The organism is Nocardia sp. NPDC047648, from assembly GCF_040642815.1.
GTDB classification, from domain to species: domain Bacteria; phylum Actinomycetota; class Actinomycetes; order Mycobacteriales; family Mycobacteriaceae; genus Nocardia; species Nocardia gamkensis.
The window spans coordinates 112,203-226,290 of the sequence record NZ_JBEYSX010000008.1 but is presented as its reverse complement, the minus strand read 5'-3'; the positions used below and the strand labels follow the sequence as shown (position 1 = coordinate 226,290).

Genomic DNA, 114,088 nt, shown 5'->3' with positions numbered 1-114,088 from the left:
GGAAGGCGGGCGACAACGCATTGGATGGCCGCCACCGAATTGTCGAGGAGCTATCCGCGGGTGCGCGTGGATCCCACGGTGCTGTATGTCGACAACGGGAGCATCCTGACTTCGGCGGGGGCCGCGGCGGGGTTGGATCTGTGCCTCCATATGGTCCGGATGGATTACGGGACCGCCGTGGCGGCCGATACCGCCCGGCTCTCGGTGATGCCACTGACCCGCGACGGGGGACAGGCGCAGTTCATCGCGGAACGTCCGCGCTCGGAGGCGGACAGCATGTCGCTCAATCCCACCTTGGAATGGGCGGAAGCGATGCTCGGTGAGAAGATCACCGTGCTGGATCTCGCGGAGCGAGCCGGGGTCAGCAAGCGCACGCTGATCCGGCGCTTCCACGAGCAGGTCCGGATGACGCCGAACGAGTGGCTCCAGACCGTCCGGGTGCGCAAGGCCCAGGTGCTGCTCGAGACGACCATCCTCACGATGGAGTGCATCACCGACCAAACGGGATTCGCCTCGGTGGCCGCGTTCCGGAAGGTCTTCCGCAAGACCGTGGGGATCACGCCGCAGGCGTACCGGCGGGCCTTCCGCTGATCATCCTCGCGGGCCGCTCTCTCGCCGTGGATTCGAATCCGAATCCACGGCGAGACCCCTGGTCTCCGGTCATCCCGTCGAGGTGGCTCGCGACCCCGGTCGCACAGTTGGCGGGTCGGCGGCTCATATTTCGTCGTTCGCCGGAATGTAGTTCATAGTTGGTGCTCGGGTCCCCACGGCTGAGGAGATCATGGTGCCAACCGCCAATTTCGGTACGAAGGACGATCCTGGTTTCGAGCTGGAGCAGAGTCCCGATCTGATCGTGGTGCGCACGCACACCGGTCGTGGGATCCGGCGGCAATCGGGGTCGGTGCGCACACCGCTGAGCGGTGAACTCGACGACGCGACACTGGTGCAGGCCTACCCGGAGGCAGGAGTCGAGGTCTATCGCCTGCCCGCGGGGTCGAGATCGGTGGAGGAACGCACGCCGGCGCTGGAGGCCGCGCCGGAGGTGCGCTTCGCCGGACATGTGCTGGTGGACCCGGTGACCGGGGAGCCGGTGCTCTATACCGAGAACATCTTCGTGAAGTTCGTCGACCACGTCGACCGCGAACATTGCCTCGCCGTCCTGGCCGCGGCGAATCTCACTGTGAAGCAGGTGGTTTCGTACGCCACCAACGCCTACTTCACGGCGGCGCCCGAGGGCACCGGCCAGCGGGTCTTCGACATCGCCACCGCCCTGCTGAATCGCGACGACGTCGAGTACTGCCATCCGGAGCTGATCCGGCACCGGGCCAGGAAGACGATCTTCCCGCAGCAGTGGCATCTGAAGAAGACCACCATCGGCGGTGTCACGATCGACGCGCACGCGGCGGTGGAAGCCGCGCATGCCCTCACCCGCGGGGCGGGGGTGACGATCGCCGTGATCGACGACGGTGTCGACATCGACCATCCCGAGTTCGCGGGTGCCGCGAAGATCGTCGCGCCACGGGATGTCACGGCGAAGACCGATGATCCGCGCCCGAAGGACTCCTTCGGCACCGGTCCCGACAACGGCGACAACCATGGCACCGCGTGTGCGGGCGTGGCGTGCGCCAACGGCACGGCCGGAGCCTCCGGAGTGGCGCCGGAGGCCGCGCTGATGCCGATCCGGCTCGCCTCAGGGCTCGGATCGCAGGCGGAGGCCGACGCGTTCGGCTGGGCCGCCGATCACGGCGCCGACGTCATCTCGTGCAGCTGGGGCCCGGCCGACGGCAGGTGGTTCCAGCCGAGCGATCCGGCGCACAACCGGGTTGTGGCGCTGCCGGCGAGTACCAGGCTGGCGATCGAATACGCCGTCACCAGCGGACGCGGCGGCAAGGGCTGTGTAGTGCTGTTCGCGGCGGGCAACGGCAACGAATCCGTCGACAACGACGGCTACGCCGGTTTCGCGAAGGTGATCGCGGTCGCGGCATGCAACGACACCGGCAAACGCAGTGTCTACAGCGACTTCGGCAAAGCGGTGTGGTGCGCGTTTCCCAGCAGCGACTTCGGGCACCGGCCCTTCGGCCATCCCGACCCCCTCACGCCTGGGATCTGGACGGTGGATCGGCACGGAGCGAACGGCTACAACCCCGGCACGGTGGCGGCCGGCGACGCGGCGGGTGACTACACCAACGACTTCGGCGGAACCTCCAGCGCGTGCCCGGGCGCCGCGGGAACAGTGGCGTTGATGCTGTCGGTGAATCCGGCCCTGACCTCGGAGGAGGTGAAGAACCTGCTGAAAGACGCCTGCGACAAGATCGATCCGCAGGGCGGCGGGTACGGGGCGGACGGGCACAGCGACAAGTACGGATACGGCAGGCTGAACGCGCTCGCCGCCGTGCGGGCGGCTCGGCCCGCCGAGACCGAGTCCGCTGCCGGTGCGGTGGTCACCGTCGCGGGAGACTGAGGCGGTGGCGGCCGACGGTGTTCAGCTGATCGTGGTGGACGCCGCGAACGTCGTCGGTGCACGGCCCGACGGGTGGTGGCGCGATCGGGCCGGCGCGGCCCGGCGATTGCTCGAGCGGATGACCGGAGCGTGGGCGTGGCCGACCGAGCCCGCCGAGGTGATCGTGGTGCTCGAGGGCGCGGCGAAGGCGGCGGTCGACGCGGCGGCGGATCCGGGATTCGGCGGCGTGCGGGTGGTGCGTGCGGAGGGCTCGGGCGACGACGCGATCGTCGGCGTGGTCGCCGCGGCTCGGGCGGAAGATAGCAGCCGTTCGATCACGGTGGTGACGGCCGACCGCGGACTGCGGGCCCGCGTGGCGGCCGCGGGGGCGGCGACGGTGGGGCCGAACTGGCTGCTGGACCGCCTGGGGCCGTGATGCGGTCGGCGCCCGGAAGTCGGTCTCGCATTGATACACCTCCGGCGTTTCACCCATCCGTCCAGTCCGTTTTGCGGCACTCTGAGCGGTATGACCGCCTCCGACGTCGTGGGGATGCCGTTGCTCTACCTGGTCGAGATCTCCGAGCCAGGTTACTTCAATCGGCCGTGGTGGAAGATCGCGAGCACCGGCGCGCCGGGGCAGGTTCGTGCCGCGCTCAGCGAACTGGCCGTCCGGGTCGAGCGCGACATCCAGCGCGCCGGAGGCGGGGGCCGATGCTGGTACCGCTACGACGTGCGGTGGCCCGACGGCGCCGTGCTCGAGTGTTTCCAGGGGGCGATCCGATCGGTGTTGATTCCCGGTGAGTTGCGCTGCCTGGCCGTGGCCCTGACCTCGGCGACGACCGTGGATCTGCGCTCTGCCGAGCGTCCGCCGTACTGATCACGTCACCCGGCAGACGGGCAGAGCCCCGATGGCTTCGGGGCTCTGCGGATGAATCGGTGGCTCAGTCGAGCAGAGCCGGTTGTCTGGCGCCGTCCTGCTTCGCGGCGCCCCCGGACTCGGGCCGGGCCGCCGGGTGTGCGTCGGCCTGCATCGGGTCGAGAGCGGGATCGATGTCGATCGTGCGACGCAGCGGGCGGTTGGGCAGCAGCGCCGCCGCGATGAGCGCGACGACCGTGGCGCCCGCGGCGATGAGGAAGATCCGCCCGGTCGCGTCGCCGTAGGCGGCGCGCACGATGGTCGCGATGGGCGCGGGCAGGGCGCCGAGATCCAGATTGCTGCCGCCGGAGGACTTGGTCTGGATGCCGAGCCGGGCGAAGCCCTCCGCGGACAGCTCGCCGACCCGGGTGGCCAGGACCGAACCGAGCACCGAGACCCCGATGGCGCCACCGAAGGTGCGGAAGAAGGCGACACTGCTCGACGCCGCGCCGATGTTGTGCACGCTCACCGTGTTCTGCACGGCCAGGACCAGGTTCTGCATCATCATGCCGACGCCGAACCCCACGACGGTGATGTACCCGCCGACCAGCCACAGGCTCGTCGCGTGGTCGATCGTCGACAGCAGCGCGAATCCGAAAACCAGCAGGGCGGCGCCCGCGACCACGAAACCCTTCCACTTGCCGCGCCGGGTGATCAACTGGCCGGAGCCGACGGAGGCGATCAGCATGCCCGCGACGAGCGGGATGGTCAGCACGCCCGCCGCGGTGGGGGAGTAGCCGCGCGCGGTCTGGAAGTACTGGCCCAGGAAGGTGGTCGCGCCGAACATGCCGACGCCGACGGCGATGGAGGCGATGATCGCCAGGCCCGTGGTGCGTTCGGTGACGATCGGCAGCGGGATGATCGGCGACTCGGCGCGGGACTCGACCCACACGGTCGCGAGCAGCAGCAACACGCCGGAAGCGACATAGATCGCCGATTCCCGCGAGATCCAGTCGTAGTACCCGGCCTTTCCGGCGAACGACACCCAGATGAGCAGCACCGAGACACCGCCGGTCAGCAATGCGGCGCCGAGCCAGTCGATCGACACCCCCTCTTTGCGCTCGGTGGGCAGTCGCAGGGTCCGCTGCAAGAGCGCCAGCGCGATCACGGCCAACGGCACGCACACGAAGAAGCACCAGCGCCAGCCCAGCGGGCTGTCGACGATGACACCGCCGAGGACGGGGCCGCCGGACATCGAGACCGCCATCACGGCGCCCATGTACCCGGAGTAGCGCCCGCGTTCGCGCGGCGCGACGATGGAGCCGATGATCGCGACGACGAGCGCGGTCAGCCCGCCCATGCCGATGCCCTGGACGACGCGCGCGACCAGCAGTACGGGGACGTTGCCCGCGAATCCGGCGATCACGGAGCCGACGACGAAGATGACGATGGCCGATTGGACCAGCGCCTTCTTGTTGAACAGGTCGGCGAACTTACCCCAGATCGGCGTGGAGGCCGCGTTCGCCAGCAGCGCCGAGGTGATGACCCAGGCGTAGGCGGTCTGCGATCCCTGTAGGTCGCCGATGATGGTGGGCAGCGCGGTGGCGACGATCGTCGTGCTGAGCAGGGCGGTGAACAGCGCCGCGAGCAGCCCGGTCATCGCTTCCAGCACCTCGCGGTGGGTCATCGCGTACGGGTCGCGTCGCGTCACCGACTCGACTGAACTAGACATCTACTTCCTGACTCTCTTTCGAAACCGGCTGATGCGCGTGCACCGCACTGCTCTGTGCGTGCGCGGTCAGTGCGTTGCGGAGCTTTTGCACGGCGACGCACGCGCCCTCGGCGTCGTCTTCGCTCCAGTCCGCGAGGACGTTCTGCAAACCCCGCGCCCGCGAAGCGCGGACGCGGTACAACAGATCCCGGCCCTCGTCCGTCACCCGGATGAGGGTGGCCCGCCCATCGGTGGGATCGGCGTGCCTGCTGATGTAGCCCGTGCCGACGAGTTCGGTGACGTGCCTGCTCAGTGCGCTCGGACTGATGCACAAGTCCACGGCGAGGTCCACCTGTCTGCACGGGCCCTTGGACGCGAGGGTGCCGAGCACCCCGATGCCGCCCGGAAGCAAGTGGCCCTCCTCCGGATGCGCGAGCACGGTACGGATGGCCCGGCCCATCAGATAGAGCTCTTTGATCAGGCTCTGAGCCGTATCGGGTGAGACTGCCATGTCCGCTCCAGACGAGATAAGTTGCTTGCGCTATGCAACTATATAGTAGTTGCTTGCGCTAAGCAAATAGTGTCCACGGACTCCTCCTCCGTGCCGGGCGGGTGACCCGCGGAGGGTGTAGCAGCTTCGCAGCTATCGGATTGCGGAACGGCGGGCGACCACCGACCCCAGGGTGGGTACGGGCCACCCCCGGGGTTTGCTGGACGGTCCCTAAGGTCTCTGTTCCTGCGGTTACCGACGTCGGAGAGTAGTAGCCGACGCCGAAACCGATCCCTATCGAGGAACTACGAGATGCAGCCGACTTTCGTTCACCACGTAAGGCAGCAAATTTTCGAATACGGGGAGACCCGGTCCTATACCTACCTGCGTGAGGCCGGACGAGGGCTCAGCGAGGAAGTCGTCACCTACCGCGAACTCGACCGTGACGCCCGGGCGGTCGCGACCTGGCTGGCAGCGCGTCCGGAATCGACGGAGCCGGTCGTGCTGCTCTATCAGGACGGGCTGGCGTTCCTGCGGGTGTTCCTCGGTTGCCTGTACGCCGGGGTCGTGGCCGTTCCGGCGCCGGTCCCGCACGATGCGGGCAGCGCCCGGCGTGTGGCGAATGTGATCGCGGATTCCGGCGCCCGATTGGTGCTCACCACAGCGCATTTCCAGCCGCTGGTCGCGGCGGCCACGCGCGCGGCCGTAGTTGCCACCGACGGTCACCTCGGTGACCCCGACGCGTGGCAGATGCCCGACATCGACTCGGGGACGATCGCGTTCCTGCAGTACACGTCGGGATCGACCGGCACCCCCAAAGGGGTCGTCGTGACGCACGGCAATCTCCTGCACAACGAGGCCGCCATCGCCGAGGGCGGGATGAATGATGCCGGTACCGGCGTCAGTTGGATTCCGCACTTCCACGACATGGGACTGATCGGAATGCTGCTCGGGGCGGTATATGCCGGTGCGAACCTGGTGCTCATGGCACCGACGACGTTTCTCAAGCGTCCGGTGCGCTGGCTGCAGGCCATCGACAAATACCGCGCGACATTCACCGGAGCGCCGAATTTCGCCTATGACCTCATCGCGCGCCGGGTGACCGACGAGCAGTTGGCCGACCTCGATCTCAGCACCCTCGAGATCGCGCTGAGCGGCGCGGAGCCGGTCCGCGAGCAGACCATGACGGCGGTGCTGGAACGTTTCGCACTCGCGGGTTGGCGGCCGACGACGTTTCGGCCCGCCTACGGCCTGGCCGAGGTGACACTGCTCGCCAGTGCGGCATCGACGCCCTCGGTACCCGTCTATCTCGATGTGGGTCGCGACGCTCGGCTCGTCGGCTGCGGACCCGCGGCCCCTGGTCTCGACATTCGCATCGTCTGCCCGCACACGCTGCAACAACTGGCGGACAACACCGTCGGGGAGATCTGGATTCGCGGCGAAAGCGTCGCCGCCGGTTATTGGAATCGTCCCGACGAGACCCGCGAAACCTTCGGTGCGCGCCTCGGCACCGTGGGGCCGTTCCTGCGTACCGGTGATCTCGGCCTGCTTCGTGACAACGAGCTGTTCGTCGCGGGTCGCCTCAAGGATCTGTTGATCATCAACGGCCGCAACGTCTATCCCCAGGACGTCGAGGAGCTGGTGCGCCGGCTGCATCCGGCGTTCGCCGACAGTGCAGGCGTAGCCGTGTCCGTCGACGCGGGCGGCCGGGAACGACTCGTGGTGCTGCAAGGCGTCAAGACGGCGCTGCAAGGCGACACCACGCTCGCCGAACTCACCTCGGTGATCAAGGTCGCGGTGTCCCGCGGGTTCGACGTACCCGCGCCGAACGTCGTTCTCATTCCACCCAGGTCGGTGCACCGCACCACCAGCGGCAAGGTCCAACGCAGCTCGATGCGGGAGGCGTTTGTCCAGGATCGCGTCGTGGGTGTCCTGCACGAGAATCTCGAACCGGCGCTGCGCCGGTCCGTGACCGCCTGATCGATCGAAAACCCGCCGAGGAGCCGAAACATGTTCACCAGCACGATCACTCGTCCGACCACCATCCAGGATTGGCTCGTGGAGCGCGTGGCGGACTACACCGAACGCGCGCCCCACGAGGTGGATCCCGTCGTCCCGCTCGCCGAGCTGGGCATGGACTCCGTCTCGGCGGTGAGCCTGTGCGGTGAGATCGAGGACCGCTGGTCGCTCGAGGTGGATCCGGTGCTGGTCTTCGAGTACCCCACCATCGCCGACATCGCCGCCTACCTGGCCGCCGAATTCACCCTCGCCGCATGACCGATATCGCGATCGTCGGTCTCGACTGCCGATTTCCCCAAGCACCCGATCCGGCCGCGCTGTGGCGGCTGCTGATCGAGGGACGCGACGCGATCTCCGAGGTGCCGTCGAGCCGCTGGAACGCCGCCGACTTCCACGACCCGGCCGGTGCGCCCGGCACGATCAACACCCGCAGCGGCGGCTTCCTGGACGACGCGGATGCGTTCGACGCCGACTTCTTCGGCATCGCCCCGCGCGAAGCCGAGGCGATGGATCCGCAACAGCGGTTGCTGCTGCAAGCCACCTGGCGGGCCTTCGAAGACGCCACGCTCGACCCGCGCGGCGAGGCCGGTTCGCGGACCGGCGTCTTCGTCGGGGTGATGGCCAACGAATGGGCCAACTTGCAGATGAGCGACTACGCCGCGATCACGCCGCAGCACGGCTCCGGCAACGGGTACTTCATGACCGCGAACCGGCTGTCCTACCAGTTCGACCTGAAAGGACCGAGTGTCGCGGTCGACACGGCCTGCTCGTCGTCGCTGGTCGCGGTGCACCTCGCCTGCGGCGCACTGGCTTCCGGCGAATGCGATCAGGCGCTCGCCGGTGGCGTCAATCTGGTGCTCACGCCCGCCGTCGGGGTGTTCTACACCCAGGCCGGTCTCTCCGCGCCGGACGCTCGATGCAAGCCGTTCAGCGCCGACGCCGACGGCATCGTGCGCGGCGAGGGCGTCGCGGTACTGGTGCTGCGCCGCCTCGCCGACGCCCAGGCGGCGGGTCTGCCGATCTACGCGGTGATCAAGGGCAGCGCCGTCAATTCCGACGGGCGCAGCAACGGCATCACGGCACCGAACCGGTGGGCGCAGCAGCAGGTGATCGGCGCGGCGTGTGAGCGCGCGGGCGTGCGGCCCGAGCAGGTGGATTTTCTCGAGGCACACGGCACCGGAACCGTGCTCGGCGACATGATCGAGGTCAAAGCGCTGGGCCAACTGCACGGACGAAACAGGCTTCGCCCCTGCGGGATCGGGTCGATCAAGGGCAATCTCGGCCACACCGAGGGCGCCGCGGGCGTCGCGGGCTTGATCAAGGCCGCCCTCAGCTTGCACCACGGCGTGGTTCCGCCGTCGCGGTTCGCCGACCAGGAGAATCCGCGGTTGCGGATGACACAGCAGGGTCTGCGTCTGCTCACCGATCCGATGCCGCTGGAAGGCCCCGGCTACGGCGGAGTCAGCAGTTTCGGCATCGGCGGCACGAACGCCCATGTCGTGCTGGGCAGCGCACCTGCGGCCGAAACGGCACCGGCGTCCGGCGGGGGAGTGCTCACCGTGTCGGCGAACGACGCGGAAGGGTTGCGGCGCAACGCTCGTCGGCTCGCCGATGCCCTGGCTTCCAGCCCGCCGGATCAATTCGCGCAATTGTGCTGGACGAGCAACCAGGTCAAATCGTCCGGTCGTGCCCGGCTCGCGATCGTCGCGGCGGATCGCGACACCGCGATCGCGCGGCTGCGCGAGGGTGCGGATACCGGAGTGGTGCGACCGCTGAGCGTCGGCTGGATGTTCACCGGGCAGGGTTCGCAATTCCCGGGAATGGCTCGCATGCTGGACGCGGCCGCTCCGCTGTTCCGGCGCGCCTTGGCGGCGGTCGACCAGGTCATGGCCGCCCACCTCGGTCGCTCGGTGCGCGAGCTGGTGCTCGACGAGCACACCGGGATCGACCGCACCGATCTGGCGCAACCGGCGATCTTCGCGCTGGAGTACGCCTTGGCGAAGTCGCTCGCCGACCTCGGCGTCCGTCCGGCCTGGGTGATCGGGCACAGCATCGGCGAGTTCGCGGCCGCTGCGGTGGCCGGAGTGTTCGATCTGGACGACGCCTGCCGTCTCGTCGTCGCACGAGGCGAGCTGATGCAGCGGTTGCCCGCGGGCGGAGCCATGCTCGCCGTGCGGGCGGACGTGAGCGAGGTCGCGGACCTGCTCGCCGACCGGACGGAGATCGCGATCGCCGCCGTCAACGGACCGAAGGAGATCGTGCTGTCCGGCGCCGCCGCGGCGATCACCCGGATACACGAGGCGCTCGCGGCGCGCGGGGTGGGCGCGAAGGCGCTCACCGTGTCCCACGCCTTTCACAGTCCGCTGATGGAACCCATGCTGGAGGCGTTCGCATCCGTCGCCCGCGAATGCACCTACCGGACACCGGCTCTGCCGCTGTACTCGACGGTGCGCGGTCGCCTGCTCGACGCGACCGAGACGATGGACGCCGCGTACTGGACCGAGCACGTCCGCGCCACCGTCCGTTTCGGCGAGGCCATCGAGGCCGCCCTCGGCACCGAGCCGAGTCATATCGTCGAGCTCGGGCCGCGCCGAGTCCTCGCCGCGCAGGCCGGCAGGATCCGCCCGGACCTGGCGGCGCGCTGCCTGACGCCCAGCCCGGGGCCCGGCGCGACCGGGGGCGAACTGGCCGGCACCGTCGCCGCGCTGTATCGCGACGGATTCGATCCCGACTGGGACCGGCTCTACGAACCCGCGCAGCGCGTCCGCCGTCGGCTGCCCGGTTACGAATTCTGCACCGACCAGCGGTTCTGGCTCGAACCCAGCGCCACCCCCGCGCCTTCCGCACCAGCCGAGGAAACCTCCATGGACCAGTTGATCGCCCTCTTCCGTGAACAGAACGCCGTGCTGGCGAGTCTCGCGGGCGTTCCGTCCGCCGGGCGCGCTCCGCAACAGGCGGCCGCCGCGGCGGCGGTCACGCAGACGGTCACGCCGCAACCGATCGCGACGCAGACGACCACGGACCTGTCGATCGCTCCGGAAGCCGTCGCCGGTGTCGTACGCGCGGAGTTCGCCAGGGTGAGCGGTTTCCCGGTCGATCGGCTCCGCGATACCCAAACTATCGGCGACGACTTGGGATTCGACTCGCTCATGCTCACCGACCTGATCGCCGCGCTCGTGCGCAAGCTGCCCGGCGCGGCCATCGACCCGAGCCGGTTCACCACCGCAACGACGATCGGTGATGTGATCGCTCAGGTCTCGAATCAGGGGGGCGCGCCCGTCTCGCGGCAAGCCGCCGCGCCCATGAAGGCCGAGGCGCCCGAACCACGGCACGCGGGGGTCGAGCCGGAGTACCGGATCTCGGATTTCGCTGAGGTCAAGGCGATTTCCGACCGGGTCTCCGCTCTCGAAGCGCTCGGGTTGTCCAATCCCTATTTCTTGATCAACGACGGTGTCACGCGGGATACCTCCGTCATCGACGGTGCGCCGGTGATCAACTTCTCCAGCTACAACTACCTGGGGCTGTCCGGTCATCCGGCGGTCGCCGCCGCCGTGCGGGACGCGGTGACCCGCTACGGCAGCTCCTGCTCGGCCAGCCGGATCCTGTCCGGTGAGAAGCCGGTGCACCGCGAACTCGAGGCCGAACTCGCGGCCCTGCTCGGCACCGAGGACGCCATCGCGCTGGTCGGCGGCCACTCCACGAACGTCACGATCATCGGACACCTGGTCGGACCGGAGGACCTGGTGATCCACGACAGTCTCGCCCACGACAGCATCATGCAGGGCTGCAAGCTGTCGGGCGCGACCCGCCGTCCGTTCCCGCACAACGACCACGCCGCACTCGACGCGCTGCTCACCGAGATCCGCCACCGGTACCGGCGGGTGCTGATCCTGATCGAGGGCGTCTACAGCCAGGACGGCGACATCCCGGACCTGCCCGCGATCATCGCGGTGAAGAAGAAGCACAAGGCGCTGTTGATGATCGACGAGGCGCACAGCGTCGGGGTGCTCGGCGCGGGCGGCGGTGGGATCGGCGAATACTTCGGCGTGGATCGCGCCGATGTCGAGCTGTGGTCCGGGACGACATCGAAGGCGCTCGCCGGGTGCGGCGGGTATGTGGCGGGCAGCGCGGAGCTGATCCGCTTCCTGAAGTACACGACGCCCGGATTCGTCTACAGCGTCGGCATGACGCCGATGAACGCGGCCGCCTCCGCCGCGGCGATCCGGCAGTTGCGGTCCGAGACCGAACCACTGGAACGGCTACGCCGCAACTCCCGGCTGTTCCTGCGACTGGCCCGGGAAGCGGGGATCGACACCGGCGACAGCCACGACACTCCGATCGTCCCGTGCATCGTCGGCGACTCACCGAAGACGCTGCGACTGTCGAACGCACTGCTGCGCCGGGGCATCAATGTCAACCCGATCCTGTACCCGGCGGTGCCGGAGAATCTGGCGCGCCTGCGGTTCTTCGTCACCGCCTGCCATACCGAGGATCAGATCCGCGAGACGATCAAGATCCTCGCCGAGGAAATGGCCTTGCTCGCCGAGAGCTGACGCGCGGTGACCAGCGCGTGGCCTTCGCGGCAGCTGCGTCGTGTACCGCCACGCGCACCGGACCGCTGTAGCATCAGCCCGAGGTGCCATCGCCGCTGGTCGCAGCGGCGACTCGGCGGGGTGGGGCGGACGATGAGGGCCGAGCAGGGTGTCCGCCGCCGCGGGTGGGGGTTCGAACGTCATCGACGGGTGCCGCGGGCGTGTGATCTGCCGGATGAAGGTTCCAGCGGCGTTTCGGCTCCAGTCGCGTGCGGGCGGTCGGCTCCCGATCCGATAGTGCACCGTGCCGCCGAGCCGATCGATGCCGGCTACCGCGGTGGACGAGGCCGCCTGCCTCGCCGCCGACCGTAGCGACGCATCGGAGGTAGTGGACACCATGATTCGCTCGATCGTGCGAACCGCGCTCGCTCTGACGGTCGCCGCCGGTGTGTGCTTCGCGGGTACTCCGCCGCCCTTGGCGGCCTCCGCGCCGCTCGGCGTCCTCGTGACCGGTGGTGAGGTCTCCGGCCACGCCGCCGACGGAGTCGTCGAATACCTGGGCATCCCGTTCGCCGCGTCCACCGCGGGCGCAGCGCGGTTCGGGCCGCCGCGGCCCGTTCCGCCGTGGACGGGTGTGCGCCCAGCGCGCGAGCACGGGCCGCAGTGCGCGCAGAACGGCTACTTGCCCGGCGTGCCGCCGATCGGACAGATCAGCGAAGATTGCCTGACCATCGACGTATACGCGCCGGACCGCGCCCCCGATCGCCCGCTGCCCGTCATGGTGTTCTTCTACGGTGGCGGCTATATCAACGGCTCCAACAGCGAATACGAGGGACCCACCCGGATGGTCGCCGACGGCGACGTCATCGTGGCCGTTCCCAATTACCGCCTCGGTCCGTTCGGCTTCATGTCGCTGCCCGAACTGACCGCCGAATCCGGTGGCGCCACCGGAACGGTCGGCATCCAGGACCAGCAGGCCGCTCTGCGGTGGGTGCGCGACAACGCGCCCGCTTTCGGTGGCGATCCGGGCAATGTCACGATCTTCGGTGAGTCGGCAGGCGGCGTGAGTGTCTGCACCCACTTCGCCGCACCCGGCTCCGAGGCCCTGTTCGCCAAAGCGATCATCCAGAGCGGCGCCTGCGCACAAGCGCCCGTGGCCCCCGTCGATCCCGGGGACGCCTTCGCGCGCTCGCGGCGCTACGCCGAACGCGTCGGATGCGGGGATCCCGCGACCCGGCTGGCCTGCCTGCGCGCCCTGCCCGTAGCGGCACTTCTGAACGCGCCGAACGTCGAAGCCGACGGACAGACTCCCGTCTGGGTGCCCAGCATCGACGGCGTCGTCATCACGCGGACACTCCACGCGGCCTTGGTGGGGGACGCGAGGAAGACGCCGCTCATCGTCGGGTCCACCAGCGCGGAAGGCGCGCTGAGCGTCGCCGAAACCGACTACGCCCGCGGGCACGTCCCGGACGCGGCGAGCTATGAACGGTACGTGCGCGAATCCTTCGGCGCCGACGCCGAGCGAGTCCTGGCCCGCTATCCGCTCGACCGATATCCGTCACCGGCGGCCGCGCAGATCGCGGTGATCACCGACAGCCGGTTCGCCTGTCCCGCGCTGTTCACCAGCCGGACGGCGCGCGAGGCCGGACATCCGCTGTGGCAGTACGAAGTCGATCAGGCGCCGCTCGGTGCTGCCAATCCTGTTCTGCCCGGGGCCTTTCACTCCTCCGAGCTGTTCTATCTTTTCACCAGATTCATGGGCGTCCCGATTCCCTGGACGGGTGCGTCCGCCGCTTTCGCCGCGCGAATGCAACGCTGGTGGACCACCTTCGCCCACACCGGTGACCCCAACGATCCGGGTCCACCCGAATGGCCCGCCTGGCCGGAGTCGGCCGGGCACAGCTCCGATGGACCTGCTCTGATCATGCGGGCGACCGGCAGCGTCGTGACGGAGGATTTCGCCGCCACGCACGACTGTGCGTTCTGGGCGGAACGCGACCGCTGAACCTGTCGTACGCGTGTCGCCGCCGCTGCTGAGCAGGCCCGGGACTCGACGGAGTGCGAGCGCGGCCGTCGCTCGATTCGCCGAGTCGACCGGCCCGGTATGCGCGGGGCGCCGCCGACCGTCCGTTGCGAGACTCGAAGGCGCGAAAGTCTCAGCCGGTTGACACGCTGTCGGCGGAATTCCGCGCTAGGCATCCTGCTCTCGGATGACGGCCCGGGCGACCGTATCGGCTATCTGCTCGTCGGTGAGATTGCTGCGCTGGATCAGTGCGTGCGAGAGAACGGCGCGTACGACGACTTCGGCCGCCTGAACCGGCGACAGCGCGAGTGCCGAATCGTCGCGCGCCGCGATCAAAGGCGCCGCGATGGCGGCGACGGTTTCGACCAGGTTCAGCTCCGGCCCGCCGTGCGTGATCGCGACATCGAGCAGACGCGCGGGCTCGTGGCGGCGAATGTAGCTGAAAGCGGCGTGCTTCCGCAGGTAACGCAGGGCGAAGAGGGTGCTGGAGCGGGCTACCTCGGCAGCCGGTGCGAAAAGGTCGATCTCGCGGTAGGCGGCGGCGACCATCCGGCCGATCTCGTTGCGCCCGACGGCGGAAACCAAGCCGTCTTTGTCGCCGAACTCCCGGTACGCCGTAGCCCGGGAGACGCCTGCGCGCTCGGCGACCGCGCTGAGCGTCAGGTTGTCCAAGCCGCTGTCCGCGATCAGCGCGACCGCAGCGTCGAGCAGCGTTTCCGACGACCGGGTGGAGGAATTCATGGCTCTTTCTACCTCGATGCGGCAGCGGTCCGGCTTGCCGACTGGGGACAGCTGAGACTAATCTAGCGAAAAATCTCAGTCCTCGACGTGATTCGACCACGATGGCGGCTGCGGAAGACCTGGCATGGACGTCGGAGGGCAGCATCGGTGATTCACGGACAGTCGGCCGACCACACCGGCCGCGGGCACGCCGTGGTGCTCGGAGCGAGCATGGGAGGGTTGCTCGCCGCGCGGATTCTCAGCGACTACTTCGGGAAGGTCACGCTCGTCGAGCGCGACGACCTGTCCGCACCCGGCAACCGCCGCGGGGTGCCGCAGGGCAGGCATGTGCACGCGCTGCTCGCCCGCGGCAAGCAGATCTTCGAGGAGCTGTTTCCCGGCATCACGGACGAGCTGCTGGCCGACGGCGCCCTGGAATGCCGGTCGTTGACGGAGATGCGGATGACCGTCGCGGGGCACACCCTCCGGCAATCCGACGGGGGTTACTCGCTGTTGCAAGCCAGCAGGCCGTTGCTCGAATGGCGAGTGCGCGAACGCGTGCGCGCACTGCCGAACGTCGAGGTGGCCGACCGTCGCACGGCCCTGGAACTGCTCTTCGACGCGAGTCGGAGCCGGGTGACCGGTGTACGGATCAGGCCGGACGGCGCGACTGCGGCCGAGGAGCTGCGCGCCGATCTGGTCGTGAGCTGCCTGGGGCGGCATGGGCCGGTCGACCGGTGGCTCGCCGATTCGGGCTACGAACGCCCCGTCGAGGAAGGGGTGCGGATCGACATGATGTACGCGAGCCGCTACGTGCGCCTTCCGGCCCGTGCCCTGGGCGAGAAGGAGATCGTGATCGCGAATCAGGATCCCGCGCGCGGATTGGCGCTGTTCGCCGTGGAGAACGGGACGCACATCCTCACCCTGATCGGCTACGGCGACGATCGTCCACCGACCGATTCCGACGGCTTCTGGCGGTTCGCCGCCTCGGTCGCACCGCCGGACGTGCGCGCCGCGCTGCTGGACGCCGAACCGCTCAGCGACGTCGGCACGTACCGATATCCGGCCAATCAGCGGCGTCGCTACGAGCGGCTGTCCCGATTTCCGCAGGGATTGCTGGTCTTCGGCGACGCGGTCTGTAGTTTCAGCCCGGCCTTCGGCCAGGGCATGACGGTCTCCGCCCTGCAGGCCGTGCACTTGCGTCGCGTGCTCGCGCAGGGCGACCACGATCTGGCTCGCCGCTATTTCCGCGCCGCCGCCACGGCTGTCGACGACCCGTGGACGATCACGAAGCTGTTCGACACGGCCATGCCGCATGTGGACGGGGGAGGGGCGCGGACCCGTGCGCTCGGCGCGCTGGCGCGGCTGGTCATGGCGGTCGGTGCGCAGGACGCGGCGGTCGCACGACAGATCGCACGCATAGCCGGGCTCCTGGACCGCCCGGCGGCGGTGTTGCGTCCGGCCGTTGTGCTCGGTGCGGCCAGGGGTGTCGGGGTCGTCGGCGTCGAACAGTTGCGCGCGTCGGCTCGCGCGGCGGTCGACCCGGCCGGTGTGGATATGTTCGACCCGATTCCGCACGGGCCCGCGCGCGGATTTCATCGCCTGGCAGTGCGATCGGTGGTCCGCGGCAGCGCCGACAGCGTCGTGATCGAATTCGATGTCCCGGCCGAACTCGCCGACCGGTATGCCTTCCGGGCCGGTCAGCATGTCGTAGTGCGGGGAACGAGTGGGGGCAGACAGATCCGGCGTAGCTATTCGCTGTGTGACGCGGCGGGATCGGGCAGGGTGCGGATCGGCGTCAAGCGCAGGGACGGCGGAGCATTCTCCGGCTATGCGATCGACCGTCTGACCGCCGGAACGGTATTGCACGTGTCCGAGCCGACCGGCCGCTTCACCCCGGATCCGGATCCCGAACGGCCACGGGCCTATGCCGCGGTCGCGGCGGGCAGTGGCATCACGCCGATCGCCTCGATCATCGCCACCATCCTCGAAACGGAACCGCACAGCACGTGCACGCTCCACTACGGCAGCCGGGACAGCGAGCACATCATGCTCGCCGATCACCTCGCCGCGCTCACGGATCGATTCGCCGGACGGCTGCGCATCACCCACCACCTGTCCCGCCGACTACCCGCGACACCGGCCCGAGCGAGCTCGGGGGTTGTCTTCCGCCGCGGACGTGTCGGGGCGTCCGAGGTCGCCGAGCAAGATGCCGACCGGTGGTTCCTGTGCGGCCCCGCGGATCTGGTCGCCGACGTGGTGGCGGCGCTCGGCCGCCGCGGCATCGAGCGGTCCCGAATCATGGTCGAACTGTTCGAGACCGAGGAGCCCACCGCGCCCGTGCCCGATGCCGACGCCCCGGTCAGCCGCGTCACGCTCACCGGGCACGGTGAAGACCTGCGCTTCGAGATGTCCCAGGGCCGCCCGGTTCTCGAAGCCGCGCTGCGCCATCGCGCGGACCTGCCCTATTCCTGCCTCGGCGGCTCGTGCGGAAGCTGTGTCGCCACGGTCGAGGCCGGACGCGTCGACATGCCTTCCGATCCGCTGTCGGCCCTCACCGAAGACGAGATCAGCCAGGGACGGGTGCTGGCCTGCCGCGCCGCCCCGCTCTCGAGCGAAGTGACCCTGCGCTTCGGTGAATGACGGCCGGGCTCGCCCGCGGCGTGACGGCCGCTCCGGGCGCGATCGGCGAGGCCGGGAACCCGGCTCCCAGGATTAGGATGATGATGTCACCGCGGGGGGTGCGCGGTCGGGACGTCTGCTTCGATCCGCAGGATCCACGGTGAAACGCCGCAGGTAGGAGCATACTGACGCGATGAACGAATCGGGCGACCGAATCGTGGACACGGCCGAGGGAGCGGTAGCCCGGGTGGTCGGCGCAGGCACACCGCAGACCACGGGGAGCTTCCGATTCTGGTTCGCCGATCAGCGGTGGGAGTGGTCGGACGAGGTCGCCGCGATGCACGGTTACGCGCCCGATTCGGTGACGCCGACGACCGAGTTGCTGCTCGCGCACAAGCACCCCGAGGACCGGGATCATGTCGCGGAGGCGATCGAGAAGTCGGTCCGCAACGCCGAACCGTTCTGCAGCCGCCACCGCATCGTCGACACCGCGGGAGCGCTGCACCACGTCCTCGTGCTGGGCGACACCATGACCGACAAGGACGGCACCGTCGTCGGCACCGCGGGCTACTACGTCGACCTGACCACCACGATCGCCGAGGAACGCCAGGATCTGCTCGACGGCACGCTGCCGAAACTGTTCCGGGCGCGCGCGCTGATCGAGCAGGCCAAAGGCGTGCTGATGCGGGTCTACCGGATCAACGCCGAACAGGCGTTCCACGTCTTGCAGTGGCGTTCGCAGGAGACCAACGTCAAGCTGCGCGACCTGGCCGCCCAGCTCATCGCCGAGATCGACCACCTGCCCCCGGCTCCACCCGCGGTGCAGACGGCCTTCGACCACATGCTGCTCACACTGCACGAGCGCATCCCGAAATCGTGAACTCCGCCGCGTCCTAGCGCCCTCGCAGCAGCGCGCCTGCTCCGTCGCGCAGCGCGGCCACGGCGTCGACCAGGACGATCTCGGCGCCGATCGCCAACGCGGCCACCGGAAGGGCTTCGTCGGCACGGCGCATTTCACCGGCCGCGGCGTTCGCCGCCGGGCCGAGCAACGGGTTCGGAGCGGTCCCGGCCAGCACCAGGCGGTCGCCCAGCGCCGCACTGTCCAGCAGTAGGCGCTCCACGGTGGCGGCGCGCAATGCCGTGGTGGTCGCGGCCAGCCCCGCCACCGCCAAGCCGTCCGGACGGTCGATCTCGGCGGCGAAGCGGTCGAGCACCCGGCGGTGGCGCTGTGCCGCCACCCGGTGCAGGATCTCGCGGACTTCCGCGTCGAGCGCCTTCGGGTCCGACCCCGGCAGTAGCGTGCCCGCTTCGGCCTCGACCACATCCCGGCCCTTCGCGTCGAACACCGCCCGCAGCTCCGTCCGGGCCCTGGCCTCTCCGGCGAGCACGACGACTTCCGCGTGCACGGTGTCGGCCAGCCGGTCCAGTTCCCCGGCGAACTCGCGGATATCGCGTCGCGTGGTGTTCTCGACCCGCTCCCGGATCGTGCGACGCGTCCAGTCCTCGCGCCGGATCTCCGGCGCCGGATGGCCGACGTCGCGCAGGGTCTCCTCCGCTTCGCCGCCGTGGCCGTCGAGAGCGTAGAGTTCCGAACTCACCCGGTCCACGAGCGCCACGACGTGCGGTATCTTCTCGGCCTGCACTTCGATGAGCGGCAGCAGGTAGGGCAGGGGTGACACCCGGACGATCTGGGCGTGCGGCGGGCTCGGCAAGCGCTCGTCGGCGAGCACCTCGGTCTCGTCGGCGATGAGCAGCCTGCCGCAGCGCCCGCGCGGCGGCGGGTGCAGTTCGATCGCCTGGGCGAGCAGCCGCCGGATCCGCGGGCGGGCTCCGCTGCGGTCCAATTCGGCGTCGATCGAGCGCCAGCGCAACTCGGTGCCACGACCGGCGTCTTCGGTGTCGTATGAGCTATCGAAACAGACCGAAGCGAAGGGACCGTGTCTTCGAATTATCCGGCGGAGATCGGCCATCGGTATCACCTGGTTTTCCTGGCTGTGGACGCCTGCACCGAGACGGGCGGCGGGAATCGGGCATCCACCCGGTCGGAGGGCGTCGATGCCCGGGTGACCTCGTCGTGTGTGCCCACAGCTTCGGTTCGGCGAACCATAGTCGGCGGGTACCCGGGTGCCTCGGGCCGAATCAGCCACCACGGATCCTCGCGCGGCCTCCCGGTATCGGCCACACTCATTGCGCGCGAGGGATTTCCGCCCTTTCCGAGGCCGTTGACGGGCTCGGGCCGCGCCTGATCGTCGCCGTTGCCGATGGTCACCGCACGATATCGGCCTCGCCGGTCCGTTCGGCAACCGTTCGGAATCGCGCAGCAGGCGTGATTTCGCGTTACGCGCTGTCGACGAGAGCGATCCGCCGCTCCGAGCGCCCGCGGATGCGGAGGGCGCCGCCACATCGGCACCCGCGAGCCCGCGTTCGCAGCCACGGCCTTCGGTGAGAGGGATAGGTGATTTTCGCTCGCTGCACTTTTTCGGTTTCGTGTAAGAAAGCCGGTCGAACGCATGTTTTCACTGATCAGCGGGTTGAATTGTAACCAAGCGACCGCTTGGTGTCCGAATCGTGAACCGTAAAGATCGGTTTGTTTCAGGTGTGCTGTGGTAAATGTTGGAGGTATCGGTGCGACAGCGCGGTCGTTCCGATAAATGGGGCGAGGAACCCGCGCTGCTCGATGTTCAGCCGATTCGACGCGCTCTGGCGCGAAACCACCGGCGCGCACGAACACGAGGGCTCTCCGCAAGTATGTGTGCGGCAACGTGCACCAGCGCAGAGGAACGTCATCGTGATCGAGAAACCCGAAGCGCCCGTCGCGGACGACGAAGAACGAGATCGGATCGTATGGCCCGACCCCAGCCCACTGAGCGGCTGGTGGGCCGAAGTCATGGCTCATCGCCGGATCACCCGGCCCCACACCTCCACCGCCGACCCGCGGCACAACTGACCGGACCGACGGGGTCGCCCGGCCTTCCGTGATGTGCGGACGGCCGGACCCCGACGATCCCGTAGGCGACGCCGCCGTCGGCAAGCGCGCCGTATTTGCCGGCCCTGCGCCGTTTTACGGCGCCTTCGTTCCAATCACGCCTGTGGAAAGTGTTTTCTCGGCCCCGGCCGACGTGTCGGCGGTGTAAATAGCTTGTTGCGGCAGTTGACTCGCGCGCCGCGAAAATTCGCCGAGCTTTTGCGACAAGCACTTCGAACCGTGCGAAATCGAAGGTTCGGCCCGAGTTCCGCTGTACCGCCGGGATCGAACTCCTCGTCCCGACCTGATCGTCCGCGAATTCCGGGCTCGTTCGGCGTGTCCGCCGCACGGTTGGCCGCGTCCCTTCCCGCTGCCGGTTCGCGCCAAGTCGCTCTGAGTGCCAACGGGTTTGGCGTCTGCTTCAATGGGTGGTCACATTCGGCGGAGGACACGGGGGCGTGATGTCCGGCACCAGAGCTGTCTCCTTTCGGGGAGTCGATGTGCTCGAAGATCTGCTGCGTTCGTTGGTACGGCGGCCGCCGCGCGGCGAGCGGATGCTGCCGATGGTGGGTCTGTGCGGCGATCTCGCCAATGTCGAAGCATGCCTGGACATGTTCGACGCGGCGCTCGGCGGCGCGGTGCACGTGGCCGCGAACGTCGACGCTCTCGACCCGTTGCCCGACGGTAGCTCCCTGGTCGAGGACACCACGCCGGGGCTGACCGCACTGCGCCGACTGCTCTACAACCTCTGCAAGGGTTTGTCGGCGGACCGCTTCGGGCGCCTGCGCCCGTTGCCTTTCCGGCGCTACCGGTTGGCCGAGTGGTTGATGGCTCGCAAGCTGAGTTCCGACAACGAACTGGACGAGCTGGCGACGTTGCTGCGCAGGGACTTCGGCCGGTGGGGCGAGGAATTGCTCGGCGAAGCCGAGGCCACGGTGGGCCCGGTGCAGCGAATCGTGCTGGGACTGTTGCGCATCGTGCTGCCGACTGCGGTGTTCCGGGCGCGCACCGGCGGCCGTATTCCCGGTGTGGGACGGGAGTTCCGGTGGTTCATGCGCCAGCAATACCTGGCCCCGGAACAGTCCAGCCAGTTCGTCGGATTCGCGCACCGCCTCACCGAGGGCGCCCGGCGCCACGAACACGCCGAGCATCTGGCCAAGCTGCTGGTGCACGCGTTTCTCGAAGACCTGCGCGTCGCCTACCGCCGGCGCTGGTGGAGTCTCGGCGCGGCACGGCGCACGACCTATCCGGTCGCGATCCTGCGCGCACTCGACGGCGAAGCCGGTCCCCGGGTGCTCGACCTGATCAACGACGTGCGCAACGAGACCGGCAAGGACGATCCGCTGCTGGTGGTGGCGGGCACCCGGACGCCGCCACCCGGCGTCACCGCGCGCCCGGCGTACCGGGTGCGGCGGCTGCATGAGATCTGGGTGGAGGAGTTGCCCGTCGAGCGGCAGCGGCAGCGCCCACGGGCCTGGCAGCTGTGGTTCGACGTGCCCGCGACCGGCCCGAACGACGACGAGCCCGACCCGTTCCGGCGCATCCAGCCCCCCGATCCGCCGTGGTGGGCGCGGCGGGCGGTGTCGGCGACCGCGATGTTCCTGGTGGTGGTGCTGGCGGTGGCGGCGGCCGGCTTCGCGACATGGCGACCGTGGCGTGCGAGCGCGCCCGCGTGCGCGCCCGTCGCGGCCGACCGGTGGGTGCGCGTCGTTCCCGTTGCGGACGGCAGTTGCGTGGGTTTCAGCGCCTACGATCCGGATGATCCCGCGACAGGCGGACGGGGCTTCCTGTTCGCGAGCGACGAGCCCGGCAGCCGCCGTCTGGTGGAGGTGCAGCGGCGGGTGTACAAACAGAATCTGCTGGCCGAGCAGCTGGCCAGGGAGCAGCCGGCGCGGCCGCTGTTCACCCTGGTGTACTTCGGCCAGCTCGCCGGCGTTCCGGGCGACTACCCGGCGCAGAGCGAGGACATCGAGGGCTTGGCGCTGGCGCAGTACGGCGCGCTGGAATCGGTCGCCTCGTCCGACACCCTCACGCCCGACACCGTCCCGCTGATCCGGCTGCTGCTGGCGAACACCGGTCCGGCCAATCTGCAGGGTCCGCAGGTCGTCGATCTGCTGAGGCCGCTGATCGGCGCCGAGCCGGGCATCGTCGGGGCGATCGGACTCGATCAGAGCCGGACGGCGACGCTGAGCATGATCAATTCGCTCACCGGCCTGGGCATTCCGATGGTGGCGCCCAGTCTGTCGGCCGACGAGATGGTGCTGTCCTCGCCGCTGTACTTCCAGATCGCCCCGCCCAACCATGCGATCGCCGACATGATCGAGCAGTACCTGAATTCGCTTCCCGGGGTGGCCGGGCGCGGCGTACGGATCTTCCACCGGCCCGACCCGACCGATCTCTACACCACGAACATGGCCGCCGACCTGCACATCCTGGCCAGGGGCGGGCGAACGATATGGGATGGCTCCTGGGACGTGCGCGAGGCATTCACCGGGGCGGACAACACCGACGCGTGTGACGACGTGCTGTTCTTCGCAGGCCGGGATTCGGAATTCCCCGACTTCCTGCAGAGCCTCAACCGAGCATGTGGCGACCAGCGGGTGCTGTTGATCGCGGACGATTCGGTCAACCGGTTCATGGCCAGCGCGGACCGGCGCAGGGCGGCCAACAGCGCGCGCCCGCTGGTCTACGTGGCGAAAGCGAGCCTGGTGACCTGCCGGAACAGAGGCCAGGGCCGACGCAGCCGGGTCGAGTTCTACCATCTCGCCACCACCGTGGATCCGGACATCCCGAGCTGGAACGCGTGCGCCGAAGCCGACAAACCGCTCGGCGAGCGCGTCCAGCTGCATCCGCTGGGGGAGCGGGTCGCGCTGACCTACGACGCGGTCGGATTGTTCGTGCGCGCCGTGCAATCGCTGGCCCCGGCCGTCTCGGGCGTGTGGACCGAGCCGATCCCGGTCAGCGCGGCCGCGGTATGGGCGGCGCTGCGTGATCTACCGCGGCAACCGGCCATCGAATCCAGCAGCGGCGTGCTGGACTTCTCGGTCAGCCAGGGCGCCCACGCGGGGCGGGTGGCGCACGACAAGTGGGTCGGCATGCTCAGTGTGGAGCAGATCTGGGATCCCTCGAGCACCGCCGAGCCCGTGATGGTCTACGGCTGTGGCCGGGCCACCGCCGACGACACCGCGCAGTGCCGTCCCTACCCGCTCGCGGGCGGCTGACCGGCCTCGACACGGCTCGGCTCCGACGTCGCGCTGAGTGGCTCGGCCAACTCCTCCAGCGAACGGCCCTCTGCCCGTACGCCGTAGGCCAGTTCGACCAACCCGGCCGCGAACATGGCGAGCGCGCCGATGACGAACGCCACGGCGGTCTTCCCGGGCTCGCCATCGGCGGTGAGTTCGGCGAACACCAACGGTCCCGCGACGCCGCCCGCGACGGTTCCGATCGCGTAGAAGAAGGCGATGGCCATGGCGCGGGTCTCCATCGGGAAGATCTCGCTGACCGTCAGGTAGGCGGCGCTGGCACCGCACGACGCGACGAACAGCACGGCGGTCCAGCAGGCGGTGAGGGTCGTCGCGGTCAGCTGACCGCCCGCGAAAAGCCATGCGGTGCCGAGCAGCAGCACGGCCGACCCGAGATAGCTGCCCGCGATCATCGGCTTGCGCCCGACCGTGTCGAACAGCTTGCCCAGCAGCAGCGGGCCGAGGAAGTTGCCGAAGCAGAGGATCGCGAAGTAGTAGCCGACCCGGTCGTCGGGGATATCGAAGGATTTGGACAAGATGAGCGCGTAGTTGAACGTGATGGCGTTGTAGAGGAATGCCTGCCCGATGAACAGCGACAAACCGAGCACGCCACGCCGTGGATAGCGCCGCACGATCACCTCCGCGATCTCGCGGAAGGAGATGCTCCGCCGCTGCCGGATCCGGATCCGCTGATCGGAGACGTCCGTCAGCGCGGCGTCCGCGTCCGCGCGGACGCGCTCCTCGATCGCGATGACGGTGCGCTCCGCGTCGTCTTCGTGGCCGTGGATGAACTGCCAGCGCGGACTCTCCGGGACATGCCTGCGCACCAGCAGGATGACCAGTCCGAACACGGCACCGAGCGCGAAGGTCAAGCGCCAGCCGACATTCGGTGCGAAGAGGTCGGTGTCGAGCGCGACGATGGACAGCAGCGCACCGCCGACGGCGCCGAGCCAGTAGGTGCCGTTGATGACGATGTCGATGCGCCCGCGGTACTGCTTCGGAATCAGCTCGTCGATGGCGGAATTGATGGCCGCGTATTCGCCGCCGATGCCGAATCCGGTAAGGAACCGGAAGAAGACGAACCACCACATCGAGAACGACAACGCCGTCATCGCGGTCGCGAACAGGTACACCGCCAGGGTCACCAAGAAGAGCTTCTTCCGGCCGAATCTGTCGGTAAGCCAACCGAAGAAGAGCGCGCCGGAGCCCGCGCCCGCGACGTACATCGCCGCGGCGAGACCGGAAACCTGTGCCGCCGTGATGTTCAGGCCGCTGCCCGGTTCCGACAGCCGGGCGGCCACGCTGCCGACGACGGTCACTTCGAGCCCGTCGAGGATCCAGACGGAGCCGAGCCCGATCACGATCATCCAGTGCCACCGCGACCAAGGCAGACGATCCAGCCTGGCCGGGATGTCGGTCGATATGGTCCGCACGGATCACCCCTTCGGAAGACTGACGGTCGGATACCCCGAGCCGCCCCGGCCAACCGCGCCGTGGGTTAGGCTCGGATCCTGAGTGAAACGTGTTCTAGAAAGTGGTCCGCGATGAAGACGATCTACGCGCTGTGGGGCGTGCGCGACCTGCTCGCAGCGGATCCGGCGCCGCGACTGACGGGGGCCGCGGCGGTGCAGGCGAACATCGCGGACGCGGCGGTCGAGGCGGCGATGTTGCGCATCACGACCTTCGACGCGCCGGTGCAGGCCGTAGTCAGCGTCTGGTGGGACGGGACGCCGCGCCCGGACGCGGCGGAACGAGCGCTGAGCGCCGTGGCCGAGCGGGTGGCGGGCTGGCACGTCGAGGAGGCGACTCCGATTCCGCCGCCGGTCACCACCGTGCGCGAGCGAGCGCCGGGCCTGTCGAACATCGCCTTCCTACGCAAACCGGATGACCTGTCGCAGGCCGACTGGCTGGACCGCTGGCGCAACCACCACACCGCGATCGCCATCGAGACCCAGGCGACGTTCGGCTACGTCCAGAACGTCGTGACCGGTCCCGCCACGGCCGGTGCGCCGGACATCGCCGGAATCGTGGAGGAGCTGTTCCCGATCGAGGCCCTCACCGATCCGCACGCGTTCTACGGCAGCGGCGGCGACGCGGCGGAGCTGGCGCGCCGCATCGAGCGGCTGATGACCAGCGTCGCGACCTTCGGCGGTGACCGGAACCTGGATGTCGTACCCACCAGCCGGTATCGGCTGCGCTGAGCGGTTCAGCGGCCGGGGGAACGTTCCGCCGATTCCCGCAATGCGACTCGGGCGGCGCGCACGACGGGATGGTCGCCCGCACCGCGCCGATAGGCGAGGCGGGTCCGCCGTCGCGTCGGCAGCGCGCCCAGCGTGACGCCCGCAGGGCGATCCCGCGTCCCGAATTCCGGGACGAGGGCGACTCCTTGACCGGCGGCGACGAGTGCGAGGACCGTGCCGAAGTCGTCGGCGTGATGCCGGATCCGGGGCGTGAAGCCCGCGGCCTCGCACGCGCGCACGGTCATCGTGTGGCACAGCGTGCCGGGAGTGCTCGCGATCCAGGCACTTTCGCGGTGCGCGGCGAGCGGTTCGGCCGATCGCGCCGCGAGATAGACGATCTCCTCGAACAGCGGCTCACTGTGCAATGCGGGATCGGCGGGGACCGGCACGTAGTCGTACTCCTGGATCAGCGCGACATCGAGGGTCTCGGCGCGCAGTGCGTCGGGCGCCAGCGCCGGATCCAGTTCGGTCACACGCAGTTCCAGCCGGGGGTGCGCGCTGCTCAGTGCGACGAGTGCGGGGGAGAGGATGGTCCGCACCGCGGTGGGGAACGCTCCGATGCGCAGCGTTCCGGTGAGTTCGGCGCGGGTCGTGGCCAGCTCGGCGCCGGCCTGTTCGAGCACCGCGAGAATCCGCTCGGTGTGCTGGACCAGGGCCACGGCCGCCGGGGTCAGCGTCACCCGCCGGCCGGTTCGCGTCAGCAGCGCCACGCCCGCCTCCCGTTCCAGGGCGGCGAGCTGCTGCGAGACCGCCGACGGCGTGTAGGCGAGGGCTTGCGCCACCGCGGCGATGGTCTGGCGATGCGACAGTTCCCGCAGCAGACGCAGTTTCCGGACATCGAGCATAAGTCGAGCTTATGGTCTGCGACAGGAACGTGAACTGGATCTGATGATTCGGTGCGGTCAGGCTGGTCGTCATGACACTCGCAGGTCTTCTCGTCCCCTTGGTCACGCCGTTCACGGCCGATGGCGGGCTCGCCGCGGGCGCGCTGGAGCGGCTCGCGCACGAGGTGCTCGACGACGGAGCGACCGGCATCGTCGCGCTCGGCACCACCGGGGAGCCCGCGACGTTGACGGCGCAGGAGCGGGCGCGAGTGGTCGACGTGTGCGCGGGCGTCTGCCGGGAACGCGACGCTCCGTTGCTGGTCGGCGTGGGATCGAACTCGACGGCGGCTTCCGTCGAGGCACTCGCCGGTCTCGATCCGGGCAGCACCGCGGCGCTCACCGTGGTCCCGTACTACACGCGACCGTCCGAGGCGGGTGTGCTCGCGCACTTCGGCCGGCTCGCCGCGGCGTCCCCGGTGCCGCTGGTCGTCTACCACATCCCGTATCGGACCGGGCTTTCCCTCGGCACCGACACCTTGCTGGCGCTCGCGGAAATGCCCGAGGTCATCGGCCTGAAGCATGCCGTCGGCGCCATCGATGAGGCAACCATCGCGCTGATGAGCGCGCGTCCCGCCGATTTCGCCGTGCTGGCGGGCGACGATCTGTTCGCCGCGCCGCTGCTGGCTCTCGGCGCCTCCGGCGCGATCGCTGCCTCCGCCGCCGTGCACACCTCGTCGTTCGCTGCCCTGGTCGCCGCGTGGCGCACCGGTCCGGTCGACCTGGCGCGGTCGCTCGGTCACCGGCTGGCGGTACTGTCGGCGGCGCTGTTCGCCGAACCCAATCCCGCGGTGATCAAAGCCGTGCTCGCGGCGCAGGGCCGCATACCGAGCGCGGCGGTACGGCTGCCGTTGCTGCCCGCGAGCGAGGCCGCGACCCGGGCCGCCTTGTCCGCGCTCGCGGAATTCCCGGCATCAGGAACGGACAATGACTGGTGTTGTGGCCGCGAAGGTGCAACGCTTAAACGGTGACACAACCTCCGGATACCCAGGCGGCTGGGCCCGACCCGTCGGCCGACAAATTGGACGCGGCCGTCTTCAAGGTCGCGGGCGTGGTCGTGCTCGGCGCGATCATGTCGATTCTCGACATCACCGTCGTCAGCGTCGCGATCCCGACCTTCCAACGCGAGTTCGACACGAGCTACGCCATCGCGGCGTGGACGATGACCGGCTACACGCTCGCGCTGGCCACCGTGATCCCGCTGACCGGGTGGGCGGCCGACCGCTTCGGCACCAAGCGGCTGTACATCATGGCTCTCACCTTCTTCGTGCTCGGCTCACTGCTGTGCAGCACGGCGTGGAACATCGAATCGCTGATCGCATTCCGCGTGATCCAGGGCTTGGGCGGCGGCATGCTGATGCCGCTGGGCATGACGATCATGACCCATGCCGCCGGTCCGCAGCGGGTCGGCAGGGTGATGGCGGTGCTCGGCGTGCCGATGCTGCTCGGCCCGATCGGCGGCCCGATCCTGGGCGGCTGGCTGATCGAGAACTTCAGCTGGCACTGGATCTTCTTGATCAACCTGCCGATCGGCGTGGTCGCCTTGTCGCTCGCGATCATCTTGCTGCCCGGCGACAAGCCGGAGCCGTCGGAGTCGTTCGACTTCATCGGCATGCTGCTGGCCTCGCCCGGCCTCGCGCTGTTCCTGTTCGGCGTCTCCTCGATCCCGGGGGAGGGAACCGTGCTGGCGGCGAAGGTGCTGATTCCGGCCGCCGTCGGCGCGCTGCTGATGGCCGCGTTCGTATTCCACGCGCTGCGCACCGAGCACCCGCTGATCGATCTGCACCTGTTCGGTAACCGGTCGCTGACCTTCGCGGTGCTCACGATGGTGCTGTTCGCCATCGCGTTCTTCGGAGCGGGCCTGCTGCTGCCGACCTACCTGCAACAGGTGCGCGGCGAGTCGGCGCTGCAAGCCGGTCTGCTGATCGCGCCGCAGGGCATCGGCGCGATGCTCAGCATGCCGATCGCGGGCCGTTTCGTGGACAAGATCGGTCCGGGCAAGATCGTGCTCGTCGGTATCACGCTGATCTCGATCGGGACGGCGTACTTCATCCAGCTCGACGCCGACAGCTCGTACCTCCCCATGATCGGCGCCCTGTTCGTGATGGGCCTCGGCATGGGCTGCACCATGATGCCGATCATGACCGCGGCGATCCAGACCCTGACCCACCAGCAGGTGGCTCGCGGGTCGACGCTGATGAACATCGTCAACCAGACCGCCGGTTCGATCGGCACGGCGACGATGTCGGTGGTGCTGACCAACCTGCTGAACAACCAGCCGCTCGCGCGTCCGGCGATTGCGTCGAACTTCGATCCCGGCCTGGCGAGCCAGCTTCCGCCGGGGGCCGTCGACACCGGTCTCCAGCAGGCCGCGGAAGCGTTCAGCCACACCTATGTGGTGGCGCTGGTGCTGATCGTGCTCACCCTGATCCCGGCATCCTTCCTGCCACGCACGAAGCCGAAGAACCCGGAGGCGGTCGACGCCGCCACGGTGGTACACGCCTAGGTGTACCCGTCCCGAGATCGCTTGTCCGTCAGGCGATCTCGGGACGATGTCGGCCGGTTGCCGCCCGATCGCCCCGTGCATCCACGCCGGGGACGCGTCCCTGGCAGCTGGTCGGGTCCGGTCGAGGACGATCCGGACGACCGGGCCCCGTCACCTGATCGGCGAGATGAATCCCGTCCGCTGCCGCTGCGTGCGGCACCGGTGTGCGTTCCGGTCACCGACGGCTTCGAAGGCCGTCGAACACGATCTCCGCGGCACGCCGCCACGACGGCGAGCCGGTGGTCTCCCCGAGCAGCGACAGCGCCCACACCAAGTCGACGACGTCCTCGTCGGTCGCGTCGGCGCGCAGCGCACCGTCTTCCCGGACGCGCGCGAGAACCGCGGACAGCTGCGACATTCCGCGATGGCAAGCCTCCGCCAGCCGAGCCGCCGCGGGATGATCCCCGGTGAACGCTTCGAGCAACCCGCGATCGGCGGTCAGCCGGATGAGCAGGTCTTCCACGAAGCCGGTGAACGCCGTCCACGCGTCCGGCTCGGCCGCGGCGCGGGCGGCGATCTCGTCCACGGCCGCCAGGCGTGGCGGCAGGAGGGCGTCGATCAACGTGTCGCGGGTCGGGAAATGGTTGTACAGCGTTCCGATGCTGACGCCCGCCCGCCGCGCGATCTCCTCCAGAGAGCCCTCGAGGCCCTGCTCGGTGAACACATCGGCCGCGTGCCGCAGCAATTTCTCGCGATTGCGGGCGGCGTCCCGGCGCAGCGGTTTGGTCACGCGGCCATTCTACAAAACTGAGGGAAGCCTCGATTTCATGCTACCGTGATAAATCGAGGGGGGCCTCAGATTCAAGGAGTGCGTATGGCGCAGCACGCAACCGCAGTGATCGTCGGCGTCGGGCCCGGCCTCGGGATGTCGATGGCCCGCCGTTTCGGCCGGGAAGGATTCCGCATCGCGCTGGTCTCGCGCAGCGACGCGAGGCACGCGGCCTACCTGGCCGACCTGGCGGCGCGCGGTATCGACGCCACCGCCCACGTCGCGGACGTCACCGATCGCCCGCGGCTCGGCGCGGTACTCGCCGACATCCGCCGCGACGGCCCGATCGGAGTGCTCTATTACGGGCCGGGGCCGACACAGCGGCCGGTGCCGATCACCGATATCGACGCCGAGACGGCGCGATCGGCCTTCGAGTGGGTATGGCCTGCGGTGGACGTGGTGAGCGACGTGCTGCCCGGCATGCTCGACCGCGGGGACGGTGCGTTGCTCTTCGCCGGGGGCCTTTCCAGTGTCCGCCCCATGCCCATGCTCGGTCACCTCGCCCTCGCGACCGCCGCGCTGCGCAATTACGCGCTCACCCTCAACGCGGCCCTGGCCGGGCGCGACCTCTACGCGGGCACCCTCACCATCGGCGGTCTCGTGGAGCGCGGGGACATCCACGCCATGGTCACCGCCGACCCTGCGCGCTTCGGCAGCGTGGAAGGCCACACTCTCGATCCGGACGACTTGGCCGACACCGCGTGGAACATGTATCGCAGCCGCGACCGGGCCGAGGAGATCTTCGACGCCCTCGGCGGATGACGGCCGGGCTCAGCCGTAGAGTGCGATGAAGCGGTCCAGGGAGCGCTCGATATCGCCTTTGACCGCGCGGGCCACACCGGATCCGATCGGACCGAACAGCGGCGCGCCGCCGAGTTCGATGTCGACGGTGACCTCCGAGCCGGAGCCTTTCGGCGCGACGAGCAGTTGCAGGCCCAGTTTGGTGCCGCCCTTGCCCGCGCCGGTCAGTTGCAGGCGGCGCGGGGGCTCGGCGGCGCACACCGTCCAGGTGACCCGGTTGCGCAGGCCCTTCACCGAGGCGATGCCGACCAGTCGGGTGCCGACGGTCAACTCGGCGGGAACCTCACCGCGCCAGGCTTCGTGCATGGTCAGCCATTTGTCGAGTTCGGCGAGGTTGGAGGTGTGCGTCCAGGCCTCCTCGGGCGAGATCGGGACGTCGACCGAGACCTTCAGCTTTGCCATGGGCGCATGGTATCCGGCCGGTGGCGCACCCGGTCGAATTCGAACGCCCGCCAATACGATTGTGGACAGACCGGTGAACACCCATTCCGCCTGCCGAGTTCCGGCGCCCGGCCCGCACGGCCGCTGCGCCGCCGGTGCCGTTTCCGGTGCTCATCCCGGGTGCGGGCCCGTACCCAGGGCGAACGTCCGCGGGTTGCACCGCAGCCCAACATTATTGCGCAGCTATGTCGCGATCCCCGGCACGCATCGTCCCAGCTCCGGGAAAACGGAAAGTGTCGATGGGATCGGCAGAGACTTCGTTGGAATGCTGCTAATGTGCGTTTGGTCGGGTTCTGGTTACCGTTCGGATACGATCCGGGCGGTCGGCGATTGACGTGTAATCGCCTGTCCTGCGGGCACTGTGCGGTAGGCACTCTCGGTGAGTGCCGGTGCCGTCGCGGGGTTCCGGTACTCCGACGCGGACCCCACCGACCGGTCCGTTCATGGTCGGCAGGCGAGGGAAGGCGAGCGAAGCAGGATGGCAGTGGGCCGATTCCTCGAGACCAGTCAACGACGAAAGAACTGATGAATCAAGATATCGCCGTGGTGCTTTCATGGATCCTCGCCGCCGCTTTGGTGATCGCCGTAGCGGGGGCGTTGTACGCAGTGCAGTATGCCAGGGCTCAACGGGCCAAGCTCGAGGCTGTGAGCAGGGAACAGCGCGCGACGGAGGACACGCTCGAGCGGTTCGCCGCCACCACGCTGCCCGCGGTGGCCGAGTCGATCCGCCGGTTCGAGTCGCAGGTGCCCCCGGTCGAAGTCCAGGCGGGGATGGAGAATTCACGGCTCGCGCAGATCCTGCGGTGGATCTCCGAGCGGTACGCCGACGATCTGAGCCTGATGCGCTCGGAGACCAGGGACCTGACCAACAACGAGGCGCAGCAGGCGATCAAGGCCGCCGAGGAGTCCGCGCGCACCGAGGTCGCCTCGGCGTCGCGCCAGGCGACCAGCGCCGCGGTGCGCTCGTTCGGTACCTCCGTGGTCAGTCTCGGCGCGGATGTCAGCCAGGTGGTGAGCGCCGCGCTGCGTGAGCATCGCGACGACGCGGTGTACGAAACCCTCACCCGCATCGACCACACCGTGCAGCAGATGATCCGTCAGGCGCAGTCCTATGTGATCGTCTGCGGTGGTCTGCCCGGCCGTCGCTGGCCCGCGCAGACGCTGACCGACGTGGTCGGTGGCGCCATCGGCCGCGTCCGCGAATACCTGCGGGTGCGGCCCAACCAGCTCGATCGCGTCGTGATCAGCCGCGCGGTGGAACCGCTCGTGCACACGCTGGCGACCCTGCTGGACAACGCGTTGCGGTACTCCCCGCCGACTTCCTACGTGGACGTCAACTTCCAAGAGGGCCATCACGGCGTCACCGTCATCATCGATGACGCGGGCGTGCGGATGAACGCCGAGCAGATGGAGGAGGCCCGCCAGGTGCTCGCGCACGAGCGGCCCGTCGACATCCACCAGCTCGGCCCCTCGCCGAAGGTCGGCTTCCCGGGTATCGCCGCGCTGGCCCGTCGCTACGGTTTCACCGTCTACATCGACGGCCCGAACGTCTACGGCGGCATGCGCGCGATGGTCTACATCCCGGAGTCGCTGCTGGTCACCCCGCAGAACGTCCAGGAGGTCGCGCCCGTGGCCGAGGCCAAACCGGAGCCGGTGACGGTTCCCGCGCAGGACGCGCCGAGCGAGCAGCCCGGCGAGGACGAGCACTCGCTGACGGTGAGTGAGATCACCAGCGGCGGGTTACCCAAGCGACGACGCAGGACGGTCGCGCTCGCCCCGGTCGGGCCGCGCACCGAACCGGGCCTCGCTCGCCCCGAGGTCGCAGCAGCTTGGCATACCGGCTCCAAGAGCGGCCGCGCCGCCGCATCTGATGACACGGAAGGGATGACATCCTGATGGCCACACCCGTGACCGACAGCAGCAACAAACTGGGCTGGCTACTCGAAGATCTCAGCATCACGGGTGTGCGGTTCGCGGTGTTGCTGTCCGACGACGGCCTGCGGATCGCGCACTCCACGGGGATCGCGCGCGACGAGGCGGAGCGCTTCGCCGCGGCGGCCTCCGGCCTGCGCTCACTCGGCAAGGCGCTCGGCGAGTTCTGTGGTGATTCCGCGAATGGCGTCCGGCAGAACATGACCGAGTACGACCAGGGAATGATCCTCATCACCGCGGCGGGCGAGGGCGCGTTACTCGGCGTCGCGACCACCAACGAGATCGACGTGGGCCTCGTCGCCCACCGGATGAACGAGTTGGCCGGCCGGGTCGGACGCGAGCTCGGCAGCCAGCCGCGTAGGCGCGTAGACGGCAGCGAAATGCCATGATCGAGCGCAGCGAGCGAGTCAAAGGTACTGCGCCGCTGCGCATCACGGAGCCGAGCGAAAGCGAGGCGACGTCATGAGCAAGCCGCGGCGCGATCCGGACCTGGTCCGGGCCTATGTGCGCACCGGAGGGCGTACGCGTCCCACTCGCGAGCTGGACCTGGTTACTTTGGTCCTGACCGCCAAAGATCCACTCCCCGGCGCGTCGCCCGATGCGCGCCGGGTCATGGCCCTGTGCAGCCGTCGGGGTGCGCTGTCGATCGCCGAGATCGCGGCGTATCTCGACCTCCCGCCGTCCGTCGTGAAGATCGTCGCGTCCGATCTCATGGACGGCGGGCACCTGGTCACTCCCACCCCGGCCGAGTCCCTGCCGGAGATCGCTCTGCTGGAGGAGGTACTCAATGGGCTCCGTGCTCTCGCCGTCTGATCGCGCCGTCGACTACGTGCCGGAGACCGTGACCCGCTCGGTGAAACTGCTGGTGGCCGGCAATTTCGGCGTCGGCAAGACCACGTTCGTGAGCAGCGTCTCGGAGATCAAGCCGCTGCGCACCGAGGAGACCATCACCGAAGCCAGCGTCGGCGTGGACGACATGGCCGGACTGCCCGGCAAATCGCAGACCACGGTCGCGATGGACTTCGGCCGCATCACCCTCAGTCCCAAACTCGCGCTCTACCTGTTCGGCACTCCGGGCCAGCAGCGTTTCGTCCCCTTGTGGGAGGAGCTGGCCCGCGGTGCCCTCGGCGCGCTCGTCTTGGTGGACACCCGCCGCATCGAGAAGTCCGACGAGGTCCTCTCGGTGCTCGAGGAACGCGGCGTTCCCTATTCCGTGGCGGTCAATCAGTTCGAAGGCGCGCGGCCCTACCCGTTGGAAGAGGTGCGCGATGCCCTCGACCTGGAACCCGGCACACCGCTGACGCTACTGGACGCGCGTGATCGAGGCACGTGCCTGCGTTCACTGATCACGCTTGTCGAATTCTTGTTCCACCGTTTGGAGTCTCGCATTTGACCACGCCACAGTCCTCGACCTACCCGCCACACCTAGCCACCGGCGCCTGCCCGGTCGCGCACGGATCGCCGATCGACGCCGACGGTCCCAGATTCCCGCTCTACGCGGAGGATTTCGCGGCCGACCCGCACGGGACCTACCGGGAGATGCGCAGGCGCCATGGATCGCTGGTCCCGATCGAGCTGTCGCCCGGTGTGCCCGCCACGCTGGTGATCGGCTATCAGGAAGCAGTGCGGATCCTCAACGATCCCGAGCACTTTCCCGCTGATCCCCGCGTCTGGCAGAAGAACATCCCCGAGGACTCGCCCATCCGTCCGATGATGGAGTGGTATCCGAACGCCCTGCGCAACAGCGGCGCCGCGCATGCCCGCTACCGGGGCGCCTACACCACGAGCATCGATGCCATCGACCTGCACGAGGTGCACTCGATGGTCGAGCGCATCGCGATTCCGCTGATCAATACCTTCATCGAGGTCGGATCCGCTGATCTGGTGACGCAGTACGCGTTCCCGCTCGTCTTCGAAGTTCTCAACCGGATCGTCGGCTGCTCGACGGAACTGGGTCAGCGGGTCGCCACCGGCATGGCGATGCTCTTCGACACCGTGGAGGCGGCCAAGGGGATGCAGATGCTCTCCGAGGCCCTGATGGAGTTGATCCATCAGCGCCGCGCGGAGCCGGGCGACGACGTCACCTCCGGGCTGGCGCATCACCCGGCCAATCTGAACGACGAGGAGATGCTCTCCAACCTGATCAGCCTCTACGGCGCCGGAATCGAGCCGCAGCAGAACCTGATCACCAACACGCTGCTGCTGATGCTCACCGACGACCGTTTCGGCGGCGACGTCCTCGGCGGCAGCCTGTCGACGCGCGACGCGCTGGACGAGGTGTTGTTCAACGACCCGCCGATGGCGAACTTCTGCATCACCTATCCGCGTCAGCCCATCCTGATCGACAACACCTGGTTGCCCGCGCATCAGCCGGTCATGGTCAGCCTGGCCGCCTGCAACAACGACCCGGCGATCCGCGGCGGCGACCGCACCGGCAACCGCTCGCACCTGGCCTGGGCCGTCGGACCGCACGCCTGCCCCGCGAAGTCGGTGGCGTCGGTGGTCGTGCAAGAAGCCATCGACCAGCTGCTCGACGCGCTTCCCGAAATGCAGTTGGCCGTGCCCGCGGATCAAGTGGTCTGGCGGCCCGGCCCGTTCCACCGGGCGTTGGCGGCCTTGCCGGTCGTCTTTCCGAAGTCCCCTCCCTTGAACTTGGTGTAAGGAGAAGCGTCCCGATGTCGCAAGAGCCGATAGTCTTGGATCTGACCGGTTCCGATATCCAAGGCGAGGCCGCGCGGCTGCGCGAGCGTGGGCCGGTGGCCCTGGTGGAACTGCCCGGCGGGGTGCCCGCGTGGTCGATCACCGATGCCGTCGTGCTCAAGACCCTGTTGGCCGACGCGCGCGTGTCGAAGGATCCCCGGCAGCACTGGGCGGCGTTCATGAACGGCGAGATCACCCAGGAGTGGCCGCTGCACCCGTGGGTGGCCGTCGACAACATGTTCACCGCCTACGGCACCGAACATCGCCGGTTGCGCAAGCTGGTCGCACCGGCGTTCACGCACCGCCGCACCGTGGCGCTTCGACCGCGCATCGAAGCGATCACCGCGGACCTGCTCGACGGGCTGGCGGCGACCCCGAGCGGTGCGGCCGTCGACCTGCGCGAGGGCTACGCCTATCCGGTGCCGATCCAGGTCATCACCGAGCTGATGGGCGTGCCCGACCATTTGGGCCCCGGCGTACGGAAATGTGTCGACGGATTCTTCGACACTTCCTTCGGGCCGGAGGAGGCCCAGGCCAACTATCTCGAGATGTACCGGCTGATCAGCGAACTCGTGGCCTACCGGCGGGAGACGCCCGGCGACGACATCACCAGCGTGCTGATCGCCAGCCGGGACGAGGAGGACGGCTCACAGCTGACCGAGAAGGAACTCGTCGACACCCTGATGCTGGTCATCAACGCCGGGCACGAGACGACGGTGAACCTGCTCGATCAGGCCATCTTCGCGTTGCTCACCCACGCCGACCAGCGCGCCGACGTGATGGCGGGCCGGATTCCGTGGTCGGACGTGGTGGAGGAGTCGCTGCGCTTCGAGGCGCCGGTGGCGCACCTGCCGCTGCGCTACGCCGTCGAGGACATCGATATCGCCGGTGTCCGCATCCCCAAGGGGGAGGCGATCCTGGCCTCCTATGTGGCGGCCAACCGCGATCCGAAACTGCACGGCGCCACCGCGGGTGAGTTCGACCTGCGGCGGCCGACCAAGGATCATCTGGCCTTCGGTTACGGCGCCCATCACTGCCTGGGCGCGCCGCTGGCCCGGCTGGAAGCCGAGATCGCCCTTCCGGCCATCTTCCGGCGTTTCCCCGACATGCGCCTCGCGACCGATCCGTCCGAGCTGGGCCCCGTGCTCAGCTTCATCTCCAACGGCCATGCCGAGCTGCCGGTGTTCCTGGAGGCGGCGCGGTAGTCCGGTCCGGACGAACATCTCGATCCACCCGGCACGGGCGCTCGGACGGCCCGTGCCGGGCAGAGGTGTTCCACCGCAGGCGCGCGCACCCGGAACCCAAGCCCATCGCGCCGGTTCGGCGCACGAGATATGCTCTGCCGCAGTGCAATTCGGCGTAGAGTCGAATTCGCGAAGCTCACATGGCAATCGGGTCCCGAGACCACGGGACGCGGGTCGTGTGCTTACCCTGCTCGTCGAACGTTCCGACCTTGGAGTCACGTTTTGACCCACCCACAGTCCTCGACATCGTCCTCCTCCAGCGGCTGCCCGGTCCGGCACGGCTCACCGGTCGGCTCCGACGACCCCCGCGTCGCGCTGTATTCGGACGATTTCGCATCGGACCCGCACCGCGTCTATCGCGAGGCGCGCAGGAGATACGGTTCGTTGGTGCCGGTGGAACTGTCGCCAGGCGTGCCCGCGACATTGGTGATCGGCTACCACACCGCGCTGCGCATCCTGAACGACCCCGACCATTTTCCCGCCGATTCGCGGACCTGGCAGCAGACCGTGCCCAGTGACTGCCCGGTCCTGCCACTGCTCGAGTGGCGTCCGGCCGCGATCCGCAACACCGGCCTGGAACATGCCAGGTATCGGCAGGCCACCGTCGCGGCCATCGACGAGATCGACCAGTTCGCGCTGCACAACACGGTGGAGCAGATCGCCGTTCCGCTGATCAACACCTTCTGCGGCGAGGGCTCGGCCGATCTGATCGCGCAATACGCCTTTCCGCTGTCGTTCGCGGTGATCAACGCCATGCTCGGATGCCCGCTGGAAATCGGGCAGCGGGCGGCGATGGGGATGGCGGCGATGTTCGAAGGCGTGGAGGCCGAGCGGGGCAACGCGATGCTGAACGACGCGATGGCGGAGTTGGTGGCGCTGAAGCGGTCCCATCCCGGCGACGACATCGTCTCCCGGATTTTGGGCCATCCCGTCGATTTCAGCGACGCGGAGATGACCCAGCAGGTGCTGATGCTGTATGGCGCGGGCATCGAGCCGGAGCAGAATCTGATCGTCAACACCCTGCGGCTGATGCTCACCGACCCGCGGTTCGCCGGCGGCATTCTCGGCGGCAGCTTGTCGACCAGGGACGCGCTGGACGAGGTGTTGTTCACCGACCCGCCGCTGTCGAATTACTGTGTCACCTTCCCACGGCAGCCGATGCTCATCGACGGCGTCTGGCTACCCGCGCACCAGCCGGTGGTCGTCAGCATGGCCGGCTGCAACGACGACCCGGCGATCAACACCGGGAAGTACACCGACAACCGGGCTCATCTGGCCTGGAGTGTCGGGCCGCACACCTGCCCGGCCCGTTCGGTGGCCTACATGATCGCGCAGGACGCCATCGATCAGCTGCTGGACGCGCTGCCCGAGATGCGGCTGGCCGTCCCCGCCGAGCAGCTGACCTGGCGGCCGGGTCCGTTCCATCGATCGCTGACCGCCCTGCCCGTCCTCTTCCCCGAATCGCCGCCGCTGCCCGTCTTCTGGGATCAGCCGGAGGGGAGTTCTGTGCCGTAGTCTCGCTCCGCCCGGCGTGCCGACGCCGTCGCATCCGACCAGAAGGAGGTTGCCGCTCAGAGGTCGTCGTGCACAGCTGATGAGGGTGTGCGCCGGCCTGTCACCGATTCCCCCGCATCACGTCGACCTACGCCGTCGCGGCGCGCACGCGCCGGGCGATCGCGTTCGTCGAAATGTTCGTTCCTCTGGAGTTTCGTCTTTGACCACGCCACATTTCCCGCCGTCCACATTCGCGAACGGGTGCCCCGTCACGCACAGCTCGCCGATCGATAGCAGCGGCCCTCGCTACCCGTTGTACTCGCAGGAATACGCCGAGGATCCGCACCAGGCCTACCGCGAGATGCGCAGGCAGTACGGTCCGCTCGTGCCGGTCGAACTATCGCCGAACCTGCCCGCCACGCTGGTGATCGGCTACCACACCGCGCTGCGTATCTTGAACGATCCCGACCACTTCCCGGCCGATCCGCGCACCTGGCAGAAGGACGTTCCCGGCGAGTGCCCGGTCCTGCCGATGCTGGAGTGGCGGCCGAACGCGCTGCGCAGTTCCGGCCTGGAACATCTGCGCTACCGGCAGGCGAACGTCGCGAGCATTGCCGGGGTAGATCTGCACGCGCTGCACGGAACCATCGAGCAGATCGCCATCCCGTTGATCAACGCGTTCTGTGAGGACGGTGCGGCCGATCTGATCAGCCAGTACGCGTTCCCGCTCAGCTTCGCGGTGCTCAACGCCATGATCGGCTGCCCGGCGGATATCGGCCAGCAGGTCGCCACCGGCATGGCCGCCATTTTCGAGGGCGTGAACGCGGACAAGGGCAACGCGATGCTCACCGACGCGCTGTTCGAACTCGTGCAACTCAAGCGCAAAGACCCCGGTGACGACATCACCTCGCGGCTGTTGCGGCACGAGGCGGGCCTGGACGACGTGGAGATGATCCACCAGCTGGTCACGCTCTACGGCGCCGGTATCGAACCGATGCAGAACCTGATCGTCAACACGCTGCTGCTGATGCTCACCGACGAACGGTTCGCGGGAGACTTTCTCGGCGGGAGCCTTTCGACCCGCGACGCCCTCGACGAGGTGTTGTTCAACGACCCCCCGATGGCGAACTACTGCGTCAGCTATCCCAAGCAGCCGATCCTCATCGACGATGTCTGGCTGCCGGCGCACCAGCCGGTCGTGATCAGCATGGCGGGCTGCAACAACGATCCCGCGATCGGTGTCGGTCAGCGCACCGACAGCCGCGCGCATCTGGCGTGGAGCGTGGGACCGCATGCCTGCCCCGCCCGATCGGCCGCGTACCTGGTGGTCCAGGACGCGATCGATCAGATCCTCGACGCGCTGCCCGAATTGCGCTTGGCCGTGTCGCCCAGCCAGTTGAACTGGCGGCCGGGCCCGTTCCACCGCGCGCTGGTGTCGCTGCCCGTGGTCTTTCCGAAATCCCCTCCGCTGACCGTCTTCTAAGGAGTTCCCGATGGACACACAGCCCCTAGTTCTCGATCCGACAGGCGCCGACATCCAGGGTGAATCCGCGCGAATCCGCGCGCGCGGGCCGGTGGCCCTCGTCGAATTGCCGGGCGGTGTGCGGGCGTGGTCGGTCACCGACGCCGATCTGCTCAAGCGGTTGCTGGCCGATCCAAGGGTGTCGAAAGACGGCAAGCAGCACTGGCCCGCGCTCATCAACGGCGAGATACCCCAGGACTGGCCGCTGTTGCCGTGGGTCGCGGTGAACAACATGTTCACCGCCTACGGCGCGAACCACCGCAGACTGCGCAAACTCGTCGCGCCCGCGTTCACCCACCGCCGCACCCAGGCGATGCGCGCCATGATCGAGCAGATCACCGCGGACCTGCTGAGCGAACTGGCGGCCACACCCGCCGGCGAAGCGGTGGACCTCAGGGAAGGCTTCGCCTACCCGCTGCCGATCCAGGTGATCAGCGCGCTGATGGGCGTCCCGGAGTCCCTGAACGCCGGTCTGCGTACGTGCGTCGACGGTATCTTCGACACTTCGCTCGGGCCCGAGCAGTCGCAGGCGAACTATCTGGAGATGTACCGGATCCTCGGTGAGCTCGTCGCCTACCGGCGTGAAACGCCCGGTGACGACATGACCAGCCTGCTGATCTCGCACCGGGACGAGGACGACGGCGAGCAGCTGGCCGAGCAGGAGTTGATCGACACGCTGCTGCTTGTCATCAGCGCCGGGCACGAGACCACGGTGAACCTGTTGGATCAGGCCGTCTTCGCCTTGCTGACCCACCCCGACCAGCTCGCCGAGGTGACCGGCGAGCGGGCGACCTGGACCGACCTGATCGAGGAGGCATTGCGCTACGAGGCGCCCGTAGCGCATCTTCCGCTGCGCTTCGCCGCCGACGACATCGAGATCGACGGACTGCGCATCGCCAAGGGCGAGCCGATTCTCGCGTCCTACGCCGGGGCCAACCGCGATCCGAAGCTGCACGGCGCCACCGCGGGCGAGTTCGACGTGCGGCGAGCGACGAAGGAGCACATGTCCTTCGGGTACGGGGCGCATCACTGCCTGGGTGCGCCGCTGGCCCGGTTGGAAGCCGAGATCGCCCTGCCCGCGCTCTTCCGGCGCTTCCCGAACATGCGCTTGGCGGCCGGACCCGATGAACTCGGCACCGTGTCCAGCTTCATCTCCAACGGACACGCGAGGCTTCCGGTGTACCTGGAGCCGGCCGACTAGCGGCGGATGCGCGCCCCCGGTCGCGGACGGGGGCGCGCGGCGGCCGTTCTCGCGTGCTCGCGCGAGAGCGGTTCTCCCGCGGCGCACTTGACGAAGCGGTGGTCCGGGGCCGAGAGTGCGCTGATGGTTTCCACCACCGAGGTGGCCGGCGCTACGCTGCGCAAGGTCACGATTCGCCTGGTGCCCTTTCTCGGGCTGCTGTACTTCGTCAACTATCTGGACCGGGTCAACATCGGGTTCGCCGGGCCCAGCGGTATGAAGACCGACCTCGGTCTCACCGAGACCGCCTTCGGATTCGCCTCTGGCATCTTCTTCGTCGGATACCTCCTGCTCGAGGTGCCGAGCAACTTGGCGCTGCACCGGTTCGGCGCCCGGCGCTGGATCGCCCGGATCATGGTCACCTGGGGTCTGGTGGCCACCGCGATGGCGTTCGTACCCGACGCCGGCGTGCTGTACATCCTGCGGTTCCTGCTGGGTGTGGTGGAGGCGGGCTTCTTTCCCGGCATCCTGCTCTATCTGACCTACTGGTTCCCGCAGGCGCAACGGGCGCGGATCGTGGCGTTGTTCATGACCGCGGTACCCATCTCCACCGCGCTGGGCGCGACGATGTCGAGCCTGATCATCCAGTACGGCGACGGGGTCTTCGGGCTCAGCGGTTGGCGGTTCATGTTCTTGGTCGAGGGTCTGCCCGCCATCGCGCTGGCGGTGGTGACTTGGTTCTACCTGACCGACCGTCCCGAGCGGGCGAGTTGGCTGGCCCCCGCGGAAAGGGAATGGCTCGCGGGCGAACTCGCCGCCGAGCAGGCCGCGCTGCGCAGCGCCGAGCACTGGACTCTGCGTCGTGCGCTGACCCATCCTCGGGTGCTCGGGCTCGCCTTGGTCTACGGCGGCATCGTCTACGGCCTCTACGCGCTGGGCTTCTTCCTGCCGACGATCATCGACGGCTTCCAGCAGCAGTACGGCACGCGGTACTCGGTGGTGCAGCGCGGGCTGATCAACGCGGTGCCCTACCTGATCGGGGCGATGGTGATGGTGTGGTGGGGGCGGCACGCCGACCGGACCGGCGAGCGCGTCTGGCACGTCGCGCTGCCCGCGCTGCTCGGCGGCCTCGCCATTCCGGCGGCCCTGTACCTCGGCGATCCGTTCGCCGCGATGGTCGCGGTGACCGTCTGCGCGGTGGGCGTGCTCGCGGCGCTGCCGACGTTCTGGGCCCTGCCCGGCACCTTCCTGACCGGTGCCGCCGCGGCGGGCGGCATCGCGCTGATCAACTCGATCGGCAACGTCAGTGGTTTCGTGGCGCCGTACGTCACCGGTGGGCTGAGGGACGCGACGGGAAGCCAGCGCGCCGGGCTCTGGGTGGTGGGGCTGTGCATGATCGCCGCCGCCGCAGGCGTACTCACCCTGCGAGGGCGCGCAGGCGACGTTCCGGTGCGCCGCGAGCCGGAGCCATGATCCGCCGGCAGCGGCGCTCGCTGCCGGGTCCGGCACCGCTGAACCGGGGGCGACGGGGCAGGTCGACCGCCGAGTGCACCGGTGCGCTCGCAATGTGGCGACCGCCACCATGCGTTTTCAGTGTCGGCGCGTAAGTCGTTGTGGTGGACTATCATCCACGGGATGTAGACCGGAATGAGCCGATCTACACGGGCCGTCACCCGGGCTTCCCACCCTTCCGGCTTCGCCGTCTCAGACGACCGGCCGCCGCGGTTGTAGGGTGAGCGCTGCCCGGTCCGGCATGTTTGCGCGACGGTCGCGCGGGCATCCGGGGAAGACGTTGCATCACGCTGGGAGGACCGATGGCTACCGAAGACCGGACCGCAGTGTTCGACGCGGTGGTCGCGGCGGCGGACTATCCCGTGCTGCTGGTCACCGCGCAGGCGGATGGCCGGCGCGCCGGTTGTCTCGTCGGATTCGCGACGCAGGTCAGCATCGAGCCGCGCCGGTTCTTGATCGGCCTGTCCAAGAAGAACCACACCTACCGGGTCGCGCAGCGCGCCGAGCGGCTCGCGGTACATTTGCTCGGCAGCGAACAGCTGTCGCTGGCGCGGCTTTTCGGCGGTGAGACCGGCGACGACATCGACAAGTTCGTGCACTGCGACTGGCACGCGGGTCCCGATGGCATTCCGGTGCTCAGCACGGTGCCCAGTTGGTTCTGCGCCCGCATCCGCGAGCGCTACGACTTCGGCGATCACGTGGGAATGCTGCTGGAACCCGAGGACGGCGACGTGCGGCGACCCGCCGCCGATACCCTGCATTATCACTCGGTGGCGGATCTGGTTGCGGGCCACGCCGTCTGAGGAGGTTTCCGGCGCCGACGAGCGCGCGGTCGCTACCTTCGTGCGTTCGCAAGATCGAAGCGCGCTGCGAAGGCGGACAACTCGTCGCGGGCGCGCTCCGGGTCGCCCGTACTCGCGCTCACGACGATGCGCGTGACGCCCTGTTCGGCCATTCCCTCGACCCGCTCGGCGGGCATGTCGATCGATCCCCAGCGGGTGTATTCGAACGTGCCGGGGTCCCGGCCCGCCGTACCGGCCGCGGCATGGGCGATCTCCAGCTGGGTGGCGCGTTCGACCGGCCCGAGCACCCCGCCCGGGAAGTAGCCGTCGCCGCGGGATCCGGCCCGGCGTGCGGCGGCGCGGCTCGATCCGCCGACGTGGATCGGCAGAGTTCCGTCCCCGGTGGGTTTCGGGTAACTGCACAGGTTCTCGAACCGGAAGAACTCGCCTTGGAAGCTCACCCCGTCCGCGCCGCCGGACCACAGGAGCCGGAGCACATCGATGGCCTCGTCGGCACGGCGGCCCCGGGTGGCGAAGTCGACGCCCGCGGCCCGCGCCTCGCCGGGCAGCGTGCCAAGGCCCACCGTGAGCAGGCGCATCCGGCCCTTGGACAGGACGTCGATCGTCGCCAGGCGTTTGGCGAGCACCACGGGATGGTGATAGGGCAACAGCAGCACCGCGGTGCCGAGCAGAATCCGATCCGTCGCGGCGGCCACGAAACTCAGCGCGTCGAGCGGGTCGGCGAACGGCACCGTCGGCGTGAGCTCCATCGGCCCGATCGTCGCACCCGGGTACAGCGCGACGTGCTCGGGCAGGTAGATCGCCTCGAATCCACAGCGTTCGGCGTGCTGGGCATAGGCGATCAGCCGATCCGGGTCGACGCCGAAGAAGGGGGTGCTGAAGCTGACCGCGAATCTCACCTCGGCTGCTCGATCCGGTCGAACTCGCAGGCCGCCGCGAGCCGGTCGTTCAGATGACGACGCACCTGCGCCAGCCGTTCCATATACGAATCGACCTCGGCCAGCTTGCGCCGCAAGGTGGAGACCGAGTCCGGGCAGACGTCTCCGGAGCCGTTGCCCGCCCGCAAGCAGGTGACGAACGGACGGATGTCGTCGAGATCGAACCCGGCGCCGAGCAGTTCACGGATCTTCGCCACGATCCGCACCTCCGCGTCGTCGTAGGAGCGGTACCCGTTGGCCGCGCGGCGCGGCCGCACCAAACCGTGTTCCTCGTAGTACCGCAGGGCCCGGGTGCTCGTGCCCGCCCGCTGCGCCAGTTCGCCGATGCGCATCCGTCCTCCTTCGCCGCCGTCACCGCCACGCTAAACCTTCTCGTCGACGTCAAGGCAAGCGGCCGAGAGCGCTGCCCGGCGTGGTCGCCCGAGCGTTACCGCGGTCGGCGAGTGTTCCGCTCCGTGGTGCGGCGCTCGACCAGGAACGCCGACATCGCCTCGGCGACCGCGGCGGGCTTGTCGAGCATCGAAAGGACGTAGGCGTCATCGATTTCGACCAGCCTCGCGCCGGGGATGAGTTCGGCGAGCCTGCGGCCGTGCTCGCGCGGCATCACCTTGCCCGCCGACGACCACAGGATCAGCGCGTCGCCCTGGAAGTCGCGCAATGCCTCGGTATTCGCGATCAATTCCGGCTTGCGGAATCCCGACTTGGTGTAGGCGAGCAGGTCGCGCCGAATCCGGGCATCCCGCAGCCCCGGTTCGGTCCAGCCGCGCACCAGCGCGTCGGACAGCGGGCGCCGCGCCATCCAACCGAACAGCAGCGGCGAGCGACGCAGCCATCGAACGCGCAATTGCCGCAGCGCCAGCGAAACGCCGCCCGGCAGATAGGTGGCGACGGTGGCCATCTTGCCCGGCAGGCCGGGCGGGAAATTGTCGAACGCCTCGCACGGCAGCACGATGAGCCTGCCGACGCGTTCGTCGAGCCCGTAGGCGGTGAGGAACAGCGCACCACCCCAATCGCTGTGCACGAGCGTGACATCCCGCAGATCCAATGCGGCGAGCAGATCGGCGACGAGTTGATTCAGGCCGCGCAAGCTCAGGTCCACCCCCGGGCGCAGCGGTAGGGGATGGGCGCCGAGCGGCAGGTCCGGCAGCACGTACCGGAAGCCGTCGGGCAGGGCGTCGATGACTTCGTCCCACACCGTGTGGTTCATCAGCAGGCCGTGCAGCAGAACGACCGGCGGTCCTTCGCCGCGCTCGACGTAGTGCACCCGGCCAACCGGTAGTTCGATAACGGGCATGTCCGCCTCCATTCGAGCGATCACTCTAGAGTAGTTGCTCTAGTCTGGAACGGTGACCGAGAAGATGTCAACCAGCACCCGGGAACGCCTCGTCACCGCGATGGCCGAGCTGATGCGGACGCAGGGCTACGCGGGCACCAGCGTCAAGCAGCTCACCGTTGCCGCGAGCGCGCCGATGGGGTCGCTCTATCACCATTTCCCCGAGGGGAAACCGCAGATCGCCGCCGCGGCGCTGCGCACGTCCGGAGCCGCGTACCTGCAGTTGCTCCCGCTGCTGTTGGACGCCGAAGAAGACCTGCGCCAGGCGATCCCCGCCGCGTTCGCGTCGGCGGCCGAGCAGATCGAACAGACCGGCTGGATGAACATGTGCCCGGTCGGCACCGTCGCGGGTGAGGTCGCCGACAGTGAACCCGGGCTGCGCGAAGTCGCCGCCGAGGTCATCGCCTCTTGGATCGACGAGGGCGCCGACTACTTCGTCCGCCGCGGCTTGCCCGCGCCGGACGCCCGCGAGTTCATCCTCGCCGTCCTCGCGGCGCTCGAGGGCGCTTTCGTGCTCAGCCGCACCCTTCGCTCGACCGAACCCTTGCACGCGGCCGGCCGGTCGTTGCGCGCCCGCATCGAGCAGATGCTGAACGGGGTGGGCGAATAGCAGATCAACAGTCCGCCATCATCCGAGTCCCTCGCGGCGAATCCGGCCCGAACTGATTCGACATCATCGGCGCGAGGGCCTGCGGCGCGCAGGCGACCAACGGGCGTGATCACGAAAACCCGGGTTGACGACTCGTGGGTCTTCTCCGGTCTCGAGAATATTTCCGATGGACTCGACATTGGCCGTGAGCATCGCGCGGAAGGACTCCTCGGTAGCGCCCGCCGCGTGCGGCGTGACGAGAAACCTGGTGTCGCCCAATGCCATCAACCCGAGGGGATCGTCTTCCGCGGAAGGCGCGGGCACGATGTAATAGCCGTCCATGGCAGCGGCCGCGAGGCGGCCGTCGAGCAGCGCGGCTCGCAGCGGCGCTGGATCCACGAGCTCCGCCTCGGAAGTGTTGAGCAGAATCGCACCGGGCTTGACGGCAGCCAGTTGCGCTTCACCGATCATCCGGGCCGTCTGCGGGCCGGATGAAGCATGGAGACTGATGACATCGGACTCGGCGAGCAACTCGGCCAGCTCGACCCGGCGAGCGGAGATGGTCTGTTCCAGTTCCGGTTTCGCTGTTCGGCTCACGTAGACCACGCGCATCCCGAACCCATCGGCCGCCATCCGGGCGACGATAGCGCCGATGGTCCCCATTCCGACGATGCCGAGCGTCTTCGCATGAAGGTTGCGCCCCTTGCTCCCGGGCCATCGACCGGCCTTCGTTTCCCTCGTCAGGTCCGTGATCCGGCGCCACGCGTCGAGCATGAGACCGATCGTGAATTCCGCGACCGCACGGGCGTTGGCTCCTGGCGCGTTGGTCACCGCGATTCCCGCCGCGGTCGCTGCCGCGGTATCGACGTATGGCTGATACCCGACACCCAGGAACGCTATGACTTCGAGGTCGTCGGCAGTGGACAACGCGGCGGCGGTCGCGCGCTCCACACCACCGAGAATGTATGCGTCCTTGCCGACCAGGGCGCGCGCCAATTCGGCTTCGGACAGGTCGTAGCGACGAACATCGACTTCGAGATTCCGCCGTCGCAGCCATTCGATATCGGCCGGTGTCGGGTCGGCCCCGGTCAGCAAGGTGCGATAGCGGCTCGATCGAGCGCTCATCGTCACGCTTCTTTCGCGGTGAGCCGGGTTGCGGTGTCGCGCAGCAGCCGCGCGCCCTCCAGCACCAGTCGCGGGTCGCGGGCCAAGGCGACCCGGACGAACTCTCGCCCGCGCTCCGGCTGATTCCAGTAGAAGTTCGTTCCGGGTAGCACGTGGACTCCCTCCCGAATCGCCTCGTGGACGAAGCGCTCGCAATCGCATCCCTCCCGCAGGCGCAGCCAGTCCACCGAAACAGGCGACCGCAAATCGGTGAGGAATTCTAATTCGCCGTCCGGAAGAATCGACCGGAGGATATCCCGGTTCTGGAGTACAAAAGGAAGGATGCTGTGCTCAACCCCATTCTTGCAGCTGTCCTCGATGAATTCCGTCAGCACCCGGATATGGAAAGGGGAGACGCTCTGCAACAGGTCGTCGTGCAGCCGGTACATGTCTTTGTACATATCCGGACTGCATACCGTCAATCCGACTTTGATCTCACTGGTCGGCCAGGTCTTTCCCGTGTCTTCCAGCACGATATAAGAGACTCCCGATTCCTCCAGGATCTCGTACTGCGACCAACCGATGGGTTGCGGCGAGAAGAAGCGGAATGAGGCGTCGAGGACCAGGGTGCAACGACGGTCGACGCAACACTGGACCAACGTTCTGAACTCCGCTTCCGACAGCGTCCATCCGGTGGGATTGTTGGGCGAGACCAACCAGATCACCGCAGGTTCGAGCCGGGCCATCGCCGCTGGCAGGCGTTCGACGGTGCAATCTTGTTCCGGCAGCGGTACGAGCTCGACATCCTCTCGGCGCAAGATCGATGAAATGTTGTCGAAGACCGGCTCGATCAGGGCGACTCGCTTGCCCGCGCGAGCGCAATGACTTACCACCATCGTTATCGCGGATGATGCGGAATACGACAGCATATATCTGGACACATCTGCGTGCATCGGCTCGCCGGCCAGATGCAGGAAAGCGGCGAGGAACGTTTCCTCCAGATCGGATTGCGATTGCTCGCGCGCCTCGTGGAACAGCTCCGGGAACCGCTCGACGATGTCGTTCTGCGAGGCCGTCAGCGGTTGGCGGCAATGGGCATCCGAAAGGTTTACGGCTCGATCGAGGCTGCGCCGCTCATAGGTAGTGCTGGTAGTGTGCCCGAGCGGGTTCGGAAGATTCGAGCAGTGCGTACGAATAGATGTCACAGTTGATAAACCTTCGAGATGGTAGTTGCATGCTGATGCGTGTGGTTTCTGGGCGTATCGGATGCTCACTCGGCGAAAAGCGAAATCCGGACAGCCGGTAGTCGGCGAGACCCGGAGTTAAACCGGGCGCCCGCTCCATGGCGAGTCTTTCCGCTCGTGCGGTGACGGAGTTTCGCTCCAAGGTGTCGGGAAGCGTTGCCCGGTCCGGACGGCGTCGACGGCTTCGGAATCCATGGATGGTACGGCCGCGATTTGCGTTCGGTTTCGGTGTCCGGGAACGGGAGCGTCCGCATTCTTCTCGGAGGTGTCATTTCCGTCGGGCCTGGCGTCGAGGGAGCCGTAGAGATCGTCGCCGAGGACGGCGTCCACTATCCGCCTTGTCGTGGTGACGATGAGTTCTCGACTCACTTCGTCGGGCGCCCCGGGCGTGGGCGCGGCACGCGCCGCGATCCGGCCCAGCCCGATTCCCGCACCGATGCCGATCACGGTCGCGGAGAGGAAGCCGCCTGACGAACCGGCGAAGTCGACGGACTGGCTCGCCAGAATGCTTCCCATGGCCACGCCCACCCACATCAGGCTGAAATGAAAGCCGAGGGCTTCACCGAGTGCGTCTTCGGAGACAACGGCATTCATCCGATCGGTGCTGGCCGGGAACACGGCACCGGCCAGCACGCCGACGATGAAAACGGCTATGGCCAGCGAAACCGGCCCGGTTGCCAAATTGCAAGGCACCACGCCGACTCCGAGGCCGACCAGCAGGACATACGGCGAGATGGTTCTGGAGATCGCGCCGTAACCGTACCCACCGACCACCGCACCGGCTGCGCCGATGGCGAGCACCAGCCCGATCGACTTCTTGGCGTGGAAATCGTGCATGGCCGTGATGACACTCAGTTCCTCCGCACACAGGACTGCGGCAGCCGCGGCGTACCCGATATTCGGGGCCACGAACCCGATCTGCAACCAGAGTCGGTGTGGGGTACGCCGTGACACTCGGCTCGGACCGGTTCGCAGCGGTGGATTCAGTCGCAACAAAACGACCCCGCAACCCACGGCCACCAATCGGACCACGAGCAGCACTACCCCGGTGTCCCAGATACTCATCGCCGCGACACCCAGCGGCGGCCCGACCAGTAGCGAGATATCCGCGGTCACCTCGTACGCGGCGAGCGCCGGTCGCCGCTCGCGTTCGGTAGTGGCGACCGTTATGGCCTGTTTCGCGACGTTGATGATCGGGATCTCGAACCACGCTGCCAACGCCGCAAGCAGTAGCAACAGCGGAAACGGGGCGAATGGCGCGACCAGCCAACAGATCCCGTTCACCACGATCGCCGGCGCCAGGGTGGGCCGCAGGCCCGAGCGATCCAGTCGCGGGCCGCGCTGTAGCTCGGTGCCCGCCATGCACAGGTAGACCACGGTGCTCAAGAGGCCCGCGGCGCCGTACGAGAGGTCCAACGTGTGCCGCACATGCATGACCAGCAACAGCGATTGGGAGTTGAGAACAGTCCGGAACAGCAGACTGAACAAGATCATATTGCATACTGTTCGATTTGCCAGAAGCTCTCGGTAGGCTTTCACCCCCACTCACCTCTCGGGGCGGGAATCCTGCTCCGCGAGAACCGCCATCTTCGACAAGTCATTCATCGACACGCAATGCTAGGCGACGGATGTCGTCTCGAGCAGATCGCACAACTCCGGGATGGCGACAGAGACAGCGTGCGCGAATCGGCGCAAGGACTGTTCGATGCCCCCGGCTGCGCTGAGGTGGATGTTGACACCGCCGGGCTGAACGAGGTAGCCGATCCCGATGCATCGATCGGCTGTCGGCCCGAAACCGAAGAATCGAACGTTGATCGATGACACAGCACTCGTGCTGAGATAGTCATCGCGCAGAATTCGCCAACCAGGAGATTCGTGCAGCGCCAGCGGCTCACCGCCGTGGTGGCGCTGGATTCGCAGTAGCTCCGCGAGGTGCCGTTCGGGAGCACGCCCCGCCTGGCAGTCTCTGGTGTGAGCGACGTGTACGGCCGCGGCGGTGCGCAGCGCTTCGGCCCGAGCGGTGGCCGTGGCGGTCTCGTCGTTCATCAACGCGACGAAGCGAACGACTTCGGGGGTGACCACGCGGAGGGCTTCTGTGCGGCCGTGGCGGTAATGCCGCACGGCAACGGATTCATAGGTGGTGCCGAGCAATCCCCTGGACCGCTGATGAGCGAGTTGGAAAGCCATCTGTACCAGCGCATCCGGTGATATCCCGAGCCGTTTGGCCGTGTCCGAGCCGAAGCCGTCGAGCGTGACGACCTCCGTGGCGGTCTCGCCCGCTTGCTCGGCGAAGTCGGCCGAGGCTTGCCGAACCGCCTGCCGGACAGTTTCGTCGAGACGGAATTCGAGCGGGGATATCGCGGGCGCCCGTCCCGGCTTGTCCGCCGAGACAGCTGTCGCACTCGCCACAACCGCGTCGCACAAGCCGGCCACGGTGGTTCCGTCCAGGCCGGACTCCTCGATGTTGACGCCCGAGCGACCATCGGCGAACACGATGAATGTCAACGCTTTGTCGTACCAGCGGTTCCCGCCGTCGCCGTGCATGAGCCGGTTACAGGCAGCGAGTTCGTCTCGGGGCGCGAAGTCGTCGAGCGCGAGGCAGAACAGCGCCGTTTCGATCGTGTCGAACGCGGCGACGTTGTCCGGATGTTCCATGAGGGCCTGGCGAGCCCTCGCCCAAGCGGTGCGTGGTCCAGTCGTCAGCGCACCCGGCGACACCTCCCCGGCCGGATCCGCTCTGCTGATCGCGTCCAACCCGGCGATCAGGTCCTCGATGGAATGCGGGGTACCGTCGGCCGCGACGACGTCCATTCGGAACGCATGACTTCGGAAGAAGACGACGATGTGCCGGGCCGTCGACGGGCCGGGCTCGGCGGCGCTGTAGGCGGAGCGCACGGTGTCGCACTCGATGCCGGGGATCCTGGTGGTGGAGAACAGGCGCCTGTTCTGATGCATGGACAGTGGACGGCCGCGCAGCAGCACAGGCGCTACCATCTCGGCGTCGAGTTCGAATTTGTACGCGGCGGTACGGAAGATCAGTTCGGCGGCACGTTCGAGTTGCCCATGCTCCGAGTCCGGGAACAGAAAGAAGGAATTCGCGTTGTACGCGATACTGTCCCGATAGCCGAGATGGCGAGAGTGCCAGAATGCGTCGAGCCAACTATGGACGCCGGGTGTCCGATCGAATCGCTCGATCTCGCTTTGCCGAGTCCGCGCCGCACTGTCCGGCGCGAGGAACTGCTCCACGGCCGCTTTCGTGGCAGTGAGTTCCTCGTCGGTCAGCAACGGCGAGCACCTCTCGAGAAACCGTTCGCACGTTTCCTCCAATGTCGGGATGGGAAGTCGCGGCAGCTGCTCATCGTAATCGTATGTGCTGACGGACATCTCGGTGGCGAGTTTCTCGGTCACCGTGAGAGTGTCTCATCGCTACCGCAGCAACTGACTCCAACGGTGGGAATGCCGGATGAGCCTTTTCCGCGAACAGTGCGTGGATCTTCGGGCTGGAATCACCGCGGTCGACCGGGCGGTGCCGCCTCGCGAGCGCGGAGCGAACCTTCGGTAGCGGAGGCTCGACCGGAGCCCGGGCACGCCGGTTCCCACCGCTGGAGACGGCTCGACGACAACAACGAGACATGCCGCAGCGCAACGGATCCCGCTGATGGCGACTCGCGGACCGGAACCGACGTCGGAGGCCGTCATGGCCACCTCCTGGTCGCGTACGCCGAAGCGGTCTGTCCGAACGGCAGATGCACGCTATCGGATGGCTCGAACCATGCGCTCCCCGAGTGTGGGGAGCGCAACGGACCATAAACCAGACGGAATCGGACAAAAACAGACGAAAACGGATCGCAATATGCATTGCCGCAGTGCGGCTTTCGGGGCCTTAATGGTTACAGCCGGGCAACCAAAAGGTCGAGCACCCCCCGGTGCAGGTAGTCAACTCTGAAAAGGGGCAATGCCATGCCTACTATCACTTCGGTATCGCCGACCACCGGCCCGACTTCGGGGGGTAACAGTGTGGTTATCACCGGAACCGGATTCACCGGGCCGACCACGGTGCGATTCGGTGGGACCGCAACAACTTTCACTTTGGATTCCGATACGCAGATCACGGCGATCGCTCCGCCCGGCACCGGAACTGTACAGGTCACCGTTGCCAATGCGGGCGGAACCAGCAATGGCTTTCCATACACCTACGTCGTGCAGCCTCCTGTGGTGTCCTCGGTCATTCCGAGTTCCGGGCCGTCGACCGGTGGAACCGTGGTTTTGATCGTCGGAACCGGCTTCACCGGAGTTACTTCGGTCAACTTCGGCGCCACGCCGGCCACGTTCTTCTTCGGGATTTCCAGCACGCTGATAATCGCGATCGCTCCGCCGGGAACGGGTACCGTGCCGGTCACCGTCACCACTCCGGTCGGTACGAGTCCGGGAGTGCCGTACACGTATGTTTCGGTGCCGACGCTGATTTCGGTCACACCGAACACGGGGCCGGTGACCGGCGGTACCGCGGTCACGATCACCGGCACCGGATTCACCGGCGCCACCGGCGTATTCTTCGGTTTCCTTCCGGCAGTGTCGTTCACGGTGAATTCCGACACGCAGATCACCGCGATCACCCCGGTGGGCTTCGGTCCGGCGCCGGTCACGGTCACCGGTCCGGGCGGTATCGCCGGCGGCGTGTTCTTCATCTACAGCTGACGCCGCCGCCCGCATGTGCCCGAGTCTGAGGCAGTAATACTGCGCAGGTAGCGGCATCCGAAGGCCGGAGGGGTCGACCCTGATGCACAGGTCGGCCCCTTCGGTCGTGGTGACGTCGACTCGGGGTCGTCGGACGACAAGATCGTCGGCGGACGCAGACACCGGTACGGTGACCGCTGCGCAGCGCAGAGCGGCAGGCGAGCTAGCCGACACCCAGCTCTCGGCCACCCACTCCGGACGCGAATTCCCGCCAGCGCCAAGCCCCGCCCGCGTCGCGAGCCAGGGGTGGGGTGTCTTCCCCCGCGCCGGCGCGCAAACCGGAGAGCAGATGCCGGAGGGCGTCCACGGCGGTGAACCGCGGCGTCCAGCCCAGCTCCGCCCGCGCGCGGCCGGTATCCAGGATCGGCAGGCGCATCACCGCGTCGAACAGGTCCGGCGCCGCGGGCAGGGTCCGCGCGTGCCACCCCATGGCGAGCGCCGCGCGGACGAGTCCGGGCGGCACGGACACCACCCGGGCGCCGAACAACTCGGCCAGCCGGGCGCGGTCGATCACCGGTTCCGCCGCCAAATTGAACGGTCCGCGGGCGTCGGTCGCGAGAGCGAGGGCGTAGGCGCGACCCACGTCGTCACTGTGTACCGCTTGGAATCGCAGGCCCCGCGGAAGCGGCAGGATCGGCGGGAGGCCCGGCCGGATCAGGCGATTCGGCAGCAGCGGCCCGGCGAACAAGCGCCGCTGCTGGCTGGCGGTCTCCCGGCGGAAGATGAACCCCGGGCGCATCCGGACCACGCGGCGATCCGGATTCTCGGCCTCGAACCGATCCAGCAGCCGTTCGACATAGGCCTTCTCGCGGGTGTACGCGGCAGGCGGCCAGCCATCGGTCGGCCAGCTCTCCGGCACCGGCTCGTCGTCGTGGCACGGGGAGTAGGCGCCGACCGACGAGGCGTAGATGAGAGCCGGGACCTGCGCAGCGGCCACGGCACGCAGCACGCGCTCCGTGCCGCCCACATTCGCGCGCCAAGTGACCATGGGCTGATGGCTGGGCTGGAACAGCCATGCCAAATGCACCACCGCGTCGGCGCCGTGAAAATGGGATTCCAGGTCGTCGGTTCGCACGTCCGCCTGCACCCATTCGACGCCATCCCAGGACTTGCTCGGGACGCGTCGCGCGATTCCCACGATCGAACCGACCCCCGCTTCGGCCGACAGGGTCTCCAGCAAACTCGTCCCCACGTTTCCGGTGGCACCGACCACGACTACGCGCATATCTGCTCCTCGGCTCGGCGGCGAGATTCGAGAGCGATGTACCCAGCCTCCGGACGACGACACCCGGCCATCCGTTCCAGCTGGATAAAGATGGAAACAGGCGGGGAGGGTGGCCGCGGCCACCCTCCCCGCCTGTCGTCGGGAAAAGCTCAGATATCGGATTTGGCCAGGCGCTGGGATAGAAGCTCTTTACCCATCCGACCACCTTTACGGCTGTCGGCCTGCGCCTTGCGGAAGAATTCCACCAGCTCGCTGTCTCCGTCGCGTTCCGCGTCCCGGATGAACGTATCCAGACGCAGAGCATTCTCCAGGGACGCTTCGACGAACCAGATCAGGTTGTAATCCTTGTCCCTGGTGCCGGTAACGGTGCCCGTTTCCTGCTGCTCGGCCATCTCCACTCCTCTCGCTTCTTCGTCGTCGAGCGGCGCGCCTGCTCAGTCCCGTCCGAGCGCGTGCGCCAGCTCCTTCTTCGTCATCTTCGAGCGGCCTTCGACATTGCGTTTCTTGGCCTCGTTGTACAGCTGGTCGCGCGTCGGCCCCTGTGCGCCGCTGTGCGAACGCTGTCCGCCGCGCTGTTGCGGTGACTTGTCGTCGGTCGAGGACTTGCTCGCGGTCTTGGACTGCCCGGACTGGGCGCGGTTCTTGTTGACCGTGCGAGCGGCGATCTCCTTCGCGCGATCAGTGCTCGCGCCGCGGGTTTTCGCGGAGTCCTTGATGTGCTCGTATTGGCGTTCCTGCTTGTCCGACCAAGCCTTCGGCATGTGATCACCTCCTGTGATGGCGGTTTACCCCGCATGTGCGGACGCAATCCGGTCCGGGCCGTCCGCCTGCTGGATCACCCCCCCGGCGGCTCGTCGCGGCCGAGAGCCGCCCGGGGGCTCGGTTCATCAGCAATTGGACGGCGCGGGCTCTCCGCGAACCCGGCCTTCGAGCCAGGCCAGCACCGCAGGGGCGCCGGAGACCGCCGCGGACAGATGGTCGAAAGCGGGTACATGCACCATCTGCCACCGCACCCCGGCCGCGCACCAACGGCGGCCGGTGTTGTCGATGGCAGCGATCGGAATCAGCGGATCGCTCGGCGAATGCCACTCGAAGATCGGAATTTCCGGAGCGCCGCCGTAGAGCTCCACGCTGTTGTCCTTCACCACCGACCATGCTTCGGGCATGTCGAAGACCGAGGTGCTGTCGGTCATCTCGCGCGCGCTGCCACCGGCGCCGATGGTGAGGATCTCGTTGGTGCAGCTGTTGGCCATGGCGTCACGCAGCGCGCGGCCGCGCGCGTTGAGATTCGAGCTGATCCGCACCTGGTCGGGATACTCCCGCTCCAAACCGATCGCCGCGGCCATCGCCAAGCCGAAGGCCGGGTGCGGATTCAAGCCCAGCCCCTCCGCCATCGCCTCCAGGTTCATCGGCGCGCCACCGAAGGCCGCGCCCACCAGCCGCACGTCAGGGGCGTACGAGGGCTGCAGCGCGGCCGCCCAAGCCGTGGCGAGACCGCCGCCGGAGTACCCGGCCAGCGCCACCGGGCTCTGCTGAACCCCGAGTTCGGGCAGTTGTCTCGCCGCCCGGATCCCGTCCAGTGTGATCTGGCCGCCCAAACGTCCCGCTCCGAGGGCGAACTGCGGTCCGAGATGGTCCGGCAGCGCCAGGCTCCAGCCTTCTTGGAGCAGCACACCCAACATCGGCGTCGTCGCCGAGAGATTCAGATCGTTCTCGTAGAGCAGGTGCGATACCGCGCAGCCGGTACCGAGCGAATTGATGAAGTGCTGGTACGACAACAGTGGCATGCCGGGCCGCTGGAAGGCGGGGGTGACGATCGTGGTGGTGGCCGCGATCGGCGCGCCGTGCGAATTGGTGGAACGGAACTCGACCAGCCGGACGGCGGCGCCCGGGAAGGAAGCCAGCGGCGGCAAGGGCCGTACCGCGAGCACGTCACCTGGTCGGTGCGCCGCCAGATCGGCCGGCGCGGCGTAGAACGGGTCCGGATCGGGCAGCGGATATATCGGCTCCGCGGTTGCCGTCGTCGACAGCAGCAGGGTGAGTGCCATGCCGCCGACCGCACCGAGGACACGGACCGAACCCATGCGCCCGCTGCCCAGGATACGAAGAAATGGACGAGTCACGACCGTTGACCTCCAAGGGTAGTTCGCCGCATTCGTCGATCAGCCGGCTGGGTTGATGTACCACCAGCAAATTACCAGCGACACAAGGGGTGAAACCAGAATCGGTCAGAAAGGCCTTTTTACGGGCGGTGGAACTCCGAATCCTGCGGATTCAACGCGGGTATCGTGACGCCCAGCAATCTGTTGGCCATTCTGGTTACTCGCGTCGATTCGAAGCCGCAGGCGACATCCGTTCGCCTGCGGCGCGCCCTGCGCGCGGTCGAGTGGCCCCCGCGAACGCCGGGGGTTGCGACGAGGGGCGAGCACGGCTTGGCTGGATCACATACACAGTGACGAGGTGCAGGACGAGGGAAGGAGCGGTCATGTCCAAGACAGCAACCGAGAAGGTCCGCGCATCCGGCTCCCAGGCGCGGGAGACGGCACCGCCGGTGCCCGGCGCCGAGGCCGAATCGAAGGCTGAATCGAAGACCGGGTCGCGGCCCGCGCCCGCCGCGCGCGTCAGGTTGCGCGTGCCGGTTCCCACGGTCGGCATGCGGATGGCCCGTATTCCGCTTCCGCCCGGGCCGCGCACCGTGGCGACCGGAGTCTCGTCGGCGACCACGGCGGTGCGCAATCGGGTACCGGATCGGGAGTCGTTGCTCTATTTCGGCGGGCTCGGGGCGGCGGCGGTCACCGGGCTGGTGTCGTGGCCGGTCGCCGGGGCGATCGGCGTCGGCGTCTGGGTGGCCGAGCATGCCCGTCGTGCTCCGGAGACCGTGCGGAGTGGGAGCGAAGGGTGATCTGACGCCGGCATCGCTCGTCGCGGCTCCCGGGCTTCGTCGTGCCAGCCGAATGCGGCGGCTGTGCGGTTCCGCCGCCGGGTCGCGGACCCGGTGCGCGTCACGTAGCTCCGAAGCCGAATGCGGTTCCGCCACAAGCCGTCCGCTCTGCGTGATGAACGGTGCCGTCCGGCCCCACCGGCGTTCACCATGAGCACCCCGGTGGCAGCGCTGCAAGGACAGTGCCCCGGGCGGAGTTCCCGGGGGCTACCAGTCGACCACGCCGAGCTCGTGGAGCTTGCGGAAGACCAGCATCGAACCGGGTGCCACGTGGTCCATCGCGGCGTACTCGCTCACGGTGAAGTAGCGCAGTTCGGCGATCTCGCTGGTGGGGCGCGGGTCGCCGTCGAGTTCCGCGGTGAAGCAGGTCATGTGCAGGCGGGTGCCGGGGGAGTGGCCGTACGCCTCGGCGTGGAATACCCCGAGTTCGTCGTAGGAGACGACGCCGACGCCGAGTTCCTCGCGCACTTCGCGGTGCAGTGCCGCCTCTGGCGTCTCGCCGGGGTCGATCTTGCCGCCGGCCATGTAGAAGACGTCTTTGCCTGCCGAGCGCGCCTGCAGCAGGCGGCGATCCCGGATATGGGCCAGCGCGGACGTGCGAATCACCGGCCCACTGTACTGAGTGGCCCGGACCGGACGTCAATCGGATTTCGCGCGGATCGCCGGATCAGCGCTCGAGGACGGCGCGGTGCAGCAGTTCGCCGATGCGCCGGTGGATCAGCGCGGTGTCGTCGCCGTCGGCGACGAACTCCAGGAACAGTGCCGCACCCGCCGCCAGTGCGATGACGGCCTTGGCGTCGAGCTCGGCCTGCCCGCGGGGTTCGGTGGCACCCGGCCGGGCGGTCCCGTCACGGTGTCCGGCCGGGTCGCCCGCGGCGAAGAGCGCGGCCGCCGGTGTGCTGAACCCGGCCCACAGCCGGTGGCGCAAGTCCGGGTCGTGATCGAGCGCGGTCAACAGCCCGGGGACTGCGGCGCGAACATCGGCGCGCGCGAACAATTCCCGGCTGCCGCGCAGCACCCACTCGATCCACCCGTCCTGATCGGTGCCCTCGAACGGTCCCAGGTCGGGTGTCTCACCCAGAACGGCGTGCAGCACCAACTCCGCCTTCGATTGCCAGCGGCGACCGATGGAAGCCCGGCCGACTCCGGCGCGTGCGGCCACCGCCCGGACGCTCAACTCGTCCCATCCGACTTCGGCCAACATCTCCCGGACGGTCGCCAGCACGCGCTGCTCGACCGACTCGTCCCGGGGCCGGCCGACGCTCCGGGCCCCCGACCGCGGGTCCTGTGCCGTTTCGTCCATGCCGCTTTCCGCCTTCTATTACGATGCCACTGGCATCGAATTTATGCCGATGCTCCGGGCAATTGTCGCGGCGCGCCGAAGGCGCCCCGTGGGCGGCCCGGACAGGTGAGTTCAGGGTGACGAAGGAATGCGATGGGCGGACGAAACGGTCGACCGTGGACGGTGGCGCGGGGAACGGAAACGCGGAAGTGGTCGACCGGAAACGACAGGGGGTAGCCGGGATGCGAATCGCGGTCACCGGCGGCACCGGCTACCTGGGCGCGCATACCGTTTCCGCACTGCTGCGCGCGAGGCACAGCGTCGTGCTGCTGGTCCATCCGAGCGAATCGGTCCCGGCGGCGGTCGGGATGTTCGATGCCGGGCCCGAAGCGCTGTCGGTGCTGCCGGGCGACATCCGGGATCCGAAGGTGGTCGAGGCGTTGCTCGACGGATGCGACGCCGTCCTGCACGCGGCGGGCGTGGTCGGCACCGACAACCGGCGCGAGCAGTTGATGTGGGAAGTCAACGCCGACGCGACGGCCACCGTGCTGGCCCGCGCGACAGCGCTCGGACTGGACCCGATCGTGCACGTCGCCAGCTACAGCGCGCTTTTCCCCAGCCCCGATCCGGTCATCACGCCCGACAGCCCGACCGCGCCCGGCCGCAGCGCCTACGGCCGCACCAAGTCGGCCGCCGATCGGATCGCCCGGGCGTTGCAGGCCGCGGGTGCGCCGATCGTGATCACCTACCCCTCCAGCGTCGTCGGCCCTGGTCTCGGCGCGCAGGCCGGGATCACCTCCGACGGCTGGGGCGCGATTCTGCGGGCCCGGATCGCGCCGCGGATTCGCGGCGGGATGCAGATGATCGACGTCCGGGACGTGGCCGCCGTGCACGCCGCCGTCATGCGTCCCGGTCTCGGGCCGCGGCGCTATCTGTGCGGCGGTCACCTGGTGGCGTTCGACGAGATCGTGGACATCCTGGAAAGTGCTGCCGGACAGCGGATCCGGCGGGTGCCGGTGCCGAAGGCCGCGCTGCTGGGACTCGGGCGGCTCACCGACGCCGCCGCCCGCTTCCTGCCGATCAGCGCGGGGCTCAGCTACGAGGCCGCGTGGTTGCTGACCACCGCCACACCGACCGACGATTCCCGGACCCTGGCCGAGCTCGATCTGCGCTGGCGGCCCATCCGGGACGCCATCGTCGAATCGGTGCGGCGCGAGAACGGTTCGCGCATGTGAGGGTCCGCGAGCCGGTCAGATCAGCTCGCGGGATATGGCCGCGACGAGACCGCCGTCGATGATCAGATCCTGGCCGTTGACGTAGGACGCCTCGGCGGACGCGAGGAATGCCACGGCGTCGGCCACGTCCTCGGCGGTACCCAACCGGCGGCTCGCCACTTCGGCCAGCACGGCGGTATGCGCGTCGGGGCTGACGTTGTCGTGGAACATCGGAGTCTCGATGTACCCGGGGCTCACGGAATTGACCCGGATTCCGCTGGGTCCCAGCTCCGCCGCGAGGGTGCGGGCCAGGTTGTGCACGGCCGCCTTGGTCGCCGCGTACAGCGAGGCGCCGGGCAGGCCGCGGTGCAGCGTCCACGACGCGTTGATGACGACCGCGGCGTGCGCGGACAGCAGCGGCAGGGCTTTCTGGACGGTGAAGAACACGCCTTTGAAGTTGGTGTCCACGACGCGGTCGAACTCGTCCGCGGTGATCTGGGCGTTCGGCTGGAAGGACGCGACCCCCGCGTTGGCGAACACGACATCGAGGCGGCCGTGCCGGTCGCGGATGGCGGCGGTGAGCGCGTCGAGGTCGGCCAGACGCGCCGCGTCGGCTCGGATCGCGAGCACGCGGTCGCCGCCGTGCAATGCGCCGGCCGCGGCGTCCAGGCGGGTCCGGTCCCGGCCGGTGATGACCACCTGCGCGCCTTCGGCGAGCAGCCGGCGTGCGGTGGCCAGCCCCATGCCGCTCGAGCCGCCGGTGATGAGCGCGACCTTGCCGTCGAATCGGGAGATGTTGTGCGTCATGGGAATCAGCGTGCCGAAGCGTCCCTGGGCCGAACAGTGTCCAGTTGACCTAGGTGTGGCACCACCAGGTTGCGGTCACGCCGGGGCGAGTCGGCTGCGCATCAGCCCGTCGACCCGCTGGGCGGTGCCGGGTTGCGGGTTGTAGAGCACCAGGAACCGGTCCGGATGGTCGGCCACCGCGAGGGTGGTCGTGTCGAATAGCAGGTCACCGGCTTCGGGATGGCGCACCGCCTTCACGGCTTGGACGGCGGCGTCCACGTCGTGGCGGGCCCACAGCCGGGCGAACTCGGGACTCGCAGCGGTGAGTTCGCCGACCACCTTGGCGAACTCGGGATCGCCGGGGGCGTGCGCGGCGTCGGCGCGGAAGGCGGCCACGACCGCGGGCGCGATCGCGGTCCACGCCACGTGCATGGCTCGGTATCCGGGGTTGGTGAAAAAGCTGATCAGGCAGTTGTGGTCGGCGTCGGTGAACCCGAAGACAGTTCGTGCCGCGTCGTTGACCGCGAGCAGATTCCAGTAGCGGTCACGCAGCACCGCCGGGCGCGATCCCCACGCGTCGAGCAACCGGTGCAGCTCGGGGGTGACCTCGGTGTCGCGGGCCGGGCCGGGCGGGGGCGGATTGAGACCGGCGAGCAGATACAGGTGGGATCGTTCCGGTCCGGACAGGCGCAGTGCCGCGCCGACCGCGTCGAGGACCTCCGCCGACACGGTGATGTCGCGTCCCTGCTCCAGCCACGTGTACCAGGACACGCCAACCCCGGCGAGCATCGCGACCTCCTCCCGGCGCAGGCCGGGTGTCCGCCGCCGGCCCACCGCCGCCAGACCGACGTCGTGCGGGGTGAGCCGGGCCCTGCGGGTGCGGAGGAAGTCACGGAGCTGGGCGCGCCGGTGCGGCGCCGCCGAAATTTCGCCGGTCATAGGCACGGCAACAACCGACGGAACGGATCAGTTCCCGAGATACACCGGGAACGCTTCGAGGTCGTTCTGGGTGAGCACGGGGAGGTTGTGGATCTCTTCGACCGGCACGGCGAAGCGCAGGCCGGGGAAGCGGGCGAACAGGGCGGGCAGCGCGATCCCGGCTTCCAGGCGGGCGAGGGCCGCGCCGGGGCAGATACGCGGGCCATATCCGAAGTCGCTCAGGCCGACAGCGCACCCCTCGCGAGCCGGAGTTTGTTGTTGCAGTGCGCCTATCGCCGCTGAGCAGCGGACAGCGCAGCTTCAACGGCTGCCTGCGGGCTTGACGTCACCACGGCGGAATCGACGGGTTCGCCGTCGCTGTCCAGGATCTTCCAGCCACCGATCGAGACGATTGGAACGTTGCCGCGCCTATTTGCCAGCGCCAGTTCGGAAAGGGTGCCCCACGAGCCGCCGACGACGATCACAGCGTCGGCGGACCAGACGAGGATGGCATTGCGCGCCTCACCCATGTTCGTATACAGCACTGCGGACAGACCTTCACATATGTGGCCGGGATCAGTGTCGGGCCGTACACCGATCACCAGACCGCCAGCGGAGGACGCCCCTGCGGCTACTGCGGCCATCACGCCAGCTCCGCCGCCACACAGGACGGTTGCGCCCGCCTCAGCGAGAAGCCTGCCGATCTCCCATGCGTTCGTCGCATCAGCGGCGGCGGCATGTCGGGGACCGCATACCGCAACCTGTGTCGGGGGCATCTCACTCCTTGCTCGCCTGTTGTGCTGTGTTGCTCGTGAACAGGCTAATCCGGCTCGGAAGTTCCCGCGCGACCCGCGTTGTGGCAGAGATTGCGCGCAGTTCGTCGGCGGCCTTCACGACCCGCTCGACGATCGGGATGGTCCGCAGCTCCACCGGCAGCTCGAGAACTGTGCCGATACGGACAGTCGCGGCATCCAAGTCACCGAGGCCGAGGTGTGCTCTGGCCGCGTCGAGTTCGGCCGCTGCGACGAATTCCGGTGGGCTGGTGTCGTCGAAGACTTCGAGCGCAGCTTCGGCGTGTTCGAGGGCGAGCCTGCTGTGGTGATGGCCGCCGAGAGCGAGATGGACCTCTGCGGCGTAGTACCGAGCCTTGCCGGGGTCGAACCACATCACGCCCGGCGCGTCGGTGGCAGCTGTCTGTACCCGAGTAATGGCGTCCATAGCAATGTTCACAGCCTCCAAAGCCGCTCGCTCGTCGAGCAGAGCGGCTCGTGCACGTGCGAGCTGGCTGGCAAGGCGAAGCCGGGTGGATGGGTCGGTCATGTCGCCGAGCCCGTTTTCCGCGTACTGTGCGGCGCGGCGGTGGTCACCGGCCCAGTACGCGACGTTGGCTTGAACCCATCGGACGTAGGCGCGCAGATATTGATCTTCGGCGAAGTCGGCTGCGACCCAGGCGGTTCGGGCATGGGTGTCTGCGTCGTAGGGGCGGCCGAGGTCGGCGCAGGCGTGCGCGAGCAGCGCACAGACCTGTCCGGCGATCAAATACAGGTCGCGGATGTAGCGGGGCCGTTGACGGGCCTCGAGCAACTCGAATACCTCGCGCCGCATCTGAGTCAGTCCCGGAATCAGCTCCAAGGGGGGCTTGGTCAGGTAGTCGGCGGCGAAGTGGCGGACGTCGACATGTAGCTGTTCAAGGACATTCTCGTCGACCCCACCAGCGCCGCGTTTGACCCAGCGTGCAGAGTCTTCCGTGGACATCTCTATCTCCTGATTCACCTGATCGAGCGCGGACAAAGCCGCTTGTGGTAGGCCCCCTCTGACGTCGGGAGGCGATACGAGGACCTCAAAAGCCAGTTTCCACACTCGTTGTGCCACACGCCGCGCGGCTGGGCGTGCATCTGGTACGTCTCCAGCCATCCAGCGACGCAACTGACGCTCGGACAGCGTCGCGTTCTCCTGGCTCTGCTTGGCCAGTTCGTTGAAGGCTGTGCACCATTCGGCATTGCTCCGGTCGCCAGCGCGGACCAGCGCTTCTAGCACGGTGCGGGGGGCTGCACTTTCCATCGCCGTTTCACCTCACGCTCTGCATCGAATCCACGGTATCCCTCCGATTCAGGGCGGTCGGTCTACGAAGCACGAAGTCCGGGAAAAGTCCGGGTGCCGACATTGTTACGACCGTGGCTGTCACGTGAGGCTGATCACGGCACGCGCCGCCGGGTTGATCCGGTGTCCTCATCGCTCCCCGGCGGCGGTGCACACCAGTACATCGAGCAGGGGAGGCGTTAGTGATTTCATCTGGACAGCTTGGGCATACACCGTTGTCTGCGTGTCATTTCTACCGGCAGGTATGCGATCTGCCCGCTGAGGTCCAGCCGCCGCATCTGGGGCGGATCACGATGCGGGCGGGGCGGGTGTGCGGGGTGATGATGCCCGCGTTTGTCGGCTCGAAAGTCAAAACGTGGATGCACCGGCACGGCCAGCAGACCGGGCCGGTACTGACACACCCGCGCTCGCAGCACTGGACCTTTCTCATTGGCCCGGACCTGCCGGAGGACATTCGGTTGTACGCGGAGATGTCACGGTTCGGTGTGTCCATCCTGTGTTCTGGACAGATCGCGCTGCCTGGTCCCGGACAGCGGCCCGGATTGTTCCGGGCGTGGGTGCAGCCACCCCGCGACCCCTACCGGCCACCGGGACGGCTCGTCATCGAAGCCGTCCGGGGATGCGCCGCCAAGCACGCACGGCAGCGAGGGGCGGTGAGGGCGTATGCCTGACACCACAACCGCCGCAGTGCCCTACGGGTGCGGTCGGGCGTGTGGGCCGTGGATCGCTGTCGAACAATGCGGCCTGTTCACCTTCGACCAGCAGACCGGGGAGGTGCTGTCGGTCAAGTGCCCGTCGATGAACTGCTTCGGGCGGATGGTGAAGGTCGTTCACGGTCGCATGGCCGACCACGACTCCCCGATGGACATCGCACTCGGAGGCCAGAAATGCCCGTGGACCGGTATCCGCGTCGTGTTCGACCCCACCCGGTACCCCGACCTCGCCACCCGCCCCGCCGCGCCTCCGACCCAGCCGCCGCAGGCCGGTCGGTGACCGGGGACCAGGACGCCGAACGCTCCGCCGCCGAACTCGACGTCCTCACCGACGTGATCGGCACCCTCATGACCGCCACCGCGGATGCGGTACGGGACGGGATGAGCGCCACCACTCGTGTTCGTGTGATGGCGATGGTGATCTACGAACTGATCAGCAGCGCCCGCACCGCCGCCGGACCCCACACCGGCCGCTTGTACGCCGGGCCACTGCTGGATCCGATTATCGACAACATCCCCGCCGCCGAGGACATCACCTTTCTGGACCTGTTGATACCCGCCATCATCAGCCAGCACATCAACAACACCTGAACCACACAGACCGCCCCGGCAACGATGCGCGACCCCTGGTACCCCCTTTGCACCACAGGGGAAGCAGCCACGTGCCGGGGCACCCAAAAGGGGGAAGGCTGCGCGGACGGGACTCCACATCGGTGTGCCCAACCGAACCCACCCGCCAGCCTTCCCGACCTACCAGAACCATTGAGCGACAACGCTATTCACTTGGCTGACTCCATTCCCGGAAGGCCCGGCTATGCACACGTCCGAAACGCCCCACCCGCCGGCAACGCACACCGTGTTGCTGTCGCAGTGCACCGCAGCGGTATTCCGCGCCAGCACTCTCACTCTCATGTCGGTGACCTGCCCAGCACCCGAGTGCCGGGTGACGGTGCCGGTAACCACAGGCGGCATGATCGGCTCTCATCTCGGCCTACACGGAGAATGCCCAGCCGTCGGACTCCGGGTGATCGATGATCGCGTATACCCGAGACCGGTCGAACCAGGGTGACATCCGGCGGGCGACACTCCATCACCCTCCGCCGTTTGCCCGGCGACGAGGGCGGAAGCGAAACTGTAGCCCGGAAACTCGATCCCAGACAGCCAGCAAGAGGGGAAGGCCCGGCCAGTGGACCACGAACAATTCGGTTTCGACATGGAATTCGATGACAAAACTCAAGCATTCCTTGATTGGGTAGCGCCAGAACGCATGGAATCAGGGGTACGTGAATTTCTCGCGGCCACGGTTCCGGATATAGCGGACGATGCGGCCTGGTGGAAGCCGCCGCTTTCGACCCGGATCATGGAGGCGGCGAAACAGTTGTTCGGCGAGCCCGGACTGACTGCCACTCCAAACCGCGAACTTGCGGACGGGTTTATCCGATTCCTGGGCGAATGCTATGTGCGACGTGGCGGCCTGCAATGGACGAACCGCCCCGAGTGGGGACCACCCCTGTACACCGATTTCGGCCCGGCTGTGCAGGGCGACGATACCCGCAGCGTGGTGGCGATAGCACAAGATCTAGCCGACAGTGACGGCCCAAGACTGATCGAATACAACATCGCCGAAGCTGTGCGCGAAACACGGAAGTCACGCACTACGCCCTGACTCGCTCGATGTAAACGGGGGTGGGCGCAGCCGTGCCCGACGAATACGATGCCATCCGTAGAAGATTGACCAATTACGAAAAAGGGCTGTACTTCGAACTCGGTAGGGCGCACGAACTAGGGGAAACGTCAGACAAGGGATGGACCCGCCAGTTCAGGGTCGAAACTGATCGAGGTGCGCGAATCTTGGATTCAGCCCGTACCCAAGGGAAGGGCGTCCAAGGTGTCGAACGCAAATCAGGTCGAATCAACGAGGCAGATGCTCGCCTCCAGCTACGAAAAGATCGGGATGGACTCAATTCTGGCCTGATTACTCGCTCCCGGTGGGAAACGGTGGCCGGTGAGAAGATTCCGGATAAAGTCCGCGAAGACCTGCGAGACATGGTCCGTGATTTCGGTGACAAGTTCCAGCACGTGATCATTTCTCGCGCTGACGCACTGCGGGCGATGCAACTCGGTCGGTCGCTGGTATCTCAGCAATTGGAGCTGATCCGGCCATACGAGTTGAACCGAGCCGACCGAGCGCGGGAACGTTTAGCGAAGCTGCGTGAGATAGTGCGGGCGCAGGAGCGCGCCGAGAAATTCCGGAAGATGCAACAGTTCCGGGAAGCCGCCGCGCACGGCCGGGCCGATGCCCCGCAGCAGGCCGCACGCGACCGGCAGGCCCGCGAGCAAGCCGAGCGAGCCAGGCAAGCAGGGCGAACGCCAGAAACCGAGCAGGCGCGGGCGGAACGGCAGGCAGCCGAACGGGTGGCACAGGAATTCCCACCACCAAGCCAGTACCCGCAACGGGAAGCCGCCGACGCTGGAGAACAAGCGGCCCGAGAAGCGGCCGACGCCGCCAGAGCGGAGCGGGAAGCAGCCGAGGCACGCACGGCAGCGAAAGAACGTGAAGCCGCTGCCTTGCAGGCCCTGAACGCGGCGCGCAACGCGGCGTTCAGGGAGTTGGACGCGAAAGGGCGTCTGTCGGAGGTGGAAAGAGTTCTCTGGTTGGGGCAGGCGCAGCATCCACTAGCAGCGGTGAGACAGCCGCCTGGTTCTGCGCCGAGCGTTGAGCGTGGCGGCACCAGACACGGACAGGACCGCGCACGCGGACTGTCCCGCGAACAATAGCCATCCGCGCTCGCTCGGCTCGCCGTGCGGTCGGCCCATGGCCGGGGTGGGGTTCGGGTCGCACGCTGGGTTGTGCGGCAGCAGTGCCAGCCCTTCGCGTCCGCTCGTCCTAGGGTGCAAGGGAGCATTCGCGGGTTAGTGGGCTGCGGGATGTTCTTGGGATTCGTTGTAGCGCAGGGGAAGAAAGTTGGCACCTCCTACTGGGAAGAAAAAGAGAAAAGGGAAGTAAGAAACCTCCAACAGAATTTTCCGAATTCCCCTCCAGAGGACCAAGAGCGGCGCGCATAGCGTCGCCCGGCGCACCCGGCCCGCTCCACTACACTCTCGGACCGGGTGCACCGGCGCGGGGCCAGGGAGGAACGGGCCTACGAAACAACCTCAACCCACTATGTCTCAGCCCGAGTGCGACCACCTCAAATTATCGGCGACTGGACTATATCGCTAATTTTCACATGGGCATGCAAAAGCGGTGCAATAATGGGTTTCACACCATCGAACCACGGCCGCATACCAATTGGTATCCATTATGACGTGGCAGGTCAGAGCGGAAATAAAGCTATTGAATAGTGTGGTATCAGATACGCCCCGAACACCATATTTAGCTAAAACTCGAGCCAGCGCACGAAAAAAATCGTGGTCACCTACAAGGAAGTCATTTTCCACCGACTCATGCGTCGATTCACCCTCGATCTCCAAGACTAGATCGGCTACGGTGAGAGTGGTATTTGAGCGCGCAATAGCGATTTCTGCAACCGACTCTACAGTGGGTTCTAGTGAATTAAATTTGCCGAATGGAAAATTCTTTAGATTCAGCTCTAGGCTCTTACGCTCGTTCACTATCCTTAGCGGAGCAATCCGCGCTGCCAATTCAATCGCCTTCTGCCTGAGCAGTGATGATGAGATACTATCGCCTTTACGGCGGGGCACGCTTCGGTAATGCGTCTCAATTACCCAATCAACAACGTGTGTACGGGCAAGAATTAGATCCATGAATAGATCATGATGGTGGGATAGGAATACATTCGCCGGGTATAAGCGTGTCGGTTTCACCAGTCTTTCGAAGTCTGCGTCGATTAGAAATCTTACGCCGCGAAGAGAGCGCTCCTCAGCGAGTTTTGCAGCGGCTAGAACGATAGGCCGGCCCGCTACACCCGGAACTAGGTACAAGTCATCGCTCTTGTGCTTCTTCAGGACGAAAAAGTCATCGTCGCCTTCCACTACAAGTATGGGCGAACTAATTTACCCTCGCACCATCGCCACAGTGTTGAACAGTATATTTGCATTTAATGCCTCCTTCACGCGAATGCAGCCTCCGGAGGCCCGAGACGTACAGCCCGTTCCCACATGTCGTTTATGATCTGCGGCGAGTGTGTCGCTACAACAAAGCGAAATCCGGCTAGTTCGGCTATACGCTGAACATCCGGTATGAATGCGAGCTGCCATACAATGTGGAGAGATATTTCCGGCTCGTCTATCAAAACCAGAGCCCCTCGCGGAACATTGAACAGCAGGTCAAACACCAAAATTATTTCATGCTGTTCGCCGGACGACAGTGAGTCGAGACCGATGCGCTCCCCACTGGCATCATGTATGATCTTCAAGCCTTCACTAGCCGTCACTTGAATTCTTTTTCTCAGCAGCCGGGAATTTATTATACTTTCCAGAAGCTCTATTTTTTGGAGCAATGTCTCGAATGGGGCAAGCTTCTTATCAGCGTCATCCAAATAGAGGCCAAGGAGTTGAAGTTCCCAGTCCAACAACTGTCTATCAGGGAGTGATAGGGCGTCCTCCAAGGCAACGGAAGCAACCGGCCCTAGACGGCTTCGAAAACCATTCTGTTCATTATATCTGTTACGTACTTCGGCATCTTCTACCGAAGAATATGGGGAGCTTTCTAGCACTCTATTTGGAAATGTTCTATCGAGCTGTTGTGTTATTTTTGAATGTTCAGTCTGGGCCTCGTTGATAAGACTGCGCATCTTTGTGGCTTGCTGAGTAATCTTTGAAGACGGCGGCTTCTTCCTACGGCTTGCCGGTATGTACGGGTCCCACTCGGTAACAGTCCGGCGGTCACGCGCAGTCGACTGTTGCTCGATTCGAAGCCGCTGAGTCTCAATTAAAAAGCTTGGTATCCTAGAACTGAAAGTCATGAATGCATTTGGTATTTTCGATCTAGACGATGGAGGCAATTGAGTCGACGCCCGATTAGCGTACCGCCTCTCAAGCACATTGAGGGGGATTACTTCGCCGTCCGTCTGATCTTCCCACAGCTCGCCCTCAAATGGCCTCCATGATGTATTCAAAATAATCCACTCTTCGAGCCCTTCGCCCGTGTATGTGTACCTCTCGGTTCTCTTTCCGGCAACATCCAAGGTGTACTCTAGACGCTGAGATATCCGCTCCGATGCCCGCTCTGGCTCAAAATCTCTGGGATGGAAACCTTCGTTCACAATTCGTAAAGCCGTTCCGTCCGAATATCGAAGAGTTGCACTTTCGAATGGAAGCGCCACTAATTCTCTTGACTTGAGCTGAGATGCCGCATGTAGAATCTCTAAGAACTTCGTTTTACCCACACCGTTCGGACCATAGATAATCACGAACCCTTCGTCTCCTGGGAAGGTCAAACTGTGGTCATACTCGCCGAGTACCTTCTCGACATACGCACTTACGAGTGCTAGTGGCTCCGTGTTCGTCACACACGTATTATGTCACCGGAGGGCAGCAGATTGCTCCAAGATGCCCGGGTTTGACATTCGAGTCGCGTGAATCAAGTTGGTGGCCAGTTGTAGTTCTCCTCCCAAATTATCCCAACCGGTCGGCTCGAATACCCGCTCATGCTGGCGAGCACCCACGGGCGCGCTGGGTCCATGCTTTTGAGCGAGTTGCCCACCGTCCATCGCGCATCAGATTTGCGTCCGCTCGCTCATCGGCATCACCGCTCGCCTCGGGGGCCGCCAGGTCGCGATTGAACCGGACTATGTGGTCAGTATCTTGGCCAGACTCGACACTCCGATCGTAGCTACCGGCGCTCTACTACCCCACCACCCTCCGTTACGGGTGCTGCCCGCACCATCCTCAGCAGGATGGCTTGCCGCGGAACCACCGAATCTCCCTGCGTATGCTCCCCGCTCGCGCCCGTCCGCCGCCGCTCACTGGCCACAGGCAGCCGCTGCTGGAGTGCGTAGCGAACACGCCGACTCCGGCGAGCATCGCGACCTCCTCCCGGCGCAGGCCAGGTGTCCGCCGCCGGCCCACCGCCGCCAGACCGACGTCGTGCGGGGTGAGCCGGGCCCTGCGGGTGCGGAGGAAGTCACGGAGCTGGGCGCGCCGGTGCGGCGCCGCCGAAATTTCGCCGGTCATAGGCACGGCAACAACCGACGGAACGGATCAGTTCCCGAGATACACCGGGAACGCTTCGAGGTCGTTCTGGGTGAGCACGGGGAGGTTGTGGATCTCTTCGACCGGCACGGCGAAGCGCAGGCCGGGGAAGCGGGCGAACAGGGCGGGCAGCGCGATCCCGGCTTCCAGGCGGGCGAGGGCCGCGCCGGGGCAGATATGCGGGCCGTAGCCGAAAGCCAAGTGGCGGTTGGCGGTCGCGCGGGAGGCGTCGAAGTCGTCGGCGTCCGCGCCGTGCACGGCGAAATCCCGGCCGATCGCACGGTAGGACATGACCACGCCCTCGCCCTTCTCGATGACGATGTCGCCCACGGCGATGTCCTCGGTGGCGAAACGCATCAGCAGGTGCGTCACCGGGCTGTCCCAGCGCAGGGTCTCCTCCACCGCGGCCTCCCAGGTGAGGTCACCGGCGCGGACGGCGTTCAGCTGTTCCGGCCGCCCCAGCAGGGCGCGCACGGCGTTGAGGATGAGGCCGATGGTGGTCTCGTGCCCGGCGGCCACCAGTGCCTTCAGGTTGCCCACCACCTCTTCTTCGGTGAGCGGCTCGGTGCCGTCGCCGCCGACGATAAAGGCGCTGGTCAGGTCGTCGGCCGGGTCGGCGGTCTTCTTGCGCACGAGGTCGGTGAAATAGCGGTCCAGCTCGTCGATCACCCGCAGTCGCTCCTCCTGCGGGGTCAGCAGGGAGAAGAACGCTTTGTACCAGTCGAGCAGCATCGGATGGTCGGCACGGTCCACGCCCATCAGCTCGCTGATGACCCGCATGGGCAGCGGGTAGGCGAACACCGTCTTGAGGTCGGCCACCGCGCCCTCGCGGCCTGCCTCGGCGAGATCGTCGAGCAGCTCGGCGGTCATCCGCTCGATCGTCGGCCGCAGCGCGTCGAGCCTGCGCTTGGTCAGCGCCTGGGTGGTCTTGCTCCGCAGTCTGCGGTGCTCGGCGCCGTCGACGGTGAACATGGAGCGGCCCGCGTCGATCATGCCGATCAGCGGCCACTGCCTGGTCACCGCGCCGGACTGCCACAGCGACCACGCGTTGATGTCCTTGACCAGCCGGGTGTCGACGAGCAGCTGCCTGGCGAGCGTGTGCTGGGTGACGGTCCAGGCGGGCACGCCGAGCAGTTCGATCCGGGCGAGCGGGCCTTCGGCGCGTAGCCGGCTGGTCTCCGCGCCCAGGTCACCGACCATCGGATCGATGACAAGGGTGGCTGCGTGCGGGCATTCGGTGCTCACGGGGTACCTCCGACGGCGCGAACGGGTGTGAAGCGGACGGGCAGGGATGTCATGCCGCGCAGGAAGGCCGACGGTCGCCGGACCAGATTCCGGGCGGGTACCGCCAGATCGAGGTCGGGCAGCCGGTCGAGCAGGACCTCGATGCCGGTGCGCGCGATGACCTCGGCGATCTCCTGCGCGGGAAAGGGGCAGCGGTATTCGCCGTAGCTGAACGCGAAATGCGCGCTGTTGCCGGTGTGCGCGGGCTCGGCGCCGTCGGAGACGTGCTGGCGCACATGCGGATCGGCATTGGCCGCGGCCAAGCCGAGCAACAGCATGTCCCCGGCGCGGATCACCTTGTCGCCCAAGCGCGTATCGCGGGCCGCCCAGCGCCCGGCGAGGATCTGAGTCGGCGTGTCCTCCCACAGGACTTCGTTCATCGCCTGACCCACGCTGTGGCGCCCACCGCCGAGGGCGGCGGCGAATCGGTCGTCGGTGAGCATCAGCCGCACCGAGTTCCCGATCCAGTCGGCCGTGGGCAGATACCCCGCGGCGGTGATGGCCATCAGGTCGAGGACGTATTCCTGGTCGGTGAACGGACCGGGATGCGCGAGCATCCAGGACACCAGATCGGCGCCGCGCGCGGCCTTCTTGTTCGCCAGCAGGCGCTGCATGTGCTCGGCGAACTGCTGATGCGCGGCCTGCGCGTCGGATCCGCCGTCGGCGAGGGTCTTCATCGTCCACGCCACCTGCGGTCCGTCCTCGTCGGGGAAACCGAGGATCCGCGCGAGCGCCAGCACCGGCAGCGGCTCGGCGAAATCGGCGACCAGTTCCGCTTCACCCCGGCCGCAGAACGCGTCGATCAAGCGGTCGGCCAAATCCTCACAGGCGCGGCGCAATCCGAAGGTCTCGACCGCCTCCAGCGCCGGCTCCACCATCGCCACGTGCCTGCGGTGCTCCGCGCCCGCGGTGAAATAGATCGATGGCATCGGCTGCCCGACCATCGGCAGCAGCGGCCAGTCCGGCGGGATGTTCGGCCACTGGTTCCATCGGCCGACATCGCGCGGGAACAATTCGGGATCGCTGGTCACCTGGTGCACTTCCCGGTAGCCGATGACCAGCCACGCGGGGACGCCGCCGGGCAGCTCGACGGCGACCACCGGGCCGTGCTCGCGGCGCATCTCGTGATAGAGCTGGTGCGGATCGGTATGGAAACGCGGGCCGCTCAACGTCACGGGGGCGGCGTGAACGGGGCAGCTGTCGGTGGAACTCGGCGCGGGCGTGGTCATGACGCGGCCTCCGGAGTGGGGAGCAGGGGGCGCCGGGCCGCCGGGGGCGGGGCGAGGGAGTAGAGGTGTTCGACGAGGGTGATGAGAACGTCCTTGCCGGACTCGCGGGAGCGAGCGTCGCAGTCGATCACCGGCACGTGCGGATCCAGGTCGAGCGCGTCGCGGACCTCGTCGGGGCGGTGGCCGCCGCCGAAGTCGTTGCAGGCGACGACGAACGGCGTCTTCTGGTGTTCCAGCCGGTCGACGGCGTACCAGGAATCGGCGATCCGGTGCGGGTCGACCAGCACGATCGCGCCGAGCGCCCCGGTGAACAGCCGGTCCCAGAGGAACCGGAACCGCTCCTGCCCCGGTGCGCCGAACAGGTACAGCACGTGTTCGTCGTCGATGGTGATCCGGCCGAAGTCGAAGGCGACGGTCGTCGTCGACTTGCCCGGCGCGCCACTGGGGTCGTCGATGCCAAGCCCCTCGTCGGTCATGATCGCCTCGGTGTCCAGCGGCCGGATCTCGCTGACCGCCCGGACCATCGTCGTCTTGCCCACGCCGAAACCGCCGACGATGACGATCTTCAGTCCCCGCGTGGTCGCACGATGCAGGGGCGCGTCCGCGCGGGCCGGGCGCGGATCAGAGTCTGCGAAGTCCAACGAGCACCTTCTCCAGCGTCGTGGTGTCGGGCAGGGAGTGCCAGGGCGAGCCGGGCGGACCGGCCAGCGGCGGACGCACGGTGATCTTGCCCGCGTGCAGCAGGTCCGACAGCAGGATGGTGGCGATGCCGACCGGAATCCGCAGCTCCGCGGCGATTTCCACGACGGAGGTCGGGGCCCGGCACAGATCGAGGATCGCCACGTGCTCGGACTGCATACCCGCGGTCGGCGCGCACTCGCTGACCACCAGGGTGACCAGATCGAAGGTGTCGGAGTCCGGCATGCTGCGGCCCCCGGTCAATGTGTAGAGCCGGTCGGGGTCGTCGTCGCGGCCTGGCCTGGTCACGACACGCCCGCTCCCGGGAAGCGCGGAGCCGCGGCCAGGTACTCACCCAGCTGCTCCACCAGTTCGCGCATGTTGTGGCCGACCAGTCCCGCGTCCGCGTCCTCGGCGGCGACGACCGCGATGTGCGCGCCCAGCCCGGCTTCGACGATGAACAGGATGCCGCCGTAGAACTCCGTCATCGACTGGCGCACCCCGGCCCGGCCGTCGCCGAACTCCACGGACGCACCGTGCGAGAGGCTCTGGATACCCGCCGCTATGGCGGCGAGCTGGTCGGCCCCGTCCACGGTGAGTTCGGGCGTGTGGCAGATCTTCAACCCGTCGCTGGACAACAGCAGGGCATGCCTGGTGCGCGGGGTGCGGGTGAGCAGCTGTTCCAACAGCCAGCTCAGCCGAGCGGTCTCGGACGTCGTCATAGTTCGTTCTCCACGGAGCCGGAAGGGGCGGGGGTAGGTGTGGCGGCACTGCCGGTCGCGGGCCCGCTCACCGCGCGCTGGAACGCGCCGAGCGAGTCGGGGCGTGTTGCGGGGGGAGTCGGCGCGGCGGGCTCCGGTGCGGCGAGCCCGCCGGGATGGACGGCGGCCAGCGTGCTGCCTCGGCGGCGTTTCGGCAGTGCGGGACTCACGCCTGCCGGGGCGCGCTCGGCGGTGGACGGTCGCGCGGAGGCGGATGGCACGGGCTCCGGATCGGTGGTGGACGGTCGCGCGGAGGCGGATGGCACGGGCTCCGGATCGGTGGTGGACGGTCGCGCGGAGGCGGATGGCACGGGCTCCGGATCGGCGTGCGTGTGCTCCGGCGGCGCGGTGTTGCGGACGCGTGCGACGGGCAGCGTGCCGGTGACGGTGGACGCCTGCGGCCGCTCCGCGCGGGTGGTGAGATCCCGCGGGATGACCACGACCACGGCGGTGCCGCCGATGGCGGAGGGCCGGTAGGAGACGGTGAGCCCGTGCTTGCGCGCGAGGTTGCCCACCACGGCGAGGCCGAGCCGGGTCCCGGTCAGCGACGACAGGTCGACACCGGCGCCGCGTGCGTCCGGTCCGGTGGCCGCCACCGCCGCCTCGGCGCGGCGCAGCGCCGACTCGCTCATGACCAATCCGCTGTCCTCGATGGTGATGATGACGCCCGCCGGGACCTCGGCGGCGTAGACGTGCACCTCGGTGGTGGGCGGGGAGAAGTTGCAGGCGTTGTCGAGCAGCTCCGCCAGCGCGTGCATGACGCCTTCCGCGGCGTGGCCGGAGATCGCGATGTCGGCGACCGCGCGCAGCCGTACCCGTTGATAACCCGCGACGCGCCCCATCGCGCCGCGCAGAATCGATTCCATGGCAATCGGTTTGGCCCACCGGCGGCCGGATCGCGCTCCGCTGAGCACGGCGATGCTGTCGGCCAGCCTGCCCGCCTGGGCGGTGTGGTGATCCAGTTGCAGCAGATCGGCGAGCACGGTGGGATCGCCGTGCCGGTGCTCCATCTCGCGCAGCTCCGCGAGCATGCTTGTGGTCATCGCCTGCATGCGGCCCGCCGCGCCCGCGAACGCCGCCATGGCCGCGGCGCGGCGGTTCTCGTTGCTCTCGGCTCGGGCTTCGGCTGCGGCGACCGCCTCGGTCGCGGCGGTGACCTCGGCTTGCGCGCCCGCGGCGGCGAGCGCGCGCCCGTCGCGGGCTCGGCGGGCATCAAGCCGGGCGTGCCGGGCATGCCCGCGGAAGTGGACCGCCGCCGTCACGGCGGCGCACAGGGCGACGGCCGCTGCGGTGGCGCCCGCGGCGAGTGGAATCCGGAATTCGACGGGTGCGTAGTACACCGCCGCCACGACGGCGGCCGCGGTCGCGATAACGCAGGCCGACAATGTCGCGTACGGCGGTTTCGGTCCGCGAACAGGGTCTTCGCCGGACTCATTCGCCGCCGCATTCAACAACTCTGACAAGTTCAGTACTTCCGCACTCGCGCTCACCGCCGGGAAACGGCATCGTTGCCCCCTTCTGCGCGCCTCATCCCCCAAATACGCAGACCGACAAGCATTTTCGAAACTTCGCGGCCCGAGCATAGCGGCAGGGACGGTGTGGCGCCACTCGGATGGATTCCGGGAGGGACGCGGTAAGAGCGGAAATTCGCGCTGCCGTGCCGATGCTCGGATTGCGCTGGCGACGGCCGAAAAGCGCGTTGCGGCAGTGCGGGCAGTGCGGAATTGCCGAATTCTCGTTTGCTTGGAATTCACCGACGTCGGTCTGCGCTCGTACGGGCAGCCGTAATACCGACGTGATATCGGAAAATCAGATCATCGGCGCGCTCGGCGGCCGCATCGGAAAGTGGCGTACGGCGCGAGTGCGCCGAGGAATCCGCGGTGTGGCCGGCCCGCCGGGCTTGCCGAGCCGGGGGCCGAAACCGAGCCGCTGTCGTTCGATCAGAGTTGTGCGGTTTGCTCGCACGGAGGCAGGCCGTCGGCCTCGCGCAGTACTTCGGCGACGGACTCCAGGTACAGCAGCGTGCGCAGCGACACGCCGTTCACGGCCTGCCCGAGGCGGCGCAGGGCCGAATTATCCAGGTGCGCGATCACTTCGGCGTCGTCGTCCCGATCGGGCCCGGGGTCGAAGACGAAGTAGTTGGGGTCGAGCCCGAACACATGGGCCAGCCCGGCGCGAGCCTGCTCGGGCAGCGTGGTGAGCTGTCCGCGCCGGACGCTCGCGAGGTAACCTGGCTCCAGGTCGTACCCGGCTGCGGTCACCCACATCTCGACCGTATCGTCGGCGAGCGGGCGTCCGTGCGCGCGCTCCCACATCTCGAACGCTAGGTTCAGCCGGGCAGTGATATCGATGTCCACGACCGCCTCCACCTTCTGGGGACATTTGCCTCTTGACGGGTCAAACATTCACTCGACCGTAGCGTGGGAGCAGTCGATCCCCGTGATTTCACGGCAAATGTCCGGTTGCATAGGGGAGGGAACAGACTCGATCCCCGATTTACGGGGACTACGGCCTCGAGGAGATGGGTGTGCGACTGAGTTCCGAGGAGGCGCGCAAACGATTCGCGACCAGTCCGGTCGCGCGGTTGGCGACCATTTCGCCGCGGGCGCGCCCGCATTTGGTGCCCATCGTATTCGTCGTGGCGGGCGAGGTGATCTACACCAGTGTGGACGCGAAGCCGAAGACGACCACCGCGCTGCGCAGGCTGGCGAATATCGCGGCGAACCCGGCGGTCACCGTGCTCGTCGACCGCTACGGTGACGACTGGACCCAGCTGTGGTGGGCCCGCGCCGACGGGGACGCCCGCCTCGCGGAGGGCGCCGAGGCGGAAGCGGCGATCCGCCGATTGACCGCGCGCTATCCCCAGTACGAACGACAGCCGCCCCCGGGGCCGGTGATCGCCATCGATGTGGCCCGCTGGTCGGGATGGTCCGCGCGCTGAGTGGACCGCGCCGGTTCGGGTAAAGTCCGATTCACCGCCTCCCGCCGCGAGGCGGTGAGCCGGACCGAATGTCGAGCCGATCGTGAGGATCGCATGCCCCCGAATTTCGCGCTGAAGACTATGAATACAGTGCATCGCGCCCTGCTGAAGGTCAGTTTCGGGAAGGTGGGCAACGAGTTCGGCGGCATGCCGTCGCTCGAACTCACCACTACCGGCCGCAAATCCGGTCGGCCGCACGCGGTGATGCTGACGGCCCCGGTCGTCGACGGCGACACCTACGTCGTCGTCGCCTCCCGTGGCGGCGACCCCGTGCACCCGGCGTGGTTCTTGAACTTGCGCGACAATCCGGACGTCGTCGTCTCGGTGCGCAGCGGTCCGAAGGTGCCCATGACGGCTCGGGTGGCCACGGCCGAGGAACGGGCCGCGCTGTGGCCCCGCGTCACCTCCGCGGCGAAGAACTACGCCGACTATCAGACGAAGACTACGCGCGAGATTCCGCTGGTCCTGCTGACACCGAAGGGGTGAGCCCGCCGCCGGGTGACGGTCGGTCCCAGTAGTCGCGCAGCACCAGGCCGAGACATCCGGCCGCCGCCAGCGCGCCCGTGCCGAGCATCGCCGGATAGCCGAGGCCATAGGCGTCGTGCAGGAACGACAGCAGTGCCGGAGTGCCGAAACCGAGGTAGCTGGCCGAATAGAACACCGCGGTCAGCCCGGCGAGATCGTCGGGGCGGGCGATGCGCTCGATCTCTTGGAGCCCGGCGACCAGACCGATGCCGTAGCCGGCCCCGAGCGCCACGGCGGCGGCCAGAGTCGCCCACAGGGTGAGCAGGTCGGAAGCGGCCGCGGCGAGGATCATCCCGACCGTGACCGAGCTCAGCGCCACTACGGCCGCCCGCGCGGTGCCGGGCCGGTCGATCCGCCGCGCGACGGACTGGATCGCGAATCCACAGCCCAGCGTGATGACACACAGCGCGGCGGAGAACGCGATCGGCGCCGCGCCGACTCGCGGTGCCATCAGCGCGGGCAGTACCGCGTACGCGGTCGCGCCGGAAGTGAACAGCCACAAGGCGACCGGAATCGCCACCATGCGGAAGCGGCGGTGCCCGGCCGTGGGAATCCGCAGGTCATCACGGAGGCGACGCGGATCGCGGCGGTACGGCACGGTTTCCGGCGCCCGCCTGACCCACGCGGCGGCGATCAGGCACAGGCCCACGTTGATCAGGTACGCCAGGGAGTTCGGCCACGGCGCCCATTGCGCGAGCACGCCTGCGCAGCAAGCGCCCACGGCGAAGCCGCCGGTGAGGCTCATCGCGGAGCGGCGCGCGCCCGTGCCCGCGGGCAGTCGCGGACCGTGGGGCGGTTGCGCCAGCTCTTTGAGCCAGCTGCCGCCGACCGCCATCGCCAGCCCGAGCGCGACGCCGCACAGCACCCGCCCCGCCGAAAGCGCCGGTACCGACCCAGACCCGCACGCGAGCAGCAGCGATCCGGTCGCGGCGATCAGTGGCGCGGGCCGTAGCAGGGCGCGGCGGCCGTGGCGATCCGACAGCGGACCGCCGATCAGCAGCGCGGGCACGATGCCGAGCACGTAGTAGAACAGCAGCAGATCGACGGTCGTGGCCGCCAGGCCGTCGTTCTTGTACATCACCAGCAGTGGCGTGAATTCGTTTCCGCCCCAGGCGATCGCGAACATCGCGGCCGCGACGCCGCGCCACTGTCCGGCGACCACCGATGCGCGGGGCGCCGTGCCGGTGAGTGTGGCCATCACCGGCTGCGCAGTTGCAGTTGGTGCACGCCGGACAGATGCTCGACCAGCGCGTCGGCGAACCCGTCGACGTCCGCTGCGGCGACCAGATCGGCCAGCCGCGCGTGTTGCTCGATGATCCGGGTGATGTCGACCGGGCCGCGGCGCAGGGCGACGCTGTTCATCCGGCGCTGGCGCTCGCGCAGCGAGTCGTAGAACCCCGACAGCAGCGGATTGCCACCGGCCAGGACGTAGGTGCGGTGGAAGTCGGTGTCCGCCACGGCGAATCCGTCGAGGTCGCCCGCGGCGGCCAGGTCGCGCTGCCGCTCGATCGAGGAACGCAACGCCTCGATCAGCATGCCGGTGTCGTTCGCGGTAGCGCTGCGGACGGCCGCGGTCTCCACCACGTACCTGGCATGCGCCACGTGCTCGGCCTCGTCGGGCGGGATCGGCACCACGAGCGCGCCGCGCTTGGGGTAGAGCTTCATCCAGCCCTCGGTCTCCAGCCGCAGGAACGCCTCCCGCACCGGCGTGCGGGAGGTGCCCAGATCGGCGGCGATCTCGCCCTCGCTGATCAGCTCGCCCCCGGCCAGCGCGCCGGAGAGGATCCGCTCCTTCACGGCGCGATAGGCCTGCTCAGCCGATGAATACGTCTTAGACACAAGTTGTATCCTACCGATGGGGTTCGCCGCAGGGTTGCGGGGGTGCCGGGGATGATCGGCATTCCGGCGGGAGGCGGCACCGAACCGTGAGCCGATGCACCGCGAATTTCCGGCAGCACCGCTCCGTCTCGGTGCCGATGCACCGCTCGGTTTCGGTGCCGATGCACCGCTCCGTTTCGGCACCGAGGCACCGCTCCATCTCCGCGTCGACGTCGTGCGGCGCCGACGCGCGCGGTCACCATACCCGCGGAAACAGGACACGCGGCCGCGAGGCGCTGGTGTGGCCGATGCCCAGTGGCGGCACCGGCGTTCAGGCGATCATCAGCGGCATCACGGAGCGCGCCCGTGCTGCCGCCTCACCGAACCCGCCTGCCCAGGTTCTCCGGCGGGCGAGGGCTGCGGCCGTGCCCGGCTACGAGGCGCCGAGTGAATCGGGGTGTGTCATCAGTCGGATCGGAGCGCCGGACGCGGATGCGGGCGCGCCTGCTCGAGCTGCGCGGCGATCGGGAGGATCGTCGTCTCGCCGTTGGTGGGGCCGACCAGCTGAACCGACAACGGAAGCCCGTCGTCGCCGACACCGGCGGGCACCGAGGCGGCGGGGTGGCCGGTGACGTTCCAGATGGCGGTGTAGGCGACCATCGGAACGGAGGCGAGCTGAGCGCGCACCGTGTTCGCCCCGTCGAGCACACCGAGCAGGGGTGGGCGGATCGCGATGGTGGGAGTCAGCAGCAGATCGCACTCGGTGAAAATGCGATCGGCCTTGCGCGCCACCGCCTCGCCGCGCCGGATAGCCCATTCGACGACCGGCCTGCGCGCCCAGGCGCCGAGCGTGAGGGTCTGCCTGGTGCGGTGTTCGAGCAGTTCCGGGTGATCCACCTCAGGCAATTCGGCGCGCACGCCGCCGAAGAACTGCGGGTAGAAGGCGTGCGTGGAATCCGGGTAAGCGGGGTCGATCTCCATCACGGTATGGCCTAGTTCGGCGAGCAGCTTCGCGGTGTCGCGGACGGCGCGGACATGCTGTGGATCGAGTTTGACCAGAGGGATGGGTGATTTCGTGCTGTAGCCGATGCGCAACGGCCGGGCCGGTCCGCGCGCCGCCGCCTCGAACGAGGTCGCCGGATCCGGCGCACGGAATCGGTCGGTGGGGCTGCTGCCGCGGATGACGTCGTAGACGACGGCGGAGTCCAGCACACCTCGGGTCAGCGGCCCGGCGACTCCCAGCGCCCACCACAGATGCTCGTTCGGGGCGATCGGCACGCGCCCGCGTTGCGGTTTGAGGCCGAACAATCCGCAGCACGCCGCCGGGATCCGGATGGACCCGCCGCCGTCGCCGCCGAGCGCGACCGGCACCAGACCGGCCGCCACGGCGGCGGCGGACCCGCCGCTCGAACCCCCGGCCGAGCGGCGCGGGTCCCACGGGTTGTGGACCACACCGAAGGTGCTGGACTCGGTGAACGGCCACTGCCCGAATTCCGGCATCGCGGTCTTGCCGACGATGATCGCCCCGGCCGCGCGCAGCCTGCGTACCGCTTCGGCGTCGGCCACGGCGGGCGTGGAGTTGGCTCTGGTGCCGAAGGTGGTCACCACGCCCGCTACGTCGAATTCGTCTTTCACCGCGACCGGCACCCCGTGCAAGGGGCCGACCGTGGCGCCCGCGGCGCGCTCGCGATCCCGCTCGACGGCCTCGGCCCTGGCTTCCTCCCGCAGGACGTGGGTGAAGGCGCCGAGGTCGGCGGCGGCATCGATGCCGTCGAGCGTCGCCTCGATCAACTGTTCCGCGGTGAGCGCGCGCTGCGCCAGCAGTTCGCGCTGTTCGAGCACCCCCGACGAGACGACCTCCTGGAGATCCATCCGCTACCGCTCCTTCCGGGCTCGCGCCGCGCGGCCGTCGCCGATGCCGACATCCCGACTCATGCAGTCGAACGACCATTCTGCAATGGATATCGCCTGGTGAGCCCGTTCGGTTCCATGGGCGTGTCAGGAAGTCGCCGGACCTTCCACCGCGGCGGGGCGGGTGCGCTCGAGTTCGGCGTGGTTGCGCGAGTAGGTGAAGTAGACGATCAGGCCGACCACGAGCCAGATCACGAAACGCGCCCAGGTCTCCCAGGGCAGCGACCAGATCAGGTACACCGAGAACCCGATGCCGATCAGCGGCACGACCGGCATGAACGGCAGGCGGAACTCGCGCGGCTCGTCGGGGCGGGTGCGCCGCAGTACGATCACGGCGACGGACACCACGATGAACGCCATCAGGATGCCGATATTGGTCAGTTCGGCGACCACGGTGATGTCCAGCAACCCGGCCATCAGCGCCGATCCGATGCCGACGATCCAGGTCACCCGGGTGGGCACCTTCCGGACCGGATGGGTCTTGGCGAACCACTCCGGCAACAGCCCGTCGCGGCTCATGGCGAACCAGACCCGGGTGACTCCGAGCATGAAGGTGAGCACCACGGTGACGATGCCGATGATGGCGCCGACCGCGATGATGTTCGCGACGCCCGGTTGCCCGACCGACTCGAAGGCGGTGGAGAATCCGCTGGTCGGACTGATCTCGGTGTATTTCTGCATGCCGGTCAGCACCAGGGTGGCCAGCACGTAGAGCGCCATGGCGATGGCCAGCGAATAGATGATCGCCTTCGGCAGGTGCTTCTTGCCGTCGGTGGACTCCTCGGCGGCGGTGCTCATCGCGTCGTAGCCGAACACGGCGAAGAACACGGTGGCCGCGCCCGTCCACACCGCGCCGGTGCCGAACGGGAAGTAGGGGGTGTAGTTCGAGCTGTCGATATGGAACACGCCGAGCCCGATGATCAGCACGACGAGGGCGACCTTGATGCCGACGGCGACCGTCTCGAACCGGCCGACGCTGCGGATGCCGCGCGAGAGCAGCCAGGCGGTGCCGAGGCAGAACAGCATGGCGAACACGTCGACGACATGGCCGTCGCCGGTGCCTGCGGCGCCCATCATCCAATCCGGCAGCGTGATGTCGACCTGCTCCAGCAGGAATTTGAAGTACCCGGACACGCCGATGGCCACCACCGCCGCGACCGCGACGTACTCCAGCAGCAGGTCCCAGCCGATGAACCAGCCCGCGATCTCGCCGAGCGACACGTATCCGTAGGTGTAGGCGGATCCGGCTTTGGGCACCATCCCGGCGAATTCGGCGTAGCACAGCGCGGCGGCGGCGCTCGCCACACCCGCGATGAGGAACGAGATCAACACCGAAGGCCCGGTGACCGAGTGCGCGACCGCACCCGCCAAGGTGAAGATGCCCGCGCCGATGATGCCGCCGACACCGATCGCGGTGAGCTGCCACAGGCCCAGCGACCGTGACAGCTGCTCGTCCGCGGGAGCGCCTTCGTCCTCGACCGCGCCGAGCGGCTTCCGGCGCGTCATCTGGGTGCGTAACCGCGCGAGGGACATATCGGTCCTTTCGTCCACTGCGTGCTCACCTCCATACGATCACAGGGAGGTGAGATCGGTCGACGGAAGAAAATAAAGTTCGCTCTCCCGATCAGCGGTCGCGGCCGAAGGAACGCAAGAAGAAGGCGATGTTGGCCGGGCGCTCGGCCAACCTGCGCATGAAGTAGCCGTACCACTGGTCACCGTAGGGCACGTAGACGCGCAGCGAATAGCCCGCTCCGACCAGGCGTCGCTGTTCGGCGTCACGGATGCCGTGCAGCATCTGGAACTCGAAATCGCCTGGCTTCCGGCCGCTTTCGCGGACGTGGCCGAGCGCAGCGCCGATCAGCGCCGGGTCGTGCGTGGCCACCATCGGATAGCCCTTGCCCTCCATCAGTATCCGCAGGCAACGCAGGTAGGACTCGTCCACCGCGGAGCGGCTCTGGTAGGCCACCGCCGCGGGTTCGCGATAGGCGCCCTTGCACAACCGGATCCGTGCGCCCGGACCGGCGAAGCTCCGGCAGTCCTCCTCGGTGCGTTTGAGATAGGCCTGCAAGACCGTGCCGAGCCAGGGGAAGTCCAGCCGCAGCTCGCGCACGATCGCCAGCGTCGATTCGGTGGTGGTGTGGTCTTCGGCGTCCACGGTCACCCAGACCCCGGCCGCCTTCGCCGCCGTGCAGATCTCGTAGGCGTGTTCGCGCGCGATGGCGTATCCGTTCTGCGGAAGCCGCTGGCCGAGCGCGGAGAGCTTGAGCGACACCTCCAGCCGGGGCACCGGCGCCTCGTCCACGGACCGCAGGTCGGCCAGCGCCGACAGCAGCCGCAGGTAGTGCGCGACGGTTCCGCGGGCGCGGTCGAGATCGGTGGTGTCCTCGCCGAGATAGTCGACGCTCACGAACCGGCCGGAGCCGAGCAGCGCCGAGGACACGGCGACCGCGTCGCGCTCGGTCTCGCCCGCGACGAAACGGTCGACCATCTTCTTGGTGGCAGGCATGCGGGTGATCGCGCGCTCGACGCGCGGGGAACGGGAGGCCGCCAGCACGGCGGGCCGCAGCAGTCCGGAGAAGGCCATCACAACTCCTGGTGCGGGTAGCGGTGGTCGGTCGCGGGGACGAAGGTTTCCTTGATCGTGCGAGCGGAGGTCCAGCGCAGCAGGTTCTGTGCCGAGCCTGCCTTGTCGTTGGTGCCGGACGCGCGCGACCCGCCGAACGGCTGCTGGCCGACGACCGCGCCGGTGGGTTTGTCGTTGATGTAGAAGTTGCCCGCCGCGAAGCGCAACCGGTCGAGCGCGGTGCCGATCGCCGCGCGATCCCGGGCGATGATCGCGCCGGTCAAGCCGTAGGGCGAGCCGCGATCGATCCGGTCGAGCGTGGACTCGAACGATCCGCGGACCGAATCGTCGTAGACGTGCACGGCAAGGATCGGGCCGAAGTACTCGGTGCGGAACGCCTCGTCGGCCGGGTCGTCGCCGAGCAGGACGGTCGGCTCGACGAAGTAGCCGACGCTGTCGTCGGCGTGGCCGCCCGTGGCGATGGTCAGGCCGGGGGTCGCCTTGGCGCGCGCCAGGGCGTCGGTGTTCCGGACGAAGGCGCGCCGATCGATGAGCGCTCCACCGAAGTGGCCGAAGTCGGTGACGTCGCCGTAGCTGAGCGCGGCCACCCGGTCGATGAACTCGCGGCCCATCCGGTCCCACAGCGATCGCGGGAGAAAAGCGCGTGAGGCGGCCGAGCACTTCTGGCCTTGGTAGTCGAACGCGCCGCGGATCAGGGCGGTGCTCAGCACCTCGGGATCGGCGGAGCTGTGCGCCACCACGAAATCCTTGCCGCCGGTCTCGCCGACCAGGCGCGGATAGGAGTCGTAGCGGTCGAGATTCGCCGCGACGGTGCGCCAGAGGTGCCGGAAGGTCGCGGTGGACCCGGTGAAGTGGATGCCCGCGAGCCGGTGATCGGCCAGCGCCACCTCCGACACCTCGGGTCCCGCGCCGTGCACCATATTGATCACGCCGGGCGGCAGTCCCGCCGCCTCCAGCAGCCGCATCGTCCAGTACGCCGCCACCGATTGGGTGACGGCGGGCTTCCACACCACGGTGTTGCCCATCAGCGCGGGCGCGGTGGGCAGGTTGCCCGCGATGGCGGAGAAGTTGAACGGCGTGATCGCGTAGACGAATCCCTCGAGCGGCCGGTAGTCCACCCGATTCCACACCCCCGGCGCCGAGATCGGCTGGTCCGCCAGGATCCGGCTCGCGAAGTGCACGTTGAACCGCCAGAAGTCGACCAATTCGCAAGGGGTGTCGATCTCGGCCTGGTAGGCCGTCTTGGACTGACCCAACATCGTTGCGGCGGAGATGGTTTCGCGCCACGGTCCGGCCAGTAGGTCGGCCGCGCGCAGGAAGATCGCGGCGCGCTCGGCGAAGGGCAGCGCGCGCCAGCCCGGCGCCGCCGCGCAGGCCGCCTCGATGGCGTCGTGTACCTCGCCCGGTCCGGCCGTGGTGAGTGTGCCGAGTACGGCGGCGTGCCGATGCGGCTGCACCACCGTGACGCGCTCACCCGAACCCCGGCGGTGCGCACCGCCGATCACGTGGGCGACGTCGGTCGGGGTCGCGGCGAGTTCGGCCAGCTTCACCCGTAGGCGCTCGCGTTCCGCCGTGCCCGGCGCGAAGCTGCCCACCGGCTCGTTGACCGGCGGGGGCGGGGACACGACGGCATCCATAAGACCTCCTACTATCAGGTGAATTTCCGGCAATGGGAAGTCAACACCGGAAAACTGCCCGGAGAATGAGCCAACCAGACAAAGATGGGGCAAGTTCGTTGTCGAGTTGGCCGAAGGACGGGAACGTGGCCGGGGAAGGTGATCAGGTCGCCGCCGATATCGACCTCTTCGCGCTGGCGCAGATGATCGCGGACAACGCGGGCGGAATGGTGTCGATCGAGGACCCGCGATCACATGTGCTCGCGTACTCGGCCTCCGACGAGAACGCCGACGAATTGCGGGTGCGATCGATCCTCGGCCGCGAGGGGCCGCGGGAGTATCTGACCCTGCTGCGGCGCTGGGGGGTGTTCGATCGTCTGCGCGACACCGACGAGGTCGTCGACGTGCCCGCGCACGACGAGCTGAACATCAAGCGCCGATTGGTGATCGGCATCCGCCGTCCCACGGACGCGCACACGGGCGGTGCTCGGGTGCTCGGCGCGATCTGGCTGCAAGAGGGCGGCCGGCCGTTCAAGCCGGACGCGGCCGAGATCCTGCGCGGCGCGGCGGCCATCGCGGGACGCCTGATCTCCCGCAGTCTCGACGCGCCCACCACCGAGGCGCTGCTGGTCCGGCGGCTGTTCGGTGCGAGCGGGCCCGTGATCGACGCCGCGGCCGTGGCGAACGCGTTGCACCTGCCGACCACCGGCCCTGCGGCGGTGATCGGGTTCGCGCTCATGGCGGGGGAGCGGGCGACGGGCGCCGAGCCGGCTGCGGTGGGCGGCGTTCTGCGCCTGCGCGCCTGCTCTTTCCGCGGTGACTCGGTGACCACCACGATCGGCGACCGCGTCTACGTGCTGCTGCCCGGCTACCGTTCCGCGCAGGCGGTGACGGCTTGGACGCGGCAGTTGATCGAGCAGCTCGAAGCCAAGCGCGCGCTGTCGCTGCGGGCCGCGATCGCCTGTCCGGTCCCCGATCTCGGCCGGGTGGCCGACGCGCGCGCGGAGGTCGACCGGGTCCTGGACCGCACCTTCGCGGCATCGCCGGGAACCCGGGTGACCACCCTCGCCGAGGCGCGGACCGCGGTGCTGCTCGGCGAGACCCTCGATCTCGTCGGTGCACGGACGGAACTGCACGATCCTCGTTTGCGCGCGTTGTTGGACTACGACCGCAAGCATTCCGCGAGCCTGCGCGACAGTGTCGAGACCTATCTGCGCGAGCACGGTGACGTGCGCGACGCCGCCGCGGCACTGCGCGTGCATCCGAACACGCTGCGCTACCGGCTTCGCCGGGTCGAAGACATTCTCGGGATGAACCTCGACGACCCGGCCGACCGCCTGCTGTTGCAGATCCAGCTCGCCCTGCATCGCCGCCCCGGCCCGACGGACCGGAGTTGACGGCGGTGGCGCTGCCTCGGTCACGCTCGCCGATCGGGTACCCGCGTGTTGCCCGGCCGCGCTTCGGACCTGCGTAGACGTGCTCCGGAAGGCGAACCGGCGGCTGACCGGCCCGCTGCGTGATACGCCTGCCGACGGGGTCCGCGCGGCCTACAGTTGAGCGCGGGAACCCGGGTCACGGCCCCGGGGAGGCGTCCGGCTCGAATCGTGACGGACGCCCTCCGGGTCCCCGTCACGGAGGACGAGATGACGACGCGACGTCAGACGCTCGAGGTGGGTTCGCGGTTCGGGCCGTATCGCCTGGATCGCCTGATCGGTCGTGGCGGCATGGGGGAAGTGTTCGAGGCCTACGACACCGTCAAGGACCGCACCATCGCCCTGAAGGTGCTGCCCGAGCGGCTGCACGACGACCCGGTGTTCCGGGAACGGTTCCGGCGCGAATCGCACGTCGCGGCGCGGTTGCAGGAACCGCACATCATCCCGATCCACGACTACGGCGAGATCGACGGCAGGCTCTACATCGACATGCGCCTGGTCGGCGGCGACAGCCTGCGCGCGCTGCTGACCGAGCGGGCGCCGCTGGATCCGGAGCGGGCGGTCGCGATCGTCCGGCAGGTCGCCGCGGCGCTGGACGCCGCGCACGCCGACGGCTTGGTGCACCGGGACATCAAGCCGGACAACATCCTGCTCACCCCGGATGGCTTCGCCTACCTGGTGGACTTCGGGATCGCCCAGTCGGCCACCGGGGAGAGCCTCACCAGCGACGGCTCGGCGATCGGATCGTTCCACTACATGGCGCCGGAGCGGTTCCACTCCCGCGTGGTCACCCCCGCCGCCGACATCTACGCCCTGACCTGCGTGCTCTACGAGTGCCTGACCGGTTCGCGGCCGTATCCGAAGGACACCGACGCGCAGATCATCTCGGCGCACCTGTTCGAACCGCCGCCGCGGCCGCACTCGTGCCGTCCGGGACTGCCCGCCCGGCTGGACGCGGTGGTCGCGCGCGGGATGGCCAAGGACCCGCAGGCGAGGTACGGCACGGCGGGTGAACTCGGGGCGGCCGCGCAGGCGGCGGTGGCCGAAGCCCCCACGCAGGCGACTTCCGCGGCGGGTGACGCGGTGACCGACGCGGGTCCACCACCGGACCGGTCGGGTGCGACGGTCGTGCCGACGGAGCCGGGCGGCGACCACGGCGAGCGACCACGCCGCCGCGGCGTACTCCGCGTGCTCGCCCTGCTGTGCGTCGTCCTGCTCGCCGCCACCCTCGGCTTCTTCGGCTGGGAGGCGACCCGGCCGAACACCGGCACCGCCGTTCCCGACGCGAGCGCTCCGAACGGCCCGGACGTCGAATTGCTGTCGCTGGTGGGCCCGTCGGGCTACAAACGCGCCAACTGCGTGCACGAAGACCCCGACCCGCCCACCGCCGCCGTCGTCTTCTGCACCGCGAATCCGGCCGCGAGCGATCCCGCGGCGCGATTCCTGCGATTCCGCAACGTCGACCAATTGCGCGGTTACACCTCGGCATTGCTGGCGGGCCTGCAAGGACGCAACTGCCCCGGCGACCCGCCGGGGACGGACGGACCGATGCTGCGTGACGGCGCGGAAGTCGGCCGCAAGTCGTGTTTCCTGAGCAAGGTGGACGATCCCACCGCGCCACGGCCCGCGCTGCTGGTCACGGACGAGCGGGCGCTGGCGGCCGCGGTGTACATCTGGGAGCCTGCCGAGCAGCAGTACCGCGACTATGTGGCCGCGCGCAACGGTTTCTCGTTCCGCACCGCCGATCTCGCCCGCGATCCGGACTACTTCACGCAGGCCGATCGGGCGGTGCTCAACCATCTGGCCGGTGATTTCGGCCCGGCCAACTGTCGCCACTCCGACCCGCCGCCCGGTCCGGTGGACGCGGTGCTGGCCTGCGGCACCAAGATCGGATTCCCGTCCGCGGAGTTCTTCGGGTTCCCCGACCAGGAGTCCGCGACGTACCTGTACGAGGCGAATCGCGGGCAGTTCTCCGGACACGTGTGCGGTCGCGGCGACATGGGCGACGACGTCTGGCGGCAGAACGGCAACGTTCTGGGCCGTTTCTTCTGCTATCCGAACACCGATCCCGCGCTCGGACCGAGCTGCCTGTTCCTGATCCACCAGAAGTTCGGCATCGCCGGGCATTTCTGCGCGCTGCGCGCCGATCACCCGGACCAGGGACCGAAGAGCGAAGCCGAGCTGGCGGCATGGTTCCACCGGTACTTCGGCTAGTGCCTCGGCCACCTGCGCCGGTCGCGCTGCGGCGCAGTGCGATCTTCTTGTAGACAATAAATACGGTCGACCGTATAGTTTCTGTATGGATAGCGGCTGGATGATGGACCTGGCGACGGAACTCGCCGTCGTCAAGAGCAGGCAGGACGTCCCTGCGGCGCTACGGCTCATGCATGCCGGGATGGTGTTGGAAGCACCGGCGTTCGGGACGGTGGCGCGTGGGCTGGAGGCGAACGAGTTCGCGCTGCGGGCCTTCTTCGCGTCGTTTCCGGACTATGGCGTCGAGCTGAGCGGGCACGCGGCAGAAGGGGAGACGCTGGTCTGCTGGGGGACGGCGCGAATGACTTTGACCGGCAACCGATTCGGGGTGGAGCCGAATGGTCGGCGGGCGGAACTGCCGGTGTTCCTCCGCTTCGCGTTCGCGGACGGGCTGATCGCGGGGGAGTACTTCCACTTCGATCTGTCGGAGCTGTGCGCCCGATCGGGCGTATCGACCGACGCGGTACGGCAGAAGTTGTTCGGCGGGAGATGATCATGGACGCACGGGTCAAGGATGTCGCGGGGATCGAGACCAGGCAGCTGTTCGACGTCGTGGTGGATCTCGCGCCGCCGCTGAACATCGGGAAGGGGCGGGTGTTGTTCGGCGCGACCGGTGGGTCGTTCGAGGGGCCCAAGCTGCGCGGCGTGGTGCTGCCGGGCGGCGGCGACTGGGCGTTGTTCCGGCAGGACGGGAGCATGGTGCTCGACGTGCGGCTCACCTTGCGGACCGATGACGACGCCCTGGTGCAGCTGACCTACGGGGGGCGGTGGACCATCCCCGAGGAGATGCGCGACCGAATAGGTGATGCGGCCACGCGGCATCTCGTCGATCCCGGGAGCTACTACTTCCGCACGACGCCGGTGTTCGAAACCGGTGCGCGAAAGTATCAGTGGCTCAACGACATCGTCTGCGTCGGATCGGGGTATCCGGTCGAGGGCGGCATCGCCTACCGAGTCTTCGAGGTCGTCTGACATCGAAACCTCTACGTCGACCCCGGCTACACGAACGCGTTGACGATGTGACGTTGCGGCAGCGAACGCCGCTCGGGAAATCGATCAGCCCGGACACGCGGCGGCGGGAGCCGCCGCATGCGGGTGTACGTCGCCAGGGTCAGCGCTGCCAGTTGCCGCCGGGACCGGGCTGTTGCTGCCAGTGGGCGTCGGGCGCGCCGAGGGCGGGCTGCTGGGGGCTGGGAGCGGGCTGCTGGGGCCACTGCGCGGCAGGCTGCTGGTACTGGGCGGGGCCCATGGTCTCGGCGTTGGCGCGGGCGAGAAGGTCGGGGACCTGGGGGCCCGCGACCGGTGAGGATGCGCCGCACCAGGTGCACTCCAGGGAGTGCTTGGTGCTGAGCGGGAAGAGCGGGATGAAGAAGAGCGTGAACTTGGTGACGAGTTTGCGCAGCGCGTGTGCGGCGGGATTGCCGCAGCGGCCGCAGACCAAGGTGATCATGGCGAGTGTGTGAATGCGCTTCTGCCAGCCCCAGATGAGCATGTGAAACCCCCAAAGTAGAGAATCCGATGTCGGTCACAGTAGTAGATCGACCAGGCGCCGGCTTCAGTTGCGGATCAGAACCGCAGTTCGCGGACGGTGTCGAGGTCGATACCGTGCCGAGCGTAGATCTTGATCGTGTTCTCGCCGGTGAGATCGGCTTCGGCGTAGCCGAGCAGCTCGGCGATCCGGATCACGTCTTCCTGCGTCGCGGCTTCGATCTCCAGATATGAAGGAATCCCCGGCCAGGTGTCGATCTCGAGTTGCGCGCCGTCGAGTACGAAACTGATCCGCTTCGTTTCCTGATAGGACTTCGCGGTGAAGCCCAACAGCTCGAGCAGGGCGTTGGCGCCGGTGAAATCCTCGACGCCCACCTCGACTTCATGGGTGCCGTCGATGGCGTCGCTGGTGATCTGCTTGACGGCGAGAGTAACCCCATTCCCGTTGTCCCGCAGCCTGATCCACTTCGACCGATCACCCGGCGTGATGTCGTAGACGTAGCGGCGCATGAATCGCTCGCCGAGCTTGCGGCCCCCCTTGTCCACGATCAGTCGTTCGACAGCACCGGGGTCGATATCGAGAATCTTGCCTTCGTGCTCGATGGGCACCGCTGGCTCCTGTCAGGTTGTCCGGCCGGATTCGTTCGAATGTGCCCGCCCACGGTCGCACATACAGGCGCTCGCGGACGCGCCGCGGCCGGTACCCGGTCCGACCGAGCGCGGCGAGTTCGGCGTCGATGTCGACTTCGATCGCGCCGAAGACTCGCGGCGGAAAGTGGCGCTGTTTCACGCCGTGAATTGCGTTGGTTCGAGCCGGTGCGACCCAGTTCCTGGGTCACGTTGTCGCGCGCGATGATCCAGATGCCTGCATTGCCGGAGAAAATCTTCCCGAAACCAGGAACCGATCAGCGGGGGTTGCCGTCTAAGCCTGTGACAGAACAGTTTCGAGGCTGTGCAACCGTTCACAGCTCAGAACATAGGGGGGCACGTCATGAACCTTGTCATGTCCAGGCCGGCAGTCCGATTCAGTCGAACACTACTGTTCGCAGTGGTGTCGACGATCGTGTTGGTCACGAGCGTGCTGGCCGCCGGTGCCGCGCACGCTTCGTTTCAGCAGTGCACCAACTACAAAGTCACGACCCAGTGGGGCAGAGTGGAAGTCGACACCAGACCCGCGGGTGGGGATCCCATCGGGGGTGTCGCATGGGCCATGTTCCTCAACAACATCTCCGACATCCCCGGCAGATACGACTACCAGATCCTGGTCAACGGCAAGCCCGTCGAACAGGACTCGAAGATGAAGGACGACAACTTCCACATGACGATCCCCCGGTATCAGAGGGGACGTTACGTTTACGAGGAAGGAGACGAAATCCAGGTGATCGCCTCACACGCCGCGGGCAAGAATCTCTACGTGACCCCCATCAACCGTTGCACCATCCCCTATGCGGGAAGATGAGGGCGTGGATCAGGAGATTTCAAGAGCCGGCGCCGACCTGTTGGCGGCCGACATCGAGTCGGCTCTCGGCTTCGAGGTACACATCGATGAAACGATCCCCGAGCATCGGCGCCGGATGTCTTTTGCACCGGCCTGGTGGATCGAGTTCAGCGTCCCGGCACTGAACGTCGTCGTCGGCACCAGCCCCGGCGAGTTCACGCCCAGCGGTGTGGCATGCGAACTTGCCTGGCATATCCACGACGACGTCCTGTCCCGCAGCGGGAAGATCTGGCCCGCCGACCCTGCGGGTGGGGACCAGCCGTTGCTGCCCACCCTTGACGGATGGTGCGGACAGGGCGGCTCGATACCGTTCGGGCAGGTCGAGGCAGCGAAGGATCCCGATCCGGACCTCGACGGTGTGGTCCGGTGGTGGCTGCCCCGCCATTCCGACGGGCTCATTGCCAGCCACTCCGGCGACGTGTGGTTCTGCCTGTGGGAGTACAAAGGCGACGAACAACTCATCACCCCGGGCATGCCGGTGACATGGTCCATCGGCGAAGGCGGACACGGAAAGTACCGCAAGGCAAGCGAAGTCCGGCCAGCTCAGCCATAGTTTCTTCTTGCAAAGCCGCGCGGCTGAGGGTGTCTCGTGAACGTACCCGCCGCAGCCGGTCCGGGTGCGCCTGGACGCGCTGCCGCTCCGCGATCCGGAGATGCCCGGCAAGCGAACGCCGCCTGGCGATCGAGCCGAAGGGATCAGGGTGGCGCGAAACGCGATGGATGCGCTACCGCCGGAGAAGCACTCACTCACGTTGCGGATGCTGATGGATGAGATCGCCGGATCCAACGATGGCGCGGCTGGTGTGGCCCCGGTCGACTCGGGTCGTTCGTGAGTAGGTCCGTGGCGGGATGTCGCGGTGTGGGGCGTCAGCGTGGTCCGGGAACATCGAGCAGTATCCGCAGCAAGTCTTCCGGAGCGTCTCGCATCAGGTTGTGCCCGCCGTCGACCGCGTGGGTCGTCCATTCGGCGTCGTGCCGCAAGCGCTGGTAGATACCGGTGAACGGCGAGGGGGCTTCCCACCCGGTGGCGTAGACGTAGTCCCTGCGCCGGATGTGGGTGAGATCCCCGGTAAGCGTGAGTGGTTGGAGGACCGACGCGAGCGGGTGCGGTGTGGCTCGCGCATCGAAGAAGGGCAGCGGGCGTACGGCGTCACCGGTGTCGACCACATCCAGGTACCACTGCCGCTCTTGATCCGAGACCAGTGTGAAGCAGGAGTCACCTGATTGCGGAACCACGGCATCGATGTAGACGAGTGCCGCGACCCGGCTCGCCGCGCGGTCGGCGGCGCCGGTGATCACCATGCCGCCGTAACTGTGACCGACCAGGACGGCGTCGGTGATGTTCTCGGCCGACAGCAGCGCGGTGACGTCTTGGATGTGGGTATCCAGATTCACTCCGTGGCGCAGATGGACGCGCTCACCGACGCCGCTCAGGGTCAGCGGATACGCGCGATGACCGTGTGCCCGCAACTGCTCGGTGAGCTGCTCGAAGCACCAGCCGCCGTGGCACATGCCGGGAATCAGGACGAAAGTCGCCACGCGGCCACCTCTTAGATAGAACCGATCATTACGATCTGCGACGCTAGCAGATGATCGAACCAGTCGTTACCATCTAGGTATGCCCGTGGCCAAAGGCTCGACGATCGACCCGGCGCGCACCCGCGCCGCCATGCTCGAAGCGGCGCAACCGCTGCTGTACGAGCGTGGGCTCGACGGGGTGGGTATGACCGAACTATGCGCGCGGCTCGGGGTGTCCAAGGAGACCTTGTACCGGCACTTCGGTACCAAAGACGGGCTCGTTCAAGCGGTGCTCGAGGCGCGAAGTGACAAGGTGGGTGCGTGGCTGGCCGACGCGGTCGAGTCGGCCGGTGACGATCCTGCCGAACAATTGGCCGCGGTATTCGACGCTTTGGGGGAGTGGTACGCGCAACCGGCCTTTCGCGGTTGCGCGATGGTGAACGCGGCAGCCCAGCACTATGACGAGCAGGTGCGGGCCGTCGCCGCGCGGCACCTGCATCGCTATCTCGACCTCTTCACCGGAATCGCCGCCCGCGCCGGGGCAGAGGATCCAGCTGTCCTGGGGCGGCAACTGCTCATGCTGGTGGAGGGGGCGACCGTCGTCGCGACGATGCACGGCCCGGCGGATGTCGGCGGGCAGGCTCGCGCCGCCGCCGCGGCTCTGCTCGCCGCGGCCACCTGAACGGACTCGACCCGCGCGACGCTCCTGCGACCGGCCGGGGCCTGTCGGCCGGGGTGCTGTCGTCCGCCGCCGATTCGTGCTATCGAGAACTCATGACGCCGACGCGCTCTTCCTACGATGTCGTGATCGTCGGCGGCGGTCACAACGGTTTGGTGGCCGCCGCGTACCTGGCGCGGGCCGGGCGGTCGGTGCTGGTGCTCGAGCGGCAGCCGCACACCGGCGGCGCGGCGGTGTCCGAGAGGGTGTTCGCGGGCGTCGACGCGCGGCTTTCGCGGTACTCGTATCTGGTGAGCCTGCTGCCACGATCGATCGTCCTTGACCTGGGTTTGCGGTTCGAGACGCGGCGGCGCGCGGTCTCGTCGTATACGCCGGTCGGGGAGGAGGGTCTGCTCGTCTCGTCTCAGCGGGCCCGGACGGCGGCGAGTTTCGCGCGGCTGACCGGCTCCGATCGGGAGTTCGGCGCGTGGCAGCGGTTCTACGCGTCGACCAACCAGCTGGCCCGGCGGGTTTTCCCGACGCTGACCCGGCCGCTTCCGTCCAAGGAGGCGCTGCGGCACATCATCGACGACGCGCCCACCTGGGAGGCTCTGTTCGAGCGGCCGCTCGGCGAGACGATCGAGTCCACGTTCGACGACGACACCGTGCGCGGCGTGGTGCTCACCGACGCGCTGATCGGCACTTTCACCCACGCGCACGATCCGTCACTGCGGCAGAATCGCTGCCTGCTCTATCACGTGATCGGCGGGGGAACCGGCGGCTGGGACGTGCCGATCGGCGGTATGGGCGCGCTCGCCGACGCGCTGGCCGAGGCCGCGCGATCGGCGGGAGCGGAAATCGTCACCGGCTGTGCGGTGACGAGCATCGAAACCGACGGCAGTACAGCGGAGGTCGGATATCCGGACGGGAGAATCGGAGCGCGCCACGTTCTGGCGAACGTCGCACCATATACGCTCGCGGGGTTGCTCGGTACGCCCTTACCGCCGAAACCCGAAGGCGCGCAGCTGAAGATGAACATGTTGCTGCGGCGCCTCCCGCGCTTGCGCGACGCCGAAACCGATCCCCGGGAGGCGTTCGCGGGGACTTTCCACATCGGGGAGTCGTACGCCCAACTCGACCGAGCCTACGGTGAGGCCGCGATCGGCCGGATCCCGTCCGCGCCGCCCGCCGAAATCTATTGCCACACATTGACGGATCCGACGATCCTGGGACCTGAACTGGCCGCGCGGGGGGCGCACACCCTCACGCTGTTCGGGCTGCACGTTCGCGGAAAACTCTTCGCCGCCGATCACGCCGCGGTCAAAGACGAGATCGTGCGAGCGACCCTCGCGCAACTGGATTCGGTGCTCGCCGAGCCCATCGCGGACTGTTTGGCGACAGACGAGAACGGCGCACCCTGCCTCGAGGCGAAAACTCCGATCGAACTGGAGCGGGAGGTCGGCCTCCCCGGTGGACACATCTTCCACCGGGATCTGGCCTTCCCTTACCTTCCGGAGGACGCCGATCCCGCCGACCCCGCAGCCCGGTGGGGCGTGGCGACCGGTCACCGCAATGTATTCCTCTGCGGCGCGGGCGCCATCCGGGGCGGCGGGGTCAGCGGCATCCCCGGACACAATGCCGCGATGGCCGTGCTCGACGCCGGTCAGGCAGGCTGACCACGCAGCGCGACCTTGGCGGCGCGGCCCGGCGTCTCGGTGGCGACCGCCGCGTCCGCCGCTTCCTCCAGCGGATAGGCGGCTTCGATATCCAGTCGCAGGACGCCGTCGGCCGCGAGGGTGATCAGCTCGCGGATGAGCCGCCCTCGATGCTCGGCGCCGATCTCCTCGATCCGCTTGGCGCCCCAGAAGCCCTTGATCACCACCTGTTTGAAGATCAGCGGGCCCGGGTCGAGCGACAACGGCTGCCCCGAGAGCGCGCCGAAGGTGATCAGCTGCCCGCCCGGCGCGAGCAATGCCAACTCGGCGGCCGCGGCCCGGCCGCCCACCTGATCGACGGCCCGCAGGATCGGCGCGCCCGAGGTGGCCGCTTCCACCTGGTCGCGCCAGCCCTCGCTCTCGGTGTCGAGCACCGGCTCGTAGCCCAGTTCGCGCAGCGCCGCGACCGAGGCCGGGCCGCGCACGAGATTCAGCACGTTCAGACCGCGCTGCCGGGCGAAGACGTTCACGAGCCTGCCGACCGCGCCGTTGGCGGCATTGATCGTCAGCCAGTCACCGGAAGACAGTTCGAGGTCCTCGATCAGCATCAGCGCGCTCAACGGCATGGCCAGCAGCTGAGCCGCCGTCTCGTCGGAGACCGCGTCGGGCAGCGGAATCACCTGCCGGGCCGGGACGACGAAATACTCGGCCCACACGTTCTGCGCGCCGGACACCGTCACTCGCTGCCCGACCGACATGTCGCCGACCTCGGGACCCACCGCGTCGACCCGCGCGACCGCCTCACTGCCCGGAATCGCGGGCAACTCGGGACGGTAGCCGTACACGCCGCGCACGATGGCCAGATCGTGATTGTGGATCGGTGACAGGATCAGCGCGAGCCGCACCTCGCCCGGCCCCGGCTCGGGTACTGGGCGTTCCGCGGTGGCCAGCACGTCCTTCGGTTCGCCGAATCGTTCGATGACTACGGCACGCATAACCGCTCCTTCTCGATCAGTCGTCGGCAACGAGGACCTGGACGTCGATATTGCCGCGGGTCGCGTTGGAATACGGGCACACCTGGTGGGCTTTGTCGGCGAGCGCCTGTGCTTCCTCGCGGGACAGGTGGGGAAGCGAGACCTCCAGCGTAACGGCCAGGCCGAAGCCACCGGCGTCGTTCGGGCCGATACCGACCTTCGCGCCGACGGCGGAGTCGTCGACATTGGTCGAGGTCTGCTTGCCGACCAGGCGCAACGCCGAATGGAAACACGCCGCGTAGCCCGCCGCGAACAGCTGTTCGGGGTTGGTGCCCTCGCCGTTGCCGCCCATCTCCTTGGGGATCGACAGGTTCACGTCGAGCTTGCCGTCGGTGGTGCGCGCATGGCCGTCGCGACCGTCGCCGCTGGCCAGGGCCTCTGCGGTGTAGAGGATTCGCATGTCTACTCTCCTTCGTTCGACCAAGACTTCAGCGCCTCGGTCAGTCGGTGCAAAATGCCGCGCAACGCGATGACTTCGTCCATGGACAAGCCACTGGCCTCGGCCATCTGGGCGGGGATGGCACCCGCCTCGGCGCGCAGCGCGCGCCCGCGCTCGGTGAGCCGGATGTCGACGCGGCGTTCATCGGCCGCCGACCGCCGCCGCTCGACCAAGCCGGCCGCCTCCAGTCGCTTGAGCAGCGGCGAGAGCGTGCCGGAATCGAGGTCGAGCGCCTGGCAGACGTCTCCGACGCTGCGTTCGTCGCGTTCCCACAGCGCCAGCATCACCAGGTACTGCGGGTAGGTGAGCCCGAGCCGTTCCAGCTTCGGGCGATAGACCGCCGTCATCGCCCGGGACGCCGCGTAGAGCGGGAAGCAGAGCTGCTCGTCGAGGGTGAGGTGATCGGTCATGAGCAATAATGTAGTAGCCAATTACCTTGTGTACAAGGTAAATGGTTGGTGGCGCGCGTCACATAGGCTCGCGGAGGGCGGCGGTTCAGCGTGCCGGGAAGCGAAGGACGCGATCGTCGCCGCTCGCGGGGTCGCCCCGGCCGTCGGTGTTGGAAGTGGTGAGCCACAGCGCTCCGTCCGGAGCGGCTTCCACGGTGCGCAACCGGCCGTACCGGTCGCGCAGTTCGGCCCGGGGCCCGCCAACGCGGCCGTCCGCGAGCGGCACGGTCCACAACCGCTGGCCGCGGAGCGCCGCGACGTAGAGGATGTCGCCGGTGATGGCGATGCCCGAGGGCGAGGCTTCCGCGGTGGTCCAGGTCAGCAGCGGATCGGTGAAGCCGCGGTCGGCGCCGCCCCCGCCCTCGACGTCGGGCCAGCCGTAGTTGCGGCCGGGCTCGATCAGATTGATCTCGTCGAATCGGTTCTGCCCGAACTCCGCCGCGAACAGGCGACCGGCCCGATCCCACGCCAGTCCCTGCACGTTGCGGTGGCCGAGACTGTAGACCGGCGAGCCGGGATACGGATTGCCCGGCGCGGGAAGGCCTTCGGGAGTCGAACGGAGGATCTTTCCGTTCAGGCTCGCCGGATCCTGCGAGCGTCCGGATTCCCCGGCGTCGCCGGTCCCGGCGTACAGCATGCCGTCGGGCCCGAACGCGATCCGTCCACCGTTGTGGTTACCGGCCTTGGCGATGCCGGTAACGATCGGCTCGGGCGGGCCGTCGAGCCGGAACCGGACGATCCGATTGTCCGTCTCGGAGGTGAAATAGGCGTAGACGTACCGGCTTTCGGCGTAGTCCGGCGCGACGGCGAGCCCGAGTAGACCGCCTTCGCCACGTGCGGCGACGCCGGGCAGCCGGTAGACCTGTTCCGGCGCACGGCCTGCGGCGACTCGCAGGATCCGCCCGGAGTCACGCTCCGCGACCAGCGCGGCGCCGTCGGGCAGGAAGGCCAGGCCCCACGGCACCTCGATGTCCCGCGCGACTTCCTCCGCGGCATCGAGGTCGGGTCTTCCCGCCGGGTTGCTCGGTGCGATGGAGTCTTCTGGCGTAGGCGCACCGCTCGGCGTGGTCGGGCTCTCGCCGCCGCAGGCGCCTACCGCCGCTACGGAAAAGAGCAAGGCGATCACTGCGAGCAAGCGCCGCGCGCGGATCGGAACCTCGCTACCGGGGACGCACGCTCGGTCGGCGCCCCCGCCGCCCGAAGGCGCCGGGACGACGAGGAAGCGGCCCGATTCGAGTGCCATCAGCCGAGATACGTGCCGTACCAATCCAGGACCCGACGCCATGCTTCGGTGGCCGCCGTTGCGTTGTACCGCTGACCGGTGTCGTTGAAGAAGGCGTGGTCGGCGTCGGGTGCGGTGAAGATCTGGTGCGGGGCGCCCGAACGGATCAGTGCGGCCTCCGCGGCGGGCCGGGAGGCGTTCACGCGGGCGTCGGCCGCCGCGTAGACCCCGAGCACCGCGGCTTTCGACGCGGAGAGATCGCCGTTGTCCGGGAACGGTCCGTAGAAGGGTGTCGCCGCGGCGAGCGGGGACGGGCCGGAGGCCAGCAGTAGCCAGGTCAGGCCACCGCCGAAGCAGAAACCGGTGGCGCCGAGCTTCTTTCCCTCGACCCGGCGCTGGAGTTCGTCGAGCCCGGCGCGCAGGTCGGCGACGAACTGTTCCTGCGGGATACGGCTCAGTTCGGCGGTCGCGGCGGCCGGATCGGTGAACGCGGCGGTGCCGCCTCGCGCGGACAGCAGGTCGACCGCGAGCGCGGAGTATCCGGCGCCCGCGAAACGTCCTGCCACCGAACGGATGTGATCGGTGAGGCCCTTGTTCTCGTGGACGACCAGCACCCCGCCCCGCGGCTGCGCCGCCGCCGCCCACGCCGCTTGCAGTGGCGTCGCGCCGGGTCCGGCGAAGGTGACGGCGGCGGTCGGGAGGGCGGCGGCGGAACCGGGCGGCGTCGACGGCGCCGCGGGGCTGGGCGCGGAATCGGTGATCGCGGTGTCGTTGCTCGCGCAGGCGGCCAGGAGGGCGCTTGCGGCGGTGACGCCGAGCCCGAGCAGCCCGAGCCTGCGCAGTGCCTCCCGCCGGGGGAGCAGGCCGTCGGCGTGATCGGCCGCGATCTCCTCGGCGATGTAGCGCTGCAACGGCGTCATGCGCCCCACGATAAGCCGGATCGATGGCGGGTGCGCGGCGTTCACTGTCTGTTCGCCCCCGACAAACCGGTCCGACCGCGCATCCCACGGCATTCGCCAGGCGATTGCTACGTTGTCGCTCAATCGGGCGATCGATGGTCGGTCCGCATACCGGTCGAGGGAGCGAGATGGCAGCGGGGCGTGACATAGGACGAACGATGAGCAGGGCGATCCGGATGGTGGCGACGGTCGCGGTGCTGGCGGCCGTGGGATTCGGGTCGGGGCCCGCGGTCGCGGAGCCCTCCGTCGAGTCCCACACCGTGGGATGGACCGCGTTGCACGACGGTCCCCAGCCGTATGCCGACGTGCACATCGACTGGGACGTCCCGATCCGGATGAGCGACGGCGTCGTGCTGAAGGCCAACGTGTACCGGCCGGTGAAGCAGGGCGGCGAGGTGGAGCAGCAGCCGCTGCCGACCATCGTGAATCTGACCCCCTACACCAAGCTCATGACCAATCTGATCGACACGGCGCTCGCGGTGCCCGGCTTGCAGCCGCTGACCGTCCGGCTGGTCAACCGTGTGAATCTGGCGCGTACGCCGGTCAGCGGTTTCGGCGATCTGCTGCACGCGGTGGACGGCGGCACCGTGCAGACGGTGCTCGGACTCGATCGCAACCTGATCCGCGCCGGATACACCCAGGTCATCGCCGATGTGCGCGGAACCGGCTTCTCCCAGGGCGCGTGGGACACCCTCGGCGAGCGGGAACAACTCGACACCCGTGAGGTGATCGACTGGGCGGCCGCGCAGCCGTGGTCGAACGGCCGGATCGGGATGAGCGGCGGTTCGTATTCGGGGATCAACCAGTTGCGCGCCGCCGAGGACGCCCCGGCGCCGTTGCAGGCGATCTTCCCCGTGGAACCCGGGAGCGACCTGATGCGTGACGTCGTCGCGCCCGGCGGTGGGGTGGGGACGACGTTCCTGCCGATGTGGCTCAACACGGTCAACCAGCTGAAGCTGATTCCCGACGTGCAGTCGATGTTGAACGGCACCTTCGACTGGGGGTGGCTGCACGAACGGATGTCCGATCCGGCCAGCAACGTCGATCTGCTGGCCCAGGCGCTGCTCACGCCTTCGCTCGACCACGTGCCGCCCGCGCTGGCCGACGCGCTGGACGAGGACAGCTACTTCCGGCGCGGCATCGAGGGCCACCCGGAGCGCATCACGGTGCCCACCTTCGTCTACGGCGGCTGGCACGACATCTTCGCCAACAGCGCCACCAAGCTGTACAACGCCATCCCGCTGCCCGCGGGCAGGAAGCAATTGATCGTCGGCGACACCTACCACGCGAATCCCGGTGCGGGGACCGGCATTCCCGGAGCGCCGCCGCGGCTGGACGTGTTGCAGCGGGTGTGGTTCGACAAGTGGTTGAAGGACGTCGACCACGGCTTGGGCGATTTCGGGCCGGTCACCGTGTGGGAACAGGGAGGCGGCTGGATCACCCTCGGGCAGTTCCCGCAAAAGGACCTCAACCATCGCCGCGTGTATCTCTCGGCCACGCCGAGCGGCACCACCGGAAAAGCGGTATACGACGGATCGCTGACGATGACTGTCCCCGACGAGCGACGGACATTGACGGTGGCGCCCGGCCTCGCCGCGGCGTGTTCCCGCGACACCGCGCAGGGCTCGGCGGGCATGGCGGCGGTGGTGGACGTGTGCGCGAAGGACTCGCGCATCGCCGAGCGCAACGCGCTGACCTTCACCAGTGCGCCGATGACCGAGCGCACGGTCATCTCGGGACCGGTGAACGTGCACCTCAACACCGTGCACGACGCCACCGACGGCTACTGGAGCGTCACGATGAACGATGTGGCGCCCGACGGATCGTCGAAGGTGCTGACCACCGGGCAGTTGACCGCATCCCTGCGCGCCGTCGACGAGCGGAAGAGCAGCCGCACATCGTCCGGCGATCTGACCGAACCGTTCAATCCGCTCACCCTGGACAGCCTGCAGCCGGTGGTTCCCGGTGAGCCCGTGGCGCTGGACATCGCCGTCATCCCCACCCAAGCGGTGCTGCAACCCGGTCACCGGCTGCGGATCGACGTCTTCGCGGGCAACTCGCCGAAGGCGCTGGCCTTCCGCCCCATGCTCAACAACACCGAACTGAAGCCCCAGCACCTCGAGTTGGATCCGTCGGCGCCGAGCTTCGTCATCGTGCCGACCAACCGCCCGCTGGGCTGAGCGTCGCGTGGGGTCGTCTCGCCGGGCGACCCCCCGCGCCGGGGCTCACAATTGCGACTGCACCTGCGCGGAGATCAGCTCGAGATGCTCGAGATCGGCCAGGTCGAGCACCTGCAAGTAGATGCGGCTGGTGCCGATCTCGGTGTACCGGCCGATCTTGTCCACCACCTCGGCGGGGGAGCCGGCCAGGCCGTTGGTCTTCAGCTCGTCCACCTCGCGTCCGATCGCGGCGGCCCGGCGCGCCACCTCGGCGTCGTTCGCGCCGACGCAGACCACCAGCGCGTTGGAGTAGACCAACTCGTCGGCCGCGCGTCCGTAGGTCTCGGCGGCGGCGCGCACCCGGTCGAACTGCCGCGCGCTGTCCTCGAGCGAGGCGAACGGCATATTGAATTCGGTGGCGTACTGCGCGGCCAGCCGGGGGGTGCGGGTGGCGCCCTGGCCGCCGATCAGCACCGGAATCGGGTCCTGCACCGGTTTGGGCAGGGCGGGGGAATCGGTGAGCTGGTAGTGCTTGCCGTCGTAGCTGAACGTATCGCCGGGTTTGGTCGCCCAGAGCCCGGTGATGACGGCCAGCTGTTCTTCCAGCCGGGCGAACTTGTCGGCCGGGAACGGGATGCCGTACGCGGCGTGCTCCTCGGCGAACCAGCCGCTGCCCAGACCCAATTCGACCCGGCCGCCGGACATCTGGTCCACCTGGGCCACCTGGATGGCGAGCGGGCCGGGCAGCCGGAAGGTGGCGGCGGTGACCAGGGTGCCCAGGCGGATCCGTTCGGTCTCCCTGGCCAATCCGGCGAGGGTGATCCAGGCATCGGTGGGGCCGGGCAGGCCGTCGGCGCCGCCCATGCTCAGGTAGTGGTCGGAGCGGAAGAACGCGTCGAATCCCAAGTCCTCGGTGGCCTTGGCAACGGTGAGCAGCGTGTCGTAGCTCGCACCCTGCTGCGGCTCGGTGAAGATGCGTAGTTCCATGTCGATGACCCTAGTCGGTCGGAGCATGGGCGAATCGCTCCGCTCGCGCCATGCGGAGGACGGGGAAAGCATGCGGCGATGTCGCCGGATTATCGAGTTTCACCAGCGGCGGGGGTTCGGTGCTCGCTTGGCGTCGGCGATGCCGGCCGCGTGTAAGTCCGTGCGATGAGCGCGGCGCGCAATCGGTACAGCACATGCGGAACGGCGGTGTCCAGGCCGGTGAGGCGGCCGATGCGCTTGAGACGATGGTCCACGGTGTTCGGGTGCAGATACATCGTCCGGGAGGTCCGCCTGCGATTGAAGTCGTTGCGGATGTGCTCGCGCAGGGTGTCGAACAGCTCGGGATGGCCCTCCAGCGGGTCGAGCAGCGCCGCCAGCCGATCGCGTCCCGGCCCCGGCCGGGTGAGCTGGTATTCGAGGGCCAGATCCTCGAAACGGTACAGACCCGGCGGGTTCCGCAGGCGCCGGACCATGTCGAGCAGTTCGTGTGCCTGATCGGCGGCGCCGGGGATCCGGTCGGGCTCGGCGGTCATGGCGGCGGCGGTGAGCGGGGCGGGTACCGCCGTGGCCAGCGCGGCGACCAAGGCGTCGAGTTCGTTCGCGGCGATCAGCGACTCCGGTACCAGAATCGTCCCGCCGATCGCGCTGAGCACGGCGGGCACATGCCCGCCGCAGTGCACCGCGAGGCAGATCTGCATGCGTTGCCGGATGCTGTAGCCGTCGCCGGGGCGTCGGCCGGGACGTTCCTCGGTGGGCCGGTCGACCGCCACGGCGAGCACGGTGTATCGGTCTGCGACCGGAATGCCGTTCTCGCGGTAGACCTTCGCGGGGTGGTGGCCTCTGAGCAGTGCGACGGCGACGGCATGCGGAGCGGTCTGCTCGGCGGCGGGCGCGACGGACAGGTAGGCGAGCGATACGGTCGTGGTGACCGCGTGCAGCGCGTCGAAGAGCCCGCGGATGTCGTCGTGGTGCACGGTCTGCGCGTCCCGCAGGTGGTCGTCGAGATAGAGGCGGAATCCCTCGTGGACGAGATGCTGGACGGTGTCCATCGGAACCCCCACCCCGGCCCACCGGGTGGCGGCCTCGAAGATGCGGACCGTGCGGGCCGGTCGCTCGGGATCGACGGACGCGACCAGATCGAGGCAGTGCGTGACGGTGGCGCGGATCTCCTCGCGCAGCAGGTTGCCGCGCTCCACGTGCCGCCGGGGAATGATGCCGAGCAGGTGCCGCACGATGTGCTCGGTAGCCGGGACGATCTCGGCGGACGCCGCGGCGGTGCCGCGTGGGGATGGCATACCGCTGCTCAGACTCCGCCGCGGGCCGCCCGTAGCTCGGGCGTGCGGTGGCGGTCCGGATGTCGGATCAGGTCCGTGCAGTGCGTCTTCGCGAACATTCGTACTTCCCATCCGGTCCGCGCGGATCTCGAATCTTTTGACGCAGAACGAAATCGGCGGGCCGCAGTCTCGGTCCTCGAAATCTAGCCGCGGGCGGGGCGGATCGTCACTGCACGGGCCGACGAAGTGCTCCCCCGCTAGGTTGTTGCCGATGACAAGTCCGCGCGCACGACAGATCCGCCGCCGCGGGGAAAGGAGGTTCGAGTGCACGATGTACCGGTGATCGTCGTGATGGGGGTCTCGGGTTCGGGAAAGACGACGGTCGGCACCCGCCTGGCCGCCGCGCTCGGGGTCGAGTACGCCGAGGGCGACGACTTCCACCCGCGCGCGAACGTCGCGAAGATGGCAGCGGGGGCGCCGTTGAACGATGCCGATCGCGCACCCTGGCTCGACGCCCTGGCCGCCTGGATGGCCGAGCGATCAGGACGGGGCGGCGTCGTCACGTGCTCGGCTCTCAAACGGATCTACCGCGACCGGCTGCGCGCTTCCGCCCCCGAGGCGTTCTTCCTGCATCTGAGCGTGCCACGCGCCGAACTCGAGCGGCGTGTGACCGGACGTCGCGGGCATTTCATGCCGCCGAGCCTGCTCGATTCCCAGCTGGCCATCCTGGAGCCGCTCGGTCCCGACGAGGACGGCAGCACCATCGATGCGGCACGCCCGCCCGAGGAAGTGGTCCGGCAAGCCGTGGCAGCGCTGGACGGGTGAGCCGCGCGTCGGGTTCGTCCGCTAGAGGCCGCCGAGATCCGACAAGACATCGAAAGCGAGATCGAGGCCGCGCCACAACGTGTCGATCTCGGCGGTGACGACGGGTGCCGTGGCCGGATCCCGCATGGCCAATCCGTTCGAGAGAATGACGACGTTGGCGCCCGCGTCGGCCAGCCGGAGCAGGGGGCCGGTCGCCACCCCGCGGCCGACCACCAGGTCCAATCCCTCGCCGACGAAGTAGAAGCGCCACAGCGGGCCGAGGTCGCCGCCGTAGACCGCTTTGGTCGCGTCGACGATCAGCGCGCCGTGCTGGGCGATCGCGTCGACGATGCGGAAATAGTCGCCCGCGTTGGCGGCGGTGCTGCCGACCGCGGCGACGGAATAGGACAGGTCCACGCTCAGATGCGCGTTGTACCCGGCCATCGCCACGCGCGCGGGGGACAGCTCGCAGTGGCTGGTCAAGGCGAAATAGTGTGCCCAGTGCGGGTCGACGGGTGCGCCGGTGAATTCGGCGTGCACTGTGCGCAGGAAGCGCGACAGCAGTTCGAGACTGATCCGATGCGCCCACTCCGGGTCGTCGAATGACGCGGGGTCGCGCTGTAGCGGCAGGACGGCGGCCCGTTCGACCGCGTCGAGCCCGAGGGCGAACACCCCGCGCAGATCGCGGTGTGCGACCAGGATCTGCGTGATCCGCCGGTGCCGATCGACGGCTTCCTCCAATTGCCGCAGCGCGGAACCGGTCAGCGTGCCGGTATCGGACAGTTCCGCGATAGCGGCCGTCTCGGCAGGCGCCAGCGGTGTGCCGCAGGCCGTGGCCGCCGGTGCGGCGGAGGCGTTCGCCGCACCGAGCGCGATCGTGAGGATCAGCGCCGTCGCGGCCGAGGTCAGTGCTGAGAAAAGCTGCCGCGCAGCAGTACTCGGCGTACGCGCGAGGATGTTCGGCATGCTGGCTCCAGGGTCGTGAATCGCGATTCCGCGCCGGGACGGCCGAAGTGGATGAATTCGGCGATGCGGCACGCGGTAGGTGGCGCAGGGCGGGATCGAAGCCTATCCGAGCCGATCGCGTCGCGCAGCGCGGCGTCAGTGCGACGCGAAGCAGGAGCCGGAAGGCGCGCCCGGCAGGCAGATCTCGGCGATGGCGGAGACGAGCAGCCACGCGCCGATCAGTAGCGAACCCACGGCTATCGCGCCGAATACGAACACCCACAGCAGGCCGGGCAGCCGGGTGAGCCTGGCGAGTTGGTCGGCGTCGGAGTCGACCTCGTGATAGCGGGCGCGCTGCTGCCGGGAACGTCCCCGCTGTAGCTCCAGCACCGGCCGTGCCCCGGCGAACAGCAGGAACCAGGCTCCCAGATACGCGAAACCCGCTTGCAGCGTGTCGGTGCCGAACCAGGAGACGACGAAGACCGCCGCACCGAGTCCGAGCACGGTGATACCCCCGTAGATGTTCCTGATCTTGATCAGGAGCGCGGCGAGCAGGACGATGGCGGTCCACAGCATCAGCGTGATCCGGCTGGCGCCGAGCAGGGCGGCGAACCCGAGGCCGAGCAGCGGCGGCGCGGGGTAACCCGCCATCGTGGTGAGGATCATCCCGAGGCCGTAGGGTTTTCCGCTCGACACCGTGAGCCCCGAGGTGTCCGAATGCAATCGGATGCTGTTGAGCTTGCGGCCGGTGAGCAGCGCGACCAGGGCGTGCCCTCCTTCGTGTGCGATGGTGACGATATTGCGGGTGAGCCGCCAGATCGGGGTGTAACCCACCAGCACGAGCGCCGCCACCGCGGCCGCCACCACCAGCCACCACGGCGGTTGCGCCTGCGTCGTCGTCAGACGATCGGCGATGGAGGCGCCGCGCTCGAAGAATTCCGCTCTGTCCACCGCCGCACCTTAACCGCCCGCGGACGGCCGCGCTCGTGGCATGCGTTCCTTGCTGGGACGCCACCGGCGGACGCGGCTATCACGGCCATGTGCCTCTGATATCAGAGGGTGGTCCGGCTCTTGCCCGGCCTCGGAACTCGGGTCAGCTGGTTCTCGTGAGGATCCCGGTCATATCCCCCGCCACGCCCTGTGTCCGGTAGGAAACAGTCCCGTCCGGCCGCAGTTCCAGATGGGAGGACGCGCCTTCGTCGTTACATCCACCGGGATTCTGAGTGAGTGCGGCCCTCAACGTGACGCTTTCCGCTGTGACAGCTGTGAGTGTCTCGGCGCGACCGCACTTCAAGCCGATGATTCGGCCGGTATTGGTCGATTCTCCGACTTGTTCACCTATGTTGCCCGGATCGAGTGTCAGGATGATGTCGTAGCTGCCGAGAAGATCTTTCGCCACACCTGTCCACTCGCCGAGAAAGGCACTCGGAACGCTGGTAGCGGAGGGACTGCTGCTGGTGGTCGGGGTCGTCTCGTCGGCCTGCGTGGCGGTAACCGTGGAAGGTTCGCCGGTGGCCTGGGTGGTCTGCGCGATCGAATCGTTCGAATCGTCGTTCCGTAGCTGTGCGCCGACCACGAACGCCGCTACGGCGACGGCGATGCAGACGACGAGCGCGCCCGCGACGAGCAGGGCGCGGCCGGGGCGGCGCGGATGAGGTGTGGCGGCGGCCGCGCCGAACCGGGGCGAACTCTGGTGTGCGGGCGGGTAGGTGTGAGGTCCGGTGTACGTGGGAGACGCTTGCGGCGGGCCCGGATGCCGCAGGTGCGTGGGCGCCGATCGCCCGGGGTCGCTGTGCGGGTGCGCAGGTGCGGCCGAATGGATCATGGTGTCGGCGGTGCGCGCGGGATGCGGGGGTGCGGGAAGGTCCGGGCGGTCGAACGGCCCGGAGTCGAGGTTCAGCAGCTCCACTGCGCGGTGGCTGACCTCCTCGAGCACCGGGGCGGGCAGCCAGCCGCCGCGCTCGGGGATGCCGAGAGCGGTGAGCTGGGTGAGCAACTGGTCCGGCGTCGGGCGGGCCGCGGCGTCCTTGGCCAGGCAGGCCGACACCAGCGGACGCAGACGCTGCGGGACGTCGTCGAGCTGCGCTTGCTCGTACACCACCCGCCACAGCATCTGCACGGTGTCGCCGACGCCGAACGGTCCGTGGCCGGTCGCCGCGAACACCAGGATCCCGCCGAGGGCGAAGACGTCCGCGGGCGGGCCGACCGGGTCGCCGGTCACCTGCTCCGGGCACATGAATCCCGGAGAGCCGATGACCTTCCCGGTGGTGGTGAGCTGACTGTCGTCGACGGCGCGGGCGATGCCGAAATCGATCACCTTGGGACCGTCGAGAGCCAGGAGGACATTGGACGGCTTGAGGTCGCGGTGCACCACCCCGGCGCCGTGGACCGCCGTCAATGCCTCGATCAGCCCGTGTGCCAGCACGAGCAGCGCGTGCTCGGTGAACGGGCCGTACCGGTCGACCGCGTCGGCCAGCGAGAACCCGGCCACGTAACCGGTGGCCAGCCACGGCGGATCGGCGTCCACATCGGCGTCGAGCACCGGCGCGGTGAACCGTCCGCCGACCCGGCGCGCCGCCGCGACCTCCCGCCGGAAGCGCGTGCGGAACTCCGCGTCGATCATGTCGGGGCGGATGACCTTGACCGCGACGGTGCGCCCGCCCGCGTTCCGTCCGAGGTAGACGCGGCCCATGCCGCCGACGCCCAGGACGCCGAGCAGGCGATAGTCCCCGATCCTGGCCGGATCGTTCATGCCGAGCGGTTGCATCGCGCAGCTGGTTCCCTTCTCATGGCGTACGACCCTCCGAGAGGCTACTCACCGGGCACTCTCGTGTTCGCGCAGCGCCTGCCCCCGCTAACCGGCCATGCTGGGCGCGGGCGCGGGCTGCTCCCGCCGCGCCCGTCTGGCCAGCAGATATGCCGCGAGCGCGGCGGGAATGTTCATCAGAACGCCGTAGACCGCGCCGGGCACGGCCATGGTCTCGTTGTCCAGCACCGACGCGGCGACGGCGATCGCGAGGGCCGCGTTGTGCACGCCGATCTCCATGGCCGAGGCGATGGCCTGATCGGTTTCCACTCGCGCGAGCCGGGGCACGAAGTAGCCGACGGCCAGGCTGATCACGGCGAAGGACAGGCAGATCGCGGACAGCTTTCCGATGTGCTCCGACAGCGTGTCCAGATTCGAGCCGACTCCGGCCGCGATCACCAGCGCGAGCACCACGACCGAAAGAATCTTGACCGCACCGCGCATCCGGCGCGACCATTCCGGGAACCGCCGGTGCACCGCCATGCCGATCGCGACGGGCACGAGCACGATGGCGAAGACCTGAGCGAATTTGTCCGGCCGCAGCCCGACCGAGCCCTCGCCGTCCAGGAACAAGGCGTAGGACAGCGCCACCACCACCGGCATGGTGAACACCGCGAGCACCGAATTGATCGCGGTGAGCGTGATGTTCAGCGCCACGTTGCCCCCGGCGATGTGACTGAACAGGTTCGCCGACGCACCGCCCGGCGACGCGGCGAGCAGCAGCATGCCCGCGGCCAGCGCGCCGTCCAGTCCGAACAGGCGGATCAGGCCCAGGCACACCACGGGCAGCAGGACCATCTGGCACACCAGCGCGATCACCGCAGCTTTCGGGTAGCGCAGCACGCGCGCGAAATCGTCGGTCGTCAGCGTCAATCCGAGCCCGAACATCACCAAGGCCAGTGCCAGCGGCAGCAACACCGCGAAAATCGTTGCACCCATGGGGGTCTCCTCTCCGCCGAGCGGCCGAGCCGGCCGATCCCGGGGACCGACGTTATCGACTCGCGGCGAAGGTGGCCAGCCCTGGTCAGGCGGTGACCGTCACACCCAGAGCCGCCGACTCTCGTGCCTTCGTCAGCAGGCGCAGCGTCGTGACGGCGTCGCGCGGGTCGACGGGTACCGGCGCGCCGTCGAGGAGCGCGGCGGCCATGGCGGAGTAGAACGCCGGGTATGCGCCGGGCGCGGTCGGCACCGGGACGAGATCGGGTTCCGCGCCGAGGACGCCCCAGCGGTCGGCATCGACTGTGCCCCAAGGTGAATCGTCGTCCGGGCGGCGTCCGGACCGCAGCGCGTCCTCCTGCGGGTCCAGCCCGTAGGTGACATACCCGGCTTCCGAGCCGAGCACCCGGAAGCGCGGCCCGAGGTGCGGGGCGACGGCGCTCATCCACAGGTGGGAGCGGACACCGCCGTTGTGGGTCAGCGCGACGAACGCGTCGTCGTCGGTGGTGATCCCCTCGCGCCGCCGGTCCAGCTCGCAGTACACCGAAGTCACCGGCCCGAACAAGGTCACCGCTTGGTCCACCAGGTGACTGCCGAGGTCGAGCAGGATGCCCGCGCCCTCCTCGTCCGTGCCGACCTCCCGCCAGCCGCCCTTCGGCACCGGACGCCACCGCTCGAACCGCGACTCGAACCGCCGCACCCGGCCCAGCTTCCCGGTCTCGACCAACTCGCGCACCGTCCGGAAGTCGCCGTCCCAGCGCCGGTTCTGGAAAACCGACAGCGCCGGCCCGGAGCGTTCCGCGCGCGCGACGAGGTCCTCGGCGTCGTCTGCCGAGACCGCGAACGGCTTGTCGACCACCACCGGCAACCCGGCCTCGAGGGCTTGCCGGGCCAGCGGCGCGTGGGTGCGGTTGGGCGTCGCGATCACGACCAGATCTATGCCCCGCGGCGCGGCGAACAGCTCTTCGGCATGCGGCACCACGCGCACGCCCGGGTGTTCGGCGCGGGCGCGTTCGGCGCGCTCCTGCGAGGAGGTGACCACGGCCGCGACACGCATCCGAGGCTCCGCCGCGATCAGCGGAGCGTGGAAGACCGACCCGGCCAAGCCGTAACCGAGCACGGCGACGTCGAGGATGCTCATGCCCCGACGCTACCGCGCCGGTCGCTGCGCCCGGCGGCGCCACGTACGCGCCGGTCCGCCGAGTGAGACCGCTTCCGACCGGCGCCGACCAATCCGCTGATCCCCTGTGGTCCTAGGGCGCCGTGCGAGGTCGGCGGCTTCGATCCATGCTGTTCGGACGTCGAGACCGTACCGGGACACAGCCCGCTCAGCGCCGCGATGCGGCGGAGTACTCCTGTTCGGGCCGTCCCGTGGTGCCGTAGCGCAAGCTCATGCGCACCGTGCCGCTCGCCACGAGCCCGGCCAGGTAGCGCTGGGCAGTGGCCCGGGAGACGCCGATGGCGGCGGCGACCTCGCCTGCGGACAGGGGCGTGTCGGCAGCGAGAATCGCTTGCAGCACCGCGTCTTTGGTGGGCGAGGACACGGCAGCCGACGGGCTGGCGGAGGCCGTGGGACGCAGTGCGTGCAGCGCGGCGGACACCCGGGCGTTGTCGATCTGCGGCGCGGCGAGAATGCGCCGGTACCGGGCATAGGCGGCGAGCCGGGCGGCCAGGTCGGTATGCGGAAACGGCTTGACGAGGTAGGCCAGCGCGCCCGCCGCGATGGCGGCTCGCACGGCCTCGCTCTCCGTCGACGCGGTGAGCATCATCGCGTCGCAGCGGATCTCGCGGACGAAATCGATGCCGGATCCGTCCGGCAGATAGACGTCCACCAGCGCCAGGTCGATCGGCTCCGCCGCGACCAGTTCCCGCGCGGACGCGAGGGTGTTGGCGGTGCCCGCCACCGTGAAACCCGGTATGGACCGCACGATTCCGGCATGCAGGTTCGCCACCCGGAAGTCGTCGTCGACGACGAGGACGGTCAGGGTCGGCGCGGCCATGCCACCTCGCTTTCCACGAGCACACCGGGGATGCGGGCGATGAACTCCGCGCCGGTGAGCGGCGGCGGGCCGCCGCCGGGGCTCGACAGGCGCACGTCGCCGCCGTGGGCGCGGGCGATCTGGCGGATCAGCGCGAGGCCGACGCCGCGCCCGCCGGGTACGCCGCGGTCCTCGCGGGTCGAGACCCCTTCGGTGAACAGCGTGTCCACCAAGCCGGGTGCGACGCCGTCGCCGGTGTCGGCGACGGTGATGTGCAACGTCGAATCCTCTTGCACCAGTTCGACTTCCACCTGCCGCACCGCCCGTTCCCCGACGCGGACGGCCTCCATGGCGTTGTCCAGCAGGTTGCCGAGCACGGTCGTCACGTCCACCGGATCGGTGAGACTGCCTTCGACCCAGGTGTTGGGGCCGAGTACGAGTTCGACGCCGTTCTCCCTGGCGTGCGCGGCCTTGGCGGCCAGGAATGCCTGCAGGTACGCGTCGTGGATGGCGTCGATGCCCGGTGTCGCCGGGCCGAGCGGGCCCGCACCGATCAGTTCGTCGACGGACCGCGCCGCCTCCCCGACCCGCCCGCCGTGCAGCAGTCCGCTGATCAGGTGCATCTTGTTGGAGAACTCGTGGCGCTGCGCGCGCAGCACCGTGCTCATCGACTGCACCGCGTCCAGTTGCCGGGTCAGCGATTCCACGTCGGTGCGGTCGCGCACGGTGAGCACCGCGCCGAGATCGCGCCCGTCCCGGACCACCCGGCGCGCGGAGACGATGACGATATTCGCGCCGACCGTCGCCGAGGCGGGCTGCTCGTCGAGGTCGCGAAAGACTTCCAGCACGCGGGGTGTCAGCCCGAGTTCGTCCACCGGACGCCCGATGTCCGGCGCGACATCGAGCAGCCTGCGGGCCTCGTCGTTGACGAAGGTGGTGCGCCACGACGCGTCGACCGCGAGCACGCCGCCGCCGATACCGTGCAGCACCGCGGCTTGGCCGCGGACCAGTTCGGCCAGCTCGTCCGGTTCCAGCCCGAGCGTGAGCCCCCGCCACCGGCGGGCGAGCAGGACCGATCCGGCGATGCCGACCGCGAGCGCCACCGCGACCAGCGCGCCCGCGGTGCGCAGGTCGCCGAGCAGTTGATCGTGCACCGCGTCGGTGGCGATGCCGACGCTGACCGCGCCGACCACACCGTCGGAACCGGGTGCCAGCACCGGGACCTTCGCGCGCACCGAGTCG

104 protein-coding genes and 3 pseudogenes (2 of these 107 only partly in view) are annotated in these 114,088 nt (G+C 68.2%); 48 read left to right on the top strand and 59 right to left on the bottom strand.

All coding sequences use genetic code 11. The annotated features are described in order from the left end of the window. The 4 genes from ABZ803_RS19120 to ABZ803_RS19105 all read left to right on the top strand — a co-directional run. On the top strand, positions 1-591 hold the 3' portion of the coding sequence (locus ABZ803_RS19120; RefSeq protein ID WP_357039562.1) for a helix-turn-helix domain-containing protein. Its footprint begins 351 nt before the window's first position; the window shows 591 of its 942 coding nt (coding positions 352-942); the start codon falls outside the window, past its left edge; the stop codon is at positions 589-591. A 193-nt stretch (positions 592-784) separates the two neighbouring features. Next, on the top strand, positions 785-2,461 hold the full coding sequence (locus tag ABZ803_RS19115) for a S8 family serine peptidase (RefSeq protein ID WP_357039559.1): 1,677 nt from the start codon (positions 785-787) through the stop codon (positions 2,459-2,461). 4 nt (positions 2,462-2,465) lie between these two features. Further along, the gene (locus tag ABZ803_RS19110) at positions 2,466-2,876 is read left to right on the top strand and encodes a hypothetical protein (protein ID WP_357039556.1); all 411 of its coding nucleotides are present in this window, start codon (positions 2,466-2,468) and stop codon (positions 2,874-2,876) included. Positions 2,877-2,966: 90 nt separating this feature from the next. After that, on the top strand, positions 2,967-3,317 hold the full coding sequence (locus ABZ803_RS19105; RefSeq protein WP_040866199.1) for a hypothetical protein: 351 nt from the start codon (positions 2,967-2,969) through the stop codon (positions 3,315-3,317). Between the two features lie 64 nt (positions 3,318-3,381). Here the strand turns inward: ABZ803_RS19105 and ABZ803_RS19100 are convergent, their stop codons facing one another. Together ABZ803_RS19100 and ABZ803_RS19095 are read right to left on the bottom strand one after the other, a co-directional pair. After that, positions 3,382-5,028, bottom strand: a complete 1,647-nt coding sequence (locus tag ABZ803_RS19100; RefSeq protein WP_357039552.1) for an MDR family MFS transporter — start codon at positions 5,026-5,028, stop codon at positions 3,382-3,384. After that, complete coding sequence (locus ABZ803_RS19095) at positions 5,021-5,518, bottom strand: MarR family transcriptional regulator (protein WP_357039549.1); 498 nt, start codon at positions 5,516-5,518, stop codon at positions 5,021-5,023. Before ABZ803_RS19095 ends, ABZ803_RS19100 begins: the two co-directional genes overlap by 8 nt. A 291-nt stretch (positions 5,519-5,809) precedes the next feature. Here ABZ803_RS19095 and ABZ803_RS19090 point away from each other — a divergent pair, with 291 nt between their 5' ends. From ABZ803_RS19090 to ABZ803_RS19075, 4 genes are all read left to right on the top strand, one after another. Further along, complete coding sequence (locus tag ABZ803_RS19090) at positions 5,810-7,477, top strand: fatty acyl-AMP ligase (protein ID WP_357039546.1); 1,668 nt, start codon at positions 5,810-5,812, stop codon at positions 7,475-7,477. Positions 7,478-7,507: 30 nt separating this feature from the next. Further along, positions 7,508-7,774 carry an acyl carrier protein gene (locus ABZ803_RS19085; protein WP_062973413.1) on the top strand — a complete coding sequence of 89 codons (267 nt, stop codon included), beginning with the start codon at positions 7,508-7,510 and terminating at the stop codon, positions 7,772-7,774. Next, positions 7,771-12,069, top strand: coding sequence for an aminotransferase class I/II-fold pyridoxal phosphate-dependent enzyme (locus tag ABZ803_RS19080; RefSeq protein ID WP_357039543.1), 4,299 nt, complete (start codon positions 7,771-7,773; stop codon positions 12,067-12,069). Before ABZ803_RS19085 ends, ABZ803_RS19080 begins: the two co-directional genes overlap by 4 nt. Before the next feature lie 301 nt (positions 12,070-12,370). Then, positions 12,371-14,053 carry a carboxylesterase family protein gene (locus ABZ803_RS19075; RefSeq protein WP_357039541.1) on the top strand — a complete coding sequence of 561 codons (1,683 nt, stop codon included), beginning with the start codon at positions 12,371-12,373 and terminating at the stop codon, positions 14,051-14,053. A 186-nt stretch (positions 14,054-14,239) separates the two neighbouring features. Here the strand turns inward: ABZ803_RS19075 and ABZ803_RS19070 are convergent, their stop codons facing one another. After that, positions 14,240-14,812, bottom strand: coding sequence for a helix-turn-helix domain-containing protein (locus ABZ803_RS19070; RefSeq protein ID WP_357039538.1), 573 nt, complete (start codon positions 14,810-14,812; stop codon positions 14,240-14,242). Between the two features lie 147 nt (positions 14,813-14,959). Here ABZ803_RS19070 and ABZ803_RS19065 point away from each other — a divergent pair, with 147 nt between their 5' ends. Together ABZ803_RS19065 and ABZ803_RS19060 are read left to right on the top strand one after the other, a co-directional pair. After that, on the top strand, positions 14,960-17,434 hold the full coding sequence (locus ABZ803_RS19065) for a 2Fe-2S iron-sulfur cluster-binding protein (protein WP_357039535.1): 2,475 nt from the start codon (positions 14,960-14,962) through the stop codon (positions 17,432-17,434). A 172-nt stretch (positions 17,435-17,606) separates the two neighbouring features. Next, positions 17,607-18,293 (top strand): PAS and ANTAR domain-containing protein, encoded by a 687-nt coding sequence (locus ABZ803_RS19060; RefSeq protein ID WP_357039532.1) that lies wholly within the window; start codon positions 17,607-17,609, stop codon positions 18,291-18,293. A gap of 13 nt (positions 18,294-18,306) precedes the next feature. Here the strand turns inward: ABZ803_RS19060 and ABZ803_RS19055 are convergent, their stop codons facing one another. Next, entirely contained in the window at positions 18,307-19,383 is a 1,077-nt protein-coding gene (locus tag ABZ803_RS19055) for a hypothetical protein (protein WP_357039529.1), read from the bottom strand. 818 nt (positions 19,384-20,201) lie between these two features. Between ABZ803_RS19055 and ABZ803_RS19050 the strand changes: the two genes are divergently transcribed. Then, the gene (locus ABZ803_RS19050) at positions 20,202-20,360 is read left to right on the top strand and encodes a hypothetical protein (protein ID WP_157106603.1); all 159 of its coding nucleotides are present in this window, start codon (positions 20,202-20,204) and stop codon (positions 20,358-20,360) included. 518 nt (positions 20,361-20,878) lie between these two features. Beyond that, positions 20,879-23,599 (top strand): hypothetical protein, encoded by a 2,721-nt coding sequence (locus ABZ803_RS19045; RefSeq protein ID WP_357039526.1) that lies wholly within the window; start codon positions 20,879-20,881, stop codon positions 23,597-23,599. Here ABZ803_RS19045 and ABZ803_RS19040 read toward each other — a convergent pair. After that, positions 23,578-25,053 carry an MFS transporter gene (locus tag ABZ803_RS19040; protein WP_357039523.1) on the bottom strand — a complete coding sequence of 492 codons (1,476 nt, stop codon included), beginning with the start codon at positions 25,051-25,053 and terminating at the stop codon, positions 23,578-23,580. The genes ABZ803_RS19045 and ABZ803_RS19040 overlap by 22 nt on opposite strands. 111 nt (positions 25,054-25,164) lie before the next feature. Here ABZ803_RS19040 and ABZ803_RS19035 point away from each other — a divergent pair, with 111 nt between their 5' ends. Next, positions 25,165-25,821, top strand: coding sequence for a hypothetical protein (locus ABZ803_RS19035; protein ID WP_357039520.1), 657 nt, complete (start codon positions 25,165-25,167; stop codon positions 25,819-25,821). Between the two features lie 5 nt (positions 25,822-25,826). Here ABZ803_RS19035 and ABZ803_RS19030 read toward each other — a convergent pair whose 3' ends face one another. Beyond that, positions 25,827-26,705 (bottom strand): LysR substrate-binding domain-containing protein, encoded by an 879-nt coding sequence (locus ABZ803_RS19030; protein WP_357039517.1) that lies wholly within the window; start codon positions 26,703-26,705, stop codon positions 25,827-25,829. Positions 26,706-26,776: 71 nt separating this feature from the next. Between ABZ803_RS19030 and dapA the strand changes: the two genes are divergently transcribed. Beyond that, the gene (gene dapA, locus ABZ803_RS19025) at positions 26,777-27,712 is read left to right on the top strand and encodes a 4-hydroxy-tetrahydrodipicolinate synthase (protein ID WP_357039514.1); all 936 of its coding nucleotides are present in this window, start codon (positions 26,777-26,779) and stop codon (positions 27,710-27,712) included. Next, positions 27,709-29,247: a DHA2 family efflux MFS transporter permease subunit gene (locus ABZ803_RS19020; protein WP_357039511.1), complete on the top strand. Its 1,539-nt coding sequence runs from the start codon at positions 27,709-27,711 to the stop codon at positions 29,245-29,247. The genes dapA and ABZ803_RS19020 overlap by 4 nt, the downstream gene beginning before the upstream one ends. Positions 29,248-29,461: 214 nt before the next feature. Here ABZ803_RS19020 and ABZ803_RS19015 read toward each other — a convergent pair whose 3' ends face one another. Next, positions 29,462-30,016, bottom strand: a complete 555-nt coding sequence (locus ABZ803_RS19015; RefSeq protein ID WP_357039508.1) for a helix-turn-helix domain-containing protein — start codon at positions 30,014-30,016, stop codon at positions 29,462-29,464. 84 nt (positions 30,017-30,100) lie between these two features. On the opposite strand from ABZ803_RS19015, the gene ABZ803_RS19010 reads away from it, so the two are divergent. Then, the gene (locus ABZ803_RS19010) at positions 30,101-30,817 is read left to right on the top strand and encodes an SDR family NAD(P)-dependent oxidoreductase (protein ID WP_357039505.1); all 717 of its coding nucleotides are present in this window, start codon (positions 30,101-30,103) and stop codon (positions 30,815-30,817) included. A 9-nt stretch (positions 30,818-30,826) separates the two neighbouring features. On the opposite strand, the gene ABZ803_RS19005 is transcribed toward ABZ803_RS19010, so the two are convergent. Then, positions 30,827-31,258 (bottom strand): SRPBCC family protein, encoded by a 432-nt coding sequence (locus ABZ803_RS19005; RefSeq protein WP_357039502.1) that lies wholly within the window; start codon positions 31,256-31,258, stop codon positions 30,827-30,829. A 564-nt stretch (positions 31,259-31,822) separates the two neighbouring features. On the opposite strand from ABZ803_RS19005, the gene ABZ803_RS19000 reads away from it, so the two are divergent. The 11 genes from ABZ803_RS19000 (at position 31,823) to ABZ803_RS18950 (ending at position 43,684) form a co-directional block, all read left to right on the top strand. Then, positions 31,823-33,193 carry a sensor histidine kinase gene (locus ABZ803_RS19000; protein WP_357039499.1) on the top strand — a complete coding sequence of 457 codons (1,371 nt, stop codon included), beginning with the start codon at positions 31,823-31,825 and terminating at the stop codon, positions 33,191-33,193. Then, a complete protein-coding gene (locus ABZ803_RS18995; protein ID WP_357039496.1) occupies positions 33,193-33,618 on the top strand; it encodes a roadblock/LC7 domain-containing protein in 426 nt (141 codons plus the stop codon). Before ABZ803_RS19000 ends, ABZ803_RS18995 begins: the two co-directional genes overlap by 1 nt. Positions 33,619-33,691: 73 nt before the next feature. Then, on the top strand, positions 33,692-34,042 hold the full coding sequence (locus ABZ803_RS18990; protein WP_039805398.1) for a DUF742 domain-containing protein: 351 nt from the start codon (positions 33,692-33,694) through the stop codon (positions 34,040-34,042). Further along, positions 34,017-34,622, top strand: a complete 606-nt coding sequence (locus ABZ803_RS18985) for an ATP/GTP-binding protein (RefSeq protein ID WP_040866287.1) — start codon at positions 34,017-34,019, stop codon at positions 34,620-34,622. The genes ABZ803_RS18990 and ABZ803_RS18985 overlap by 26 nt, the downstream gene beginning before the upstream one ends. After that, positions 34,619-35,890, top strand: coding sequence for a cytochrome P450 (locus ABZ803_RS18980; protein WP_357039492.1), 1,272 nt, complete (start codon positions 34,619-34,621; stop codon positions 35,888-35,890). Before ABZ803_RS18985 ends, ABZ803_RS18980 begins: the two co-directional genes overlap by 4 nt. 14 nt (positions 35,891-35,904) lie before the next feature. Beyond that, positions 35,905-37,134, top strand: a complete 1,230-nt coding sequence (locus tag ABZ803_RS18975; protein WP_357039489.1) for a cytochrome P450 — start codon at positions 35,905-35,907, stop codon at positions 37,132-37,134. A gap of 261 nt (positions 37,135-37,395) precedes the next feature. Beyond that, the gene (locus tag ABZ803_RS18970; RefSeq protein ID WP_357039486.1) at positions 37,396-38,688 is read left to right on the top strand and encodes a cytochrome P450; all 1,293 of its coding nucleotides are present in this window, start codon (positions 37,396-37,398) and stop codon (positions 38,686-38,688) included. 199 nt (positions 38,689-38,887) lie between these two features. Next, complete coding sequence (locus tag ABZ803_RS18965) at positions 38,888-40,150, top strand: cytochrome P450 (RefSeq protein WP_357039483.1); 1,263 nt, start codon at positions 38,888-38,890, stop codon at positions 40,148-40,150. A 10-nt stretch (positions 40,151-40,160) separates the two neighbouring features. Next, positions 40,161-41,390, top strand: a complete 1,230-nt coding sequence (locus tag ABZ803_RS18960) for a cytochrome P450 (protein WP_357039480.1) — start codon at positions 40,161-40,163, stop codon at positions 41,388-41,390. Positions 41,391-41,513: 123 nt separating this feature from the next. Beyond that, a complete protein-coding gene (locus ABZ803_RS18955) occupies positions 41,514-42,842 on the top strand; it encodes an MFS transporter (RefSeq protein WP_357039477.1) in 1,329 nt (442 codons plus the stop codon). Positions 42,843-43,183: 341 nt separating this feature from the next. After that, positions 43,184-43,684, top strand: a complete 501-nt coding sequence (locus ABZ803_RS18950) for a flavin reductase family protein (RefSeq protein WP_357039474.1) — start codon at positions 43,184-43,186, stop codon at positions 43,682-43,684. A 32-nt stretch (positions 43,685-43,716) separates the two neighbouring features. On the opposite strand, the gene ABZ803_RS18945 is transcribed toward ABZ803_RS18950, so the two are convergent. The 3 genes from ABZ803_RS18945 to ABZ803_RS18935 form a co-directional block, all read right to left on the bottom strand. Then, positions 43,717-44,583, bottom strand: coding sequence for a TIGR03619 family F420-dependent LLM class oxidoreductase (locus tag ABZ803_RS18945; RefSeq protein ID WP_357039471.1), 867 nt, complete (start codon positions 44,581-44,583; stop codon positions 43,717-43,719). Next, positions 44,580-44,954, bottom strand: coding sequence for a MerR family transcriptional regulator (locus tag ABZ803_RS18940; RefSeq protein ID WP_040866293.1), 375 nt, complete (start codon positions 44,952-44,954; stop codon positions 44,580-44,582). Before ABZ803_RS18940 ends, ABZ803_RS18945 begins: the two co-directional genes overlap by 4 nt. Positions 44,955-45,049: 95 nt before the next feature. Then, entirely contained in the window at positions 45,050-45,916 is an 867-nt protein-coding gene (locus ABZ803_RS18935) for an alpha/beta hydrolase (RefSeq protein ID WP_357039468.1), read from the bottom strand. 52 nt (positions 45,917-45,968) lie between these two features. Between ABZ803_RS18935 and ABZ803_RS18930 the strand changes: the two genes are divergently transcribed. Further along, a complete protein-coding gene (locus ABZ803_RS18930; protein ID WP_357039465.1) occupies positions 45,969-46,565 on the top strand; it encodes a TetR/AcrR family transcriptional regulator in 597 nt (198 codons plus the stop codon). Positions 46,566-46,628: 63 nt separating this feature from the next. Here ABZ803_RS18930 and ABZ803_RS18925 read toward each other — a convergent pair whose 3' ends face one another. The 4 genes from ABZ803_RS18925 to ABZ803_RS18910 form a co-directional block, all read right to left on the bottom strand. Then, positions 46,629-47,669: an NAD(P)-dependent oxidoreductase gene (locus ABZ803_RS18925; RefSeq protein WP_357039462.1), complete on the bottom strand. Its 1,041-nt coding sequence runs from the start codon at positions 47,667-47,669 to the stop codon at positions 46,629-46,631. 2 nt (positions 47,670-47,671) lie between these two features. Continuing rightward, positions 47,672-48,853: a pyridoxal phosphate-dependent aminotransferase gene (locus ABZ803_RS18920; protein ID WP_357039459.1), complete on the bottom strand. Its 1,182-nt coding sequence runs from the start codon at positions 48,851-48,853 to the stop codon at positions 47,672-47,674. Positions 48,854-48,970: 117 nt separating this feature from the next. Further along, positions 48,971-50,386: an MFS transporter gene (locus ABZ803_RS18915; protein WP_357039456.1), complete on the bottom strand. Its 1,416-nt coding sequence runs from the start codon at positions 50,384-50,386 to the stop codon at positions 48,971-48,973. Positions 50,387-50,509: 123 nt separating this feature from the next. Further along, positions 50,510-52,300, bottom strand: a complete 1,791-nt coding sequence (locus ABZ803_RS18910) for a choline/carnitine O-acyltransferase (RefSeq protein ID WP_357039453.1) — start codon at positions 52,298-52,300, stop codon at positions 50,510-50,512. A gap of 552 nt (positions 52,301-52,852) precedes the next feature. Here ABZ803_RS18910 and ABZ803_RS18905 point away from each other — a divergent pair. Together ABZ803_RS18905 and ABZ803_RS18900 are read left to right on the top strand one after the other, a co-directional pair. Next, a pseudogene (locus ABZ803_RS18905) lies at positions 52,853-53,278 on the top strand (IPT/TIG domain-containing protein); the annotation flags it as partial. A 45-nt stretch (positions 53,279-53,323) separates the two neighbouring features. Next, positions 53,324-53,590, top strand: a complete 267-nt coding sequence (locus ABZ803_RS18900; RefSeq protein WP_357039941.1) for an IPT/TIG domain-containing protein — start codon at positions 53,324-53,326, stop codon at positions 53,588-53,590. Between the two features lie 202 nt (positions 53,591-53,792). On the opposite strand, the gene ABZ803_RS18895 is transcribed toward ABZ803_RS18900, so the two are convergent. The 4 genes from ABZ803_RS18895 to ABZ803_RS18880 all read right to left on the bottom strand — a co-directional run bounded on the left by ABZ803_RS18895 (position 53,793) and on the right by ABZ803_RS18880 (position 56,938). Continuing rightward, on the bottom strand, positions 53,793-54,854 hold the full coding sequence (locus ABZ803_RS18895) for an NAD-dependent epimerase/dehydratase family protein (protein ID WP_357039450.1): 1,062 nt from the start codon (positions 54,852-54,854) through the stop codon (positions 53,793-53,795). Positions 54,855-55,003: 149 nt separating this feature from the next. Beyond that, positions 55,004-55,246 carry a hypothetical protein gene (locus tag ABZ803_RS18890; RefSeq protein WP_062973520.1) on the bottom strand — a complete coding sequence of 81 codons (243 nt, stop codon included), beginning with the start codon at positions 55,244-55,246 and terminating at the stop codon, positions 55,004-55,006. A gap of 42 nt (positions 55,247-55,288) precedes the next feature. After that, entirely contained in the window at positions 55,289-55,615 is a 327-nt protein-coding gene (locus tag ABZ803_RS18885; protein ID WP_357039447.1) for a plasmid stabilization protein, read from the bottom strand. 126 nt (positions 55,616-55,741) lie between these two features. Next, positions 55,742-56,938, bottom strand: a complete 1,197-nt coding sequence (locus ABZ803_RS18880; RefSeq protein ID WP_357039443.1) for a lipase family protein — start codon at positions 56,936-56,938, stop codon at positions 55,742-55,744. Between the two features lie 401 nt (positions 56,939-57,339). Between ABZ803_RS18880 and ABZ803_RS18875 the strand changes: the two genes are divergently transcribed. Next, positions 57,340-57,756 (top strand): hypothetical protein, encoded by a 417-nt coding sequence (locus ABZ803_RS18875; RefSeq protein WP_357039440.1) that lies wholly within the window; start codon positions 57,340-57,342, stop codon positions 57,754-57,756. 246 nt (positions 57,757-58,002) lie between these two features. Here the strand turns inward: ABZ803_RS18875 and ABZ803_RS18870 are convergent, their stop codons facing one another. Both ABZ803_RS18870 and ABZ803_RS18865 read right to left on the bottom strand, forming a co-directional pair. Continuing rightward, positions 58,003-58,401 (bottom strand): NUDIX domain-containing protein, encoded by a 399-nt coding sequence (locus ABZ803_RS18870; protein WP_357039438.1) that lies wholly within the window; start codon positions 58,399-58,401, stop codon positions 58,003-58,005. 61 nt (positions 58,402-58,462) lie between these two features. Then, positions 58,463-59,098: a helix-turn-helix domain-containing protein gene (locus ABZ803_RS18865; protein ID WP_357039435.1), complete on the bottom strand. Its 636-nt coding sequence runs from the start codon at positions 59,096-59,098 to the stop codon at positions 58,463-58,465. 221 nt (positions 59,099-59,319) lie between these two features. Between ABZ803_RS18865 and ABZ803_RS18860 the strand changes: the two genes are divergently transcribed. After that, on the top strand, positions 59,320-60,312 hold the full coding sequence (locus ABZ803_RS18860) for an NAD-dependent epimerase/dehydratase family protein (RefSeq protein ID WP_357039432.1): 993 nt from the start codon (positions 59,320-59,322) through the stop codon (positions 60,310-60,312). Between the two features lie 15 nt (positions 60,313-60,327). Here the strand turns inward: ABZ803_RS18860 and ABZ803_RS18855 are convergent, their stop codons facing one another. From ABZ803_RS18855 to ABZ803_RS18835, 5 genes and pseudogenes are all read right to left on the bottom strand, one after another. Further along, positions 60,328-61,098: a glucose 1-dehydrogenase gene (locus ABZ803_RS18855; RefSeq protein ID WP_357039429.1), complete on the bottom strand. Its 771-nt coding sequence runs from the start codon at positions 61,096-61,098 to the stop codon at positions 60,328-60,330. A 75-nt stretch (positions 61,099-61,173) separates the two neighbouring features. Next, positions 61,174-62,016 carry a helix-turn-helix transcriptional regulator gene (locus ABZ803_RS18850; protein ID WP_357039426.1) on the bottom strand — a complete coding sequence of 281 codons (843 nt, stop codon included), beginning with the start codon at positions 62,014-62,016 and terminating at the stop codon, positions 61,174-61,176. Between the two features lie 27 nt (positions 62,017-62,043). Continuing rightward, positions 62,044-62,229: pseudogene (locus tag ABZ803_RS18845) on the bottom strand (cytochrome P450); the annotation flags it as partial. A 56-nt stretch (positions 62,230-62,285) separates the two neighbouring features. Beyond that, a complete protein-coding gene (locus tag ABZ803_RS18840) occupies positions 62,286-62,771 on the bottom strand; it encodes a dethiobiotin synthetase (protein ID WP_357039423.1) in 486 nt (161 codons plus the stop codon). A gap of 1 nt (position 62,772) precedes the next feature. Then, positions 62,773-64,056: a hypothetical protein gene (locus ABZ803_RS18835; RefSeq protein ID WP_357039420.1), complete on the bottom strand. Its 1,284-nt coding sequence runs from the start codon at positions 64,054-64,056 to the stop codon at positions 62,773-62,775. Positions 64,057-64,758: 702 nt separating this feature from the next. Here ABZ803_RS18835 and ABZ803_RS18830 point away from each other — a divergent pair. The 4 genes from ABZ803_RS18830 (at position 64,759) to ABZ803_RS18815 (ending at position 67,586) form a co-directional block, all read left to right on the top strand. Further along, on the top strand, positions 64,759-65,088 hold the full coding sequence (locus tag ABZ803_RS18830; RefSeq protein ID WP_357039417.1) for a hypothetical protein: 330 nt from the start codon (positions 64,759-64,761) through the stop codon (positions 65,086-65,088). Continuing rightward, positions 65,085-65,399: a hypothetical protein gene (locus ABZ803_RS18825; protein WP_357039415.1), complete on the top strand. Its 315-nt coding sequence runs from the start codon at positions 65,085-65,087 to the stop codon at positions 65,397-65,399. Before ABZ803_RS18830 ends, ABZ803_RS18825 begins: the two co-directional genes overlap by 4 nt. 595 nt (positions 65,400-65,994) lie before the next feature. Continuing rightward, entirely contained in the window at positions 65,995-66,474 is a 480-nt protein-coding gene (locus ABZ803_RS18820; protein ID WP_357039412.1) for a hypothetical protein, read from the top strand. Positions 66,475-66,506: 32 nt separating this feature from the next. Continuing rightward, positions 66,507-67,586, top strand: a complete 1,080-nt coding sequence (locus ABZ803_RS18815) for a hypothetical protein (protein WP_357039409.1) — start codon at positions 66,507-66,509, stop codon at positions 67,584-67,586. Positions 67,587-68,027: 441 nt separating this feature from the next. On the opposite strand, the gene ABZ803_RS18810 is transcribed toward ABZ803_RS18815, so the two are convergent. The 10 genes and pseudogenes from ABZ803_RS18810 to ABZ803_RS18765 form a co-directional block, all read right to left on the bottom strand. Beyond that, positions 68,028-68,576, bottom strand: a complete 549-nt coding sequence (locus ABZ803_RS18810) for a hypothetical protein (RefSeq protein ID WP_357039406.1) — start codon at positions 68,574-68,576, stop codon at positions 68,028-68,030. A 305-nt stretch (positions 68,577-68,881) separates the two neighbouring features. Continuing rightward, positions 68,882-70,282: an AAA family ATPase gene (locus tag ABZ803_RS18805; RefSeq protein WP_357039403.1), complete on the bottom strand. Its 1,401-nt coding sequence runs from the start codon at positions 70,280-70,282 to the stop codon at positions 68,882-68,884. 493 nt (positions 70,283-70,775) lie between these two features. Beyond that, positions 70,776-70,946 (bottom strand): annotated as a pseudogene (locus ABZ803_RS18800) (transcriptional regulator); the annotation flags it as partial. Positions 70,947-70,973: 27 nt separating this feature from the next. Then, entirely contained in the window at positions 70,974-72,209 is a 1,236-nt protein-coding gene (locus tag ABZ803_RS18795) for a cytochrome P450 (RefSeq protein ID WP_357039400.1), read from the bottom strand. Then, on the bottom strand, positions 72,206-73,477 hold the full coding sequence (locus ABZ803_RS18790; RefSeq protein ID WP_357039397.1) for a cytochrome P450: 1,272 nt from the start codon (positions 73,475-73,477) through the stop codon (positions 72,206-72,208). Before ABZ803_RS18790 ends, ABZ803_RS18795 begins: the two co-directional genes overlap by 4 nt. After that, entirely contained in the window at positions 73,474-74,046 is a 573-nt protein-coding gene (locus ABZ803_RS18785) for an ATP/GTP-binding protein (protein ID WP_357039938.1), read from the bottom strand. Before ABZ803_RS18785 ends, ABZ803_RS18790 begins: the two co-directional genes overlap by 4 nt. Positions 74,047-74,098: 52 nt before the next feature. After that, a complete protein-coding gene (locus ABZ803_RS18780) occupies positions 74,099-74,464 on the bottom strand; it encodes a DUF742 domain-containing protein (protein ID WP_357039394.1) in 366 nt (121 codons plus the stop codon). Continuing rightward, a complete protein-coding gene (locus tag ABZ803_RS18775) occupies positions 74,461-74,877 on the bottom strand; it encodes a roadblock/LC7 domain-containing protein (RefSeq protein WP_040866307.1) in 417 nt (138 codons plus the stop codon). The genes ABZ803_RS18780 and ABZ803_RS18775 overlap by 4 nt, the downstream gene beginning before the upstream one ends. After that, complete coding sequence (locus ABZ803_RS18770) at positions 74,874-76,379, bottom strand: ATP-binding protein (protein ID WP_357039390.1); 1,506 nt, start codon at positions 76,377-76,379, stop codon at positions 74,874-74,876. The genes ABZ803_RS18775 and ABZ803_RS18770 overlap by 4 nt, the downstream gene beginning before the upstream one ends. A gap of 477 nt (positions 76,380-76,856) precedes the next feature. Continuing rightward, entirely contained in the window at positions 76,857-77,321 is a 465-nt protein-coding gene (locus ABZ803_RS18765) for a hypothetical protein (protein ID WP_157114069.1), read from the bottom strand. A 128-nt stretch (positions 77,322-77,449) separates the two neighbouring features. Between ABZ803_RS18765 and ABZ803_RS18760 the strand changes: the two genes are divergently transcribed. Then, the gene (locus ABZ803_RS18760) at positions 77,450-77,857 is read left to right on the top strand and encodes a TIGR03668 family PPOX class F420-dependent oxidoreductase (protein ID WP_357039935.1); all 408 of its coding nucleotides are present in this window, start codon (positions 77,450-77,452) and stop codon (positions 77,855-77,857) included. 93 nt (positions 77,858-77,950) lie between these two features. Beyond that, positions 77,951-78,382 carry a nitroreductase family deazaflavin-dependent oxidoreductase gene (locus ABZ803_RS18755; protein ID WP_357039388.1) on the top strand — a complete coding sequence of 144 codons (432 nt, stop codon included), beginning with the start codon at positions 77,951-77,953 and terminating at the stop codon, positions 78,380-78,382. Here ABZ803_RS18755 and ABZ803_RS18750 read toward each other — a convergent pair. The 6 genes from ABZ803_RS18750 to pruA form a co-directional block, all read right to left on the bottom strand. Continuing rightward, positions 78,339-79,619: an MFS transporter gene (locus tag ABZ803_RS18750; RefSeq protein ID WP_357039385.1), complete on the bottom strand. Its 1,281-nt coding sequence runs from the start codon at positions 79,617-79,619 to the stop codon at positions 78,339-78,341. The genes ABZ803_RS18755 and ABZ803_RS18750 overlap by 44 nt on opposite strands. After that, entirely contained in the window at positions 79,619-80,260 is a 642-nt protein-coding gene (locus tag ABZ803_RS18745; RefSeq protein ID WP_357039382.1) for a GntR family transcriptional regulator, read from the bottom strand. Before ABZ803_RS18745 ends, ABZ803_RS18750 begins: the two co-directional genes overlap by 1 nt. A gap of 444 nt (positions 80,261-80,704) precedes the next feature. Beyond that, positions 80,705-82,111 carry an amidase gene (locus ABZ803_RS18740; protein WP_357039379.1) on the bottom strand — a complete coding sequence of 469 codons (1,407 nt, stop codon included), beginning with the start codon at positions 82,109-82,111 and terminating at the stop codon, positions 80,705-80,707. A 126-nt stretch (positions 82,112-82,237) separates the two neighbouring features. Beyond that, positions 82,238-83,683, bottom strand: a complete 1,446-nt coding sequence (locus tag ABZ803_RS18735) for an amino acid permease (RefSeq protein ID WP_357039932.1) — start codon at positions 83,681-83,683, stop codon at positions 82,238-82,240. A 91-nt stretch (positions 83,684-83,774) separates the two neighbouring features. After that, complete coding sequence (locus tag ABZ803_RS18730) at positions 83,775-84,734, bottom strand: proline dehydrogenase family protein (protein ID WP_357039376.1); 960 nt, start codon at positions 84,732-84,734, stop codon at positions 83,775-83,777. Further along, positions 84,734-86,371: an L-glutamate gamma-semialdehyde dehydrogenase gene (gene pruA / locus ABZ803_RS18725; RefSeq protein WP_357039373.1), complete on the bottom strand. Its 1,638-nt coding sequence runs from the start codon at positions 86,369-86,371 to the stop codon at positions 84,734-84,736. Before pruA ends, ABZ803_RS18730 begins: the two co-directional genes overlap by 1 nt. Positions 86,372-86,496: 125 nt before the next feature. Here pruA and ABZ803_RS18720 point away from each other — a divergent pair, with 125 nt between their 5' ends. The 4 genes from ABZ803_RS18720 to ABZ803_RS18705 all read left to right on the top strand — a co-directional run bounded on the left by ABZ803_RS18720 (position 86,497) and on the right by ABZ803_RS18705 (position 91,008). Further along, a complete protein-coding gene (locus ABZ803_RS18720) occupies positions 86,497-87,747 on the top strand; it encodes a helix-turn-helix domain-containing protein (protein WP_357039370.1) in 1,251 nt (416 codons plus the stop codon). A gap of 246 nt (positions 87,748-87,993) precedes the next feature. After that, positions 87,994-89,997, top strand: a complete 2,004-nt coding sequence (locus ABZ803_RS18715) for a serine/threonine-protein kinase (RefSeq protein ID WP_357039367.1) — start codon at positions 87,994-87,996, stop codon at positions 89,995-89,997. A gap of 85 nt (positions 89,998-90,082) precedes the next feature. Next, entirely contained in the window at positions 90,083-90,529 is a 447-nt protein-coding gene (locus ABZ803_RS18710; protein ID WP_357039364.1) for a nuclear transport factor 2 family protein, read from the top strand. Positions 90,530-90,531: 2 nt separating this feature from the next. Then, positions 90,532-91,008 (top strand): DUF3237 domain-containing protein, encoded by a 477-nt coding sequence (locus tag ABZ803_RS18705; protein WP_357039362.1) that lies wholly within the window; start codon positions 90,532-90,534, stop codon positions 91,006-91,008. 139 nt (positions 91,009-91,147) lie between these two features. On the opposite strand, the gene ABZ803_RS18700 is transcribed toward ABZ803_RS18705, so the two are convergent. Next, positions 91,148-91,528, bottom strand: coding sequence for a hypothetical protein (locus ABZ803_RS18700; RefSeq protein WP_357039359.1), 381 nt, complete (start codon positions 91,526-91,528; stop codon positions 91,148-91,150). 74 nt (positions 91,529-91,602) lie between these two features. Beyond that, positions 91,603-92,133 (bottom strand): CYTH domain-containing protein, encoded by a 531-nt coding sequence (locus ABZ803_RS18695; protein WP_357039356.1) that lies wholly within the window; start codon positions 92,131-92,133, stop codon positions 91,603-91,605. Between the two features lie 442 nt (positions 92,134-92,575). Here ABZ803_RS18695 and ABZ803_RS18690 point away from each other — a divergent pair, with 442 nt between their 5' ends. After that, on the top strand, positions 92,576-92,983 hold the full coding sequence (locus tag ABZ803_RS18690; protein WP_357039353.1) for a hypothetical protein: 408 nt from the start codon (positions 92,576-92,578) through the stop codon (positions 92,981-92,983). A 40-nt stretch (positions 92,984-93,023) separates the two neighbouring features. Then, positions 93,024-93,575 (top strand): hypothetical protein, encoded by a 552-nt coding sequence (locus tag ABZ803_RS18685; RefSeq protein WP_357039351.1) that lies wholly within the window; start codon positions 93,024-93,026, stop codon positions 93,573-93,575. Between the two features lie 314 nt (positions 93,576-93,889). On the opposite strand, the gene ABZ803_RS18680 is transcribed toward ABZ803_RS18685, so the two are convergent. Next, a complete protein-coding gene (locus ABZ803_RS18680) occupies positions 93,890-94,561 on the bottom strand; it encodes an alpha/beta hydrolase family protein (RefSeq protein ID WP_357039348.1) in 672 nt (223 codons plus the stop codon). Positions 94,562-94,640: 79 nt separating this feature from the next. Between ABZ803_RS18680 and ABZ803_RS18675 the strand changes: the two genes are divergently transcribed. Continuing rightward, a complete protein-coding gene (locus ABZ803_RS18675) occupies positions 94,641-95,222 on the top strand; it encodes a TetR/AcrR family transcriptional regulator (protein ID WP_357039345.1) in 582 nt (193 codons plus the stop codon). Between the two features lie 92 nt (positions 95,223-95,314). Further along, on the top strand, positions 95,315-96,874 hold the full coding sequence (locus ABZ803_RS18670; RefSeq protein WP_357039342.1) for an NAD(P)/FAD-dependent oxidoreductase: 1,560 nt from the start codon (positions 95,315-95,317) through the stop codon (positions 96,872-96,874). Here the strand turns inward: ABZ803_RS18670 and ABZ803_RS18665 are convergent. The 5 genes from ABZ803_RS18665 to ABZ803_RS18645 form a co-directional block, all read right to left on the bottom strand. Next, the gene (locus tag ABZ803_RS18665) at positions 96,862-97,848 is read right to left on the bottom strand and encodes a zinc-binding dehydrogenase (RefSeq protein ID WP_357039339.1); all 987 of its coding nucleotides are present in this window, start codon (positions 97,846-97,848) and stop codon (positions 96,862-96,864) included. The genes ABZ803_RS18670 and ABZ803_RS18665 overlap by 13 nt on opposite strands. A 16-nt stretch (positions 97,849-97,864) precedes the next feature. After that, positions 97,865-98,287: an organic hydroperoxide resistance protein gene (locus tag ABZ803_RS18660; protein WP_357039336.1), complete on the bottom strand. Its 423-nt coding sequence runs from the start codon at positions 98,285-98,287 to the stop codon at positions 97,865-97,867. A gap of 2 nt (positions 98,288-98,289) precedes the next feature. Next, the gene (locus tag ABZ803_RS18655) at positions 98,290-98,736 is read right to left on the bottom strand and encodes a MarR family transcriptional regulator (protein WP_357039334.1); all 447 of its coding nucleotides are present in this window, start codon (positions 98,734-98,736) and stop codon (positions 98,290-98,292) included. 85 nt (positions 98,737-98,821) lie between these two features. Then, positions 98,822-100,018, bottom strand: a complete 1,197-nt coding sequence (locus tag ABZ803_RS18650) for a PQQ-dependent sugar dehydrogenase (protein ID WP_357039331.1) — start codon at positions 100,016-100,018, stop codon at positions 98,822-98,824. Then, on the bottom strand, positions 100,018-100,917 hold the full coding sequence (locus tag ABZ803_RS18645) for a dienelactone hydrolase family protein (protein WP_357039328.1): 900 nt from the start codon (positions 100,915-100,917) through the stop codon (positions 100,018-100,020). Before ABZ803_RS18645 ends, ABZ803_RS18650 begins: the two co-directional genes overlap by 1 nt. A 197-nt stretch (positions 100,918-101,114) precedes the next feature. Between ABZ803_RS18645 and ABZ803_RS18640 the strand changes: the two genes are divergently transcribed. Continuing rightward, positions 101,115-103,136, top strand: a complete 2,022-nt coding sequence (locus ABZ803_RS18640) for a CocE/NonD family hydrolase (protein WP_357039325.1) — start codon at positions 101,115-101,117, stop codon at positions 103,134-103,136. Positions 103,137-103,181: 45 nt separating this feature from the next. Here the strand turns inward: ABZ803_RS18640 and ABZ803_RS18635 are convergent, their stop codons facing one another. Then, a complete protein-coding gene (locus ABZ803_RS18635; protein WP_357039322.1) occupies positions 103,182-104,102 on the bottom strand; it encodes an LLM class F420-dependent oxidoreductase in 921 nt (306 codons plus the stop codon). An 89-nt stretch (positions 104,103-104,191) separates the two neighbouring features. Beyond that, positions 104,192-105,397 (bottom strand): helix-turn-helix domain-containing protein, encoded by a 1,206-nt coding sequence (locus tag ABZ803_RS18630; protein WP_357039319.1) that lies wholly within the window; start codon positions 105,395-105,397, stop codon positions 104,192-104,194. A 330-nt stretch (positions 105,398-105,727) separates the two neighbouring features. On the opposite strand from ABZ803_RS18630, the gene ABZ803_RS18625 reads away from it, so the two are divergent. Beyond that, the gene (locus ABZ803_RS18625) at positions 105,728-106,201 is read left to right on the top strand and encodes a gluconokinase (protein ID WP_357039929.1); all 474 of its coding nucleotides are present in this window, start codon (positions 105,728-105,730) and stop codon (positions 106,199-106,201) included. Between the two features lie 21 nt (positions 106,202-106,222). Here the strand turns inward: ABZ803_RS18625 and ABZ803_RS18620 are convergent, their stop codons facing one another. The 7 genes from ABZ803_RS18620 to ABZ803_RS18590 form a co-directional block, all read right to left on the bottom strand. Continuing rightward, on the bottom strand, positions 106,223-107,146 hold the full coding sequence (locus ABZ803_RS18620; protein ID WP_357039316.1) for a DUF5995 family protein: 924 nt from the start codon (positions 107,144-107,146) through the stop codon (positions 106,223-106,225). A gap of 135 nt (positions 107,147-107,281) precedes the next feature. Next, positions 107,282-108,076 carry a M50 family metallopeptidase gene (locus ABZ803_RS18615; RefSeq protein WP_040866344.1) on the bottom strand — a complete coding sequence of 265 codons (795 nt, stop codon included), beginning with the start codon at positions 108,074-108,076 and terminating at the stop codon, positions 107,282-107,284. A 142-nt stretch (positions 108,077-108,218) separates the two neighbouring features. Beyond that, positions 108,219-109,892 (bottom strand): protein kinase, encoded by a 1,674-nt coding sequence (locus ABZ803_RS18610; protein WP_357039311.1) that lies wholly within the window; start codon positions 109,890-109,892, stop codon positions 108,219-108,221. A gap of 87 nt (positions 109,893-109,979) precedes the next feature. Continuing rightward, positions 109,980-110,870: a bile acid:sodium symporter family protein gene (locus ABZ803_RS18605; protein WP_357039308.1), complete on the bottom strand. Its 891-nt coding sequence runs from the start codon at positions 110,868-110,870 to the stop codon at positions 109,980-109,982. A gap of 85 nt (positions 110,871-110,955) precedes the next feature. Then, on the bottom strand, positions 110,956-112,008 hold the full coding sequence (locus tag ABZ803_RS18600; RefSeq protein ID WP_357039305.1) for a Gfo/Idh/MocA family oxidoreductase: 1,053 nt from the start codon (positions 112,006-112,008) through the stop codon (positions 110,956-110,958). Between the two features lie 187 nt (positions 112,009-112,195). Next, positions 112,196-112,867: a response regulator gene (locus tag ABZ803_RS18595; protein ID WP_357039303.1), complete on the bottom strand. Its 672-nt coding sequence runs from the start codon at positions 112,865-112,867 to the stop codon at positions 112,196-112,198. Then, positions 112,849-114,088 carry the 3' portion of a sensor histidine kinase gene (locus ABZ803_RS18590; protein ID WP_357039300.1) on the bottom strand. It continues 449 nt past the right edge of the window, so the window shows 1,240 of its 1,689 coding nt (coding positions 450-1,689); its start codon lies beyond the right edge, outside the window; the stop codon is at positions 112,849-112,851. The genes ABZ803_RS18595 and ABZ803_RS18590 overlap by 19 nt, the downstream gene beginning before the upstream one ends.

Bases quoted from the DNA above. Each gene is read 5' to 3' on its own strand.
- ABZ803_RS19105 (WP_040866199.1), top strand. From the start codon at position 2,967: ATGACCGCCTCCGACGTCGTGGGGATGCCGTTGCTCTACCTGGTCGAG.
- ABZ803_RS19100 (WP_357039552.1), bottom strand. From the start codon at position 5,028: ATGTCTAGTTCAGTCGAGTCGGTGACGCGACGCGACCCGTACGCGATG.
- ABZ803_RS19095 (WP_357039549.1), bottom strand. From the start codon at position 5,518: ATGGCAGTCTCACCCGATACGGCTCAGAGCCTGATCAAAGAGCTCTAT.
- ABZ803_RS19090 (WP_357039546.1), top strand. From the start codon at position 5,810: ATGCAGCCGACTTTCGTTCACCACGTAAGGCAGCAAATTTTCGAATAC.
- ABZ803_RS19085 (WP_062973413.1), top strand. From the start codon at position 7,508: ATGTTCACCAGCACGATCACTCGTCCGACCACCATCCAGGATTGGCTC.
- ABZ803_RS19080 (WP_357039543.1), top strand. From the start codon at position 7,771: ATGACCGATATCGCGATCGTCGGTCTCGACTGCCGATTTCCCCAAGCA.
- ABZ803_RS19075 (WP_357039541.1), top strand. From the start codon at position 12,371: ATGCCGGCTACCGCGGTGGACGAGGCCGCCTGCCTCGCCGCCGACCGT.
- ABZ803_RS19070 (WP_357039538.1), bottom strand. From the start codon at position 14,812: ATGAATTCCTCCACCCGGTCGTCGGAAACGCTGCTCGACGCTGCGGTC.
- ABZ803_RS19060 (WP_357039532.1), top strand. From the start codon at position 17,607: ATGAACGAATCGGGCGACCGAATCGTGGACACGGCCGAGGGAGCGGTA.
- ABZ803_RS19055 (WP_357039529.1), bottom strand. From the start codon at position 19,383: ATGGCCGATCTCCGCCGGATAATTCGAAGACACGGTCCCTTCGCTTCG.
- ABZ803_RS19035 (WP_357039520.1), top strand. From the start codon at position 25,165: ATGAAGACGATCTACGCGCTGTGGGGCGTGCGCGACCTGCTCGCAGCG.
- ABZ803_RS19030 (WP_357039517.1), bottom strand. From the start codon at position 26,705: ATGCTCGATGTCCGGAAACTGCGTCTGCTGCGGGAACTGTCGCATCGC.
- dapA (WP_357039514.1), top strand. From the start codon at position 26,777: ATGACACTCGCAGGTCTTCTCGTCCCCTTGGTCACGCCGTTCACGGCC.
- ABZ803_RS19010 (WP_357039505.1), top strand. From the start codon at position 30,101: ATGGCGCAGCACGCAACCGCAGTGATCGTCGGCGTCGGGCCCGGCCTC.
- ABZ803_RS19005 (WP_357039502.1), bottom strand. From the start codon at position 31,258: ATGGCAAAGCTGAAGGTCTCGGTCGACGTCCCGATCTCGCCCGAGGAG.
- ABZ803_RS19000 (WP_357039499.1), top strand. From the start codon at position 31,823: ATGAATCAAGATATCGCCGTGGTGCTTTCATGGATCCTCGCCGCCGCT.
- ABZ803_RS18995 (WP_357039496.1), top strand. From the start codon at position 33,193: ATGGCCACACCCGTGACCGACAGCAGCAACAAACTGGGCTGGCTACTC.
- ABZ803_RS18990 (WP_039805398.1), top strand. From the start codon at position 33,692: ATGAGCAAGCCGCGGCGCGATCCGGACCTGGTCCGGGCCTATGTGCGC.
- ABZ803_RS18985 (WP_040866287.1), top strand. From the start codon at position 34,017: ATGGGCTCCGTGCTCTCGCCGTCTGATCGCGCCGTCGACTACGTGCCG.
- ABZ803_RS18975 (WP_357039489.1), top strand. From the start codon at position 35,905: ATGTCGCAAGAGCCGATAGTCTTGGATCTGACCGGTTCCGATATCCAA.
- ABZ803_RS18960 (WP_357039480.1), top strand. From the start codon at position 40,161: ATGGACACACAGCCCCTAGTTCTCGATCCGACAGGCGCCGACATCCAG.
- ABZ803_RS18955 (WP_357039477.1), top strand. From the start codon at position 41,514: ATGGTTTCCACCACCGAGGTGGCCGGCGCTACGCTGCGCAAGGTCACG.
- ABZ803_RS18950 (WP_357039474.1), top strand. From the start codon at position 43,184: ATGGCTACCGAAGACCGGACCGCAGTGTTCGACGCGGTGGTCGCGGCG.
- ABZ803_RS18940 (WP_040866293.1), bottom strand. From the start codon at position 44,954: ATGCGCATCGGCGAACTGGCGCAGCGGGCGGGCACGAGCACCCGGGCC.
- ABZ803_RS18935 (WP_357039468.1), bottom strand. From the start codon at position 45,916: ATGCCCGTTATCGAACTACCGGTTGGCCGGGTGCACTACGTCGAGCGC.
- ABZ803_RS18925 (WP_357039462.1), bottom strand. From the start codon at position 47,669: ATGAGCGCTCGATCGAGCCGCTATCGCACCTTGCTGACCGGGGCCGAC.
- ABZ803_RS18915 (WP_357039456.1), bottom strand. From the start codon at position 50,386: ATGATCTTGTTCAGTCTGCTGTTCCGGACTGTTCTCAACTCCCAATCG.
- ABZ803_RS18895 (WP_357039450.1), bottom strand. From the start codon at position 54,854: ATGCGCGTAGTCGTGGTCGGTGCCACCGGAAACGTGGGGACGAGTTTG.
- ABZ803_RS18890 (WP_062973520.1), bottom strand. From the start codon at position 55,246: ATGGCCGAGCAGCAGGAAACGGGCACCGTTACCGGCACCAGGGACAAG.
- ABZ803_RS18885 (WP_357039447.1), bottom strand. From the start codon at position 55,615: ATGCCGAAGGCTTGGTCGGACAAGCAGGAACGCCAATACGAGCACATC.
- ABZ803_RS18880 (WP_357039443.1), bottom strand. From the start codon at position 56,938: ATGGGTTCGGTCCGTGTCCTCGGTGCGGTCGGCGGCATGGCACTCACC.
- ABZ803_RS18875 (WP_357039440.1), top strand. From the start codon at position 57,340: ATGTCCAAGACAGCAACCGAGAAGGTCCGCGCATCCGGCTCCCAGGCG.
- ABZ803_RS18865 (WP_357039435.1), bottom strand. From the start codon at position 59,098: ATGGACGAAACGGCACAGGACCCGCGGTCGGGGGCCCGGAGCGTCGGC.
- ABZ803_RS18860 (WP_357039432.1), top strand. From the start codon at position 59,320: ATGCGAATCGCGGTCACCGGCGGCACCGGCTACCTGGGCGCGCATACC.
- ABZ803_RS18855 (WP_357039429.1), bottom strand. From the start codon at position 61,098: ATGACGCACAACATCTCCCGATTCGACGGCAAGGTCGCGCTCATCACC.
- ABZ803_RS18850 (WP_357039426.1), bottom strand. From the start codon at position 62,016: ATGACCGGCGAAATTTCGGCGGCGCCGCACCGGCGCGCCCAGCTCCGT.
- ABZ803_RS18840 (WP_357039423.1), bottom strand. From the start codon at position 62,771: ATGCCCCCGACACAGGTTGCGGTATGCGGTCCCCGACATGCCGCCGCC.
- ABZ803_RS18835 (WP_357039420.1), bottom strand. From the start codon at position 64,056: ATGGAAAGTGCAGCCCCCCGCACCGTGCTAGAAGCGCTGGTCCGCGCT.
- ABZ803_RS18830 (WP_357039417.1), top strand. From the start codon at position 64,759: ATGCCTGACACCACAACCGCCGCAGTGCCCTACGGGTGCGGTCGGGCG.
- ABZ803_RS18810 (WP_357039406.1), bottom strand. From the start codon at position 68,576: ATGGATCTAATTCTTGCCCGTACACACGTTGTTGATTGGGTAATTGAG.
- ABZ803_RS18790 (WP_357039397.1), bottom strand. From the start codon at position 73,477: ATGACCACGCCCGCGCCGAGTTCCACCGACAGCTGCCCCGTTCACGCC.
- ABZ803_RS18775 (WP_040866307.1), bottom strand. From the start codon at position 74,877: ATGACGACGTCCGAGACCGCTCGGCTGAGCTGGCTGTTGGAACAGCTG.
- ABZ803_RS18765 (WP_157114069.1), bottom strand. From the start codon at position 77,321: ATGTTTGACCCGTCAAGAGGCAAATGTCCCCAGAAGGTGGAGGCGGTC.
- ABZ803_RS18755 (WP_357039388.1), top strand. From the start codon at position 77,951: ATGCCCCCGAATTTCGCGCTGAAGACTATGAATACAGTGCATCGCGCC.
- ABZ803_RS18750 (WP_357039385.1), bottom strand. From the start codon at position 79,619: ATGGCCACACTCACCGGCACGGCGCCCCGCGCATCGGTGGTCGCCGGA.
- ABZ803_RS18740 (WP_357039379.1), bottom strand. From the start codon at position 82,111: ATGGATCTCCAGGAGGTCGTCTCGTCGGGGGTGCTCGAACAGCGCGAA.
- ABZ803_RS18735 (WP_357039932.1), bottom strand. From the start codon at position 83,683: ATGTCCCTCGCGCGGTTACGCACCCAGATGACGCGCCGGAAGCCGCTC.
- ABZ803_RS18730 (WP_357039376.1), bottom strand. From the start codon at position 84,734: ATGGCCTTCTCCGGACTGCTGCGGCCCGCCGTGCTGGCGGCCTCCCGT.
- pruA (WP_357039373.1), bottom strand. From the start codon at position 86,371: ATGGATGCCGTCGTGTCCCCGCCCCCGCCGGTCAACGAGCCGGTGGGC.
- ABZ803_RS18715 (WP_357039367.1), top strand. From the start codon at position 87,994: ATGACGACGCGACGTCAGACGCTCGAGGTGGGTTCGCGGTTCGGGCCG.
- ABZ803_RS18710 (WP_357039364.1), top strand. From the start codon at position 90,083: ATGGATAGCGGCTGGATGATGGACCTGGCGACGGAACTCGCCGTCGTC.
- ABZ803_RS18705 (WP_357039362.1), top strand. From the start codon at position 90,532: ATGGACGCACGGGTCAAGGATGTCGCGGGGATCGAGACCAGGCAGCTG.
- ABZ803_RS18700 (WP_357039359.1), bottom strand. From the start codon at position 91,528: ATGCTCATCTGGGGCTGGCAGAAGCGCATTCACACACTCGCCATGATC.
- ABZ803_RS18675 (WP_357039345.1), top strand. From the start codon at position 94,641: ATGCCCGTGGCCAAAGGCTCGACGATCGACCCGGCGCGCACCCGCGCC.
- ABZ803_RS18670 (WP_357039342.1), top strand. From the start codon at position 95,315: ATGACGCCGACGCGCTCTTCCTACGATGTCGTGATCGTCGGCGGCGGT.
- ABZ803_RS18665 (WP_357039339.1), bottom strand. From the start codon at position 97,848: ATGCGTGCCGTAGTCATCGAACGATTCGGCGAACCGAAGGACGTGCTG.
- ABZ803_RS18660 (WP_357039336.1), bottom strand. From the start codon at position 98,287: ATGCGAATCCTCTACACCGCAGAGGCCCTGGCCAGCGGCGACGGTCGC.
- ABZ803_RS18655 (WP_357039334.1), bottom strand. From the start codon at position 98,736: ATGACCGATCACCTCACCCTCGACGAGCAGCTCTGCTTCCCGCTCTAC.
- ABZ803_RS18650 (WP_357039331.1), bottom strand. From the start codon at position 100,018: ATGGCACTCGAATCGGGCCGCTTCCTCGTCGTCCCGGCGCCTTCGGGC.
- ABZ803_RS18645 (WP_357039328.1), bottom strand. From the start codon at position 100,917: ATGACGCCGTTGCAGCGCTACATCGCCGAGGAGATCGCGGCCGATCAC.
- ABZ803_RS18640 (WP_357039325.1), top strand. From the start codon at position 101,115: ATGAGCAGGGCGATCCGGATGGTGGCGACGGTCGCGGTGCTGGCGGCC.
- ABZ803_RS18635 (WP_357039322.1), bottom strand. From the start codon at position 104,102: ATGGAACTACGCATCTTCACCGAGCCGCAGCAGGGTGCGAGCTACGAC.
- ABZ803_RS18630 (WP_357039319.1), bottom strand. From the start codon at position 105,397: ATGCCATCCCCACGCGGCACCGCCGCGGCGTCCGCCGAGATCGTCCCG.
- ABZ803_RS18625 (WP_357039929.1), top strand. From the start codon at position 105,728: ATGGGGGTCTCGGGTTCGGGAAAGACGACGGTCGGCACCCGCCTGGCC.
- ABZ803_RS18620 (WP_357039316.1), bottom strand. From the start codon at position 107,146: ATGCCGAACATCCTCGCGCGTACGCCGAGTACTGCTGCGCGGCAGCTT.
- ABZ803_RS18610 (WP_357039311.1), bottom strand. From the start codon at position 109,892: ATGCAACCGCTCGGCATGAACGATCCGGCCAGGATCGGGGACTATCGC.
- ABZ803_RS18605 (WP_357039308.1), bottom strand. From the start codon at position 110,870: ATGGGTGCAACGATTTTCGCGGTGTTGCTGCCGCTGGCACTGGCCTTG.
- ABZ803_RS18600 (WP_357039305.1), bottom strand. From the start codon at position 112,008: ATGAGCATCCTCGACGTCGCCGTGCTCGGTTACGGCTTGGCCGGGTCG.
- ABZ803_RS18595 (WP_357039303.1), bottom strand. From the start codon at position 112,867: ATGGCCGCGCCGACCCTGACCGTCCTCGTCGTCGACGACGACTTCCGG.